This is a genomic window from Marinobacter segnicrescens, assembly GCF_900111555.1.
GTDB lineage: Bacteria > Pseudomonadota > Gammaproteobacteria > Pseudomonadales > Oleiphilaceae > Marinobacter > Marinobacter segnicrescens.
In genome coordinates this window covers 105,777-218,675 of the sequence record NZ_FOHZ01000003.1, presented here as the reverse complement: position 1 = coordinate 218,675, position 112,899 = coordinate 105,777, and the positions used below count along the sequence as shown (strand labels likewise).

Annotated in this window: 111 protein-coding genes and 1 pseudogene (1 of these 112 cut by a window edge); 65 read left to right on the top strand and 47 right to left on the bottom strand. The window is 60.2% G+C overall.

Translation table 11 applies throughout. The features are described from left to right. The 4 genes from BM036_RS05265 to BM036_RS05250 all read left to right on the top strand — a co-directional run. Positions 1-183: the 3' portion of an NADP(H)-dependent aldo-keto reductase gene (locus tag BM036_RS05265; RefSeq protein WP_091849202.1), read on the top strand. Its footprint begins 855 nt before the window's first position; only the last 183 of its 1,038 coding nucleotides appear in the window; its start codon lies beyond the left edge, outside the window; its stop codon occupies positions 181-183. 224 nt (positions 184-407) lie between these two features. Further along, positions 408-728: a hypothetical protein gene (locus BM036_RS05260; RefSeq protein WP_091849201.1), complete on the top strand. Its 321-nt coding sequence runs from the start codon at positions 408-410 to the stop codon at positions 726-728. Positions 729-825: 97 nt separating this feature from the next. Beyond that, complete coding sequence (locus tag BM036_RS05255; protein WP_245742477.1) at positions 826-2,811, top strand: acetyl-CoA hydrolase/transferase C-terminal domain-containing protein; 1,986 nt, start codon at positions 826-828, stop codon at positions 2,809-2,811. Further along, complete coding sequence (locus tag BM036_RS05250; protein ID WP_091849200.1) at positions 2,811-3,278, top strand: FKBP-type peptidyl-prolyl cis-trans isomerase; 468 nt, start codon at positions 2,811-2,813, stop codon at positions 3,276-3,278. The genes BM036_RS05255 and BM036_RS05250 overlap by 1 nt, the downstream gene beginning before the upstream one ends. Here the strand turns inward: BM036_RS05250 and BM036_RS05245 are convergent. Further along, a complete protein-coding gene (locus BM036_RS05245; RefSeq protein ID WP_177185999.1) occupies positions 3,194-4,021 on the bottom strand; it encodes a lysophospholipid acyltransferase family protein in 828 nt (275 codons plus the stop codon). The two genes, BM036_RS05250 and BM036_RS05245, sit on opposite strands and share 85 nt — an antisense overlap. Before the next feature lie 23 nt (positions 4,022-4,044). Then, positions 4,045-4,809, bottom strand: a complete 765-nt coding sequence (locus BM036_RS05240) for a GNAT family N-acetyltransferase (RefSeq protein WP_091849190.1) — start codon at positions 4,807-4,809, stop codon at positions 4,045-4,047. A gap of 349 nt (positions 4,810-5,158) precedes the next feature. Here BM036_RS05240 and BM036_RS05235 point away from each other — a divergent pair, with 349 nt between their 5' ends. Together BM036_RS05235 and BM036_RS05230 are read left to right on the top strand one after the other, a co-directional pair. Further along, positions 5,159-5,905, top strand: coding sequence for a response regulator (locus BM036_RS05235; RefSeq protein ID WP_091849189.1), 747 nt, complete (start codon positions 5,159-5,161; stop codon positions 5,903-5,905). A gap of 54 nt (positions 5,906-5,959) precedes the next feature. Beyond that, entirely contained in the window at positions 5,960-7,510 is a 1,551-nt protein-coding gene (locus BM036_RS05230) for an ATP-binding protein (protein WP_091849188.1), read from the top strand. A gap of 22 nt (positions 7,511-7,532) precedes the next feature. On the opposite strand, the gene BM036_RS05225 is transcribed toward BM036_RS05230, so the two are convergent. Together BM036_RS05225 and argF are read right to left on the bottom strand one after the other, a co-directional pair. Next, positions 7,533-8,603: an ABC transporter ATP-binding protein gene (locus BM036_RS05225; RefSeq protein WP_091849186.1), complete on the bottom strand. Its 1,071-nt coding sequence runs from the start codon at positions 8,601-8,603 to the stop codon at positions 7,533-7,535. A gap of 48 nt (positions 8,604-8,651) precedes the next feature. Continuing rightward, positions 8,652-9,569: an ornithine carbamoyltransferase gene (gene argF, locus BM036_RS05220; protein ID WP_091849364.1), complete on the bottom strand. Its 918-nt coding sequence runs from the start codon at positions 9,567-9,569 to the stop codon at positions 8,652-8,654. Positions 9,570-9,878: 309 nt separating this feature from the next. On the opposite strand from argF, the gene grxD reads away from it, so the two are divergent. Next, positions 9,879-10,205 (top strand): Grx4 family monothiol glutaredoxin, encoded by a 327-nt coding sequence (gene grxD, locus BM036_RS05215; RefSeq protein WP_091849185.1) that lies wholly within the window; start codon positions 9,879-9,881, stop codon positions 10,203-10,205. A 73-nt stretch (positions 10,206-10,278) separates the two neighbouring features. Here the strand turns inward: grxD and BM036_RS05210 are convergent, their stop codons facing one another. The 4 genes from BM036_RS05210 to BM036_RS05195 all read right to left on the bottom strand — a co-directional run bounded on the left by BM036_RS05210 (position 10,279) and on the right by BM036_RS05195 (position 15,687). Next, entirely contained in the window at positions 10,279-12,513 is a 2,235-nt protein-coding gene (locus BM036_RS05210) for a DUF1631 domain-containing protein (RefSeq protein ID WP_091849184.1), read from the bottom strand. Between the two features lie 231 nt (positions 12,514-12,744). Continuing rightward, positions 12,745-13,347, bottom strand: a complete 603-nt coding sequence (locus BM036_RS05205) for a Yip1 family protein (protein WP_091849183.1) — start codon at positions 13,345-13,347, stop codon at positions 12,745-12,747. A gap of 185 nt (positions 13,348-13,532) precedes the next feature. Continuing rightward, positions 13,533-14,822 carry an HlyC/CorC family transporter gene (locus tag BM036_RS05200; protein WP_091849182.1) on the bottom strand — a complete coding sequence of 430 codons (1,290 nt, stop codon included), beginning with the start codon at positions 14,820-14,822 and terminating at the stop codon, positions 13,533-13,535. Between the two features lie 58 nt (positions 14,823-14,880). Beyond that, positions 14,881-15,687 (bottom strand): cytochrome C assembly family protein, encoded by an 807-nt coding sequence (locus BM036_RS05195; RefSeq protein WP_091849181.1) that lies wholly within the window; start codon positions 15,685-15,687, stop codon positions 14,881-14,883. Between the two features lie 245 nt (positions 15,688-15,932). Between BM036_RS05195 and ffh the strand changes: the two genes are divergently transcribed. The 10 genes from ffh (at position 15,933) to recJ (ending at position 25,941) form a co-directional block, all read left to right on the top strand. Continuing rightward, positions 15,933-17,315 carry a signal recognition particle protein gene (gene ffh / locus BM036_RS05190; protein WP_091849357.1) on the top strand — a complete coding sequence of 461 codons (1,383 nt, stop codon included), beginning with the start codon at positions 15,933-15,935 and terminating at the stop codon, positions 17,313-17,315. 143 nt (positions 17,316-17,458) lie between these two features. Then, positions 17,459-17,701: a 30S ribosomal protein S16 gene (gene rpsP, locus BM036_RS05185; RefSeq protein ID WP_091849180.1), complete on the top strand. Its 243-nt coding sequence runs from the start codon at positions 17,459-17,461 to the stop codon at positions 17,699-17,701. 21 nt (positions 17,702-17,722) lie between these two features. Then, entirely contained in the window at positions 17,723-18,250 is a 528-nt protein-coding gene (gene rimM, locus BM036_RS05180; RefSeq protein ID WP_091849178.1) for a ribosome maturation factor RimM, read from the top strand. Between the two features lie 2 nt (positions 18,251-18,252). Continuing rightward, a complete protein-coding gene (gene trmD / locus BM036_RS05175; protein WP_091849176.1) occupies positions 18,253-18,999 on the top strand; it encodes a tRNA (guanosine(37)-N1)-methyltransferase TrmD in 747 nt (248 codons plus the stop codon). Between the two features lie 40 nt (positions 19,000-19,039). Continuing rightward, on the top strand, positions 19,040-19,396 hold the full coding sequence (rplS, locus tag BM036_RS05170) for a 50S ribosomal protein L19 (protein ID WP_091849175.1): 357 nt from the start codon (positions 19,040-19,042) through the stop codon (positions 19,394-19,396). Between the two features lie 123 nt (positions 19,397-19,519). Further along, entirely contained in the window at positions 19,520-20,461 is a 942-nt protein-coding gene (gene xerD, locus BM036_RS05165; RefSeq protein WP_091849174.1) for a site-specific tyrosine recombinase XerD, read from the top strand. Between the two features lie 118 nt (positions 20,462-20,579). Then, positions 20,580-21,341, top strand: coding sequence for a thioredoxin fold domain-containing protein (locus tag BM036_RS05160; RefSeq protein ID WP_091849173.1), 762 nt, complete (start codon positions 20,580-20,582; stop codon positions 21,339-21,341). A 98-nt stretch (positions 21,342-21,439) separates the two neighbouring features. Further along, positions 21,440-22,741, top strand: coding sequence for a homoserine dehydrogenase (locus BM036_RS05155; RefSeq protein WP_091849172.1), 1,302 nt, complete (start codon positions 21,440-21,442; stop codon positions 22,739-22,741). Positions 22,742-22,752: 11 nt separating this feature from the next. Continuing rightward, positions 22,753-24,153: a threonine synthase gene (gene thrC / locus BM036_RS05150; RefSeq protein WP_091849171.1), complete on the top strand. Its 1,401-nt coding sequence runs from the start codon at positions 22,753-22,755 to the stop codon at positions 24,151-24,153. Between the two features lie 42 nt (positions 24,154-24,195). Further along, positions 24,196-25,941: a single-stranded-DNA-specific exonuclease RecJ gene (gene recJ / locus BM036_RS05145; RefSeq protein ID WP_091849170.1), complete on the top strand. Its 1,746-nt coding sequence runs from the start codon at positions 24,196-24,198 to the stop codon at positions 25,939-25,941. 23 nt (positions 25,942-25,964) lie between these two features. On the opposite strand, the gene lnt is transcribed toward recJ, so the two are convergent. From lnt to miaB, 5 genes are all read right to left on the bottom strand, one after another. Beyond that, positions 25,965-27,494: an apolipoprotein N-acyltransferase gene (gene lnt / locus BM036_RS05140; RefSeq protein ID WP_091849169.1), complete on the bottom strand. Its 1,530-nt coding sequence runs from the start codon at positions 27,492-27,494 to the stop codon at positions 25,965-25,967. Further along, positions 27,484-28,332 (bottom strand): CorC family transporter, encoded by an 849-nt coding sequence (locus BM036_RS05135; RefSeq protein WP_091849165.1) that lies wholly within the window; start codon positions 28,330-28,332, stop codon positions 27,484-27,486. Before BM036_RS05135 ends, lnt begins: the two co-directional genes overlap by 11 nt. Further along, positions 28,329-28,802, bottom strand: a complete 474-nt coding sequence (ybeY, locus tag BM036_RS05130) for an rRNA maturation RNase YbeY (RefSeq protein ID WP_091849164.1) — start codon at positions 28,800-28,802, stop codon at positions 28,329-28,331. Before ybeY ends, BM036_RS05135 begins: the two co-directional genes overlap by 4 nt. Beyond that, the gene (locus BM036_RS05125) at positions 28,799-29,779 is read right to left on the bottom strand and encodes a PhoH family protein (RefSeq protein ID WP_091849163.1); all 981 of its coding nucleotides are present in this window, start codon (positions 29,777-29,779) and stop codon (positions 28,799-28,801) included. The genes ybeY and BM036_RS05125 overlap by 4 nt, the downstream gene beginning before the upstream one ends. Before the next feature lie 193 nt (positions 29,780-29,972). Continuing rightward, a complete protein-coding gene (gene miaB / locus BM036_RS05120; RefSeq protein WP_091849162.1) occupies positions 29,973-31,319 on the bottom strand; it encodes a tRNA (N6-isopentenyl adenosine(37)-C2)-methylthiotransferase MiaB in 1,347 nt (448 codons plus the stop codon). Positions 31,320-31,498: 179 nt separating this feature from the next. On the opposite strand from miaB, the gene trmH reads away from it, so the two are divergent. Continuing rightward, positions 31,499-32,206, top strand: coding sequence for a tRNA (guanosine(18)-2'-O)-methyltransferase TrmH (trmH, locus tag BM036_RS05115; protein WP_091849161.1), 708 nt, complete (start codon positions 31,499-31,501; stop codon positions 32,204-32,206). A gap of 9 nt (positions 32,207-32,215) precedes the next feature. Here the strand turns inward: trmH and BM036_RS05110 are convergent, their stop codons facing one another. Both BM036_RS05110 and queG read right to left on the bottom strand, forming a co-directional pair. After that, positions 32,216-33,235: a nucleoid-associated protein gene (locus tag BM036_RS05110; protein WP_091849160.1), complete on the bottom strand. Its 1,020-nt coding sequence runs from the start codon at positions 33,233-33,235 to the stop codon at positions 32,216-32,218. A 64-nt stretch (positions 33,236-33,299) separates the two neighbouring features. Then, positions 33,300-34,355 carry a tRNA epoxyqueuosine(34) reductase QueG gene (gene queG / locus BM036_RS05105; RefSeq protein ID WP_091849159.1) on the bottom strand — a complete coding sequence of 352 codons (1,056 nt, stop codon included), beginning with the start codon at positions 34,353-34,355 and terminating at the stop codon, positions 33,300-33,302. Between the two features lie 117 nt (positions 34,356-34,472). Here queG and BM036_RS05100 point away from each other — a divergent pair, with 117 nt between their 5' ends. The 11 genes from BM036_RS05100 to BM036_RS05050 all read left to right on the top strand — a co-directional run bounded on the left by BM036_RS05100 (position 34,473) and on the right by BM036_RS05050 (position 47,785). Further along, the gene (locus BM036_RS05100; protein ID WP_091849158.1) at positions 34,473-36,059 is read left to right on the top strand and encodes an NAD(P)H-hydrate dehydratase; all 1,587 of its coding nucleotides are present in this window, start codon (positions 34,473-34,475) and stop codon (positions 36,057-36,059) included. Further along, positions 36,052-36,582 carry a tRNA (adenosine(37)-N6)-threonylcarbamoyltransferase complex ATPase subunit type 1 TsaE gene (gene tsaE, locus BM036_RS05095; protein ID WP_091849157.1) on the top strand — a complete coding sequence of 177 codons (531 nt, stop codon included), beginning with the start codon at positions 36,052-36,054 and terminating at the stop codon, positions 36,580-36,582. Before BM036_RS05100 ends, tsaE begins: the two co-directional genes overlap by 8 nt. 10 nt (positions 36,583-36,592) lie before the next feature. Then, entirely contained in the window at positions 36,593-37,957 is a 1,365-nt protein-coding gene (locus tag BM036_RS05090; RefSeq protein WP_091849156.1) for an N-acetylmuramoyl-L-alanine amidase, read from the top strand. An 88-nt stretch (positions 37,958-38,045) separates the two neighbouring features. Beyond that, positions 38,046-39,977, top strand: a complete 1,932-nt coding sequence (gene mutL, locus BM036_RS05085; RefSeq protein ID WP_091849154.1) for a DNA mismatch repair endonuclease MutL — start codon at positions 38,046-38,048, stop codon at positions 39,975-39,977. Beyond that, a complete protein-coding gene (gene miaA, locus BM036_RS05080) occupies positions 39,977-40,984 on the top strand; it encodes a tRNA (adenosine(37)-N6)-dimethylallyltransferase MiaA (protein ID WP_091849153.1) in 1,008 nt (335 codons plus the stop codon). Before mutL ends, miaA begins: the two co-directional genes overlap by 1 nt. Positions 40,985-41,142: 158 nt before the next feature. Continuing rightward, positions 41,143-41,394 carry an RNA chaperone Hfq gene (gene hfq / locus BM036_RS05075; RefSeq protein ID WP_091849152.1) on the top strand — a complete coding sequence of 84 codons (252 nt, stop codon included), beginning with the start codon at positions 41,143-41,145 and terminating at the stop codon, positions 41,392-41,394. A 157-nt stretch (positions 41,395-41,551) separates the two neighbouring features. Beyond that, positions 41,552-42,847 carry a ribosome rescue GTPase HflX gene (hflX, locus tag BM036_RS05070; RefSeq protein ID WP_091849151.1) on the top strand — a complete coding sequence of 432 codons (1,296 nt, stop codon included), beginning with the start codon at positions 41,552-41,554 and terminating at the stop codon, positions 42,845-42,847. 116 nt (positions 42,848-42,963) lie between these two features. Further along, positions 42,964-44,181: an FtsH protease activity modulator HflK gene (hflK, locus tag BM036_RS05065; protein WP_091849150.1), complete on the top strand. Its 1,218-nt coding sequence runs from the start codon at positions 42,964-42,966 to the stop codon at positions 44,179-44,181. 2 nt (positions 44,182-44,183) lie between these two features. Next, positions 44,184-45,062, top strand: a complete 879-nt coding sequence (gene hflC / locus BM036_RS05060; RefSeq protein WP_091849149.1) for a protease modulator HflC — start codon at positions 44,184-44,186, stop codon at positions 45,060-45,062. Between the two features lie 161 nt (positions 45,063-45,223). Further along, on the top strand, positions 45,224-46,411 hold the full coding sequence (locus BM036_RS05055) for an ATP phosphoribosyltransferase regulatory subunit (RefSeq protein WP_091849148.1): 1,188 nt from the start codon (positions 45,224-45,226) through the stop codon (positions 46,409-46,411). A gap of 78 nt (positions 46,412-46,489) precedes the next feature. Next, a complete protein-coding gene (locus BM036_RS05050) occupies positions 46,490-47,785 on the top strand; it encodes an adenylosuccinate synthase (protein WP_091849147.1) in 1,296 nt (431 codons plus the stop codon). 61 nt (positions 47,786-47,846) lie between these two features. Here BM036_RS05050 and cmoB read toward each other — a convergent pair whose 3' ends face one another. The 4 genes from cmoB to BM036_RS05030 are packed head-to-tail and all read right to left on the bottom strand — an operon-like array spanning position 47,847 to position 51,016. Then, entirely contained in the window at positions 47,847-48,839 is a 993-nt protein-coding gene (gene cmoB / locus BM036_RS05045) for a tRNA 5-methoxyuridine(34)/uridine 5-oxyacetic acid(34) synthase CmoB (RefSeq protein WP_091849146.1), read from the bottom strand. An 18-nt stretch (positions 48,840-48,857) separates the two neighbouring features. Beyond that, on the bottom strand, positions 48,858-49,616 hold the full coding sequence (gene cmoA / locus BM036_RS05040) for a carboxy-S-adenosyl-L-methionine synthase CmoA (protein ID WP_091849141.1): 759 nt from the start codon (positions 49,614-49,616) through the stop codon (positions 48,858-48,860). A 15-nt stretch (positions 49,617-49,631) separates the two neighbouring features. Then, entirely contained in the window at positions 49,632-49,961 is a 330-nt protein-coding gene (locus BM036_RS05035; protein ID WP_091849140.1) for a PA3694 family proteiin, read from the bottom strand. A gap of 35 nt (positions 49,962-49,996) precedes the next feature. Continuing rightward, positions 49,997-51,016 carry a serine/threonine protein kinase gene (locus BM036_RS05030; protein ID WP_091849139.1) on the bottom strand — a complete coding sequence of 340 codons (1,020 nt, stop codon included), beginning with the start codon at positions 51,014-51,016 and terminating at the stop codon, positions 49,997-49,999. Between the two features lie 81 nt (positions 51,017-51,097). Between BM036_RS05030 and BM036_RS05025 the strand changes: the two genes are divergently transcribed. Further along, positions 51,098-52,201 (top strand): NAD(P)/FAD-dependent oxidoreductase, encoded by a 1,104-nt coding sequence (locus BM036_RS05025; RefSeq protein WP_218144776.1) that lies wholly within the window; start codon positions 51,098-51,100, stop codon positions 52,199-52,201. On the opposite strand, the gene BM036_RS05020 is transcribed toward BM036_RS05025, so the two are convergent. Continuing rightward, on the bottom strand, positions 52,142-52,981 hold the full coding sequence (locus BM036_RS05020; RefSeq protein WP_281247010.1) for a ComF family protein: 840 nt from the start codon (positions 52,979-52,981) through the stop codon (positions 52,142-52,144). The two genes, BM036_RS05025 and BM036_RS05020, sit on opposite strands and share 60 nt — an antisense overlap. A 49-nt stretch (positions 52,982-53,030) precedes the next feature. On the opposite strand from BM036_RS05020, the gene bioB reads away from it, so the two are divergent. The 8 genes from bioB to BM036_RS04980 all read left to right on the top strand — a co-directional run bounded on the left by bioB (position 53,031) and on the right by BM036_RS04980 (position 61,938). Beyond that, positions 53,031-54,086 carry a biotin synthase BioB gene (bioB, locus tag BM036_RS05015; protein WP_091849137.1) on the top strand — a complete coding sequence of 352 codons (1,056 nt, stop codon included), beginning with the start codon at positions 53,031-53,033 and terminating at the stop codon, positions 54,084-54,086. 1 nt (position 54,087) lies between these two features. Further along, positions 54,088-55,269 (top strand): 8-amino-7-oxononanoate synthase, encoded by a 1,182-nt coding sequence (gene bioF, locus BM036_RS05010; RefSeq protein WP_091849136.1) that lies wholly within the window; start codon positions 54,088-54,090, stop codon positions 55,267-55,269. Positions 55,270-55,363: 94 nt separating this feature from the next. Then, a complete protein-coding gene (gene bioD / locus BM036_RS05005; protein ID WP_091849135.1) occupies positions 55,364-56,071 on the top strand; it encodes a dethiobiotin synthase in 708 nt (235 codons plus the stop codon). Between the two features lie 301 nt (positions 56,072-56,372). Continuing rightward, positions 56,373-56,621, top strand: a complete 249-nt coding sequence (locus BM036_RS05000; protein WP_091849355.1) for a flagellar biosynthesis protein FlgE — start codon at positions 56,373-56,375, stop codon at positions 56,619-56,621. A gap of 112 nt (positions 56,622-56,733) precedes the next feature. Beyond that, positions 56,734-57,372 (top strand): putative metalloprotease CJM1_0395 family protein, encoded by a 639-nt coding sequence (locus BM036_RS04995; protein WP_245742476.1) that lies wholly within the window; start codon positions 56,734-56,736, stop codon positions 57,370-57,372. A gap of 330 nt (positions 57,373-57,702) precedes the next feature. After that, positions 57,703-59,502 carry an acyl-CoA dehydrogenase C-terminal domain-containing protein gene (locus tag BM036_RS04990; RefSeq protein WP_091849133.1) on the top strand — a complete coding sequence of 600 codons (1,800 nt, stop codon included), beginning with the start codon at positions 57,703-57,705 and terminating at the stop codon, positions 59,500-59,502. Between the two features lie 244 nt (positions 59,503-59,746). Further along, on the top strand, positions 59,747-61,537 hold the full coding sequence (locus BM036_RS04985; RefSeq protein ID WP_091849132.1) for an acyl-CoA dehydrogenase C-terminal domain-containing protein: 1,791 nt from the start codon (positions 59,747-59,749) through the stop codon (positions 61,535-61,537). A 137-nt stretch (positions 61,538-61,674) separates the two neighbouring features. Further along, positions 61,675-61,938, top strand: coding sequence for a hypothetical protein (locus BM036_RS04980; protein ID WP_091849131.1), 264 nt, complete (start codon positions 61,675-61,677; stop codon positions 61,936-61,938). 13 nt (positions 61,939-61,951) lie between these two features. Here BM036_RS04980 and holA read toward each other — a convergent pair whose 3' ends face one another. From holA to leuS, 3 genes are read right to left on the bottom strand one after another with little or no spacing between them, the layout of a single operon-like run. Continuing rightward, positions 61,952-62,956, bottom strand: a complete 1,005-nt coding sequence (holA, locus tag BM036_RS04975; protein ID WP_091849130.1) for a DNA polymerase III subunit delta — start codon at positions 62,954-62,956, stop codon at positions 61,952-61,954. Beyond that, a complete protein-coding gene (locus BM036_RS04970; protein WP_091849129.1) occupies positions 62,953-63,510 on the bottom strand; it encodes an LPS-assembly lipoprotein LptE in 558 nt (185 codons plus the stop codon). Before BM036_RS04970 ends, holA begins: the two co-directional genes overlap by 4 nt. Positions 63,511-63,525: 15 nt before the next feature. Next, complete coding sequence (gene leuS / locus BM036_RS04965) at positions 63,526-66,111, bottom strand: leucine--tRNA ligase (protein ID WP_091849353.1); 2,586 nt, start codon at positions 66,109-66,111, stop codon at positions 63,526-63,528. Positions 66,112-66,295: 184 nt separating this feature from the next. On the opposite strand from leuS, the gene BM036_RS04960 reads away from it, so the two are divergent. After that, positions 66,296-66,853, top strand: a complete 558-nt coding sequence (locus tag BM036_RS04960) for a zinc ribbon-containing protein (protein ID WP_091849128.1) — start codon at positions 66,296-66,298, stop codon at positions 66,851-66,853. A gap of 63 nt (positions 66,854-66,916) precedes the next feature. Here BM036_RS04960 and cysN read toward each other — a convergent pair whose 3' ends face one another. The 3 genes from cysN to BM036_RS04945 form a co-directional block, all read right to left on the bottom strand. Further along, positions 66,917-68,575 (bottom strand): sulfate adenylyltransferase subunit CysN, encoded by a 1,659-nt coding sequence (gene cysN / locus BM036_RS04955; RefSeq protein WP_091849127.1) that lies wholly within the window; start codon positions 68,573-68,575, stop codon positions 66,917-66,919. Between the two features lies 1 nt (position 68,576). After that, complete coding sequence (gene cysD, locus BM036_RS04950) at positions 68,577-69,485, bottom strand: sulfate adenylyltransferase subunit CysD (protein WP_091849126.1); 909 nt, start codon at positions 69,483-69,485, stop codon at positions 68,577-68,579. A 185-nt stretch (positions 69,486-69,670) separates the two neighbouring features. After that, positions 69,671-70,123, bottom strand: a complete 453-nt coding sequence (locus tag BM036_RS04945; protein WP_245742475.1) for a PilZ domain-containing protein — start codon at positions 70,121-70,123, stop codon at positions 69,671-69,673. Between the two features lie 371 nt (positions 70,124-70,494). On the opposite strand from BM036_RS04945, the gene rimO reads away from it, so the two are divergent. Further along, positions 70,495-71,832: a 30S ribosomal protein S12 methylthiotransferase RimO gene (gene rimO / locus BM036_RS04940; RefSeq protein ID WP_091849349.1), complete on the top strand. Its 1,338-nt coding sequence runs from the start codon at positions 70,495-70,497 to the stop codon at positions 71,830-71,832. A 61-nt stretch (positions 71,833-71,893) separates the two neighbouring features. On the opposite strand, the gene BM036_RS04935 is transcribed toward rimO, so the two are convergent. Genes BM036_RS04935 through gatC form a run of 4 tightly spaced genes read right to left on the bottom strand, consistent with a single transcriptional unit; the run spans position 71,894 to position 75,808 of the window. Then, a complete protein-coding gene (locus BM036_RS04935) occupies positions 71,894-72,559 on the bottom strand; it encodes a carbonic anhydrase (protein WP_091849125.1) in 666 nt (221 codons plus the stop codon). A gap of 17 nt (positions 72,560-72,576) precedes the next feature. Then, positions 72,577-74,028: an Asp-tRNA(Asn)/Glu-tRNA(Gln) amidotransferase subunit GatB gene (gatB, locus tag BM036_RS04930; RefSeq protein ID WP_091849124.1), complete on the bottom strand. Its 1,452-nt coding sequence runs from the start codon at positions 74,026-74,028 to the stop codon at positions 72,577-72,579. A 22-nt stretch (positions 74,029-74,050) separates the two neighbouring features. Beyond that, complete coding sequence (gatA, locus tag BM036_RS04925; protein ID WP_091849123.1) at positions 74,051-75,496, bottom strand: Asp-tRNA(Asn)/Glu-tRNA(Gln) amidotransferase subunit GatA; 1,446 nt, start codon at positions 75,494-75,496, stop codon at positions 74,051-74,053. Between the two features lie 24 nt (positions 75,497-75,520). Continuing rightward, the gene (gene gatC / locus BM036_RS04920; RefSeq protein WP_091849122.1) at positions 75,521-75,808 is read right to left on the bottom strand and encodes an Asp-tRNA(Asn)/Glu-tRNA(Gln) amidotransferase subunit GatC; all 288 of its coding nucleotides are present in this window, start codon (positions 75,806-75,808) and stop codon (positions 75,521-75,523) included. 179 nt (positions 75,809-75,987) lie between these two features. Here gatC and BM036_RS04915 point away from each other — a divergent pair, with 179 nt between their 5' ends. The 7 genes from BM036_RS04915 (at position 75,988) to BM036_RS04885 (ending at position 85,469) form a co-directional block, all read left to right on the top strand. After that, positions 75,988-77,028, top strand: coding sequence for a rod shape-determining protein (locus BM036_RS04915; RefSeq protein WP_091849121.1), 1,041 nt, complete (start codon positions 75,988-75,990; stop codon positions 77,026-77,028). Between the two features lie 114 nt (positions 77,029-77,142). After that, positions 77,143-78,039 (top strand): rod shape-determining protein MreC, encoded by an 897-nt coding sequence (gene mreC / locus BM036_RS04910; protein ID WP_091849120.1) that lies wholly within the window; start codon positions 77,143-77,145, stop codon positions 78,037-78,039. Continuing rightward, entirely contained in the window at positions 78,039-78,515 is a 477-nt protein-coding gene (mreD, locus tag BM036_RS04905) for a rod shape-determining protein MreD (protein ID WP_091849119.1), read from the top strand. Before mreC ends, mreD begins: the two co-directional genes overlap by 1 nt. Before the next feature lie 19 nt (positions 78,516-78,534). Next, positions 78,535-79,143, top strand: a complete 609-nt coding sequence (locus BM036_RS04900; protein ID WP_281247009.1) for a Maf family protein — start codon at positions 78,535-78,537, stop codon at positions 79,141-79,143. Between the two features lies 1 nt (position 79,144). Beyond that, positions 79,145-80,632, top strand: coding sequence for a ribonuclease G (gene rng, locus BM036_RS04895; protein WP_091849118.1), 1,488 nt, complete (start codon positions 79,145-79,147; stop codon positions 80,630-80,632). Between the two features lie 5 nt (positions 80,633-80,637). Continuing rightward, positions 80,638-84,588: a YhdP family protein gene (locus tag BM036_RS04890; RefSeq protein ID WP_091849117.1), complete on the top strand. Its 3,951-nt coding sequence runs from the start codon at positions 80,638-80,640 to the stop codon at positions 84,586-84,588. Between the two features lie 50 nt (positions 84,589-84,638). Next, positions 84,639-85,469: a carbon-nitrogen hydrolase family protein gene (locus tag BM036_RS04885; protein ID WP_091849116.1), complete on the top strand. Its 831-nt coding sequence runs from the start codon at positions 84,639-84,641 to the stop codon at positions 85,467-85,469. 5 nt (positions 85,470-85,474) lie between these two features. Here the strand turns inward: BM036_RS04885 and yjgA are convergent, their stop codons facing one another. From yjgA to BM036_RS04830, 11 genes are all read right to left on the bottom strand, one after another. Further along, positions 85,475-86,011, bottom strand: coding sequence for a ribosome biogenesis factor YjgA (gene yjgA / locus BM036_RS04880; protein WP_245742473.1), 537 nt, complete (start codon positions 86,009-86,011; stop codon positions 85,475-85,477). 3 nt (positions 86,012-86,014) lie between these two features. Beyond that, positions 86,015-86,284 (bottom strand): HPr family phosphocarrier protein, encoded by a 270-nt coding sequence (locus BM036_RS04875; RefSeq protein ID WP_091849115.1) that lies wholly within the window; start codon positions 86,282-86,284, stop codon positions 86,015-86,017. Beyond that, positions 86,281-87,171: an RNase adapter RapZ gene (gene rapZ / locus BM036_RS04870; RefSeq protein WP_091849114.1), complete on the bottom strand. Its 891-nt coding sequence runs from the start codon at positions 87,169-87,171 to the stop codon at positions 86,281-86,283. The genes BM036_RS04875 and rapZ overlap by 4 nt, the downstream gene beginning before the upstream one ends. A 63-nt stretch (positions 87,172-87,234) precedes the next feature. Further along, positions 87,235-87,702 (bottom strand): PTS IIA-like nitrogen regulatory protein PtsN, encoded by a 468-nt coding sequence (ptsN, locus tag BM036_RS04865; RefSeq protein ID WP_091849113.1) that lies wholly within the window; start codon positions 87,700-87,702, stop codon positions 87,235-87,237. Positions 87,703-87,795: 93 nt separating this feature from the next. Next, a complete protein-coding gene (gene hpf / locus BM036_RS04860; protein ID WP_091849112.1) occupies positions 87,796-88,104 on the bottom strand; it encodes a ribosome hibernation promoting factor in 309 nt (102 codons plus the stop codon). Positions 88,105-88,133: 29 nt separating this feature from the next. Continuing rightward, a complete protein-coding gene (locus BM036_RS04855) occupies positions 88,134-89,651 on the bottom strand; it encodes an RNA polymerase factor sigma-54 (protein ID WP_091849343.1) in 1,518 nt (505 codons plus the stop codon). Between the two features lie 238 nt (positions 89,652-89,889). Continuing rightward, complete coding sequence (gene lptB, locus BM036_RS04850) at positions 89,890-90,615, bottom strand: LPS export ABC transporter ATP-binding protein (RefSeq protein WP_091849111.1); 726 nt, start codon at positions 90,613-90,615, stop codon at positions 89,890-89,892. A gap of 11 nt (positions 90,616-90,626) precedes the next feature. After that, positions 90,627-91,160, bottom strand: coding sequence for a lipopolysaccharide transport periplasmic protein LptA (gene lptA / locus BM036_RS04845; RefSeq protein WP_091849110.1), 534 nt, complete (start codon positions 91,158-91,160; stop codon positions 90,627-90,629). Beyond that, a complete protein-coding gene (gene lptC / locus BM036_RS04840; protein WP_091849109.1) occupies positions 91,144-91,764 on the bottom strand; it encodes an LPS export ABC transporter periplasmic protein LptC in 621 nt (206 codons plus the stop codon). Before lptC ends, lptA begins: the two co-directional genes overlap by 17 nt. Then, complete coding sequence (locus tag BM036_RS04835; RefSeq protein WP_177186001.1) at positions 91,761-92,333, bottom strand: KdsC family phosphatase; 573 nt, start codon at positions 92,331-92,333, stop codon at positions 91,761-91,763. The genes lptC and BM036_RS04835 overlap by 4 nt, the downstream gene beginning before the upstream one ends. A 7-nt stretch (positions 92,334-92,340) precedes the next feature. Next, positions 92,341-93,309, bottom strand: coding sequence for a KpsF/GutQ family sugar-phosphate isomerase (locus BM036_RS04830; protein WP_177185996.1), 969 nt, complete (start codon positions 93,307-93,309; stop codon positions 92,341-92,343). Positions 93,310-93,525: 216 nt separating this feature from the next. On the opposite strand from BM036_RS04830, the gene BM036_RS04825 reads away from it, so the two are divergent. Genes BM036_RS04825 through BM036_RS04775 form a run of 11 tightly spaced genes read left to right on the top strand, consistent with a single transcriptional unit; the run spans position 93,526 to position 102,117 of the window. After that, positions 93,526-94,350: an ATP-binding cassette domain-containing protein gene (locus BM036_RS04825; protein WP_091849106.1), complete on the top strand. Its 825-nt coding sequence runs from the start codon at positions 93,526-93,528 to the stop codon at positions 94,348-94,350. A 7-nt stretch (positions 94,351-94,357) separates the two neighbouring features. Then, positions 94,358-95,137, top strand: a complete 780-nt coding sequence (mlaE, locus tag BM036_RS04820) for a lipid asymmetry maintenance ABC transporter permease subunit MlaE (RefSeq protein WP_245742486.1) — start codon at positions 94,358-94,360, stop codon at positions 95,135-95,137. Next, positions 95,137-95,595: an outer membrane lipid asymmetry maintenance protein MlaD gene (gene mlaD, locus BM036_RS04815; protein ID WP_091849105.1), complete on the top strand. Its 459-nt coding sequence runs from the start codon at positions 95,137-95,139 to the stop codon at positions 95,593-95,595. The genes mlaE and mlaD overlap by 1 nt, the downstream gene beginning before the upstream one ends. Before the next feature lie 27 nt (positions 95,596-95,622). After that, complete coding sequence (locus tag BM036_RS04810) at positions 95,623-96,318, top strand: MlaC/ttg2D family ABC transporter substrate-binding protein (RefSeq protein ID WP_091849104.1); 696 nt, start codon at positions 95,623-95,625, stop codon at positions 96,316-96,318. Beyond that, positions 96,315-96,620, top strand: a complete 306-nt coding sequence (locus BM036_RS04805) for an STAS domain-containing protein (RefSeq protein WP_091849103.1) — start codon at positions 96,315-96,317, stop codon at positions 96,618-96,620. The genes BM036_RS04810 and BM036_RS04805 overlap by 4 nt, the downstream gene beginning before the upstream one ends. Before the next feature lie 50 nt (positions 96,621-96,670). Continuing rightward, positions 96,671-96,913, top strand: a complete 243-nt coding sequence (locus BM036_RS04800; protein ID WP_091849102.1) for a BolA family protein — start codon at positions 96,671-96,673, stop codon at positions 96,911-96,913. Positions 96,914-96,941: 28 nt separating this feature from the next. Then, a complete protein-coding gene (murA, locus tag BM036_RS04795) occupies positions 96,942-98,204 on the top strand; it encodes a UDP-N-acetylglucosamine 1-carboxyvinyltransferase (RefSeq protein ID WP_091849101.1) in 1,263 nt (420 codons plus the stop codon). 38 nt (positions 98,205-98,242) lie between these two features. Continuing rightward, a complete protein-coding gene (gene hisG / locus BM036_RS04790) occupies positions 98,243-98,896 on the top strand; it encodes an ATP phosphoribosyltransferase (protein WP_091849100.1) in 654 nt (217 codons plus the stop codon). Between the two features lie 44 nt (positions 98,897-98,940). Continuing rightward, the gene (hisD, locus tag BM036_RS04785) at positions 98,941-100,254 is read left to right on the top strand and encodes a histidinol dehydrogenase (RefSeq protein WP_091849099.1); all 1,314 of its coding nucleotides are present in this window, start codon (positions 98,941-98,943) and stop codon (positions 100,252-100,254) included. Positions 100,255-100,263: 9 nt separating this feature from the next. Next, positions 100,264-101,322 (top strand): histidinol-phosphate transaminase, encoded by a 1,059-nt coding sequence (gene hisC / locus BM036_RS04780; RefSeq protein ID WP_091849098.1) that lies wholly within the window; start codon positions 100,264-100,266, stop codon positions 101,320-101,322. Between the two features lie 51 nt (positions 101,323-101,373). Next, positions 101,374-102,117, top strand: a complete 744-nt coding sequence (locus BM036_RS04775) for a Nif3-like dinuclear metal center hexameric protein (RefSeq protein WP_091849097.1) — start codon at positions 101,374-101,376, stop codon at positions 102,115-102,117. A 52-nt stretch (positions 102,118-102,169) separates the two neighbouring features. On the opposite strand, the gene BM036_RS04770 is transcribed toward BM036_RS04775, so the two are convergent. Beyond that, positions 102,170-102,616, bottom strand: coding sequence for a Z-ring associated ZapG family protein (locus BM036_RS04770; RefSeq protein ID WP_091849096.1), 447 nt, complete (start codon positions 102,614-102,616; stop codon positions 102,170-102,172). Positions 102,617-102,811: 195 nt separating this feature from the next. Here BM036_RS04770 and zapE point away from each other — a divergent pair, with 195 nt between their 5' ends. After that, complete coding sequence (gene zapE / locus BM036_RS04765) at positions 102,812-103,909, top strand: cell division protein ZapE (protein ID WP_091849095.1); 1,098 nt, start codon at positions 102,812-102,814, stop codon at positions 103,907-103,909. Between the two features lie 15 nt (positions 103,910-103,924). Here zapE and BM036_RS04760 read toward each other — a convergent pair whose 3' ends face one another. The 4 genes from BM036_RS04760 to BM036_RS04745 form a co-directional block, all read right to left on the bottom strand. After that, positions 103,925-104,848: a glucosaminidase domain-containing protein gene (locus tag BM036_RS04760; protein ID WP_091849094.1), complete on the bottom strand. Its 924-nt coding sequence runs from the start codon at positions 104,846-104,848 to the stop codon at positions 103,925-103,927. Positions 104,849-104,922: 74 nt separating this feature from the next. Beyond that, positions 104,923-105,492, bottom strand: coding sequence for a YfaZ family outer membrane protein (locus tag BM036_RS04755; protein WP_091849093.1), 570 nt, complete (start codon positions 105,490-105,492; stop codon positions 104,923-104,925). 120 nt (positions 105,493-105,612) lie between these two features. Beyond that, on the bottom strand, positions 105,613-105,816 hold the full coding sequence (gene yacG / locus BM036_RS04750; protein ID WP_091849092.1) for a DNA gyrase inhibitor YacG: 204 nt from the start codon (positions 105,814-105,816) through the stop codon (positions 105,613-105,615). After that, positions 105,816-107,804 (bottom strand): response regulator, encoded by a 1,989-nt coding sequence (locus BM036_RS04745; protein ID WP_091849091.1) that lies wholly within the window; start codon positions 107,802-107,804, stop codon positions 105,816-105,818. The genes yacG and BM036_RS04745 overlap by 1 nt, the downstream gene beginning before the upstream one ends. A 215-nt stretch (positions 107,805-108,019) precedes the next feature. Between BM036_RS04745 and istA the strand changes: the two genes are divergently transcribed. The 6 genes from istA (at position 108,020) to BM036_RS04715 (ending at position 112,633) form a co-directional block, all read left to right on the top strand. Then, positions 108,020-109,564 carry an IS21 family transposase gene (istA, locus tag BM036_RS04740; RefSeq protein ID WP_425434071.1) on the top strand — a complete coding sequence of 515 codons (1,545 nt, stop codon included), beginning with the start codon at positions 108,020-108,022 and terminating at the stop codon, positions 109,562-109,564. Positions 109,565-109,578: 14 nt separating this feature from the next. After that, positions 109,579-110,334 carry an IS21-like element helper ATPase IstB gene (istB, locus tag BM036_RS04735; RefSeq protein WP_091849090.1) on the top strand — a complete coding sequence of 252 codons (756 nt, stop codon included), beginning with the start codon at positions 109,579-109,581 and terminating at the stop codon, positions 110,332-110,334. Positions 110,335-110,751: 417 nt separating this feature from the next. Then, entirely contained in the window at positions 110,752-111,324 is a 573-nt protein-coding gene (locus tag BM036_RS04730; RefSeq protein ID WP_091849089.1) for a hypothetical protein, read from the top strand. Positions 111,325-111,560: 236 nt separating this feature from the next. Continuing rightward, positions 111,561-111,839 carry a type II toxin-antitoxin system RelE/ParE family toxin gene (locus BM036_RS04725; protein ID WP_091849088.1) on the top strand — a complete coding sequence of 93 codons (279 nt, stop codon included), beginning with the start codon at positions 111,561-111,563 and terminating at the stop codon, positions 111,837-111,839. Continuing rightward, positions 111,839-112,132, top strand: coding sequence for a HigA family addiction module antitoxin (locus BM036_RS04720; RefSeq protein ID WP_091849087.1), 294 nt, complete (start codon positions 111,839-111,841; stop codon positions 112,130-112,132). Before BM036_RS04725 ends, BM036_RS04720 begins: the two co-directional genes overlap by 1 nt. Positions 112,133-112,213: 81 nt before the next feature. Further along, the gene (locus tag BM036_RS04715; RefSeq protein ID WP_091849086.1) at positions 112,214-112,633 is read left to right on the top strand and encodes a GFA family protein; all 420 of its coding nucleotides are present in this window, start codon (positions 112,214-112,216) and stop codon (positions 112,631-112,633) included. Between the two features lie 66 nt (positions 112,634-112,699). On the opposite strand, the pseudogene istB (BM036_RS04710) reads toward BM036_RS04715, so the two are convergent. Beyond that, a pseudogene (gene istB, locus BM036_RS04710) lies at positions 112,700-112,899 on the bottom strand (IS21-like element ISSpu5 family helper ATPase IstB); the annotation flags it as partial.

Here is a 112,899-nt window from a genome sequence, read left to right as displayed (position 1 = left end):
ACACCGGCACACCTGGCCCTGGCCTGGGTGAACAGCCGCCGCTTTGTAACCAGCAATATTATTGGGGCCACTACCATGGAACAGCTGCGGGAGAACATGGATTCGGTGAGCATCAGCCTCAGCGATGAGGTGCTCGATGCATTGGAAGGACTGCACCAGGAATTTACCTACCCCTGCCCGTGAAAACCCACCTTGCCGACAGGCCAGGATGGCCTGTTGAGTACCCCGGCGCAGGTCGTCTGTGACCTGTTTCCGGGGTGGATACATTTTGTTACATTCAAAGACAAACTGTTTCTGAAACGTCCCTTCTGCTGTGCATCCAGTCACAGAGTTCTGTGTGCAAACCGTTAGACTTTGGTCATAATTGTTAAATCCATTTTACAAGTGACTTCGCAGGCAGAAATCCCATGATCCTTCGCCTTTTCGTTGCCCTTCTGATCCTGAATACGGTGGCCTTTGTCGTCCGTGCTGAGGCGGGTGAACGAGAGGCTCTGCCCACCGAAATCTATAATGGTAATCCCTCGGAGATCCAGGATCGCATGTCAGGTGATTTTATCTATGACGACGAGGATGCCTTGCTGGACCTGGGCTCCCGCCTGCTCAGCTGGCGCCTGTCGGACTCTGCCGATCGCCATGGTCGCCGTTTTGCCTCTGAATCCGCACAGCCGGACCACTCCATCGCCCTGATCAACGAAGGCGCTGCCCTCAACCTGCGCTGGAACTTCTGAGCCCCAGCTCATCACCTCGCTTCAACGGATTTGTCAGCCTTCTGGTGACATGGGATGATCCTCCCATTGCTTGCACCCAGGGAGGCGTGATCTATCCATGTCTGAAATACCGGAAGACATCATGGCACCCACGGCTGACGCCTGTGTGGATGCGGTTATTGAGCGGGTTGGCAAGCGTATTGTGCTGGGGCTGCCCCTGGGGCTGGGCAAGCCCGTCAGGCTGGCTAACGCACTTTACGAGCGGGCCTGCAATGACCCGACCCTTGATCTTCACATCGTAACCGCAATCTCCCTGTTGGCACCGAAGGGCAGCTCAGCTCTGGAGCAGGGGTTTCTCGGTCCTTTCGTGGCAAGGCTCTATGGCGAAGTGCCGGAATTGCGCTACGCTCGAGATGTTATGGAGCGCAGGCTGCCGGCAAATGTGAAAGTGTCCGAGTTCTTCTTCAAGGCGGGCAGCTTCCTCGATAATGAAGAGCAGCAGCGCAACTACGTCTGCACCAATTACACCCATGCGGTGCGGGATTTACTGGCGCAGGGGATCAATGTTGTCTTCCAGATGGTGTCGCCACCCCGGGAGCCGGGCGGGGCGCTTAGCCTGAGCTGTAACCCTGACCTGACACTGGACTTGCTGCCGCAACTGCGCCAGCAGGAAACGGCCGGGCAGAAGGTGGCCGTGGTGGGAGAACTGAACCGGAACCTGCCCTGGCTGGGCCACCATGCGGCCATCCCTTGCTCCGATTTCGACGTGTTACTCAAACAGCCAGAGTCGGACTACGACCTGTTCCCGGTGCCGCAGCAGTCCATCAGCCCACCAGACCACCTGATCGGCTTTTACGCCAGCACGCTGCTCCGGGATGGCGGAACATTGCAGGTAGGTATAGGGTCCCTGGGCGCTGCGGTAGTGCACAGCGCCATTCTCCGCCACCGTCATAATGAGCAGTGGCAGGCGTTATACGACCATCTCAAGGTAGCTGCGCGCTTTCCGTTCGTTTCCGCTGAAGGGGACACCGGACCATTCCGGGAAGGTTTGTACGGTTGCAGCGAGATGATGGTGGATGGCTTTATCCAATTGATGAAGGCCGGTGTGTTGAAGCGTCAGGTTTACGAGGACCCCGACACCCAGGAGCGGGCCAACCGGGGAGAGCCGGTGACCGATGACGGTGTGGTCATGCATGGCGGCTTCTATCTGGGGCCTGCGGACTTCTACCAGCAGCTTCGAGACCTGGATGAAGAGGGCCGGGCCAGGATCTCCATGACCAGCGTGAACTTTATCAATGACCTTTACGACCATCGCTTTGGTAGCCAGCGTCTCAAGGTCGCCCAGCGGCGCCATGCCCGCTTCATCAATTCAGCGATGATGCACACCCTGGCCGGAGCAGCGGTTTCCGACGGGCTGGACGATGGCCGTGTTGTCAGTGGTGTCGGGGGGCAGTACAACTTTGTGGCTATGGCCCACGACCTGCCCGGGGCCCGCTCGGTGATCACCCTGCGCAGCACCCGGGAGAGTGGTGGCGAGACGCTCTCGAATATCGTGTTTGGCTATGGTCACTGCACGATTCCCCGCCACCTGAGGGATATTGTGATTACTGAATACGGGCTGGCCGATCTGAGGGGCAAGCCGGATGAAGAGGTCTACCTTGCGCTGATCCGCATCGCTGATGCCCGGTTTCAGCCAGCGTTGCTGAAAGAGGCCAAGGCGGCGGGCAAGGTGCGCAAGGACTTCGAGTTGCCCGCCTCCTGGCGGGAAAATACTCCGGAGCATGTCCGGGAGGCCCTGACGTCCGTGGGCAACGGTGACGCGTTTCCGGCGTTTCCATTCGGTTGTGACTTTACCGACGAGGAGTTGGTGCTGGCCAGGGCGTTGCAGGCGCTGAAGTCGGCAACGGCAACCACCCGTGGTAAGCTGCGCACCTTCGCCAGGGCTGTCAGGGCTGATGTAAGCCAGGAAATATTGCAGCCCTGGTTCGAGCGCATGGGCCTGGCCTCCGGGCGGGGGCCAGGGGCCCGACTCAATCGCCGGCTGCTAACCGTTGCCCTGGAGCAGACCGGCGCGCTGAATTCATCCGGAGAAACCGTTAACTGATGCAACGTCCATTGATCTACACGGTCCACTATCGTCTCAAGAACCGCAATGCCGAGGTGGTAGACACCTCAGAAGGCGGCGAGCCCCTGACCTTCCTTGATGGCGCCAGCCATGTTATCGAAGGTATCCAGAAAGCCGTGAGGGGCCGTGGTCCCGGCGACTGCCTGGAGGTTACCGTACCCCCTGAACTCGCCTATGGTGAGCATAACCCGGAGCTGGTGCGCAAGGTGCCGCGGTCAGCATTTGAGGGTGTGGAGAACCTGCAGGTGGGTATGAAGTTCCAGACAAATACGGGTGAAGAAGCCCAGGTGGTTCAGGTGGTCGGTATCGACGGAAACCTGATCCGTGTGGATGCGAACCACCCATTGGCGGGCTTCACGCTTTACTTCGACCTCGAGATCATCTCGGTACGGGAGGCCACGGACGACGAGGTGGCCGCCGGGCAGCCGCTTATGCCTGCTTCCTGATGGCTACGGCGTAAGCCTTCAAGGATCACCTCCCGCACCTGGTCACTCAGTTCCCGTGCGCTGACGCCTGCGACCGGTGTAATCGCCGGGTGCCAGGTCACCCGAACTTCCGGTGCCGGGGCTGACAGTAGCCGCAGCAGGTGATGGTGGAACTCATCGTCACCGGTGAACGGCGCGATATGACAGGGTTCACCCTCCCGCAGGTAGGCGATGGACACTGGCACTATGGGCACTTCGGCTGCCGTGGCGGCACCGATCAGTCGAGGAAAAAACGGCAGAACCGTAAGGCCTGCGGATGTGGTGCCTTCAGGGAATACCAGAACCGACTGCCCTGCCTTGAGGGTGCGGGTGATATCCTGCCGGCGCTGGGCAGCCTCTCCGCCACCCCGACGGATAAACATCGTACCGGCCTGCTGCGCCAGCCAGCCTACCAACGGCCAGCTGGCGACCTCCGCTTTTGACAGGAAGCGGATCTCCATCAGTCCGCCCAGAACAGGGATATCCGTCCAGGAGATGTGATTGCTAAGCAGCAATACCGGTTCTGCCGGCGGCGTTCCTGATTCGGAAATGTGAATACCCAGACAGCGGCAGCAGGCCAGAAAGCAGGTCCGCGCCACCGGCGACCGGTTATGACGACGTCCGGTCAGGCGGTCCATCATCAGGAGCATCAGCGCAACGGCGGTAATTACGCCCAATACCAGCAGCAGAAAGGTCAGTCTGATCAGCAGGCGAACTACCGCCATTGTTCTCTCCGTATCAGCTCCCCTCATGCTCCTTGCGGGATACGCCGCATGAAATGGCGGCTGTATCGGGCAGAAAGATCACTGACTTCCAGCAGCACCAGAACGTCAGCGCAGCGGAATTCGGGATCCCAGCAAGGTTCTCCGCATACCCGGGCCCCCAGCCGCATGTAGGCTCGGATCAGCGCCGGTATCTCTACCGGGCGTTCCGGGTTTGACCGGGTCAGGTGGGGTAGCTCGCGTTTCGGCCAAACCCGGTCATCTTCTGATGAAAGATACCGGTCCTGGAGATGTCGGGCAACACGCCAGGCTTTCAGTCCACCGTCCTGCATGCTGATGCTGGCACAACCGATCACCCTGTCTACCCGATGTTCCGTGAGCCACCCCGCGAGGGTGGACCAGAGCAGGCCGATAGTGGCGCCATTACGGTAGTCCGGATGGACGCAGGTGCGACCCAGCTCGGCAACGCGCCCGGGTCGGGCAAGCAGCCGGCTCAGGTCGAATTCGTTTTCTGAATAGAAGCCCCCGGTTTCATGGCTGTGATCCTGGCGCAGGATGCGGGTAGTGGCAACCGGCTCCCCGGTAACTCCGTCAGTGACCATGAGGTGATCGCACCAACGATCAAAGGGGTCGGCGTCCAGCCCCGGGGTGGCAGCGCCCAGATCAGAGCCATACTCAGTTGAGAAAACCTGGTAGCGCAGCCGCTGGGCACGTTCTACCTCTACCGGGTCGCGGGTCACACAGGTATTGAGTCGACGGGAAACATCGGCACGGGCGGTTAATGCGGTCATCGGGCGCTCTCTGGTTGTCCGTTCAGGAACAGGCTATGAAGACGCTGTGACAGCCCGGTGACCTCCCGGTGACGACTCTGTGACGATGTCGGGCCCTGCGGTGATGGCTACAGTGGCGAAGGGGCTCAGGAGTGCTATCTTTTGTGACTGGGGGTTACATTGCGTGGCATCATGTATTTCCCGCGTCAGTATGTATAATCGTTGTTACATGAACCGGCTAAGCGACTGAGTTTATTCATGACGCTTTATCGGCTATATGTAACAGGGCTGGCCGGAGGGGTGCCGGCAATTACGCAAGGGTGCTGCCGTAGCCGGGGCGCTCTCTGACGGATAACAACACAAAGCAGAGATGGATGGCGTGGAACAGACAAACGAAGGCTGGCGAATCCTGATTGTCGAGGACGACGAACGTCTGGCGGACCTGACCCGTGAGTACCTTGAGAGCAATGGCCTGGTGGTGAGCCACGAGAGTCATGGTGGCAATGCGGTGGAGCGTATCCGTAATGAGCGCCCGGACCTGGTAGTGCTTGACCTGATGCTCCCCGGAGAGGATGGCCTGTCCATCTGCCGCCGGGTACGTCCCTTCTACGAGGGGCCGATTATCATGCTGACGGCTCGCAGCGACGACCTTGACCAGGTCCTCGGCCTGGAAATGGGGGCGGATGACTACGTTGGCAAGCCGGTAAAGCCCAGGGTACTGCTGGCCAGGATCCGCGCGCTGCTGCGGCGGGCTGGTGGCCCCGCAGGGGCTGAGGGCGAAACCGCTGCCGGCGGTTCTGACGACGAACCGGTCCGGCTACAGTTCAACGACCTGGTGGTCGACCGTTCCATGCGTGAGGCCTGGCTGAACAATGAAAGCATCGACCTTACCAGTGCCGAATTCGACCTGCTCTGGTTGTTGGCCCGTAGTGCCGGGCGGGTGCTCAGTCGTGAAGAGATTTTTACGGCGTTACGGGGCATTGAGTACGATGGCCAGGACCGTTCCATTGACGTCCGGGTGTCGCGGATCCGGCCGAAGATCGGTGATGATCCGGTGCATCCGCGCCGCATCAAGACGGTACGCAGTAAAGGCTACCTGTTCGTCAAGGAAGCCTGATCCCGGACCGGGCAGTGTCGTGAAATCCCTATGCTGCCCCAGCCTGGCTGACCCATGCCCGTAACTTTTTCCATCAAGCTGTTCACACGTCTCGCCGGCCTTGCGGTGTTGATCGCGCTTGTCTGTTCGCTGGTTGCCTGGGGGCTGTCATCGGTTCGCCACCAGGCCTGGCAGGAGCAGTTGGCGACTCCCCTGATGACCTGGCTGGCCCGAACTCCCTCTCCGGGGCAGCATTACCACTGGCTACCACGTCTCTATGACTTCCGCATCCGAGATGCAGACGCGCTGAACCTGGACGCCGTCTCCCTGGAGCGTCTGGGCTATGGCCATACCCTGGTAAAGGGGGACCAGCTGGGCCCCCGGGTCCTGGTGGCGAGGCCTGCGGGTGGCGTGCTCTCCATGCGACTACGTAATCTGTATCCGGACGTGGCTGAAGCTACGGCACTGGTTCTGTTGTGGCACCTTAACGAGATACCGGCAGCTGACCGGGAATCTGCGGCCATTCCGCTGGCGGAGTCGCTGGGTGTTCGCCTTTCGGCACTGGCGGATTCCCGTCGGCTACCCCAACCGGAAGTCCTGACACGGGTCTGGGAACGCAATATTGCCTGGTATGGCGACCAGGAGCAGGGCCACGTATTGCTTCGGCTCGATGATGGAACCCTGATGCGAATGGATATGCCTGGGGGCTTCCGGGCGCTTACCTTGCCGGTCCTGGTATTGTTGGTGGGGCTGGCGGCGCTGGTTCTGCTCGTTGCTGTGCGCCTGCTGATGCGGGATCTTGAGCACAGCCTCCGGTCCGTGGAGTCGGTTGCCGTCCGAATCGCCCGGGGTGACCTGGAAGCCAGGGTGGAGCTGGGGCAGGGGAGCCTGGTTTCGCGCCTTGCCCGGTCCTTCAACGGTATGGCGGAACAGATCCAGCGGCTGGTCGAGGTTCAGCGGGAAATGATCCACGCTGTTTCCCATGAGCTGCGTACCCCTGTGGCCCGTATTCGTTTCGGTGTGCAGATGATCGAAACGGCCCGTGATGAACAAGCCCTGCATCGACAGCTGGACGGCATCGACAACGACATCCAGGAGCTGGACGAACTGATCGATGAAATTCTCACCTACGCCAGGCTGGAACAGGGCGGGCCAGTATTCAGCCTGCGGCCAGCCAGCGTGACCGATATCGTCCGCCAGGTGGTGGAAGAGCAGGGGGTCCTGCACCCGGCAACGGCTATCGAGGCAGTGATTCCGGAACAGTCTGAGCTGTTTTCTGAAAGCGATATTGAGCCACGATACCTGCATCGGGCGATCCAGAACCTGGTGGGCAATGCCTGTCGGTATGCAACTGGCAAGGTAAGGGTAAGCTGCCTGCTGGATGAACAAAACTGTCGGGTAGACGTGGAAGATGACGGGCCGGGTATCCCGGAGCAGGAGTGGGAGAAGGTGTTCAGCGCCTTCGCGCGCCTTGATGACAGTCGAACCCGCAATTCCGGGGGCTACGGGCTGGGTTTGTCCATTGTTCGCCGTATCCTGTTCTGGCACGGTGGCCAGTCCTTTGTCAGTCGTAGCGACGATCTGGGGGGCGCAAGGTTCAGCCTGGTTTGGCCACGCCGACAGTAATGTACGGGTTGTAAAACCGGGCTCAGGTGCGTTCGAACGCAATCAGGTGGTCAGCCTCGACCCGAACCGGCACATGTTCTCCCAGGCGGAAGTCGAGGTGGCTGCGGAAAAGTGCTTCGAACTCGGTGTCCTCGGACATGTGAAAGCGGTAAAGCGTGGAAGTGCCGGCAAAGGTTTTCTCGACTACCCTGGGTTGGAGCTCTGACTCTTCGTCGTAGACAATATCGTCCGGCCGGATAAGCACGTCGAGCAGGGTGCCGGGTTGCCAGCGGTAGGCCCGGTTACCTACCAGGTGGCCGAGTTCAGAGTCGATGGTATCCGGCCCGGTAGCCCGCCCCGGAATAAAGGCCCCCTGGCCTATAAAGCCTGCGACAAAGCGGTTGGCGGGTTCGTGGTACAGGTTGTAGGGCACATCCCACTGCTGCACGCGACCGTCCTTGAGCACCGCGACCTGGTCACACATGGCAAAGGCTTCCTGCTGGTCATGGGTGACCAGCAGTGCACTGATCCCGAGGTCCTTGAGGATATCCCGCACGTCCAGGCTGAGGCGTCGGCGCAGGTCGGCATCCAGGTTGGAGAAGGGCTCGTCCAGCAGGATCAGGGTAGGCTCGGGCGCTAGCGCCCGGGCCAGGGCAACCCGTTGCTGCTGCCCACCGGACAGCTGGTGCGGGTACTGGTCGGCAAGGTCCTGGAGGTGCACAAGCTGCAGCAGTTCCATCACCTTGGCGTGTCTTTCGCCCCGTTTCATTCCCTTGAGACCGAAGCCGACATTCTCGGCAATGGTGAGGTGGGGGAACAGCGCATAGTCCTGGAAGACCATTCCGATGCGGCGCTTCTCTGGTGGCGTGGTTCGCCCGGGCAGGCTGATGGCCTGGCCATTGAGGCGAATTTCCCCCTCGCTCACTGGCAGAAACCCCGCCAGTGCCCGCAGGATAGTACTCTTGCCGCAACCGCTGGGGCCCAGCAGGCAGCCGATATCCCCGTGACCCAGGGCAAAGCTCACATCCGAAACCACGTTGCCGTCACCATATCCGCAGCCCAGCGCCCGGACATCCAGCAACCAGGTGTCGGTAGTGAGGTTATGTGGGGGCATGGGCAATGACTCCGGTCAGCCGTAGTGGAAGGGTTGCAGCGGGCCGGCTTACTGTTCCAGCCGGCCGAGGATCAGGAACTCCAGCAGGGCCTTCTGGGCGTGCAGGCGGTTTTCAGCCTCATCCCAGACGACGGAGCCGGGATGATCCAGCATGCCATCGGAAATCTCCTCGCCCCTGTGAGCCGGCAGGCAATGCATGAACAGCGCGTCGCTTGCGGCCAGGGCCATCAGTTCGCTGTTGACCTGGTAAGGCGCGAACACCTTCTTGCGGGCATCTGCTTCTTCTTCCTGGCCCATGGACGCCCACACATCGGTGACGATCAGGTGGCTGCCGCGGGCGGCATCACGGGGATCCTCGAAAACACTGACACAGTCCTCATTGGCCTCAAGCAGGGCAGGGTCAGGGGCATAGCCTTCCGGGCAGGCAACGTTCAGCTGGAAACCGAACAGGCGGGCAGCGTTGATGTAGGAGTTGCACATGTTATTGCCATCGCCGACCCAGGTCACGGTGGCGCCGGCAATATCACCCCGGTGCTCCCGGTAGGTCTGCATGTCGGCCAGCAACTGACAGGGATGGAAGTCATCGGTCAGGGCATTGATGACCGGTACCCTGGAAACACTGGCAAAGCGGTCCACGGTCTCGTGGGCGAAGGTGCGGATCATTACCGCATCCACCATGCTGGAGATAACCCGTGCAGAATCCTCGATAGGTTCACCGCGACCCAGCTGCGTGTCCCGGGGTGAGAGGAACATGGCACTGCCCCCGAGCTGGGCCATGCCCGCCTCGAAGGATACCCGGGTGCGGGTGGAGGACTTTTCGAAAATCATCGCCAGCACGCGGTTTGACAGGGTGCTCCGAACCTTGCCGGCCTGCCACTCACGGCGAAGGAAACTGGCGTGGTCCAATAGCGCGTTCAGTTCCTTGATGTTCAGGTCGTTGAGAGTGAGAAAGTGTCTTACAGCCATGGCGATGCCCGTTATCATTTCCCGGCCGACAGCAAACGAGAATACCGCCGGAATGCGAATCCCGCACCGGCTGCACGGCCAAAATTAAGGAAGCCCCGGGAAAATCGTGACAGTGAATGTCAGGACTTTCCGAGGGGCTCCCGGGGGTCCCTGCGGGACGAAAAGACCAAGTCTATAGGGTTCCCGTGGGGATGACAATTGACGGGTATCACGCCCGGCGGGTCCCGGAGATACCTGAGTATGTTGGTCGGAATTGGCGTTGGCGTGTACAATAAACGCCAGATCAATCCCCACGCGTGAGGTGATATTGTGGATATCAATGAGCAAATCAAGAGCCAACTGGAAGAGAACCCGGTAATCCTGTACATGAAAGGCACTCCCCAGGCACCACAGTGTGGTTTTTCTGCCCGCACCGTGCAGGCAGTCATGGCCTGCGGTGAGCGGTTCGCGTTTGTGAACATCCTGGATAACCAGGAACTGCGTGAAGGCCTGAAGGCCTACTCCAGCTGGCCGACCTACCCCCAGCTCTACGTCAACGGTGAGCTTGTTGGTGGATGTGATATCGTCCTTGAGCTTTCCGAGAGTGGTGAGTTGGCTGAAATGATCAAATCTGCAGCCAAGCAGCAGGAAGCCTGACCGAAAGACGGGTCTTTGCAATCAAAATAAAAAAGCGCCCCACCGGGCGCTTTTTTAATGGCTGGCAGGTCGGTCAGGCCTGTTTGCGCAAGCTGCCAACAACCGCATCCAGGGCCCGGTCAATCAGGGCGCCCTGTTCGAGAATGGTGAGGCGGCCGCGGTGCATCTCGTGGGCCAGGTCGATACGGGTTTTCTCAATCACTTTGAGTCCCATTCGGTTAACGAACACAAAGCAGTCCGCTTCATCGATAACCGCGGACAGCTTGCAGCGGAAGCTGGAGCCATTCACCAGGCGGAACTCCACCCACTGCCCGATAGTGATGGCGTCAATTTTCGGCAGGAACTCGGCGATACCCGCATCCAGGGGCTCCTCAGTATCCTCGACAGCTTCCTCGGGCGGCGGTACCACCGGCTCCGGCTGGCCAGCCTCCCGTGCTTCGGCCAGGGCCAGGTTGCGGAAGGCCTCGGTGAGCTCGTGCTTGAGCTTCGCCATCATATCGTCCAGGCGGGATGAGTTGTAGGATACCTCTTCCAGCCCCGCACGAAGGGCCTTGAGCAGCCGCGGCACCACCCGCACCCACTGATCCCGCTCATCATCGTCCAGGTGAGGATGCAGGCACCACACCAGGTCATCGACTACCCGAACCGATTGCTCCCAGCGGTGCTCCACATCGTCCCTCAGATACGCCAGGAACATGACGCGACTCCAGCCGTTCATCAGGATGTCGTGGATGGCCGGCGGCACCGGGCGGCGCTCAAGCTTCTCCCGCAGAGTGCGGTCAACCGTCTCCTGGGCCTTCTGGGATTTGATGCGGCCCCGTTCGGACTCCCGTGTGCGCTGTTCTACCAGGGAGGCCTTGCGGTTTTCCCGGGTCAGGAACTGGTCAAATTCGTCGCCGAGGGTTTCGAACAGGGTAACATCGCCGTCAAAATCCTCGAGAATCCTCGCCACAATGTTGTGGATCTGCTCGTAGAGCTTGTCTCGGGACTTCTCGTCTGCGTTGCTCCAGCCGATACCGGCTCGCGCCAGCGAGTTGAGTAATTTCCTGGCGGGATGGTTGGCGCGGCTGAAAAACGACTTGTCCTTGATGACGACCTTGAGAATCGGGATTTGCAGGCGACTGATGAGTACCTGGATGGGGGCTGAGAGGTTGTAATCATCGAGAATGAATTCGAACAGCATGGAGACGAGGTTGATCAGGTCCTCGTCCATTTCCTGCAGGGCAGGTTGCTTACCATCCTCGGTCTGCCGGGATTCCAGGATGTGTTCAACCAGGTCCCTCAGGTCGACGGTAACGGGTTCACCGGCACTGAGGTTATTCTGCGGGACGCTCTGTCCCGTAGTATTGGCCGATGCCTGGGAGAGCATCTGGAGCAGCTCGGTCCCGCCTACAATATGGATCTCTGTACCACCGTGGCCAGCGCCGTAATGGCTGGCGCTATAGCTGCGATGGCCTCGCTGTTCAGCCAGTAACTGGCGGATTTGCTGGAACAGGGCGTCGTCTTCCCTGACCTGGTAGTTGCCCGCGGTTTCGGCCGCCTGACCGCGGCCCTGAGTGGTTGGGTCGGTAGCGGTTGTGTCCGTGTGCTCCTGGCGGGTCTTGCCCTGGTAGCGGAAATTAGGCACCACGCCAGCCTGTACGAGGATCCGGTTTGCCTCGTCCATCAACATGCCAAGGTTGGCTATCACGTAGCGATCGAACTGCTTGAGTACGATGAGCCGTTCCCGGATCTGGATCTCGAATGCGCCTGCAGCGTTGGCAAAGGCCCGGCAAATGTAATCGGGCAACATCGGATTGACGGGACGCTCCTCCGACGCTGTCGGATATATCACGGTAAAGCGGGTCTGGAGTTGCAGGAGGGGGCCCTGAAAATAGGCCCGGGCCTTGGAAATCATCGCACTGAGGGCGACCTGTTCTTCCAGTTCATCGTCCTGTACCAGCGAGAGGCTGTCGGCAGATGTGGAGTCCTGCTGTCGCGGTTGGTCCTGGGAATTCTGGTCCGCATCGGCCAGTGGCGGATGATCAAAGAGGGCGCCAACGGAGTGCTGGAACTGCTTCTCCACACCTTTGCGCTTGATGCGGATTTCCCGCATCGCCTCGAAATAGCGGTTTTGCTCGTTGTTGCTGCGGGCGTTATTGGCAAGCTCGAAGAGGGAGTCATCCACGGCATCGAATGCGCCCTGCAGAAGGTCGCCTAACCCTGCTACCACGGTATCCCGAATCCGGGACACTTCCGGAGGAACGGTAACCGGCCCTCCTGCACTGGGTCTGTCGTGCAGGTAATGTATGCCGGATTGTCTGTTCATGGCTGACTCCTGATACGCCTCAACCGGATACGTTACCGAGCTTACTCTGAGATCGTTAGTTATCTGCGTAATCTATCGCAAAATATACCGAGGTTACACGATTAATTATTAGTAACAATATGGCCCTGTCCCGAAAAGCGATATAAGCATTTTCTTGGACAGGCTTATTGCGCAGAGAGGCCGGCCCTTTCGGGCCGGCCTCTCGGTCCTGCTGGCGCATTACCGTCAGGCTCAGCTGACGTACTGGGGGCCAATGCCCATGCTCCAGATCACCACGCTGATGGCGAGCAGGCCTACGAACATTACCAGGCCCACTGTCAGCACTGACGAGGCAAACATGAAGCCACGCTCTTCCGGGATCTTCATCAGGATTGGCAAGCCTTGATAGAGAAGATAGACCGCATAGGCGATGGCCGCAATGCCGACCGCCATGTTCACCCAGATGTTGGGATATACGGCTATAACGCCGAGCAGGAAGATGGGTGTGGCGGTATAGGCCGCGAGGGTCACGCCCCGGGGAGTGGTTTCCTTGACGTCGTAGGTGGCCGCAAAGAAGTCGATGAACTTGCCGATGATGTAGATGCCCGCAAGCATTGCGAAATAGGCCAGGGCGCAGAGCTGGAGTGCGCTGCCCATTGTCAGTTTTATGACCTGGCTGCCTCCAACCTGCCAGCCGACCTGGGTGGTTCCGTAGAATGCGGCTGCCGCTGGAATAAGGGCCAATAGCAAAATATGGCCAAAATAGAGCTTCGAAACAGATTCAGATTCATTACGAATAGCTTCCCACTCTTCATCAGGATGAGTGAGCAGACCTACGGTATGTGAAAGGCTCATGGACCTTCTCCTCTTATTGTTGTCGGGCAACCTGCAGTGGCTGAGGCAAACCTTCGCCCTGCAAGCTGCTTGCGCGTCAATCTGTCGCACAGATTCAGTTTTGGGTAGAGGAGCTATGACGGTCAAGGAATCGTTTAAATCATGATCTTGTTAAAAGTCAATTATTAGAACGTTTGAATATATCATCAGGTGGCGCGTTTGCGGATGAAGGATTTCTTCCTTGGCATGGGGTGCACGATGGCGGCCTTGACTACGTTGTCCTTGATCTGCAGTACTTCGGCCCGGTGGCCGTGGATGACCAGGCAAACATTGGTTTCCGGGATGGACTCCAGGGTCTCGGTGATCAGTCCGTTAAGGGTTTTGGGGCCGTCGGTGGGAAGCTTCCAGTTCAGGTTCTTGTTGATGGTGCGCACTGCAGCACTGCCGTCAATGATGAAGGTGCCGTCGTCCTGGGGGATTATGTCCGGACTGGTTTCCGAGTAGTCCGTTGTGAAGTCACCGACAATCTCTTCCAGGATATCTTCCAGGGTGGCGATGCCGAGTACGTCACCATATTCATCCACTACGATGCCGAAACGACGCCTCGCCTTCTGGAAATTGATCAGCTGGGTATTTAGCGGGGTGCTCTCGGGAATGAAGTAGGGCTCCCGGGAAAGCTGCATCAGCATGGCCTTGTTGACGTCGTCCTGCATCAGCAGGCGGGATACGTTACGCAGGTGCAGCACGCCCTGGATGTTGTTGATGTCACCCTTGTAGATCGGCAGGCGGGTATGCTGGCTGGTGCGTAGCTGTCGCAGGATGGTTTCGATGTCATCATCCAGGTCAACGCCCACAATCTCATTGCGGGGCACGATAATGTCGTTCACCGTGACCTTTTCCAGGTCAAGGATGCTGACCAGCATATCCTTGTGCTTGGACGGGATGAGGGCCCCGGCCTCGTTTACCAGGGTGCGCAGCTCCTCCCGCGACAGGTGTTCAGAGTTGGCGTCATCAGGAGACACTCTGAGCATCCGCAGGATGAGGCCGGTAAACAGGTTAACGGCCCAGACCACCGGATAAAGGATCTTCAGCAGGGGGCCGAGCACGTGGCTGGCAGGGAAGGCGATCTTTTCGGGGAAAAGAGCGGCCAGGGTCTTCGGTGTTACCTCGGCGAAAATCAGGATTACGATGGTCAGGGCTACCGTAGCAATGGCAATGCCGGCATCTCCCCAGAGGCGGATCGCAATAACCGTGGCAATGGATGAGGCCAGGATGTTGACAAAGTTATTGCCGATCAGGATGACCCCGATCAGCTGGTCGGTACGCTGCAGCAGGGACTGTGCCCGGCGCGCACCACGATGGCCGGTCTTGGCCATGTGCTTGAGGCGATACCGGTTGAGGGACATCATCCCGGTCTCGGAGCTGGAAAAAAAAGCCGATAGAACGATCAGGCCGGCAAGCAGGAAGAACAGCGCCGTTAGCGATGCCTCGTTCAAGAGAGGAGGTCCTTGTGTTGCGTATGAAGGGGAAAAATAGGGTCCGGCAAGCCGGGTGTCAACCTGCCCGGTGGAAGACCAGTTCGAGTACGAACTTGCTGCCGTAATAGGCAAGGGCCAACAGGGCACAGCCGGCAAGGGTCCAGCGGCTTGCAGTGATGCCGCGCCACCCCTGGGTCTGGCGCCCGATCAGCAGGGCGGCAAAAACCGCCAGTGAAATAAGGGAGAATACGGTTTTGTGGGCCAGGTCCTGGGCGAACAGGTCACTGACAAAGATTGCGCCGGTGACAATAGCCAGTACCAGCACGATCACGCCGGCCCACACCAGCTCGAACAGCAACGACTCCATGGTTTGAAGGGGTGGCAGGTTACGGACCAGCGGGCTGTTGTAGTTTTGCTTGAGTTGGCGGTTCTGAAAGTAGAGTAACAATGCCTGACCCGCTGCCAGCGCAAACAGGCTGTAGGCGGTGACCGAGAGCGCAATGTGGGACAGAATGCCCCAATCATCCCGCTGGATAAAACGGGGTGGTGCGTGGGTCAGCAGCGCGAAAACCACCGTGATGCAGGCCAATGGATAAACCCCGAGAAACAGGCCATCGAGGGGCTTTCGCAGGTTCATGATTAGCAGCAGTGCAGCCATCAGCCAGGAGATCAATAGCGAGCTCTGGAAAAAACCAAGGTTCAGGGCACCGTCCTGAAACAGGGTGCGCCACACCAGCAGGCCGTGGGCAACCAGGCCCAGGGCGCCGATGACGGTAAGGATGTTCTTGTTGACGCTGATGCGACCCCTGAAGCCAAGCGCCTGGAGGGCAGTGCCAATGCTATAGAGGAACAGGGTGGTTACAGCGAGAATCAGCGTTCCCATGGCATTCCTGGTTGGTGGTTATGTGATAGGGTCCGGGCTTTCGGGTTTCGGCATACCGAAATGACCGGGCTGGTCGTTTCAGCGCGTTAGTCTGGTTATAATGTCGTGATTGTGCAACCGGAATCAACCGGTTTGCGTGCGGCGTCATGTCCCGGCACAACTACACGGAATTGCCCGGTCACCAGTGTCCGGCAAACAGGGCGCTGCCGTTTCAGCGATTCATTCTCAGGGCTACGGATACCACCATGTTTGAAAACCTGACAGACCGACTCTCGGGGAGTCTCAGGAAAATTTCCGGCCAGGCCAGGCTGACCGATGACAATATAAAGGAAACCCTGCGGGAAGTTCGCATGGCCCTGCTTGAGGCCGACGTTGCCCTGCCAGTGGTCAAATCCTTTGTTGAGGGGGTTCGGCAGCGGGCTCTTGGGCAGGAGGTCCAGCGCAGCCTGACTCCGGGCCAGGTGTTTGTGAAAGTGGTCCAGCAGGAGCTGGAGCATGTAATGGGGTCCGGTGATGAAAAGCTGAACCTCGCCGTGCGCCCGCCCGCCGTCATCATGATGGCAGGCCTGCAGGGTGCCGGTAAGACCACTACCGTTGCCAAGCTGGCGCGCCTGCTGAGGGAGCGTGAGAAGAAGTCCGTAATGGTGGTCAGTGCCGACATCTATCGGCCCGCCGCTATCCGTCAGCTGGAAACCCTCGCCGGCGAAGTTGGTGTGGACTTCTTCCCCAGCTCGGCAGACCAGGACCCGGTTGCCATCGCCGAGGGTGCCATTGACGCGGCCCGCAAGAAGCATGTGGATGTGGTCATTCTGGATACTGCCGGCCGGCTCCACGTTGATGAGCAGATGATGGGTGAGATTGGCCGCCTCCATAAGGCAGTCAACCCGGCGGAAACGCTGTTCGTGGTGGACGCCATGACCGGCCAGGATGCCGCCAATACCGCCAAGGCCTTCAGTGACGCCCTGCCGTTGACCGGTGTGGTGCTTACCAAGACGGATGGCGACGCCCGCGGTGGTGCCGCCCTGTCTGTGCGCCATATTACCGGTAAGCCCATCAAGTTTATGGGTGTGGGTGAGAAATCTGACGCCCTGGAGCCGTTCCATCCTGATCGGGTGGCGTCGCGGATCCTCGGTATGGGGGATGTGCTCTCCCTTATTGAGGAGGCCGAGCGCAAGCTGGACAAGCAAAAGGCAGAAAAGCTCACCAAGAAGATCAAGAAGGGTAAGGGCTTTGATCTCGAGGACTTCCGCGACCAGCTTCAGCAGATGAAGAATATGGGTGGTATGGCCGGTTTGCTGGACAAGCTGCCGGGCATGGGGCAAATGGCCCAGATGGCCCAGAGCCAGGTCAACGACAAGACCTTCGGTCAGATGGAAGCCATCATTTGTTCCATGACGCCGAAAGAGCGTCGTTACCCGGATACCATCAATAATTCCCGCAAGCGCCGTATTGCGGCTGGCTCTGGCACCCAGATCCAGGACATCAATCGCCTGTTGAAGCAGCATAAGCAGATGCAGAAGATGATGAAGAAGTTCGGCAAGAAGGGCGGCATGCAGAACATGATGCGCGGAATGAAGGGTATGATGCCCCCTGGTGGAGGGGGTATGCCGCCATTTGGGCGTATGTAGAAATCGGGACGTGTTGCCTGTTTTCTTTACCGGGGAATTAGCATAGAATAGCGCCCCTTTCGAGTATGGGTCGACGTGCGGCTGCCAAGGCATACCGTACGCATCGTACAAAGTTCGTACAACTGAACAGGATATTGGTCGAAATGGTAACAATCCGTTTGGCTCGTGGCGGCGCCAAGAAGCGTCCTTTTTACCACTTGGCAGTAACCGACAGCCGTAACGCCCGTGATGGTCGTTTTATCGAGCGTGTAGGCTTCTTCAACCCGGTAGCTCGTGGTCAGGAAGAGCGTCTGCGTGTTGACCAGGAACGCGTGCAGTACTGGATTAACCAGGGTGCGCAGCCTTCCGAGCGTGTAGCACAGCTGCTGAAGGCTGCTGCCAAGTAAGCGCTTTACCGGGGACCTGGCATGACACAGCATCCACAGGAAACTGTGATCGGCCGGATTACCTCGGTTTTCGGGGTCAAGGGGTGGCTGAAAGTTTACTCCTACACAGACCCCGTTGACGGAATTCTGAACTACCGGCACTGGACATTGCTCCATGACGGCAAGCGTATTCCGGCAGAGCTTGAAGCTGGCCGGCGCCATGGCCCCGGCATTGTGGTCAAGCTCAAGGGTATTGATGACCGTGACCTGGCGCAGACCTACGGCGGCGCTGAAATACGGGTTCCGTTATCGGAACTGCCGCCGTTGCCGGAAGGTGAGTACTACTGGCATCAGCTGGAAGGACTCAGCGTAGTCACGGTAGCGGGTGAGCGCCTTGGCAGGGTGCACCACCTGATGGAGACCGGTGCCAACGATGTGTTGGTCGTGCGGGCAGACGATGCCTCGATAGACCAGCGTGAGCGGCTGATTCCCTATCTCCCTGACCAGGTAGTCAGGGAAGTGGACCTGGCGGCTGACAAGCTCGTTGTCGACTGGGATCCGGAGTTCTGAGGGTGTGGATTGGCGCGGTTAGCCTTTTCCCCGAGATGTTTGGTGCGGTCACCGACTACGGGATTACCGGCAGGGCAGTTCGTGAAGGTCTGCTGACCTTTCACAGCTGGAACCCGCGGGAATTTACCCATGACCGGCATCGCACCGTGGACGACCGGCCATACGGCGGCGGCCCCGGCATGCTGATGAAGATCCAGCCCTTGCGGGATGCTATCCATGCCGCCCGCGAGGAGGCGCCGGGAAACGCCTGTGTGGTGTACCTCTCACCCCAGGGTGAAAGGCTGGATCAGCAGGTGGTGGAGTCGCTGGCTTCACAGGACAGTCTGATCCTCGTGGCGGGTCGTTACGAGGGGGTGGACGAACGCCTGATCTCGACGGAAGTCGATCGGGAAGTGTCGCTGGGAGACTTTGTTCTTTCCGGTGGCGAACTGGCGGCCATGGCCGTCATTGATGCGGTTACACGCCTCATCCCCGGAGCGCTGGGTCATGCGCAGTCAGCGGAGCAGGATTCCTTTGCTGACGGTCTGCTGGATTGTCCGCACTACACCCGGCCCGAAGTCTACGAGGGTCAGGTAGTTCCGGATGTGTTGTTAGGCGGTCACCACGAACAGATCCGGCGCTGGCGGCTCAAAGAGTCGCTGAGGCGAACCCGGGAGCGACGCCCCGACCTGCTGGAGCAGCGGGTGCTGACGGACGAAGAGCGTGAGCTGCTGGACGAGATTTTAAACGAACCGGGTGCCTCTGATTGAATCAGGGCATTATGAGATTGGGTATCAGGAGCACATAACGATGAGTGGCAAGAACGACATCATCAGTCAGATTGAAGCGGAGCAGATGAACCGGGAAGTTCCCGAGTTTGCTCCGGGTGACACCGTGGTTGTCCAGGTCCGCGTAACCGAGGGTAACCGTGAGCGTCTGCAGGCCTTTGAAGGCGTGGTTATCGGTAAGCGTAACCGTGGTATGAACTCTTCCTTCACCGTACGCAAGGTTTCCTACGGTGTTGGCGTTGAGCGTACCTTCCAGACGTTCTCCAGGCTGATCGACAGCATCTCCGTGAAGCGTCGCGGTGACGTGCGTCAGGCCAAGCTCTACTACCTCCGTGAACTGTCCGGCAAGGCCGCGCGGATCAAGGAGAAGCTGGGCTGAGTATCAGCTTGGCGGGTATCACTGCGGGCAGGGTTGTATGCTGTTTGCAGGAGTGAAAAAGGGTGGCTTCGGCTGCCCTTTTTCATGTTTGGGGTTTGAGTGCGCCGTTTAGGGGGCTCCAGAATGGCAGAGCGAGGTCGCAGGCAAGCCCTTCGCGAAGACGATGAGCGTCTCATCCAGCGTTTTCTTGATGCGCTCTGGCTGGAGGACGGGCTGGGGGAGAAAACCCGATCCGCCTATGGCAGCGACCTGGGTCAGCTCTCCCGGTGGCTTGTTGAGCGCCCCGGTGCCCCTGCCTTGGACGGGGTAAGTCGCCAGCATCTGCTGGACTGGATATCCTCAGCGTTTGTTCAGGGGCGCAAGAATGCCACAGCGGCCAGGCGCCTGTCCGGCTTGCGCCGGTTCTATCGTTATCTCCTGCGGGAGCAGCTGATATCGGAAGATCCCACCCTGCGCATTGAAAGTCCACGCCTTGCTCGCCGATTACCAGATACCCTGACAGAGGCTGATGTCGAGGCCCTGCTCAACGAGCCGCTGAACGAAAAGGTACAGGACGAGCGACTGGAGCTGCGGGACCGGGCCATGCTTGAGATCCTTTACGGCTGCGGCCTGCGGGTGAGTGAACTGGTTTCCCTGCGGGTGGACCAGGTGAATCTGCGCCAGGGTGTTATCCGGGTTACCGGCAAGGGCGACAAGGAGCGACTGGTGCCGATGGGGGAGGAGGCAATCGACTGGCTGCTTCGGTATATGAATGAGGCTCGGGGTGACCTGTTGCGCGGAAAGGTCTCGGATGACCTGTTTCCCGGCAATCGGGGCAGCGCCATGAGCCGCCAGGCTTTCTGGTACCGCATTCGACACTATGCCGGCCGGGCCGGTATCAGCAAGAAGCTGTCACCCCATACCCTGCGCCATGCATTCGCGACCCACCTGCTGAACCATGGCGCGGACCTGAGGGTCGTGCAGATGTTGCTGGGGCACGCCGACCTGTCGACAACCCAGATATATACCCATGTTGCCCGCCAGCGCCTGCAGGACCTGCATCAAACCCATCACCCCCGGGGCTGAACTTTTTCACTGCGGGTCAGTCACAAACCAGTCAGTGAGCAATTGCCCCCGGGGCAGGGCTTTGATCTACTGTGCGCCGAAACCTTAATCCATCCCTTTTGATAAAGCAGGGTTATCCATGAAGCAACTGTTATCCCGTTTCGTTCGTGGCGAGTCCACTGGCCTGGTAGCCGCCCTGGTGCTGAGCCTGTTTCTGGCGGCTCCCCAGGCAGTAGCGGAAACTCCGGAAGAAGCCATTACCAAGCGGCTGAGCGAGGCGGTCCCGGGCCTTCGGGTCGATGCGGTGAAAGAGTCCGCCGTGCCTGGCCTGTATGAGGTGCGGACGAACAATCGTGACATGATCTACGCTACCGGGGATGGTCAGTACATCCTGGCTGGCGAGCTGCTGCAACTGACCGACCAGGGGGTTGTCAACGTCACTGAAAAGGCGCGTTCAGGGGAGCGTGCAGACACCATGGCGGCGTTTGGCGATGAGGGTCTGATTACCTATCCGGCCACTGGTGAACAGAAAGCCGAGATTGACGTATTCACCGATATTGACTGCCCATACTGCCGCAAACTCCACGACGAAATGGACCGACTCAACGAGCTGGGCATCACCGTGAATTACTATGCCTTTCCCCGTTCCGGCCCTGGTACGCCGTCCTTCACCAAGTATGAGTCAGTATGGTGCGCTGACAATCAGCTCGAAGCCATGAACAGGGCCAAGGCGGGAGAAAAGGTGTCGCAGGCCAGTTGTGATAACCCGGTGGCAGACCAGTATCAGCTGGGCCGCGAAGTGGGTGTAACCGGAACCCCTGCCATCCTGACAGAAGATGGCAACATGATTCGCGGCTACATACCGGCAGACAAGCTGGCACAGGGGCTCGGCCTGCTCTGAGCCCATGCCCGATATTGGCCGGGTGGTGCTGTTCTGAGCCCGGCTAATCGGTATACTAGTGCCCCACGATTATCATCCATCGGGCATTGAGGTGAAGCTTGAAAGAAGTCAGGGTCGGAATCTGCGGCTTGGGGACCGTCGGTGGCGGAACATTCAATGTGCTGGCCAGGAATGCCGGTCTGATCGCCGGCCGTGCTGGTTGCGCTATCCGCACGGTACGAGTGGCTACACGTACCTGGCGTGATGACATTGACCTTGGTGATATTCCATTCAGCACCGACATCATGGACGTGGTCAACGATCCCGATGTGGATGTGGTCGTGGAACTGATCGGCGGTTATGAAACAGCTCGTGAGCTGGTCCTCGCCGCCATTGCCAACGGCAAGCATGTGGTCACTGCGAACAAGGCGCTGATTGCCGTCCATGGCAATGAGATCTTTGAAGCGGCCGCCGAGGCGGGTGTTGCGGTTACCTATGAGGCTGGTGTGGCCGGTGGTATTCCGGTGATCAAGGCGATCCGTGAGGGCATGGCGGCCAACCGGATCGACTGGCTGGCAGGTATCATCAATGGTACCGGCAACTACATCCTGACCGAGATGCGCAAGGGACGTCCCTTCAACGAAGTGCTGCAGGAGGCCCAGGACCTGGGTTACGCGGAAGCTGATCCGACCTTCGACGTGGAGGGTGTCGACGCCGCCCACAAACTCACGATCATGGCTTCGGCCAGCTTCGGTGTGCCACTGCAGTTTGACCGCGCCTACACCGAAGGTATCTCCCGCCTGACTCCCTACGACATTGCCCATGCCGAGCTGCTGGGTTACCGGGTCAAGCACCTTGGTATCGCCCGCCGCCGTGAAGGTGGCATTGAACTTCGGGTCCATCCCACGCTGGTGCCCCAGAGCCACCTGATCGCCCAGGTAGATGGTGTCCTGAACGCCGTACTGGTGGATGGTGATGCCGTGGGCCAGACCATGTACTACGGCCCGGGTGCCGGCGATGAAGCCACTGCCTCTGCCGTGATTGCTGACATTGTTGATGTGGCTCGAACCATCCAGGCTGGAGGCCAGGGGAGGGTACCCTATCTTGGCTTCGCACCGGAGGCCATTGAGGACCTGGAAGTGTTGCCCATGGAGTACACCCAGTCGGCTTACTACCTCCGTATCCAGGCCCTGGATCGTCCGGGTGTGCTGGCCAAGGTGGCGTCGATCCTCAGTGAACACGGCATCAATATTGAATCCATCATGCAGAAGGAATCCGAGGTCCACGATGGCCGGATTCCAGTGATCATCCTCACCCACACCGTACAGGAGCGCCAGGTCAACCAGGCCATCGAGGAGCTGGAAGCCCTGGACGAGGTGGATGACCAGGTTGTCCGCATCCGCGCAGAAAATTTCAACTGACAGGTAAGCACGTGAGATACATCAGTACACGGGGTGAAGCACCCGCGCTGGGCTTCGAGGACGTCCTGCTGACCGGCCTGGCCACTGACGGCGGGCTCTATGTGCCCGAGTCCCTTCCTCATTTCAGCCTCGAGGAAATTCGCAGCTGGCGGGGTTTGTCCTACAGCGAACTGGCATTCAACATCATGTACCCGTTTGTTGACGATGCAATTCCGGAGGAGGATTTCCGGAAAATGCTGGACGAAACCTACGGCGTGTTTGCCCACAAGGCGGTAGCGCCGCTGGTTCAGCTGGATACCAATGAGTGGGTGCTGGAACTGTTCCGGGGGCCGACCCTGGCGTTCAAGGACTTCGCTCTTCAGCTGCTGGGCCGCTTGCTGGACTATGTGCTGGCGAAGCGTAATGAGCACGCGGTGATCATGGGTGCTACGTCCGGAGATACCGGTTCGGCGGCCATAGAGGGCTGTCGTCGCTGCGAGCATGTGGACATCTTCATTCTCCATCCGCACCAGCGGGTCTCTGAGGTGCAGCGCCGTCAGATGACGACGGTGCCGGGCGACAACATCCATAACCTGGCCATCGAGGGTAACTTCGACGACTGCCAGCGGATGGTGAAAGCCAGCTTTGGCGACCAGTCCTTCCTCGGCGGCAAGGCGAGACTGGCGGCAGTGAACTCCATCAACTGGGCGCGGATCATGGCCCAGATTGTGTACTACTTCCAGGCATCGCTGGCACTGGGCGGGCCGGATCGCTCCATGGCGTTTTCCGTTCCTACCGGTAACTTCGGGGATATTTTCGCGGGTTACCTGGCGAAGAAGATGGGGCTGCCCGTCTCCCAGCTGGTAATTGCCACCAATCGTAACGATATCCTGCATCGGTTCATGAGTGGTAATCGCTACGAGCAGCATCAGTTGGAGCACACCTTGTCTCCGAGTATGGACATCATGGTGTCCAGTAACTTCGAGCGCCTGCTGTTTGATCTTCACGGTCGTGATGGTGCGGCTGTGAAACTGCTGCTGGAAAACGCGGCCAAGGGGCCGGTCAGCATCGAGGACTACCGCTGGCGCCATGCCCGCAAGCTGTTTGACAGTGATGCGGTGGATGACAAGACCACCTGCGAGACAATTCGCCAGGTGTATGAAGAGAACGAGTACCTGCTGGATCCCCACACCGCCATCGGGGTCAAGGCAGCCCGTAGCTGTCGCCGCGACCCGGCCGTGCCCATGATCACCCTGGGCACCGCGCACCCGGCCAAGTTCCCGGATGCGATTGCCGAGGCCGGCCTGACAGTTAAGCCGCAGCTGCCCGCCCATATGGCGGATCTGTTCGAGCGGGAAGAGCGTTATACCGTGCTGGGCAACAACCTGACCGACGTTCAGGACTTCATGGCCAAGCATTGGAAACATGCCTGACCTGAGTCTTTGGGGCGCCCCTCCGGGGCGCCCGGAGTTCCTATGACCCCCAGAAAAATCCTGAGACGCTCCGGTCCGTCAACCGTGACGGACTGGGGGCGGGACCTGCCCCCTTTGCTGCGCCGCCTTTACGCCGTTCGTGGTGTTACCTCGGATGATGAACTGGCTTACACGCTGAAGCACCTTGCCTCGCCGATATCGCTCAGAGGTATCGATCGTGCTGTCACCCTGCTGGCTGAGGCCATTGAAGGGCAGCAATCGGTGTTGATTCTCGGCGACTTCGACGCCGATGGCGCCACCAGTACCGCCGTTGCCATGCTGGGGCTGTCCATGCTCGGCCTGGGTGACGTGGATTTCCGCGTACCCAGCCGCTTCGCCGACGGCTATGGCCTGACACCCGGTATTATCCACCGCCTGGTGGAGGAGGGCGCGGCTCCCGACCTTCTGGTGACCGTCGATAACGGCATTTCCGCCCACGAAGGGATCGCCGCCGCGCGGGCCGCTGGCATGAAGGTGGTGGTCACGGACCACCACCTCGCCGGGGACAGCCTGCCCGACGCCGATGCCATCGTTAACCCCAATCAGCCGGGGTGTCCTTTCCTGAGTAAGAATGCCGCCGGCGTGGGCGTCATGTTCTATGTGCTGACGGCGTTGCGAAAATATCTGAGAGAATCGGGTCGGCTGCCAAGCCCGGAACCCAACCTTGGCAGTCTGCTGGACCTGGTGGCCTTGGGTACCGTGGCCGATGTGGTGCCCCTGGATCACAATAACCGGATATTCGTGGAGCAGGGTTTGCGCCGCATCCGCCAGGGCCTGGCAAGGCCGGGCATCCTTGCGCTGCTGGAAGTGGCGGGCCGGGACCACACCGCGATCAGCTCCACCGACCTTGGCTTTGTGGTGGGTCCCCGCCTGAATGCGGCCGGCCGCCTGGATGATATGAGTATCGGTATTGCATGCCTGCTGGCGGACAATCCCGGTGAAGCGAGGCGACTGGCCACTGAGCTGGACAGCTTTAACCGGGAACGCCGGACCATCGAGCGGGAAATGAAGGCCCAGGCCCAGGAACTGTTGGCTTCCATGTCGCTGGACCTGGAAGGACTGCCCTGGGGGCTGGCGCTGTTCGATCCGGACTGGCACCAGGGGGTAATCGGCATCCTTGCTGCGCGGATCCGCGAGCAGACTCACCGACCTACGATTGCCTTCGCGCCGGATGATGACGGGATTCATATCAAGGGGTCGGCCCGGTCTATTCCAGGCCTCCATATCCGGGACGCCCTGGCGGTTGTGGACACCCGCCATCCTGGCCTGCTGAAAAAGTTTGGTGGTCACGCCATGGCCGCGGGAATGACCATCGAGCGGGACCAGCTGGAGCGCTTTAGCCAGGCCTTTGACCGGGCCGTTCGCGATACGCTGACATCGGAAGACCTGGAGGCAGCCATTGTCACCGACGGGCCACTGAGCCCGTCGGAAATGAGCCTTGAAACGGCGCAATTGCTCAAGAAAGCAGGTCCATGGGGGCAGCACTTCCCGGAACCCCTGTTCGACGGCGAATTCCGGGTCATCAGCCAGCGGATTGTGGGGGAGAACCATCTGAAGATGGTATTGCAGCCGGTGGATGGACAGGTGGCGGTAGATGGAATCGCGTTCAACACCGGCCCGGAAGTGCCAGATTTTACCCGTTGCGGTGCCCGGGTGGTGTACAAGCCGGACGCCAACACCTTTCGCGGGCGCACCAGCCTGCAACTTCTGATCGATTACCTGGAACCCAGACGGGACACTAGCCGCTGACCAGCCGGGTTCCGGTTCGGTGGTCAACGGTTCTTCGGAATCACGCGCTCCCGCACGAAGACGACCAGGATGGCCGCCAGGGTCAGTACCGGCCAGGAACCGGTGAGCATGAAGGGGGTATTGCCACTGACGGTGCGCAGCTCGCCGGTGAGCACTTCCCGCTCGAACTGGGGAATATCGCCACGTATCTGGCCTTTATTGTCGATCACCGCCGTTACCCCGTTGTTGGTGCCCCGCAACATATAGCGCCCGGTTTCGAGGGCGCGCATCCTTGCCATCTGCAGGTGCTGGTGAGGGCCGATCGAATCGCCGAACCAGCCATCATTACTGATGGTCACCAGCAGGTTGCCCCGGCGTGCGTTCATGGCTACAAAGTCCGGGTAGGCCACCTCATAACAGATAGCGGGCATTAGCCTGGCCTCCCCGGCTATCAGCGGGTCCTGGTATTTCGGTCCGGGGCTGAAACTGGACATGGGCAGGTCAAAGAAACCGATAATACCCCGTAGCCACTGCTCCAGGGGCACGTACTCTCCGAATGGCACCAGTTTCTGCTTGTGGTAAACACCGCCGCCTTCGTCGCCAATGGCAAGTATGGAGTTGTGGTAAGTGTAGTCTTCCCGGTTGGTACTGTAGGTGTACCAGGGGATGCCACTGATCAGCACGCTCTCCTCACCAAGCTTCGAGCGGATATGCTCGATGATGGGCCCGGCTTCGTCCTGGGTGATGGGGATGGCGGTTTCCGGCCAAAGTATAATGTCCCGGTCCCAGTCCTCTTCCGTCAGGCCCAGGTAAACCATTAGCTGGTCCCGGAGAAAATCCGGATCCCACTTGATCTGCTGGGGGATGTTGCCTTGCATGGTGGCAAAGGTGAGGGGCTTATTGCTGACTTCGGTCCAGGGAAAGCGGTTCAGGGCCGGACCGGCCAGCCAGAGCGCCAGCGTGCAAACACCCAGAATGGCTGCAGGTGCGTATCTGCGACTGCGGACGAGGCTATAGAGCCCATAGAGTGCAGCGCCGGTGCCGGTAATGATCAGCGTGATGGCATGAACGCCGGCCAGTGGTGCCCAGCCTGCCAGCGGGCCGTCCACGTGGGCGGTGCCCAGATACAGCCAGGGAAAGCCGGTGAGCAGCCAGCCGCGGATCCAGTCGGTCAGCACCCATACCGCCGGAAACAGGATCAGCCGGCGAACCGGGCTCTCCTTTGCCAGCTTGCCCCAGCCCCAGAAGGCAATGCCGTGGACCAGCGCCAGGCCGGCCACGAACAGCGTCATCAGCAATACGGCGACGGGAATGGATGTGTTGCCGTGTTCGCTGATGCTGACGTAGATCCAGGTGACACCGGATGCAAACAGGCCAAGACCAGTCAGCCAGCCCGACAGGAAAAGCTGACGGCCGGTCTGGAACAGGGTAACGGAAAGTATCAGGGCAACAGATAGCGGCCCCAGCCACCACCATTCCCAGGGGGAGAAGGTCAGCGTCTGCAGCGCACCGGCAACCAGCAGCACCAGCGCCGCGGCCCAGCGGGGTGCGCGGGCCAGCGGGTTACTCAACATCGTCCCGGGTTACCTGCAGTAACCGGATGACCCGGTTGTCGGCGTTGGCAATGGTGAAGGTAAAACCGTAGAAGCTGATGATTTCACCCCGGCGGGGCAGATGGCCGAATTCCTTGAGGACGACACCGCCAATGGTATCGAACTCCTGTTCGTCGATATCCGTGCCGAAGAATTCGTTGAAGTCCTCTACGGAGGTCACCGCCTTGACCGCCCACGAGCCATCTCCGTGGGGCTTGATGTTGGTTTCCTCGTCAAAGTCGTGCTCGTCCTCGATCTCGCCAACAATCTGTTCCAGCACATCCTCGATGGTGATCAGGCCGGCAGTGCCGCCATACTCGTCCACCACAATGGCCATGTGGTTGCGGGTTTCCTTGAATTCCTTGAGCAACTGGTTCAGGCGCTTGCTCTCGGGTACAAAGGTGGGCGGACGCAGGATCTCGCGAATTCGGTTCCAGTTGAGCTCGTTGTTCAGGGCCAGGGGCAGCAGGTCCTTGGCAAGCAGCACGCCGATCACGTCATCCTGGCTGTCGCCAATCACGGGGAAGCGGCTGTGGGCAGAGTCGATGATTTCCTTGAGGAAGGCCTTTGGTTCCTGGGAGGCCTTCACGGTCACCATCTGGGAGCGGGGAATCATGATCTCGTCGACGCGCATGTCAATCACTTGCATGGCGCCTTCGATGATGCTCATGGCATCAGTGTCGATAATGTTGTGTTCTTCGGCGTCGCGAAGGATCTCCAGCACGTCCTCGACGGACTCAGGCTCGCTGGAGAAAGCCTGGGATATTCGCTCCAGCCAGGACTTGCGGTCCTGGCCGCGACTCGACTGATCGTCGCTCATGGGTGTGGTTCCGATTCCTCTGTCTCATAGGGGTTGTTATAGCCAAGTTCGGCCAGCAACCGGATTTCCAGGGCTTCCATGACCTCGGCGTCGGCATCTTCAATATGGTCGTAACCCTGAAGGTGCAACATGCCATGGATGATCATATGGGCCCAGTGTTCTTCGGGAGTCTTGTTCTGTTCGGCGGCTTCCCGCGCCACCACGGGCGCGCAGATTACCAGGTCACCGGCCAGAGGCACTGTTATACCGGGTGGCGCTTCAAATGGGAAGGACAGCACGTTGGTGGGTTTGTCCTTGCCCCGATACTGGTGGTTCAGTTGCCGGCTCTCGTTTTCGTCCACCAGCCGCACGGTGACTTCTGAATCGTGGTCCTGCCGCCAGCCGGCCCGAGCCCAGCGAATAAGGTCGTTATCGCCAGGCAGGGTCTCGTCTTCGATAATCCGCTGGATATCAACGGTCAGCTGGCTCATACCGGGTCGCCGTCACCGAAGTTGTCGTAGGCTTCCACGATGCGCTGAACAAGGGGGTGGCGGACCACGTCGGCGGACTCGAAGCGCGTAAAGCCGATGCCTGAAACCTTACTGAGTACGCTGGCGGCATGGATAAGCCCGGAGTTCTGTCCTCGGGGCAGGTCCACCTGGGTGGTATCACCGGTGATCACAGCGGTGGAGCCAAAGCCGATGCGGGTCAGGAACATCTTCATTTGCTCGCGGGTGGTGTTCTGGCTCTCGTCGAGGATGATGAACGAGTTGTTCAGTGTGCGTCCGCGCATGAAGGCCAGTGGTGCGATTTCGATGACACTTTTCTCGATCAGGCGGGTCACCTGTTCAAAGCCCAGCATTTCGTAGAGGGCGTCGTACAGAGGGCGCAGGTAGGGGTCTACCTTCTGGGCCAGGTCGCCGGGCAGGAAGCCGAGTTTTTCGCCGGCTTCCACTGCCGGGCGTACCAGCAGTATGCGTTTGACCTGTTCGTCCTTGAGGGCTTCCACAGCGCAGGCGACAGCGAGCCAGGTCTTGCCGGTACCGGCCGGGCCAATGCCGAAGTTGACGTCGTGGCTGCGGATATTATGGACGTACTTTTGCTGGTTCTTGCCTCTGGGCCGGGCCTGGAGCTTGGGTGTCTTGATGACGATCTGGTTGCCGTCCCACTCGGAGGCTTCGGGCATGCGCTCGAAGCCGGATTCCCGGATGAACAGGTGGACGGTTTCCGGGCTGATGTCGTCGGTGGCTTCGGTTTCCCGGTAGAGGTGGCGAATGACTTCGGTGGCGGCGGTGGCGTTCTCCGGGGCGCCTTCGATGCGGAAGTGGTGGCCGCGGCGGCCGATGCGCACGTTCATGCGACGCTCGATGTGTTTGAGGTGTTCGTCAAACTGGCCGCACAGGACGGTTAGCCGGCGCTGGTCGGCCGGGCTCAGATCAAATTGTCTTGCTTCGGTGGTTGTAGTCAATCTTTCCTCTGTTTCGGTTTGGGGGTTGGGCCGCGGGGCGGGGGAGGCTTTTCTTTCGGAAAAAGAACTCGCTTCGCTCAGACACCTTTTTCCTGCAGAAAAGCCTCCCCACCCCACGGCCTTCCCAGCGTTAGTGCGAATCTCACTTATAACTCCGCATCACGACCGATCGGACGTTGGGCCTTACTGCCTCTCAGTATAGCTCCGCGTTGACCGGGATGCCGCGAAGGGAATTCGGTAACGCTTCCTTGATTTCCACTTCGATAAAGTGGCCAACCACCTCGGGGTTGTCGTGGCGGAAGTTCACGATGCGGTTGTTCTCGGTGCGGCCGGCGTACTCGCCCGGGTCTTTTTTGGACAGGCCAGTGACCAGGATGCGCTGGGTGGTGCCCACCATCTTGCGGCTGATGTCCATGGCCTGCTGGTTGATTCGCTGCTGCAGGATGGCCAGGCGCTGTTTCTTGACGTCCATCGGGGTATCGTCCGGCAGGTCGGAGGCCGGGGTGCCGGGACGGGCGCTGTAGATGAAGCTGAAGGACACGTCGAAGCCGATGTCATTGATCAGCTTCATGGTGTCTTCGAAGTCCTTGTCGGTCTCCCCGGGGAAGCCGATGATGAAGTCGGACGAGAAGCTGATGTCCGGGCGGATCTTGCGCAGGCGGCGCAGCTTCGATTTGTATTCGATCGCCGTATGGCCGCGTTTCATGGCTGCCAGGATGCGGTCGGAGCCGCTCTGCACCGGCAGGTGCAGGTGGCTGACCAACTCCGGCACGCGTTGGTAGACGTCGATCAGCGCGTCCGAGAACTCCACCGGGTGCGAGGTGGTGTAGCGGATGCGATCGATGCCGTCGATGGTGGCGATCACTTCGATGAGTTCCGCCAGGTCCATGGTGTCGCCGTCGTGGGTTTCGCCCCGGTAAGCGTTGACGTTCTGGCCCAGCAGGTTTACCTCACGCACGCCCTGGCTGGCCAGGTGGGCGACTTCCACGATGACGTCGTCCACAGGTCGGCTGACTTCTTCGCCACGGGTGTAGGGCACCACGCAGAAGGTGCAGTACTTGCTGCAGCCTTCCATGATCGACACGAAGGCGGAGGGGCCATTGGCGCCGGGCTCCGGGAGGTTGTCGAACTTCTCAATTTCCGGGAAGCTGACATCCACTACGCCGACACCATTACCCTTGGTCCTGATTTCGGTGATCATGTCCGGCAGGCGGTGCAGGGTCTGGGGGCCGAACACCATGTCCACGTAGGGCGCCCGGTCGATAATCGCCTGGCCTTCCTGGCTCGCAACACAACCGCCGACGCCGATGATCAGTTCCGGCTTGTGCTTTTTGAGACCCTTCCAGCGGCCGAGTTGGTGGAAGACCTTTTCCTGGGCCTTTTCCCGGATGGAACAGGTGTTCAGCAACAGGATGTCGGCGTCTTCCGGGGTGTCGGTCATTTCCACCGCTTCGCCGGTCTTGAGCAGGTCCGCCATGCGGGCGGAGTCGTACTCGTTCATCTGGCAGCCGTGGGTCTTGATGTAAAGCTTCTTGGCCATGGGTCTCAACTAACCTGGTGAATTCGGCGCCTGCGGGACGCTGGCAGAATCGGACCGCGTATTATAACGGTGTGGCTATTCATCAACCACCGTTGTCTCGGTTAGTTGGTAGTCAGTTATGGTAAAATGCCGGGCTTTTACGGCCCTGATGCTCTCCGACCGCAGTAGAAGACCTGACTATGACTCCCGAACGCCTCGCCCGTATCAAGCAGATCCTGGACACCCGCCAGCCTGATCTCAGTGTACTGACCGACCAGGTCCACAAGCCCCGCAACCTGTCCGCCATTATCCGCTCCTGCGATGCCTTTGGCCTGGCCAATATGCACGTGGTGTGGCCGAAAGAGGGTTTCAGGGCGTTCCGCAAGACCGCCGGGGGCAGCTATCACTGGGTTCGTACCCATACCCACCCGACCATGGACGAGGCGGTTGCCTCTCTGAAAGCCAGGGGCCACAGGCTGTATGCGGCCCAACTGTCCGACCGGGCGGTGGATTACCGGGAGGTGGACTATACCGTGCCCTGTACCGTGATCATGGGCAACGAAGTGGATGGGGTCAGCGCCAACGCCTCCGACCAGGCGGACGAGCACATCATCATTCCGATGATGGGCATGGTGGAGTCCCTGAATGTGTCCTCTGCCTGCGCGATTATTCTGGCCGAGGCCCAGCGGCAGCGAAAACTGGCGGGCCTGTTCGACCAGCGACGGCTGCCGGATGAGGACTACATGCGCCTGCTGTTCCAATGGTGCCAGCCCACGGTCAAACGCTATTGCGACGACCGTAACCTGGCGTACCCGCCGATCGATCCGGAAACCGGGGAGCTGATTGACGGGGTAGGGTGGATGAACCAGGTCCGCAAGCAGCGGCATCCGGAGCTGGCGGAGGACTGAGCGACTTTATTATTCGCCGTCCCGGCCTTCCAGGTACCGCTGCAACTGCTCCCGCAAGGCCTTGGGCAGGCGGGTGATGGTCAGGGCGTCCCTGTCACGGTCGTAGTAGACCGCCTGGTTGACCAGGTCCGACGAGAACGACAGGCTCATGCCGCCACCGGAGCCGGCGATGCGCACCAGTTTCTTCACCTTGCGGTGGTCCGGGTGGAGTACACCGCTTTCGGGGACCTCGGCATTCTGCGAGGCGAATTCCCGGAAACGCTCTGGCTGGCTCTCGTCCAGGTAGCCGGACAGGGCGCCAATCTCTACCGGCTCGCCCAGGGCGTGCTGCTCCTTGCAGAATTCGTAGGCCTTCGCCCGTACTTCGCCGGCTTTCTCCGGTTCCGCGGACTTGGCGAAAGCTTCCACCGCGTCCAGGAAGGTCATGGTTTCTTTCTCCACATCCACCTGGTTGGTGAAACCACAAAGGCGGATGAACAGGTCACCGCCTTCGCCCGTGCCACGGCCATGGACCAGGGTCAGGTGGTTGTCGCTGCCGTTGTCGCCCAGCCAGTCGTCCAGTTCGATGCGCAGCGCCAGGTTCAGGCGCGACAGGCTGAGTACGTCAGTGGCGTCCAGGGCCTGGTTGCTGTCAAAGCGCATGGCACTGTCACTCTCCAGTACCAGCAGGTAGGCCACTTCACCATCGGCCAGCGCCTCGTGGACCAGCATCAGGTGGCCGGAGAACTCCTCCTGGGCGCTGTCGAGCAATTCCTTGAACTGGCCGAACAGCCGGTCGGTCAGGGAGGCGAAGGATTGCTTCTCTTCCATATAGTCTTTCAGCCAGGCGCTGAAGGGATGTTCGCCGATGTCTTCGGAGAAGCGGCCGTACTTCTTGCCCGGCTTGCTGTTGAACAGGCGTTTCATCTGCTTGTGCAGCATCTCGTAGTCGCCGCCGGGTTCCTGCAAGGGGTCGCCGGCTTGCAGCCGGGCAGGCTGCCCGGGCTGGTACTGGCTGGCAAAGGCGGTTCTCAGGTGCTTGATGGCCATGGTACGGATGTTCCTGCTGATGATTCCGGGAAGTGAGGGGCGGATTTTGCCACGGATGGCCGGGCTATTCGATGCCGTGGCGCGCCAGGGCCCAGTGAACATGTTCGCGGACCAGTTCCGAGGGGTGGTCAACCCTTGATTTCAATGCCTCAATCACCGGAATGGTGGACGGCGCATTACCCAGGCCCACCGCCAGGTTGCGTAGCCAGCCTTCGTAGCCGGTGCGGCGAATGGCAGAGCCCTCGGTGCGCTTGAGGAATTCGTCTTCGGTCCAGCGGAACAGCTCGGCCAGGGTACTGTTGTCGAGGTTGTGCCGGGGGCTGAAGTCTTCTTCCCTGGTTGGCTTGCTGAAGCGGTTCCAGGGGCAAGCCAGCTGGCAGTCGTCGCAGCCAAATACCCGGTTGCCCATCAATGGACGCAAATCTTCGGGTATGGCGCCTTTCAGTTCGATGGTCAGATAGCTGATGCAGCGCCGGGCATCCAGCACGTAAGGCCCGGCAAAGGCATTGGTGGGGCAGGTATCCAGGCAAGCTGTGCAGCTGCCGCAATGGTCCTTCTCAAAGGCCGGCGTAACCGGCAGCGGTGCTGACGTGAATATCTCCCCCAGGAAGAAATACGAGCCGGCCTTTGGGTTCAGTACCAGGGTGTTCTTGCCGATCCAGCCCAGGCCGGCCCGCTGGGCCAGGGCTTTTTCCATCACCGGGGCGCTGTCGGTAAAGGCCCGATAGTCGTACCCGTGCAATTCCGAGTCAATGCGTTTGGCCAGGTGGGTCAGGCGCTTGCGGATCAGTTTGTGGTAATCCCGGCCCAGGGCGTAGCGGGTGACGTAGGCCTTCTCCGGGTCTTGCAGCACCTGCTGAGGGTTATCTGGTGCGTTGCGGTAGTCCATGCGAACCGAGATGACCCTTTCGGTGCCGGGCACCAGTGCGGTGGGCGTATAGCGTTTGTCGCCGTGGTGGCCCATCCATTCCATCTCTCCCTGCAGGCCCTGTTCCAGCCATTGCTGTAAGCGCTGGGCGTGCACGCCGGTTTCCGGCCTGGTGATGCCGATATCGCTGAAGCCCAGCTCCCGGGCCCATTCGCGGATACGGGCAGGGAAATCTTCGAGTGCAGAGGTCATGGATCGGAGTTACTATTGGTTAAAGTGTGGTCTATGCCTGAATTTTGCTATGCTTAACAGATAGCTGGCAAAAACAGTTAAACTGGATTCTTGAAACCTGACAGGTTCTGGCCCGTTATGCCGACAACCCACAGCTTAACAGAATCGCTCTTCACTGCAGATGGTGTGCAGGCCATTGATCGCTTTCTTATTGAAGATCAAGGTGTTGATGGGTATGAGCTGATGCAGAAAGCCGCCCGTGCCGCTTTCCGACAACTGGTGCGGCACTGGTCAGGTGCAGCGTCTGTGCTGGTGCTTTGTGGGGCTGGCAATAATGGTGGCGATGGGTACCTGGTGGCCCTCAATGCCCTGCGCCAGGGACTTGCCGTTGACTGTATCGCCGTTGCGGACCCGCAAAAACTGTCCGGTGATGCCCGTCGAGCCTGTCGGGATGCGGAAGAGGCTGGCGTGGCCATCCGTCAGTGGCAGGCCCTCGCGGGTGACGAGCGGGTCCGGCTTTTCGCCGGATCACCGGTGGTGGTGGATGCCATGCTGGGAACCGGTGTGCGGGGTCAACCTAGGACACCGTTCGACGAAGTGGTTCGCCAGGTCAATGCCAGCGGCTGTCCGGTGCTGGCCGTCGACGTACCTTCCGGGCTCGACGCCAGTCGTGGTGTGGCAGAGGGTGACGCAGTGGTGGCGGACATTACGGTTACCTTTATTGGCCAGAAGCTGGGGCTGTTGACGGGGCAAGGGCCGCATTTCGCTGGCAAGGTTGTCCATGACACCCTGGGTGCCGATCAGGTTTGCGAGACCTTTCCGATAGCGGCCGTGGCTTCGCTGGCCAACTGGCAGCGTTGCCAGTACTCGCTGCCACCACTGTCCCGTTCCGCCCACAAGGGCAATTTCGGGCATGTTCTCGTGATAGCTGGTGACCGGGGTTTTGGCGGTGCCGGGCTGCTGGCGGCCGAGGCCGCAGCTCGCAGCGGGGCTGGGCTGGTCACCCTGGCCACCCGGCCGGAGCATGTCGCCCCCGCGCTGTCCCGGTGTCCATCATTGATGGTTCGCGGCGTTGTGCATGGCAATGAACTGGCGCCGCTTCTCAGCAAGGCGGATGTAGTGGTGTGCGGGCCGGGTCTGGGTCAGTCCGCCTGGGGCCAGCAGATGTTGCAGCAGGTACTGGAGGCTGACAAACCCCGCTTGCTGGATGCGGACGCCCTGAACCTGATGGCGAACCGGGTACCGGTGGTTTCGGACCAGCAGGTCATCACCCCTCATCCGGGAGAAGCGGCCCGGCTGTTGTCGTGCGGTGTTTCTGATATTGAGGCGGACCGTTGTGCATCGGCCCGCTCCCTGCAGGAGCGATTTGGCGGTGTGGCCCTGCTGAAAGGCGCAGGCACCCTGGTCGCTGCCCCGGACCAGCTTCCGGTTCTCATCGCAGGCGCAAATCCTGGTATGGCCACCGGAGGAATGGGGGATGTGTTGTCCGGTATTCTGGGGGCGTTCATGGCACAGGCCCTCAAGGCGCAGAGCATGTCATTGGCTGACGGAGTCGTGCTTGGGGCTTCACTCCACCTTGCCGCCGCTGACCGGGCTTCCCGCTGTCGAGGCTATCGTGGACTCTTGCCAATGGATGTTATCGATACGCTGCCGGGCGTTCTCGCTGGTGCAGAGTTCCGTTTGGAAAAAACCGGGGTGACTGCCATGGGGGTATCGGATGACTGAGCAGAGGTTCTGGCTGGCGGATGAGGCGGCCACTGTGGCGGCCGGTAAAAGTCTTGCAAATGCGGTGAAATCGGTGGCTTCCGCTGACGGGGTTGTTATATTCCTTCATGGCACCCTGGGCGCCGGCAAGACCACGTTCAGCCGCGGTTTTATCCAGGGCCTGGGTCACCAGGGCGCGGTGAAAAGTCCAACCTACACACTGGTGGAGCCCTACGAACAGTTACAGCCCGCCACCTGGCACTTTGATCTGTACCGGCTGGGCGACCCGGAAGAGCTGGAATTCATGGGTATCCGGGATTACCTGGCGCCGGGTAATGTCTGCCTGGTGGAGTGGCCGGAACGCGGTGAGGGTATTCTGCCGGTACCGGACCTGGAGTTGACCTTGGCGCCGGAGCGTGGTGGCCGTTCGCTGGCTTTCCGGGCCCGAAGTGCCATCGGCAGGGCGCTACTGAGCCACTTGGCAGAACAGGCCGATTTCGCTGCCAGTGCCGGGCGGCAACAAACAGAGACGGACCAGGATTGAGGGCCCGCATATGACAATAACAGGATTGATTACAGGCTCATTGCGCAGGTTACTGCTACCGCTTTTCGCCCTGGCGCTCACGGCTATGCCGGCCCTGGCTTCCACCGAGGTTGAGGGTGCCCGTATCTGGCCGGCACCGGATCACACCCGGCTGGTGTTTGACACCCGGTCGCCGGTGGAGCACACCATTTTTTCGCTGGAGAACCCGTCCAGGTTGGTGATTGATTTGAAAGATGCCAGCCTGAAGGCCCGGCTGGATCAACTTGACCTGAAAGGCAGCCCTGTACGCAGGATTCGCAGCGCTGCCCGCAATGGCGACGACCTGCGGGTAGTGCTGGACCTGAGCAAGGACATCAAGCCCCGCAGTTTTCAGCTCGAACCCAATCAGCAGTATGGCCATCGACTGGTCATCGACCTGATCGAGGAAGACCGGGAGTCCCTCAGCGACATGACCCGCCCCATCGTCCGTGAGGATACCGGCGGCAAGCGGGATGTCATCGTGGTGATCGATGCCGGCCATGGCGGTGAGGACCCGGGGGCTATCGGGCCTTCCGGGACCCGGGAAAAGGACGTGGTTCTCGCCCTTGCCCGTCGCCTGGAAAAGCTGATCGACAGCAAGCCCGGGTATGAGGCCCGGCTGACTCGCACAGGGGACTACTTTATCGACCTGCGCCGGCGCACGCTGCTGGCGAGAAAGCACAAGGCGGATCTTTTCGTATCGGTCCATGCGGATGCCTTCCACAGTCCCCAGCCCAGGGGTGCGTCGGTATTTGCATTGTCCCAGCGGGGGGCGACCAGTGAGACCGCCCGCTGGCTGGCCCGCAGTGAGAACCGCTCGGACCTGATCGGTGGCGAAGGTGGGGTCACCCTGGGGGACAAGGATGATGTGCTGGCCGGCGTTCTGCTGGACCTGTCCATGACGGCAAGTATCAACGCCAGTGTGGGCGTGGGTGACTATATCCTTAAAAAGCTGGGTAATGTCACCAGGCTACACAAGTCCGGTGTGGAGCAGGCGGCGTTTGTGGTGCTCAAGTCCCCGGACATCCCCTCGATCCTGGTTGAGGCCGGGTTTATCTCCAACCCCCAGGAAGAGAGGAACCTGCTCAGCTCTGCCCACCAGAACAAGGTCGCCCAAGCTGTGTTCGAGGGCATTGACGAATACTTCAACAACGTGCCACCCCCCGGTACCTTGCTGGCGTGGCAAAAACGCCAGAAAGGGGGAACCGCTGTCAGCGAATACCGGGTGCAGCGGGGTGACACGCTGTCGGCCGTTGCCCGTCGCAACCAGGTCAGTGTTGAAGCTATCAAGCGGGTCAACGGCCTGACCAATGACGTGGTCATGGTTGGCCAGACCCTGCAGATTCCCAGTTCATGACAAACGGGGGCGGCTGACGCCCCCGTGAATCTGTTATCATCCGGCCATCAGTTTCACCATTCATTGATTGCCGGAGACTCATCCCTCAATGCCTTCCATCAAGCTGCTGTCCCCCCGGCTGGCCAACCAGATTGCGGCCGGGGAGGTGGTCGAACGTCCCGCCTCGGTTCTCAAGGAGTTGGTCGAAAACGCCCTGGACGCCGGAGCCCGTCGCATCGACGTGGAGGTGGAGCAGGGGGGTGTTCGCCTGATCCGGGTGAGGGATGATGGTGTTGGTATCCCGGAGGACGAGCTGCCCCTGGCGCTGAGTCGCCATGCTACCAGCAAGATCGCAACCCTGGATGACCTTGAGGCAGTGGCGTCCCTGGGTTTCCGCGGCGAGGCACTGGCCAGTATCAGCTCCGTATCCCGGCTTACACTCACCTCACGAACGGTAGAGCAGGAAGCAGCCAGCCGGGTGGAGGTGGAAGGGCGTGATATGGACGCCCGGGTTTCGCCGGCCGCCCACCCGGTAGGCACTACCGTGGAAGTGCGGGATCTGTTCTTCAATACACCGGCACGGCGCAAGTTCCTGCGAACCGAAAAGACCGAATTCGGCCACGTGGAAGAAGTGCTGCGGCGGCAGGCGCTGGGCCGGTTCGATACCGGCTTTACCCTTCGGCACAACCAGAAAGTGGTCCACAGCCTGAGGCCGGCGGAGAGCGACCTGGACCATGAGCGTCGCATTGGTTCACTGTGCGGGCAGAAGTTCATCGACAATGCCGTGGTGATCGACGCTGAAGCTACCGGGCTGAGACTTCGCGGCTGGGTTGCCCTGCCCACCTTTTCCCGCAGTCAGGCGGACCTGCAGTACTTTTTCGTCAATGGCCGTGTTATTCGCGACCGCCTGGTCGCGCACGCGGTGCGCCAGGCCTATCGGGATGTTTTGTATAATAACCGCCATCCCGCCTTTGTACTTTACCTGGAACTGGACCCGGCCAACGTGGATGTTAACGTGCACCCTACCAAGCACGAAGTCCGCTTTCGCGACGGGCGCCTGGTCCATGACTTTATCTTCCGCACCCTTCACCGGGCGCTGGCGGATGTGCGCCCGGATGACCACTTCCGCGGCGCTGTTGCCCAGTCCCTGGGGCGCGAAGCTGGCACCGATCATCCCCAGCCAGCTGCCATGCAGGCAACGGGTGGTGCGTCAGCTCCCGCTGCGGGACCGGAAGCCGGCCCGGGCTGGGCGGGTACCGAGGCCTGGAAGGCCCGCAACCAGGGGCAGCCCCGGTCAACCTGGGAAGCCAGGGATCAGATGGCCTTCTACCGGTCTCTGAGTGAAGGAGGTGGCCCCGCACAGGCCGGGGAGCTCCAGGCCCGGCCGAGACCCTATCCCCAGACCCAGCCAACCCCGGCCATGGGATCCACGGTCCCGGAAGAGGGAGAGCATGGCGAACCGCCCCTTGGCTATGCCATTGCCCAGTTGCACGGTATCTATATCCTGGCCCAGGGTCGCCAGGGCATGATCATCGTGGATATGCATGCCGCTCACGAGCGTATCACCTATGAGCGAATGAAGCGTGCGCTGGACGCCCAGGACCTGACCAGCCAGCCCTTGCTGGTACCGGTCTCCGTTGCCGTTAGCCAGAAGGAGGCAGCACTGGCGGAAGACTGTGCCGGTGACCTGGCGACCCTCGGGTTGGTGGTGGAGCGGATCGGTCCGGAAACCCTGGCGGTCAGGCAGTTGCCGGCGCTGTTGCGGGGGGCAGACGCCGAGCAGTTGCTGCGGGACGTGCTGGCGGATCTGATAACCCACGGCCAGAGTGACAGGGTGGAGGCCCAGACCCACGAGCTGCTCGGCACCATGGCCTGTCATGGCTCAGTACGGGCCAATCGCCAGCTCACGATTCCCGAGATGAATGCCCTTTTGCGGGATATGGAAGCCACTGAACGCAGCGGTCAGTGTAACCATGGCCGGCCCACCTGGACCCTGGTGACCCTGCCTGAACTGGACAAGCTGTTCCTGCGGGGCCGCTGATGGCAGTGTCATCCCCGCAGCCGCCCCTCGCCATCCTGCTGATGGGCCCAACCGCGTCCGGCAAGACAGACCTCGCTATGGAGCTGTGTGAACATCTGCCCTGCGACATCATTAGCGTTGACTCAGCGATGATTTACCGGGGCATGGATATCGGCACCGCCAAGCCCTCCAGGGAAGAGCTGGCGCGGGCACCCCACCGCCTGATCGATATCTGCGACCCGGCGGAGACCTACTCGGCGGCAGACTTCCGCCGGGACGCCCTGCGCGAAATGGACGCCATTGCCCGGGCTGGTCGTATCCCGTTGCTGGTAGGCGGTACCATGATGTACTTCAAGGCCCTGCTGCAGGGTATGGGTGATCTGCCTGCCGCTAACCCCGGGGTCCGCCAGGAGTTGGAGCAACTGGCCTCCCGTGAGGGCTGGCCGGAATTGCACAGACAACTGGCAGAGGCAGACCCAATAGCGGCGGAACTGGTTCACCCCAATAACCGTCAGCGGCTATTGAGGGCACTGGAGGTTTACCGGGTAACCGGGCGCCCTATCTCGTCGTTCTGGCAAACCGGGACAAATATCAAGGATTACCCGTATTTGACCAACTGGCAGGCAGACGCGGTCCACCGGCTGCCGTATACTGTTGTCCAGTTTGCCCTGACGCCGCCAGAGCGCCAGCAGCTGCATAACCGTATCCGGGACCGCTTCCAGGCCATGCTGGAACAGGGTTTTCTGGAAGAGGTCAGGGGGCTGATGGCTCGTGCTGACCTCACGCCGGACATGCCCTCCATGCGGAGCGTGGGCTATCGCCAGGTCTGGTCATGGCTGGCCGGCGAGGGTGATTACGGGGACATGGTGGAACGGGGTGTTGCTGCCACCCGGCAACTGGCGAAACGCCAGCTGACCTGGCTGAGAAAGTGGCAGGATGTGACCTGGCTCGAAACTGAAGCCGGTGAAAATCTCGCCATTGCCTTGAAAAAACTCGAATCTCACACCACATTGAAGTCGGGGCGCTGAGGATCAGGGCTTCAGGCTTTGCCGGAGGTTCACCGGGAACTTCACTGGAGGTATCCGGTCCCGATTGGCTGCTGACCTGGCATTGGTTAATGCTGGTGCGTTTGGCGGCTGTAACACAACGACGATCTGCACTATCAGAAAAATACAGGAGAAATAACATGTCAAAAGGGCACTCTCTACAAGACCCTTACCTCAACGCACTGCGCAAGGAGCGTATCCCGGTTTCCATCTTCCTGGTGAACGGTATCAAGCTTCAGGGCCAGGTAGAGTCCTTCGACCAGTTTGTCATTCTGCTTAAGAATACCGTCAGCCAGATGGTCTACAAGCATGCGATTTCCACCGTTGTCCCTGCCCGGAATGTTCGCATTCCCCAGCAGAACCCGGCTGGAGAGAATGAATCGGAAGACTGACAGCACCTCGGGGTTTTGTCGTCAGGCCCGCACAGGCTGACCAGGTAATGCTGGTTCAGGCTGTGCGGGTTTTTACATTTTTATCCATTGGATTATTGCTTCGGTGTTGGGGGAAGACCTCCCCCGAAGCTGTCTGAAGAGACAGGAGAAAGACTGATTGTTTGAGCGTCCTGATGTCGGTGAACGAGCCGTGCTTGTTCATATCGAATTCAGCTCCCATGGCAGTGCCATGGAAGACCTTGGCGAATTCCGGGAACTGGTAACGTCCGCAGGCGTTGAGCCGGTGGCGGAAGTCACGGGGTCCCGCAACCAGCCCAGCCCGAGGCTGTTCGTGGGCGAAGGCAAGCTGGAAGAAATCCGTGATATGGCGGCCGCGTGCGAGGCTGACGTGGTGCTGTTCAACCACGCCCTTAGCCCCAGCCAGGAGCGGAATATTGAACGGGAACTGAAGTGCCGGGTGCTTGACCGTACCGGTGTTATCCTCGATATCTTTGCCCAGCGGGCCCGAACCCATGAGGGCAAGTTGCAGGTGGAACTTGCCCAGTTGGAGCACATGTCTACCCGTCTCGTGCGGGGCTGGACCCACCTGGAGCGCCAGAAAGGCGGTATCGGCCTGCGCGGCCCGGGGGAAACCCAGCTGGAGACTGATCGGCGACTGCTGAGAGAACGCATCAAGGCGATTCACAAGCGTCTGGAGAAGGTGCGCCGGCAGCGGGACCAGGGTCGCCGTGCCCGAAAAAAGGCAGATATTCCTACTGTCTCCCTGGTGGGCTATACCAATGCCGGCAAGTCTACCCTGTTCAATCGTATCACTGAGTCCGGCGTCTACGCGGCCGACCAGCTGTTCGCCACCCTGGACCCGACATTGCGACGGCTGGAACTTCCCGACATCGGACCTGTCGTTATTGCGGATACAGTGGGATTTATCCGCCACCTTCCCCACAAGCTTGTGGAAGCTTTCCGGGCAACCCTGGAAGAAACCGTCCAGGCATCATTATTGTTGCACGTCGTGGACTGTCACGATGAGCGCCGGGAAGAGAACATGGAGCAGGTGGAAAACGTGCTCCACGAGATTGGCGCTGACGAAGTTCCGTTCCTCCAAGTGTTCAACAAGATAGACCTGCTTGAAGACTTTACGCCGAGGGTCGAGCGTAATGAAAGTGGTGACCCTGTGCGGGTGTGGGTATCTGCCCAGACCGGGCAGGGCATGGAGTTACTCTTTGACGCGATTGTTGAGCGCCTTGCGGAAGACCTGCTCCACCAGCGAGTGGTACTGGGGCCAGCTGATGGCAAGCTCCGGGCCTTGCTTCATGAGGCGGGCTCGGTGCTCAGGGAGGATTACCTGGAAAACGGTGACGTGGCGGTGGAGATCCGCCTGCAGAGCCGTGACTGGTTCCAGTTGCTCAGTCGCGCTGGCCTGTCGACGGATCAGGTGCGGGTCGAAGCACCCTGATCACAGGATTCGGGCCTGTTGCCTGTGAAAACACTGCTGGCTATTGCCGGGGCACGTATAAATCCCTAGTATTTGCAGCCATTCGTAACGCTTTAAACGCATAGACGGAGAGACCTATGGCCTGGAATGAACCGGGTGGAAATCGCAACGACAACGACCCCTGGGGCACCGGTGGTGGTCGTCGTGGCGGCAACGATCAGGGGCCCCCTGACCTGGATGAGGCCCTGAAAAAGGGGCTGGACAAGCTCAACCGCATGCTGGGCGGCAAGGGTGGTAATCGCTCCGGTGGTTCCGGCGGGTCCGGCGGCAAGGGCGGTGGTGCTGGCCTGGGCGCCGTGTTTGCCCTGGGCGCCATCATCGTCGTGGGCTATGTCGTCTTCCAGTCGTTCTATACCGTCGACGAACAGGAGCGGGCCGTGGTCCTTCGCTTTGGTGAATACCATCGTACGGAAAATCCGGGTCTGCGCTTCAAGCTGCCGCTGGTGGAACAGGCGACCAAGGTTCGTGTCACCAACGTTCGTAACGCCGAGTCCCAGGGCCAGATGCTGACTGAGGACGAGAACATCGTTACCGTCGACCTCCAGGTTCAGTACCGGGTGTCCGATGCGAAGGCCTATGTGCTGAATGTCCGGGACTCAAACCAGGCCCTGGCTTTCGCCACCGACAGCGCGCTGCGCCACGAAGTGGGCAGCTCGGTGCTGGATGACGTGCTGACCGAGGGGCGTGCCGAGCTGGCCATCCGCGTCGAGCAGCGCCTGCAGCGCTTCCTCGTCGACTACGGTACTGGTCTGGAAATCGTCCAGGTCAACGTGGAAAGCACCCAGCCCCCTGAAGCGGTGCAGGATGCCTTCCGCGAAGTTCAGCGTGCCCGGGAAGACGAGCAGCGCTTCAAGGAAGAGGCCGAGACCTATCGTAACCGGATCGTTCCGGAAGCCCGGGGCCGTGCCCAACGGCTGATCGAGGAGGCCAACGCCTATCGCGATGAGGTCATCGAGCGCGCCCGTGGTGAAACTGCGCGCTTCACCGAGTTACTGTCGGTCTACCAGATGGCACCTGAGGTGACCCGTGAGCGGATGTATTTGCAGGCGCTCGAGAACGTCTACTCCAACACCACCAAGGTTCTGGTGGATACCGCCAGCACCGGCAACATGATGTACCTGCCGCTGGATCGCATGTTCGGCAGTCAGGGCGGTAGCTCCAGTGGTGCCAGCAACTCCGGTTCTCTGGACAGCAGCCAGCGCCAGGATGAACAAAGCATCCAGGCACTGACGGACAGGGTGATTGAAGAGCTGCGCAGCCGCCAGGAATTGAATAACAGCCGGAGGAGTCGATAATCATGGGGCCTAAAAGCATAGCGGGCCTTGCAGGTGCCCTCGTTGTCATCCTGCTGGTTCTGTCCAGCGTGTATATCATCCCGGAAACCCACCGTGGCGTGGTGCTCCGGTTCGGTGAGCTGATCGAAACCGACGTGCCTGCCGGGCTGCACTTCAAGGTGCCGGTGGTTGACCAGGTCCGGGAGTTCGACATCCGGGTGCTGACAACGGACCTGCCGGCCAAGCAGTACCTGACCATTGAGAAAAAGCCGCTGGACGTGGATTCCTACGTGGCCTGGCGGATCCAGGACGTAGACGAGTATTACCGTTCGACGGGTGGTGACGAGCTGCGTGCCCAGTCGCTGCTGCTGTCCCGTATCGACAACGGGCTGCGTGACGAGTTCGGTGTCCGTACCATGCACGAGGTGGTCTCGGGTCAGCGGGATGAGCTGATGGAAACCCTGCGGGACAGGGTTAATGAGCGGGTGCGTGAAGCTTTCGGTATTGAAGTGCTGGACATCCGGGTCAAGGCCATCGAGCTGCCTCAGTCGGTGAGTGAAAACGTCTACCGGCGCATGGCGACCGAGCGCGAGAAACTGGCGCAGGAATTCCGCTCACGGGGCCGTGAGTTGGCGGAGGGTATCCGCGCCGATGCCGACCGGCAGCGAACCGTGACCCTGGCCGAAGCCTTTGCCACCGCCGAGGAAACCCGTGGTGAAGGGGATGGTCAGGCCGCCAGGATCTATGCGGACGCCTATGGCAATGATCCTGAGTTCTACCGCCTGTACCGTAGCCTTGAAGCCTACCAGAAGACGTTCTCTGGCAAGGACGACGTGATGGTCATCGACAGCGACAGTGAATTCATGCGCTACTTCAAGGACGCCAACCCGGCCGCGAACTGATCAGCCCGCACCGGTTGAATGAAACCGGACCCCTTCGGCACTGGCTGGGGCGGTCCGGTTTTTTTGTGGCCGGCAAAGGTGTAGAATCCGCCGGGTTTTGGGTAAATGTTTGCATCCGGTAATCTCGCCCCCAACTGAATTCAGCAGAAGGTAAACAGGTTATGACGGTTTCTGACCGCTGGCTGCTTCCTGACGGCGTAGAAGACATCCTGCCGCCACTGGCCGGCCAGATTGAGTCCCTGCGCCGGGAAGTCATGGACACGTGCCAGCGCTGGGGTTATCAGCTGGTGATCCCGCCACTGATCGAATACCTCGACTCCCTGTTTACCGGTACCGGCCACGACCTGGCCCTGCAGACGTTCAAGCTGACCGATCAGCTGACAGGGCGTATGATGGGGGTGCGCGCAGATATGACACCCCAGGCGGCTCGTATCGATGCCCACACCCTGCACCAGGACGGCATCACCCGTCTGTGCTACGCCGGACACGTGCTCCATGCACGCCCCCAACATATGCTGACAGGCCGAACCCCTATCCAGGCAGGCTGTGAGTTATTTGGCAGCTCCTCGGAAGAGGCCGACCTGGAAGTCATCCGGCTCATGCTGGAGTCCCTGCGTGTTGCTGGCGTTCCTGAGGTGCACCTCGACCTTGCCCACGTGGCGGTTTACCAGTCACTGATCGAAGCTGCGGATTTTGATGAGGACACCGAGGCCGCCATTTTTGACGCCATGGCGCGGAAGTCCATTCCCGAGCTTGACCAGCTGCTGGGGCAGTGTCCACCGGACACCCCGGGGGCCTATCTGCGCGCTCTCGCCAGGGTGAGTGGCGGCCTGGATGCCCTGAAAGAGGCCCGCCGGGTACTGGCAGGGGCTCCGGCCAATGTGATTGGCGCCCTGGATCAGCTCAAACGGATTGCTGAGCGGTTGCGGGAGAGCCATCCGGACCTCCGCCTCGGTTTCGACTTCTGCGAGCTGCGGGGCTACAACTATCACACCGGGCTGGTTTTCGCGGCCTACGTCCCTGGCCACGGTGATGCGGTCGGGAAGGGCGGCCGCTACGATGCCATCGGCCAGGATTTCGGTCGCGCCCGTCCAGCCACCGGTTTCAGCCTTGATGTCAGGGCCCTTGTGGCGCTCGGTCGCCGCACTGTACGCCGAAGCGCGGTCATCTGGGCGCCGGCGGACCCGGATCCGTCCCTGGATGCGGCTGTCGCAAGGCTACGTGCGACAGAAGCCGTTGTAAGGGCACTGCCGGAGGACGTCAGCGTCAACCCGGCTGAGCGGGGTTGCGACCGTGTATTGGTCAAGCGCGATGGCCAGTGGGTAGTGGAACAACTCGAGATTCAGTAGGCAGGGCCGACACCTGCCTATCTCTGCGATTCATACTGACAGTGACCGGTCTCTGACCGGGCCATATGAGAGATTGTCATGGGAAAGAACGTTGTAGTGCTGGGCACCCAGTGGGGTGATGAAGGCAAGGGCAAGATCGTTGATCTGCTGACGGACCAGGTCGCGGCGGTTGTCCGCTTCCAGGGGGGGCATAATGCGGGCCATACCCTGGTGATCGAGGGCAAGAAGACCGCCCTGCACCTGATTCCGTCCGGTATCCTGCGGGAGCATGTCCAGTGCCTTATCGGCAACGGTGTCGTGCTTTCCCCGGACGCGCTACTCAAGGAGGTTCGTGAGCTTGAAGAGCGGGGCGTAGCCGTCCGTGATCGCCTTCGCATCAGCTACGCCTGCCCGCTGATTCTTCCGACCCATGTCCGTATCGACCAGGCTCGCGAGCGTGCCCGCGGCAACGACAAGATCGGCACCACCGGTCGCGGTATCGGCCCGGCATACGAGGACAAGGTCTCCCGCCGTGGCCTGCGCCTTGGTGACCTGTGCAACCCGCAGGCCTTCGAGGCGAAACTGCGGGAAATCATGACCTATCATAACTTCGTGCTGACGGAGTACTTCCGGGAAGAGCCGGAGGACATCGACCAGGCACTGGCTACGCTGCGCCAGATGGGTGAAGAGATCCTTCCCATGGCGGCAGACGTCACCGACCTTCTGCACGACTACCGCAAGCGTGGCGAGAACATCCTGTTTGAGGGGGCTCAGGGCTCCCTGCTGGATATCGATCTTGGTACCTACCCCTATGTCACCTCCTCGAACACCACTGCAGGGGGAACAGCAACGGGCTCCGGGTTTGGCCCGCTGTTCCTGGACTACGTGCTGGGTATTACCAAGGCTTACACCACACGGGTTGGCTCAGGTCCCTTCCCCACGGAGCTGTTCGATGACATGGGCCAGCACCTGGCGATCAAGGGCAATGAAGTGGGTACCACCACGGGTCGTTCCCGTCGTTGTGGCTGGTTTGACGCGGTCGCACTGCGTCACGCGATCCAGATCAACAGCGTGTCCGGTATCTGCCTGACCAAGCTGGATGTGCTGGACGGGATGGAAACCGTAAAGGTCTGTGTAGGTTACAAGACGCCGAACGGTGAAATAGGCCGCCCACCTATCAATGTGGAAGAGTACAGCCTGATCGAGCCGGTCTATGAGGAGCTGCCCGGCTGGAGCGAGAGTACCGTCGGCCTGACCGCTATTGATCAGCTACCGGCCAACGCCCGGGCCTATATCCGGTTCCTTGAGGAGCAGATCGAGGCGCCCATTGATATCATTTCCACCGGTCCGGACCGGGTGGAAACCATCACCATGCGCCACCCCTTCGGCGCATAATAGTCAGTAACTGCCGGGCGGGGGCTTAAGCCCGATGCCTGGCAGCGCTTCCCTCCTTTACTTATCGCCCTGGCTTGCGGGCAATGACCGTTGCCCGTTTTGGCCCGGGGTAGCCTTCAATGGTGCGGCTCGGGTCCTGCGGATCCAGGAAGTGTTCCAGTGACTGGAACTGCATCCAGTCGGTGGATCGCTGCTCTTCCTTGGTCGTAACGGTCACGTCAACGACCCTGGCGTCTTCCAGGCCGGCCCTGGCCATCCACCGCAACAGGGTGGGGCACGAGGGCAGGAACCATACATTGCGCATACGGCCGTAGCGATCCTCGGGCATCAGGGCGTAGCCCTCCGGGCCGTCCACCACCAGGGTTTCCAGTACCAGCTCGCCGCCGGGCCTGAGGGTGTCTTTCAGTTCCAGTAGGTGGTCAATGGGTGAGCGCCGGTGATAGAGCACGCCCATGGAAAACGTGGTATCGAAATACTCCAGCGGTCGCGCAAGATCCTCAATGCGCAGGGGCAGGAGATCCACGGGTGCCGACGGCTGATAGCGTTTCACCGCCAGGAACTGGCACAGGAACAGCAGGCCCGGATCGATGCCAATTACCTCGCTGGCGCCCGCGCCGTACATGCGCCAGAGGTGGTAGCCAGAGCCGCAGCCTACGTCCAGGACACGGCGCCCATTGAGGTCGCTCAGTGCCGGGGCTACCCTCTCCCACTTCCAGTCCGAGCGCCATTCGGTATCCACCAGGGTTCCGAAAAAGCGGAACGGCCCCTTGCGCCATGGCATCAGGCCCCGCAGGCCCTGTTCCAGCTCTTCTGCCTCCGGGGACGACAGGGGTACAAGGCTGTCCACCGTGACTTCACTGCGGTCGCACCAGACCAGTCCGCCCGTACGCTCTGGCAGCCTGGCGAGGGCAGCCTGCCAGCGCCGCAGGTCGCCGTGGGGATTCTCTACAAAGCGTTGGTGTAGCTGGTCGCGGATCTTGTCAGCCCAGTCCTGCCAGCCCTCCTTTTCCAGTCGCAGCAGCATGTCCGACCAGGTAGTCTGCCAGTCCAGCATGGTACGTCCTCGTCCTCTTCAGTCCGGCTTGAATGCCAGCATGGATACAAAGTTGAAACACTGGTACCAGACCGTTACATCCCGGAACCCGGCCGCTTCGAGCCGTCGTGTGTGTTCGCCCAGGGTTTCCGGAATCAGCACCTGTTCCAGTGCGCTGCGCTTCTGGCTGATCTCCAGGTCTGAGTAGCCGTTGGCTCGCTTGAACTCATGGTGTAGCCGGGTCTGGGTCTCCTGTTCGCGCTCGCAGTCAAAGCGGATTTTCTCCGACAGGATCAGCACGCCGCCGGGGCGAGTTGCCTCCGCGATGCGGGTAAGCAGTTCCAGCCGTCGCCCGGGGTCCACAAACTGGAGTGTGAAATTCAGGGTACTAACCGACGCATCCACAATGTCCGTGTCCAGGATATCTTCGCAACGCAGTGTGACAGGCAGCGGATGATCGTCCAGGGCGATGTAGTGCTCGCAGCGATCGATCATCGCCGGGGAGTTGTCTACGCCCACCAGGGTACAACCGGAGGCGGGCATTCCGTGGCGCATGGCCAGGGTGGATGCGCCGAGGGAGCAGCCCAGGTCGTAGCAATGGGAGCCTGTTTGCACATATTGCTCGGTGATCACCTCGATCATCGGAATAATAGTGGTGTAGCCCGGCACAGAGCGGCGAATCATATCCGGGAACACACGGGCTACGGACTCATCAAACCGGAAATCCTGGCGGGGCTGGTCAGTGGCATAGATGGTGTCCAGGCGATGGCTCGGACCGTGTTTGCGCTGCTGGCTCATGGATGCGTGCTCCCGTTACTCGTCGGTGTTCGGCGCTCGTTGGCACCGGACGCCACGATTCTTGTAATCCACGACAATGCCCCGGTAGTCGGGGTCAGCGTCCGCCGCGATGGCCAGGTAGCCATTCTGACAGACCGCATGGAGTTCGGATGCCTTCGAGGACATACGGAAGTCCTCACCGGGCTGCACATGGATGGCCTTGAAATCGCCTACGGGAACGTGGTCCTTGTTCTCGCTGTGGGCAATTTTGCCGCTGAATTCCAGCACCAGGACAGTGGCGATGATGCTGGCAATAGCCGTCACAATCAGGCTACGGACGGTGTAGGTGGCCTCGGGTTTGCTCATGGCGTCTCCGGATCGATAACGGGGGTAAAAGCGGTTCAGTACTGACCGGGAATGTTCAGTACGGGGCCCTGCAGGGCAGCGAGCTGCTCACGCAGGGAAAGGACCTGGTCAGACCAGAACCGGGGCTGGGCAAACCAGGGGAAAAACCGGGGGAAGGCCGGGTCGTCCCAGCGCTGGGCCAGCCACGCGCAATGGGAGAGCTGCCGGAAGCAGCGCAGGGGTTCAATCAGGTAACGCTCGCGGCGATTGAAATCCCGGAACATTTCGTAGCCTTCCAGGAGTTCTCCAAACTGCTGGCTGCGCTCCTGGTCGTCGCCGTTCAGCAGTAGCCAGAGGTCCTGGATGGCCGGGCCGCTGCGGCAGTCATCCATGTCCACGAACAACAGTTGATCTTCCCGAACCAGGATATTGCCGGCGTGGCAATCGCCGTGCAGCCTCAGGTTATGCACATCCCCCGCCTGATCCACCAGTCGGGCGCACTCGTTGATCAGGTCTGGAATCAGACTGTCCCAGGCCGGGCGCAGGTCCGTGGGTATCCAGTCGTTTTCCGTCAGGTAATGGCTGAAATCGGTGATGGCAGGCAGGATCGACATGGCCGGCCGGTGACGAAAGGGCTCCCGGTCGCCAATGTTGTGGAGCTGGCCCAGCCACTGGCCCAGCCGGTAAAGGGTATCTGGTGTGCTGGTATCCGGTGCCTGTCCACCACGCTGGGGGAACAGGGCGAACAGGAAGGGACCTTCCCGCCCCAGGGTATCCCCGGATGCCAGCGGCAGTGGCGCAACGACCGGTACCCCGGCTTCGGCCAGCTCCAGGGAAAAGCTGTGCTCTTCGCGGACCTGGTCTTCACTCCAGCGGCCCGGGCGGTAGAATTTGGCAATCACCGGTGGCTGGTCATCCAGCCCTACCTGGTAGACCCGGTTCTCGTAACTGTTGAGGGCAAACAGGCGCCCGCTGACCGGGAAGCCTTCGCCTTCTACGGCATCCAGGATACGGTCCGGTGTCAGATCGTCATAGGGGTGGCTGCTGTTGCTGGCCGATTGATCGTCCGCGGACATGGGGCTCCCGATTGCGCTTGCAAGAATTGAGCTACAGTATACCGGTTCCGTTCCCCACAGTTGAGTAGTCCGGAGAGGAAGATTTTGGAAACCCTGGATATTGATACGGTCGTCATTGGTGCCGGCGTGGTGGGGCTGGCCATTGCCCGGGAGCTGGCGCAGGCAGGACAGGAGGTCATTGTACTGGAGCGGCAGGCGCACTTCGGCGAGGGTATTTCTTCCCGGAACAGTGAAGTGATCCACGCCGGGCTCTATTACCCGGCAGACTCCCTCAAGGCCAAGCTGTGCCTGCAGGGCAGGGAGCTGCTCTACGATTACTGCGCCAATCGTCCGGTGGGCTACCGGCAGACCGGCAAGTGGATCATCGCTGGTGAAACGCAGCAGGAACAGCTGGACCAGGTGCTCCGGGCCGCTTCGGCCAATGGGGTTACCCTTGAGTCCGTCGGGCCTGACCAACTGGCCCGGGCACTGCCCGACATCACCGCCTCGTCAGGTCTCTATTCTCCCCGTACCGGTATCATCAGCAGCCATGAGCTGATGGTCTCCCTGCTGGGGGAGCTGGAGGCAGCGGGCGGGCAACTGGTGTGCCAGGCGCCGGTACTTGCGGCGACCAGTGATGGTCATGGACATCACCTGGAGGTGGGTGGCGAGGCACCCTGCCGGCTCCGCTGCCGCCGGGTAGTCAATTCGGCCGGGTTGGGAGCCATCGGCCTGGCCCGGGGGTGGTCGGGCTATGATGCCGCACTGTGCCCCGAACCCTGGTATGCCCGGGGTGTGTATTTCTCCTACAGCGGTCGTCACCCGTTCAATACCCTGGTTTACCCCGTACCGGAACCCGGTGGACTGGGCGTTCACCTGACGCTGGACCTGGCTGGCCAGGCACGCTTTGGTCCGGATGTGGAGTGGGTTGCCGAGCCTGACTACACCGTAGACCCGGCCCGGAAGCAGGCCTTCGTGGACTCTGTGCGCCGGTGGTGGCCAGCATTGGAACCGGATCGCCTGCAGCCTGCCTACGCCGGGGTACGGCCAAAACTGGCGGGTCCTGATGCCGGCTTTACCGACTTCCGGATCGACGACGCCGGTGATCATGGCATCAAAGGGTTGGTGCACTTGTTTGGTATCGAGTCACCGGGCCTGACCGCCAGCCTGGCGATTGCCCGCTACGTCAGGGAACGGTTGAGCTGACCGGGTATTGCCGGCCGGGGTCCTGGCCAGGGCCCAGATTTCAATCGTTTCCGCGCCATGCTTGCGCAATAATGCCGCTAGCGCCCCGGCCGTGGCGCCAGTGGTCACCACGTCATCCACCAGTGCGACATGCCGTGGGACCTCGCCATGGACTTCAAAGAGCCCCTTAAGGTTGTTCAGTCGCTGACTCCGGCCAAGCCCGGACTGGGGGCGCGTTGATCGGGTTCGTTGTAACAACTGGTCAGACCAGGGGATGCCCGTTCCCTGACTGATCGCTTCCGCAATCTCCGCCGCCTGGTTGAAGCCCCGCTCGCGTTGTCGTTTGCGGTGCATGGGTGCAGCTATCAAAAGGTCTGGCCGGCGGCAGGGGTGTCGGGAAAGCAGGTTCCGGACCTGGACGGCCATGTCACCAAGCAGCGGGCGCGCGTACTGCCTCTGCCCCTGATACTTGTAACGGCTGATCATCCGGTCCACCGGAAACTCGTAGCGCCAGGGAATGAATGCGCGGTGGTAACCGGGTTGAAGCTTGAGGCATTCGCCGCAAGTACGTTCACGGCCGGGGCGGGCGAGCAATAAAGGCAGTCCACAACGCGTACAACAGCGGTCGTTCACGGGCAGGTCGCCGCGGCAGCCGTCACACAGGCCATTTCGGGCATCAGGTGCAAGACAGGTGACGCAGAGTTCCGGCAGCAGGGCCTTATGAAGGCGGGCGAGAACAGCTGGAACCTGGTTAACCAGAGTTGTTAATCTGGTTGACAGGGAGTTTGGGGGCTTTATCATGCGGTTTATCCGTAAACCTGAATCTCCCAAAAGTTAACAGGATAATGCCATGACCGCTACCGCCGTTCGACACGACTGGTCCCTGCAGGAAATCCGCGACCTGTTCGCTCTCCCGTTCAATGACCTGATCTTCCGGGCCCAGACTGTTCACCGGCAGTTCTTCGACCCCAATGAAGTCCAGGTCAGCACCCTGTTGTCCATCAAGACCGGGGCCTGCCCCGAGGACTGCAAGTACTGTCCGCAGAGCGGTCACTACAACACCGGGCTGGAAAAGGAAAAGCTGCTGGAAATCGAGAAAGTGGTTGCCGAAGCCCGCGCCGCGAAGGAGAAGGGTGCATCCCGCTTCTGCATGGGCGCCGCCTGGCGTAGCCCCACCCGGAAGGACATGCCCTATGTGACCGAGATGGTGCGCCAGGTGAAGTCCCTTGGCCTGGAAACCTGTATGACCCTGGGCATGCTCAACGATGAGCAGGCGGGCGAACTGGCGGAAGCGGGGCTGGACTACTACAACCACAACCTCGACACCTCAGAAAAGTTCTACAACCACATCATCACCACCCGCACCTACCAGGACCGGCTCGACACCCTGGAGCGTGTCCGCAAGGCGGGTATGAAGGTGTGCTGTGGCGGCATCATGGGTATGGGTGAAGACGCCGACGACCGCGCGGGCCTGTTGATGCAGCTGGCGAACCTGCCCCATCACCCGGAAAGCGTTCCCATCAATATGCTGGTGAAAGTCGCCGGTACGCCCATGGAGGATGTCGAGGACCTGGACCCGTTTGAGTTCGTGCGCACCATTGCAGTCGCCCGTATCCTCATGCCCCAGTCCCATGTGCGCCTGTCCGCGGGCCGTGAGGACATGAACGACCAGATGCAGTCCCTGTGCTTCCTGGCCGGGGCCAACTCCATCTTCTACGGCGAAAAACTGCTGACCACCGCCAACCCGGAAGCTGACCACGACCGGCAGCTGTTTAACCGCCTGGGTATCCGTCCGGAAGAGCGCGCAGTGAAGCACACCGAGGAAGAGCACGAGGAGGCCCTGGTGCACGCCCTGGAAGAGGAACGCAACCGGCACCTGTTCTACGATGCCGCCAAGAGCGCCTGACATGCGCGACTTCGCCGCCGAACTGCAGCAACGACACGACGCGGGTCTTTACCGGGTTCGCCGTCACATCGACGGTCCCCATCGTCCGGCTCTCAATGCCGACGGTGAGCCGGTACTGGCGTTCTGCTCCAACGACTATCTGGGCCTGGCGTCCCACCCGGAACTGGTAGCCGCAGCATCAGCCGGCCTGTCCCTGCATGGCCTGGGAGGTGCCGCCTCCCACCTCATCTGTGGCCACCACAGCGAACACCACAGACTCGAGGAGACACTGGCGGCGTTTACCCGTCGCTCGGGTGCACTGTTCTTTTCGACCGGGTACATGGCCAATGTAGGCGTCATTACCGCCCTGGCGGGAAAAGGGGACACCATCTTTTCAGATGCCCTTAACCATGCCTCGATCATCGACGGCTGCCGGCTCAGCGGCGCCCGGGTTCAGGTCTATCCCCACTGCGACATGACCACCCTTGAGTCGCAACTGGCCGAAACCGGCGGTCACAAACTGGTGGTTACCGATGGTGTCTTCAGCATGGACGGGGACGTAGCACCTCTGCGAAAGCTGGCCGCGCTCTGCCGGCAGTATGATGCCCTGCTGATTGTCGATGATGCCCATGGGTTTGGCTGTGTGGGTCCTGATGGTCGTGGCTCGGTATTGGAGGCTGGCCTGGATGAAGACGAGGTACCCCTGGTTGTGGGCACCCTCGGCAAGGCCTTCGGCACCAGCGGCGCCTTTGTTGCCGGGCCCCCGCTATTGCTCGACTACCTGGTCCAGAAAGCCCGTTCCTATATCTACACCACCGCCATGCCGCCTGCACTGGCAACGGCTTCCTGTAAGAGCGTCGAGCTGGTGGAACACGGCCAGCAACGTCGTAATCAGCTGTCCCGGCTGATTAACCGCTTCCGTGCGGAAGCAGCCGCCATGGGCTACGAACTGATGCCCTCGGCCACGCCCATCCAGCCCATCATGATCGGCAATCCCCATGAAGCCGTCCGGCTGAGCCAGTCGCTGGAGCAGCAGGGCATCCTGGTTACCGCGATACGGCCACCGACGGTACCGCAAGGGGAATCCCGGCTGCGGGTAACCTTCAGTGCAGCCCATACCGACGAACAGCTCGATCAGCTACTGGCGGCGCTGGCAGACTGCGCGCCCCAACCCATCCGTCAACAGGCCCTGGTCACCGCCTGAAAGCGCGCGGGCACACCACACTCTATAATGAGCCCCAGTTGCCATGCCCGACGTACCTGGGCCCGACTAACCCCAATCCCGGGAGGACACCACCTTGGCCCGTCGAACCTACTTTGTCACCGGAACCGACACCGAAGTCGGAAAAAGCGTCGTCTCCGCTGCCATCCTGAAAAAAGCCGCCGATCTCTCCCTGCGCACCGTCGCCATGAAACCCGTGGCGTCCGGCTGCGAACAAACCCCGGACGGCCTCAAAAACGAAGATGCCCTGTTACTCATGGAGCACATGACCGAAGTGCTTCCCTACGAACAGGTCAACCCCATCGCACTGGAACCGGCCATCGCCCCCCACGTGGCGGCCAAACAGGCCGGCCGACAACTCGCGGCACAGCGCCTGGTGGGGCTGGCCCGGGGCCTCATGATGAAACCCGCTGAGCTGATGCTCATAGAAGGCGCCGGCGGCTGGCGAGTCCCCCTTAACGAGCGCGAAACCTACTCGCGGCTGCCAATCGAACTCGGTATCGGTGTGGTCATGGTGGTTCCCCTGCGCCTGGGCTGTATCAACCACGCCCTGCTCACCGCCGAGGCCATCCGCCACGACGGCCTCACCGTCGCCGGCTGGGTCGCCAACCGGCCGGACGAAACGGTCATGAGCTGCGAGGAAGAAACCCTGGACTATTTGAAGGCGCACATGGGCGCCCCCTGCCTGGGCGTGCTTCCCTGGTTGCCAAAGCTGGATATAGGCAAACTGGCCAGTCAACTGGATATTCAGCCGTTGGTCGGGAAACCGCATCCTGTCGTTTGATCATTGTTGAACAATCGAAACCAGAGAGCCCGGGGTTGGCTGGGTGGCCGGGAGCAAGGGGTGGGAGAGGGACATTCCGGGACCTTCAAAAACAGGGACGTTTTTGAAGAGCCCCCATGGACGGGTTTACGGCGTGTCCCGGAATGTCCCTCTCCCACCCCTTGATCATGCACCATCAGCTTGCAGGCCTGGTCCTCGCCTGACCGGGCGCGGCAACATTCTGTAACCAAGTGTGTTTGAAAATTGTACACACCTGTGGCCCAATAAAGCCTGACAGAAAGTCCGGGAGGACACCCCCATGATGATCAATAACGCACTGAACATCGGTATCCAGGGCATCCAGGACGGCATGCAGGGTGTGGAAGGGGCTGCCCGCAAAATCGCCAGGGGCGGCGTCGATGGCCCCCGCGGTACCGCCGATGGCGGCAGCAACGGCATGATCGAATCCATCGTCGACCTCAAACTCTACGAACGTAGCGTCGAAGCCTCCGCCCAGGTCGTCAAGACTGCTGACGAAACCCTCGGCACACTGCTCGACATCCACGCCTGACCCCGGCCTTTCACCCGGTAACCGAACCCCCCTCCACTATGCCATGGCAATCTCCCCGGCACTGCCATCCATCAGCCCGACCACCATACCTCCGGCAACCGGTCGGGGAACCATGGCACCTGCCACCAGCTCCGACAGCCGCACGATATCCGAATCCCGAGATCCCGAAACACCCAGGGCGACAGACCAGCCCACCGAAACACGGGGCGAGCGGGGGGAACGAAACGGCAAGGCCGAGGGCGACAAACCTGGCGGTGAGCCCACCGGACGTCAGACCCTGGACGAAGCCCTGCTCAAGGAGCTTCGCGACCTCAAGGCCCGCGACCGAGAGGTCCGCGCCCACGAACAGGCCCACCAGGCCGTCGGCGGCCAGTACGCTGGTTCAGTCAGCTACACCTACCAGCGAGGCCCCGATGGTAACCAGTACGCCGTCGGTGGCGAAGTCTCCATAGACCTCAGCCCGGTAGCAGGTGATCCCCAGGCCACCATCGACAAAATGCGTCAGGTGCGCGCTGCCGCCATGGCTCCGGCCCAGCCGTCCGGCCAGGACCGGGCCGTAGCCGCCCAGGCCATGCAAATCATGCTACAGGCCCAGTCAGAATTGGCTCTCGAAGGCCAGTCTGTCTCCCCGAAAGCCACAGAAAGTGATACCGGTCCCACTGATCGTAACGTCGCCTCCAGTACCTACCGGTCCATCTCCGGTATGGGTGGCTATGACATGGCCGACCCTGGCTTTACCGCCGTCGCCTGAAACCGTTCCTGAACCAGGACGCACATCTTCCGGCTCATTCAAAACAAGACCCGCAGTGCGAACCTGGCGCCCTGCGTCATGCTGCCCATATTTTCTCAGCACCCGGTCGACAAGTTGCGTCTTTTGTCCTGTAAAACCCTTGACAAGCTGAGCGCTATAAACGTATGTTTCAAACAACCGTTTGAAGCGCCCGAACCAACCTGCTTTTGTGCCACCGGGAAAGCTTCAGACCCGGCACCGCCCGGCCTGCTCCGCTACCGTGACAGCCGGCTTAACCAGTTGGACTCCGGGCCCTGATACCCAGGGCCGGACCGAAGTGAGGTGAGTTTCATGCCCGAGTACAAAGCGCCCCTGCGTGATATCCAATTCGTAATGAACGAGCTGCTTGGCAGCGAACAGCACTACGCCGCCCTGGAAGGTGCAGAGGATGCCACTCCGGACATGGTGAACGCCATCATCCAGGAAGGTGCCAAGTTCTGTGAGCAGGTGCTGTCTCCCCTCAACCAGGTTGGTGACCGTGAAGGTTGTACCTGGAGCGAGGATGGTGTGAAGACGCCCACCGGTTTCCGCGAAGCGTATCAGCAGTACGTGGAAGGCGGCTGGCCGTCCATGACCTCTGATCCGGAATATGGCGGCCAGGGCCTGCCGGGCTCTGTCGGTCTGGTCATGAGTGAAATGGTGGGTACCGCCAACTGGTCCTGGGGCATGTACCCGGGCCTGAGCCACGGTGCCATGAACACGATCGAGGCCCACGGTACCGAAGAGCAGAAGCAGACCTACCTGACCAAGCTGATCAGCGGTGAGTGGACCGGCACCATGTGCCTGACCGAACCACACTGCGGCTCCGACCTGGGCACCCTGCGCACCAAGGCCGAGCCCAACAGCGACGGCACCTACAGCATCACCGGGACCAAGATCTTCATCTCTGCCGGTGAGCACGACATGGCCGACAACATCGTCCATATCGTACTGGCACGCCTGCCGGGGGCGCCGGAAGGCACCAAGGGTATTTCCCTGTTCATCGTACCCAAGTGCCTGCCCAACGAAGACGGCTCTGCTGGCGAGCGCAACGCGGTTTCCTGCGGCTCCATCGAGCACAAGATGGGTATCCACGGTAACGCCACCTGTGTCATGAACTTTGACGGCGCCAGGGGCTGGCTGATCGGTCCGGAGAACAAGGGCCTGAACTGCATGTTCACCTTTATGAACACCGCCCGTATTGGCACTGCGATCCAGGGTCTGGGCGCGGCCGAGCTGGGCTTCCAGGGCTCCCTGGCCTACGCCAAGGAGCGACTGGCAATGCGCTCCCTGTCCGGTCCCAAGAACCCTGACGGCCCGGCGGATCCGATCATCGTTCACCCGGATGTGCGTCGCATGCTGCTGACCCAGAAGTCCGTGGCTGAAGGCGCCCGCGCACTGATCTACCTGGCCGCTCAGCAGGCTGACATCGTGACCCGTGGCAAGACCGAGGAAGAGCGCAAGGCAGCCGACGCCATGCTGGGATTCCTGACCCCGATCGCCAAGGCCTTCCTGACCGAGATCGGTTACGAGTCCGCCAACCTGGGTATGCAGGTATTTGGTGGTCACGGCTTCATCTCAGAGTGGGGCATGGAACAGAACGTTCGTGACGCCCGCATCGGCATGATCTACGAAGGTACCACCGGCATCCAGGCGCTGGACCTGCTGGGGCGCAAGATCCTGATGAGTCAGGGCGAGGCCCTCAAGCAGTTCACCAAACTGGTCCACGTGTTCTGCAAGGAAAACGCGGACAACGAACAGCTCAAGGAATTCATTGAACCGCTCCAGCAGATCAACAAGGAGTGGGGCGAGATCACCATGAAGCTGGGCATGAGCGCCATGAAGAACCGTGAGGAAGTCGGTGCCGCTGCGGTGGACTACCTGATGTACTCCGGCTATGCCGTATTTGCCTACCTGTGGGCCCGCACGGCCAAGGTTGCGCTGGACACCATGGCCGACGGCACCAGCGAGGAGGCCTTCTACAATGCCAAGGTCCAGACCGCACGCTTCTACTTCAAGCGCCTGCTGCCGCGGACCCGTACCCACGTGGAAACCATGTTCGCGGGTGCCGATACCCTGCTGGACCTGCCGGAAGAGCACTTCGCGTTCTGAGGCATGTTATAACTACCGGCACCCTGGGTGTCGGTAGTGGCAAAACGCTGAAGATTTTGGCCTCGCGCCAGTCCAGCCCGCTCTCCCTGTGAGGCGGGCTTTTTTGCAGGCGGCGATTGGCCAATTTGGCTGGTTCAACGCGTTCGATGCGTTAAACTGTGGCACCTTGAATTCATAATAATCTGAACCCGCTTCGGTTCAGTACATACAACACCCCCTTAGTTACAGACGTGGAGAGAACCTGATGGCTGACTACAAGGCCCCGTTACAGGAAATCCGATTCGTTATGAACGACGTGTTCGACGCCCCGTCCCTGTGGGCATCCATGCCCCGGCTGGCGGAGCGCGTGGACCCGGACACGGCGGATGCCATTATTGAGGAGGCCGGCAAGGTCACCACCAACGTGATCGCTCCCCTCAACCGTGAAGGTGATGAGCAGGGTTGCCAGTGGAATGACGGCAAGGTCACAACACCGGAAGGTTTCCGTGAGGCCTACCAGACTATCGTGGACGGTGGCTGGAACGGCCTGGGTGGCAACCCGGACTTCGGCGGCATGGGTATGCCCAAGACCCTGGTGGTGCAGTTCGAAGAGATGCTGCAGGCTTCCAATATGGCCCTGGGCCTCGCGCCCATGCTGACCGCCGGCGCCTGCCTGGCCCTGGACGCGCATGGCAGCGAGGAGCTGAAGGAAAAATACCTGCCCAACCTCTATTCCGGTGTCTGGTCCGGTTCCATGGACCTGACCGAGCCTCACTGTGGCACCGACCTGGGCATCATGCGCAGCCGTGCAGTCCCTCGGGAAGACGGTAGTTACAGCCTCTCCGGTACCAAGATTTTCATTACCTGGGGTGAGCACGACATGGCGGAGAACATCATCCATTTCGTGCTGGCCAAGTTGCCGGATGCCCCCAGGGGACCCAAGGGTATTTCCCTGTTCCTGGTGCCCAAGTTCCTGGTTAACGACGACGGCTCCCTGGGCGAGCGCAACGCCTTCAGTTGCGGTTCCATTGAAAAGAAAATGGGCATCAAGGGGTCTGCTACCTGCGTCATGAACTTCGACGGAGCCCAGGGCTGGCTGGTTGGCGAGGAAAACAAGGGCCTGGCCGCCATGTTTACCATGATGAACTATGAGCGCCTGGGCGTGGGTATCCAGGGCCTGGCCGCTGCGGAAGCGTCCCTGCAGAGTGCCCGTGAGTATGCCTTTGAGCGCATCCAGAGCCGTGCCCCTACCGGCGCCCGTAATCCGGAGCAGGCTGCTGATCCGCTGGTGGTCCACCCGGATGTGCGACGCATGTTGCTGACCATGAAGGCTTATGTGGAAGGGGGGCGCGCGTTCTCCACCTACGTGGGTCAATGGCTGGATATTGCCAAGTTCTCTGACGAGGACGCAGACCGGGAACAGGCCGAGGGCCTGGTTGCCCTTCTGACACCGGTGGCGAAGGCGTTCCTGACCGACCGGGGCTTCGATATGTGCGTTGTTGGCCAGCAGGTCTTTGGTGGCCACGGTTATATCCGCGAGTGGGGCCAGGAACAACTGGTTCGCGATGCCCGTATTACCCAGATCTATGAAGGTGCCAATGGCATCCAGGCGCTGGATCTGATGGGGCGCAAGGTTGTTGGCAGCCAGGGCAAACTCTATGAGCTGTTTGCCGACGACCTGGCAGCTTTCATTGAGAAAGAGCAGGGCAACGTCGCCCTGGAGCCGTTCCTGGCGCCTTTGGCGGCTTCCCTGGAGCGTCTGTCTGACGTTACCGAGCAGGTTCTGAACCAGTCCAAGGACGACCCCAACGCTCCGGGTGCCGCCTCTGCCGACTACACCAACCTGTTCGGCCTGACGGCACTGGCCTACATGTGGGCCAAGATGGTCGTTGCGGCTGCCCCCAAAGCAGAGGGTGACAGCTCTGGCTTCTACAGTGGCAAGCTGAAAACGGCCCGGTTCTTCTATGAGCGCCTGCTGCCCCAGACGGTGTCACTGGCGGAAAGTATCCGTAGCGGTAGTCAGTCGATGATGGAGCATGCTGACAACGAGTTTTGATCCTGGTCAGATCAGGGCAAAAAATGTCACTGGAGGCCGGCTTTTGCCGGCCTCCGTGTATTGGGTGTATTGACAGCATTCGCGTAACAGGCGCATCTTTAAGCTCATCGCTACAGTCCCTTGCCAAGGAGGTAACCATGAGCATGAAAGAGGACCTGAACAAACTGTCCGAAACCCTCAAGCAATATCGGGATGAGCTTCGTGTCCAGCTGCACCTCGCTCGTCAGGACGTCCGGGACGAATGGGATGACCTCGATGAATATTGGGACAAGTTCCGGCAGAAACTGGACGATATTCGTCATGATGCAGAGGGTGTCAGCGACGAAACCCGCCAGACGGCCCACAAACTCGGTGAAGAGCTCAAATCCGGGTATGAACGGATACGTCAGCGTATAAAGTAACCGCCAGCCAGCGTCAGCTCTGCCGCAGTGCCACGGCAAGGTCGGAGAGATGGTGCCAAGGGGACAAGTCACCGTAGCCCTTGGCTGCCCGGTCGGCCTCACTGCACAGAGTCAGGGCCTGGTGGAGGACAGGGAGTGCTAACCGGCGGGCCGCTTGCTCGATGGCACGGGCCCGTTGTGGCTGAAATACGCCATTCTTCTTCAGGAATGCAGCCGGGGCTTCTCGTTGCTTCATCGCTTGCTGAAGCTCCAGGGTCATGTTGAGATCCCGGACCAGCACCGCCAGCAACCCCAACGGACTTTCCCCTTCCTGCTGCAATGTGGTGATGACCTTCCGGGCATGGGCGGCCCTTCCGGCCAGAAGGTCTGTAATGACCTCAAAGATATTGAAGCGGGCGCTGTACTGAACGGCTGCTTCCACCACATCCTCATTGATGGTTTTCTCGCTGGCCAGCAGGCTCAGCCGATCCAGCTCCTGGCTCGCCGCCAGGAGGTTGCCTTCAAGTCGTTCGCTCAGCAGGTTCAGTGCTCTCTGGGTCAGTGTCAGCCCCCGCGACCGGGCCCGTTGCTGGAGCCAGCCGGCAAACTTGTCCGGATCCACCGGCCACACAGTGACGTGTATGCCGGCTTTCTGCAGTTGTTTGTACCATTTTCGGCGCGTTTCGGCGGCGTCCAGGCGGGTGCTGATCAGCAGGAGCAGGATATCGTCGGCAGGTTGGGACAACGCGTGCTCGATCACATCGCGGCCGTCACCGAGCTTGCCGTTAGGCAGGTGGATCTCGATGCGACGCCGCTCGGCAAACAGTGACATGGCACCCAGTTCGTCCCGGAGGGCGCCCCAGTTAAGGTGCTGGTCGGCGTGGTAGACCTGGCGGTCGTTGAAGCCTTCTTCCCGGGCCTTTGTTCGGATCCGGTCACAGGCTTCCTGGACAAGCAGTGGCTCATCCCCGGATACCAGGTAGACAGGCGCCAGGGATTTCTCCAGTGCCTGGCCGAGCTGCCCCGGGTTGATCTTCATGGCGACGTTTCGCCGCTGTCTTTTTCGGAGGCGTCGAGGATCTCGTCAATCCGCCGCTGGTCAAAGGGCGCCAGACGGTATCCAATCTGCCTTACGAGGTTGTCGTAAAGCTGCCTTTCGATCTCCTCCCGCTCCCGGCGCTTGGCCAGCACACTGGTAGAGTCGAACCGATAGCTCTGGGAGGCACTCACATCCGTGTCCGGCAGCAGGGGAATACCCTCGCGGGTTTGCAGCATGATACTGACACTCTGGCGTAACTCGTATTCGGCGGCCTCGGCTCGGGCTGAGATAGCGCTGGTGCGCTGGGTCTGGCTGAAATTACCCACAAGGAGCAGGTGCGCCGCGTCTTCACGACTTTCAGACAGGGCCACGTCACCAATGATGAACTGTGACTTCAGCGCCTGGCAAAGGTCTGTGGGGACGCCGGACTGACAGCCCACCCAGAGTGGCTCCAGCGCCGGAGGCACTGGCGATGCGCCCCGAAGCTGAAAACCACAGGCGCTGACCAGTACTGCCACCAGGCCAAGACTGAATGCCGTGCCGAGCTTTCTCATCACCGTCTCCGGATATCAGTTGGCGACTACGTTGACCAGTTTGCCGGGCACTACGATGACCTTGCGTACCGTCTTGCCCTCGGTAAAGCGGGTAACGTTCTCGTGTTCCAGGGCCAGTTTCTCCAGATCGTCCTTGCCGATGCCCGCGGGTACGTCGGCCTTGCCGCGAACCTTGCCGTTCACCTGCAGTACCACCTGAATCTGACTGCGAACCATGGCGCTCTCATCGGCGATTGGCCAGGGTGCATCCACGACTGGCTCCTCATGGCCCATGGCCTGCCAGAGCGTGTGACAGACATGGGGAGCGATGGGCGAGAGCATCAGCACGGCTGCGTCCAGCGCTTCCTGTATGACCGCGCGGTCCTGCTCCTCGGTGGCGTCCAGTCGACCGACTTCATTAAGCAGTTCCATGACCGCTGCAATGGAGGTATTAAAGGTCAGGCGGCGGCTGATATCGTCGCTGACCTTGGCGATGGTTTCGTGGGTCTTGCGGCGCAGGTCACGGCGCGCATCGTTCAGTTGTTCCACATCGATGGCCTGTACCGGACCGCCGGTGGTGTGTTCCCGCACCAGGCGCCACAGGCGCTTGAGAAAACGGTTGGCCCCTTCGACGCCGCTGTCGGACCACTCCAGTGACTGCTCCGGCGGTGCCGCGAACATCATGAACAGACGCACGGTGTCGGCACCGTACTGGTCAATGATTGCCTGGGGGTCAATTCCGTTGTTCTTGGACTTGGACATCTTGGTGACGCCGCCGATTTCTACCGGCTGGCCGTCTTCCCGGTGGATGGCCTTGATCACCTGGCCCTTGCCGTCCCGCTCCACGGTCACGTCAGCCGGAGCGATCCAGCTGGTCTTGCCTGACTCGTCGGTACGGTAGTAGGTCTCTGCCAGCACCATGCCCTGACAGAGCAGGCGGTTGAACGGCTCGGAGCTGTTTACCAGGCCTACGTCCCGCAGCAGTTTGTGGAAGAAGCGGGCGTACAGCAGGTGCAGGATGGCATGTTCGATGCCACCGATGTACTGATCGACAGGGAGCCAGTAGTTGGCTGCGGCCGGGTCCAGCATGCCCTTGTCATAGTTGGGGCTGCAGAAGCGGGCGTAGTACCATGACGACTCCATGAACGTATCGAAGGTGTCTGTTTCCAGGGTGGCTGGCTGGCCGTTGTACTCGGTTTTCGCCCACTCCGGATCGGCCTTGATGGGAGATTGAACGCCATCCATTTCCACGTCTTCCGGCAAGCGTACCGGGAGCCTGTCGTCCGGAACCGGCATTTCAGTGCCGTCGTCCAGGGTCATCATCGGAATCGGTGCGCCCCAGTAGCGCTGGCGGGAAACACCCCAGTCCCGCAGGCGGTAGTTTACGGTGCGCTTGCCAATTCTGTTCTCTTCGAGGTAAGCGGCGATGGCGTCAAAAGCCTCCTCGCTGGTCAGGCCACTGTAGCTGCCTGAGGAAACCAGGGTGCCCTTCTCAGTGAAGGCTTCTTCCTGCACATCCAGCTCGCGACCATCGCTGGCGGCGATAACCTGCTGGATTGGCAGACGGTACTTGCGGGCAAATTCGTGGTCACGCTCGTCGTGAGCCGGTACTGCCATCAGGGCACCCGTGCCATAGTCCATCAGCACAAAGTTCGCGATCCAGATTGGAATTTCTTCCTGGGTCAGTGGGTGAACGGCCTTGTAACCCGTGTCGATACCCTTCTTTTCCATGGTGGCCAGTTCGGCCTCGGCCACCTTGCTGTTGCGGCATTCATCGACAAAGCGAGCGACATCGGAGTGCTCGTCGGCGGCCTTTTTGGCCAAGGGGTGTTCGGCAGCAACGGCCATGTAGGTTACGCCCATCAGGGTGTCAGGGCGAGTAGTGTAGACCGTGAGCCCGTCACCGGCATCCTTGAGGGGGAAGGTCAGCTCAGTGCCCTCGGACTTGCCGATCCAGTTACGCTGCATCGTTTTGACCTGTTCCGGCCAGTCTTCCAGCTGGTCCAGGTCCTTGAGCAACTCTTCGGCGTAATCGGTGATGCGGATGAACCACTGCGGGATCTTCTTCTGTTCCACTACGGCACCAGAGCGCCAGCCGCGGCCATCAACCACCTGTTCATTGGCCAGTACGGTCTGATCCACCGGGTCCCAGTTCACTGTGGACATCTTCTTGTACACCAGGCCCTTTTCATACAGGCGAGCGAAGAACCACTGCTCCCAGCGGTAATAATCAGGGTCACAGGTAGCCAGCTCCCGATTCCAGTCATAACCGAAGCCCAGCTGTTTAAGCTGCTTCTTCATGTAATCGATGTTGGAACGGGTCCACTTGGCCGGCGCGGACTTGTTGGCAATGGCGGCGTTCTCGGCGGGCAGGCCAAACGCATCCCAGCCCATCGGCTGCATGACGTTCTTGCCCTGCATGCGCTGGTAGCGGGAGATGACGTCGCCGATGGTGTAGTTGCGCACATGGCCCATATGCAGCTTGCCGCTGGGGTAGGGGAACATGGACAGGCAGTAGTACTTGGGTTTGCCGGGCTCCTCCTTCACCATGAAGGTGTCGTTGTCTTCCCAGAATTTGCGGGCATTCTGTTCAACATCGCGGGGATTGTATTGCTCGTCCATTCCTGCCATTGCCGTTTGGTACCTTGTGTCGGAAAGAAGCCGCCAGCGGGCTTCGATCAGAAAAATGTTGCCGAAGTGTTGTTAAATTGGCCGGACATTCTAACGTACTGGCGCGGCAACAGGTAGCCTGCCAAACGCCCGGCTTTATGCCACACTGAGTGAAACGACACCGTAAGGAGTGGCCATGACCGACCAGGAACGCAAAGATCAGCCGAAACAGCTTTCCAACCAGGCGCTTGAAGCCTACGACCGTATGCTGGAGCGGGTGGAAAGCCGGCTCGCAGACGCCGAAGAACGCACGCTGGATACCCTGCGGCAGGAGATCGACGATGCGGTAGAGTTCGAAACGGAACTGGAACGCCTGACCCGGGATGAGGCCAGCCTGTTGGCGGCTTACCTGAGGCGGGACCTGGAACACCTGGTCACCTTTGTTGGCGGCACGGGGGAGGGGCTCAGGGAATGGCTGCAACTGGACCTGTCACTACTGGAGCACAAGCTCCAGGACCTGCTGTTCTCCATCGCCGACAAGACGCGGCTGGACACCCTTGAGCTGGACCAGAAGCTGAAGAACGAAGACGTTACCCATTATATGACGGGGGAGGTAGCTACCGCTGGCATGTTCCGTTGCCTGAATTGCGGTCACATGACATGCCTTACCGCAACCAGCCAGTTGGGGCCCTGTGAGGCGTGTGAGAGTCACTATTTTGAGCGGGTAACGGGCCAGTGGCCTCCCGCAACGTGACTTCCCCTGCGGTCCGCTTGCGGGACGCAGGGGAAGGGTAGTAGGCGGATGATCCGCCGGGTCTCAGGCCCGGCGGTTCCGGATGAGGCCCTGGAGCAGGTCGTTGACCGCCCCCGGAATGTCGTCACCACTGTCCGCCTCTACACTGATAGTGGCTACGTCGGTACCCAGGTTGACCGCAACGGCGATCAGGCCATGGGACGCCAGCAACTGGGCCGTGCGACGGCGGTCATCGGCGGTTCCGGCGTTCTCTTCGGTGAGGACCACGGACGTCTTGCCCTGGTCGAACAGTGTTCGCTCTACAGCGATGGCCAGGTCGCCCGCCTTGCGCCCGTTACAGGCGATGATGGCAGGCGTCTGCGCCAGGCGGCGTTGCCGCTCTTCGGCGGTAACCGGGTCGAGGGACTCCACGTCGCTGGCGGTGCCCGCGATCATGCCAGCGCCGATGGTGACGTTGGTCAGACGGTCGATGACGATAAAGCTACCGGTAGCATGGTTGCGCGGGTAGGCATCGAAGGCGACGGGCTGACTCAGGGTGAGCTCGCACAGACCGATTTCGTTCAGGGCCAGTTGTGAGGGGCTGGCGCTCTGTTCCAGGGTGTTTACATCTGTCTGGTGATGAATCTTCTTTACCGTTGCCGAAGTAAAGGTTGGTCCCAGTTTGATGTCATACAGGCGGCCCGTTTCCAGCGGTGCATCGGTCATCCAAACGATATTGGCGTTGAAGCGGTTGCCCACCTCCGGCTCGTCTTCAACTTTCACCAGCATGTCGCCCCGACTGATGTCGATCTCGTCATTCAGGGTCAGGGTAACGGCCTGGTCAATGTAGGCTTCTTCCAGGCTGCCATCGAAGGTCACCACATCCTTTACGGTGCTCTTGCGACGTGAGGGCAGGGCCATGACCTCATCCCCCGGGCGGATCACGCCTGAGGCGATTGTGCCGCAGAAACCGCGGAAATTCAGGTTGGGGCGGGTGACGTACTGTACCGGGAAGCGGAAGTGCTCCAGGTTCTTGTCCCGGGACACCTCTACGGTTTCCAGGATTTCCATCAGGGGCTGGCCGCTGAACCAGGGCGTGTTCTCACTCCGGTTCACCACGTTGTCCCCCTCAAGGGCGGAGATCGGTACGAAGCGGATATCCTTCAGGCCCAGCTTGGCCGCGAAGGCCAGGTAGTCTTCCTTGATCTCGTTGAACCGTTCCTCGCTGAAGTCCACCAGGTCCATCTTGTTAATGGCAACCACAATGTGGCGGATGCCCAGCAGGGACGCGATATAGGAATGCCGGCGGGTCTGTGTCAATACAGCGTAGCGGGCGTCAATCATCAGGATCGCAAGCTGTGCGGTGGACGCGCCGGTGGCCATATTGCGGGTGTACTGCTCGTGACCGGGGGTGTCAGCAATAATGAACTTGCGTTTGTCGGTGCTGAAGTAACGGTAGGCCACGTCAATGGTGATGCCCTGTTCCCGCTCAGCCTGCAGGCCGTCCACCAATAGCGCCAGGTCCAGCTTCTCGCCGGTGGTGCCCATCTTGGCGCTGTCGGTTTTCAGGCTGGCCATGTGATCTTCGTAGATCATCTTGGTGTCGTGGAGCAGGCGGCCAATGAGGGTGCTCTTGCCATCATCCACACTGCCGCACGTCAGCAGGCGCAGCAGTTCCTTGTTCTCGTGTTGCTTCAGGTAGGCCTGAATATCTTCGGCAATCAGATCAGACTGGTGTGACATCTCAGAAGTACCCTTCCCGCTTTTTCTGTTCCATGGAACCGGCAGAATCGTGGTCGATCACGCGGCCCTGACGCTCGGAGCTGGTAGCCAGCAGCATTTCCTGGATGATTTCCGGCAGCGTGTCCGCCTCGGACTCGATGGCACCGGTCAGCGGGTAGCACCCCAGGGTGCGGAACCGGACGGATTTCATCATCGGCTTCTCGCCCTCCCTGAGTGGCATACGGTCGTCGTCCACCATGATCAGGGTGCCGTCCCGCTCCACGACCGGCCGTTTGGCGGCGTAATAGAGAGGGACAATCTCGATGTTTTCCAAGTAGATGTACTGCCAGATATCCAGCTCGGTCCAGTTGGACAGCGGGAACACGCGGATGCTTTCGCCCTTGTTAACCTTGCCGTTGTATATGTTCCACAGCTCCGGGCGCTGGTTCTTGGGGTCCCAGCGGTGGTATTCGTCCCGGAAGGAGTAGACCCGCTCCTTGGCTCGTGATTTCTCCTCGTCCCGGCGGGCACCACCGAAGGCGGCATCAAACTTGTACTTGTCCAGGGCCTGCTTGAGGGACTGGGTCTTCATTACATCGGTATGCTTGGCGCTGCCGTGGGTGAATGGACCGATGCCCTGCTTCACGCCGTCCTCGTTGATGTGGACGATCAGGTCCAGGCCATATTCCTTTACCTTCCGGTCCCGGAAGTCGATCATGTCCCGGAACTTCCAGGTGGTGTCCACGTGCATCAGTGGGAATGGCGGCTTGCCCGGGTAGAAGGCCTTGCGTGCCAGGTGCAGCATGACCGCGGAATCCTTGCCGATGGAGTAGAGCATTACCGGGTTGTCGAACTCTGCGGCGACCTCCCGGATGATGTGGATACTTTCAGCTTCCAGCTGTTTGAGATGGGTCAGGTTGTACGTGGTCATAGTTCAGCTCACCGGGGCATGGCGGAAGCATGCCCAAAACAGGGATAAAGAGGCGTTGTCAGAGGAAGGCTACTATACCAGTGGCGGGTGCTTATAAGAAGGTGAGCTAGTAGAGTTTCCGGCTATAACAATATGCGCAGAGCGGCCAGCCGGTTATAGGCCCCGGGCTGCGTTGTCAGCGGGTTTCAGTGAGTGCCGTCGGTCAGCAGGCGATGGACGTACTGGTCTACGTAGTCAAAACCACGGCCGTCGAAATCAACAAAGCGGATGCCCAGGTGGAACTCGTCCCTGGCCACCCGGCGCAAATGGGCGATATGGCATCGAGCTGACAGGCTAACGGTTTGTTGGGCCAGCACCGGTACCTCGAAGCGGGCGTGGACGTCAATCCAGTCGCCGGGAGCCGGTGGACGCTTGCCCGGGATCAGGGTTGCCGTGACCTCGTTGGTGCAGCGCAGCATCATGCCGGCGCGGGAAAGGTTGCACATTTCGCACTCGATGGGGGGCTGGCCCGGGCGGTTCACGGTCACGGTCAGGGAGACCTCGACCCGTTGCTGGTCACGGAGGTTCGGTTCGGCGGAACGGGGTTTGACCCGCATCGGCTTGGCCGGGGCGGACTCGACGTTGAGCGGCTTTCCCATGGTCATATCCTGTTCGATCGTGTTACCTGTCGTGCCCGAAAATTAGGTAACGGCGCTCTGAAAAACCTGGTGCGCGTCCTGCGTCCTGACAATGGCGTTGCTGTCGATCAGTGCTGTGTGGCGATTTTCCCTCGCCGGTACCAGGCCTCTTTTCGGAGGCTCGGAGAACAAGTCTGTAACTTCGGGCGGAGATTACAGTTTTTATTATCCATCGAGTGTAACTGGTGGTTTAGTGACCAGCAAGAGAGTGTGTCGTGACGGCTGTCATGTTATGAAACATTCGTTTGGACAAGGATTGCACACCTTCTGGTGGCTGGCCCTGGTGAGGTAGAATGCCCGGGTTTCACTTTCTGACCTTGAGCGGCCCCCTGATGACACAGAAAACTCCCGCCACTGGTAGTGGCAAAGTCGGATTTATCAGCCTTGGCTGTCCCAAAGCCCTGGTGGACTCGGAACGCATCCTGACCCAGCTCCGTCTCGACGGCTATGACGTCGTGCCAACCTACGACGATGCCGACATCGTGGTTGTGAACACCTGTGGCTTTATTGATGCGGCCAAGCAGGAGTCCCTGGACGCCATTGGTGAAGCGATCAATGAGAACGGCAAGGTCATTGTCACGGGTTGCATGGGGGTGGACGCTGAAAAGATCCGGGAAACCCATCCCGGTGTGCTGGCAGTTTCGGGTCCCCAGGCTTACGAGGAAGTGGTGGGCGCAGTCCATCAGTATGTCCCCCCAAAAAAGGACCATGATCCCTTCGTGGACCTGGTGCCGCCCCAGGGCATCAAACTGACACCCCGTCACTACGCCTATCTGAAAATCTCTGAAGGCTGCAACCACAGCTGCACCTTCTGCATCATTCCGGACATGCGTGGCAAGCTGGTAAGCCGTCCGATTGGCGATGTCATGGACGAAGCCCAGCGCCTGGTAGATGCCGGGGTGAAAGAGTTGCTGGTAATCTCCCAGGACACCTCAGCCTATGGCGTGGATATCAAGTACCGCACCGGATTCTGGCAAGGCCGGCCGCTGAAAACCCGGATGCAGTCCCTGTGCGAGGCGCTGGGTGAGATGGGCGTCTGGGTACGCCTGCATTACGTCTATCCCTATCCGCACGTAGACGACATCATTCCACTGATGGCGGAGGGCAAGATCCTGCCGTACCTGGATATACCTTTCCAGCACGCCAGCCCAAAAGTGCTGAAGGCCATGAAGCGTCCGGCCCACGACAGCAAAACCCTGGAGCGCATCAGGAAATGGCGGGAAATGTGCCCGGAGCTGACCATTCGCTCCACCTTCATCGTTGGCTTCCCGGGAGAAACCGAGGAAGACTTCCAGTACCTGCTGGACTGGCTGGATGAAGCCCAGCTCGATCGTGTGGGTGCCTTCACCTACAGTCCAGTGGAAGGCGCGAAGGCCAACGACCTGGAAGGTGCGGTTCCGGAAGAGGTAAAAGAGGAGCGCCTGGCGCGGTTTATGGCCAAACAGGCCGAAATCTCCACCGCACGTCTGCAGGCGAAGATTGGCAGCACCATCGATGTGCTCATTGATGAGGTGGATGAGGAAGGTGCCATCGGTCGCTCAAAAGCCGATGCCCCGGAGATCGACGGCATGGTATACCTCAATGGTGAGACCGAACTGCAGCCAGGCCAGATTGTCCAGGCGGTGGTAGAGCATGCTGATGAGCACGATCTTTGGGCTGTGCTGGCCTGACGCGAGGGCCAGGTACCTATAAACGCGAAGCCCCGGTTCTCCGGGGCTTCGTCGTTCCTGCTCAGTCGTTGGTGACCCTGGCGACGATGTCGGCATAGTACTCGTCGAAGTCCTTGAACTGGACGCTGTCACGGCCGCAACAGCGAATGTTGCCGGACTTGATATCGTACACCCAGCCGTGAATCTCGATTTTGCCGGTAGCCAGTTTCGCGGCTACCACCGGGTGAGTGCGCAGGTGCTGGACCTGCTGCTGTACGTTCTCTTCGATGGCTTCGTTGAGGTACTTCGTGTCCAGTGGCTCGTCACCGGCGATACCGTGGCGCTCCCGCACGATTTCCATGGCAGACCGGCAGTGGCTGAGCCATTCCTTGACGTGGGGCAGGCCCTTCAGGGCCGGAATGTCCAGCGCACCCTTGATGGCACCGCAGTCGGTGTGACCGCAGACAATAATGTGCCGCACATGCAGTACTGCCACTGCATATTCAATGGAGGCGGTCATGCCTCCGGTCTCGTTGCTGTGAGGCGGGATCACGTTACCGGCGTTGCGGCAGATAAACAGGTCACCGGGGTTGGAGCCGGTGACCATGTTCGGGTCAATGCGCGAATCGGAGCAGGTAAAGAACAGTACGTCCGGATTCTGGCTATCGGCGAGGGAGCCAAACAGGTCCTTATGCTCCGGATAGACGTTCTTTCTGAAATCGATAACGCCGCGAACAATATGATCCATGGTTTTCCTCCGGCCCTTCAGGCGTCCAGCTTCTTCTGCAGGATTTCATTGAACAGCTTGGGATTGCCCTGACCTTTGGACGCCTTCATCAGGGGCCCCATAAAGCCCCCGAGCATTTTTTTGCGTTTTTTCGGGTCCTCCTCGCTCTGGTACTGGGCCACCTGGTCCGGCATGCCTGCCAGCACCTCGTCCACCATCTTCTCCAGCTCGCCGGTATCTGAAACCTGTTTCAGCCCCTTGGCATCAATAATGGTATCGACGTCGCTGCCGTCGCCTTCCCAGAGCGCCTCGAAGACTTTCTTCGCACCTGCTGAGGAAATGGTGTTATCGGCGATTCGCGTGACCAGCGCGCCCAGTTGTATGCCGCTGACGGGTGAGTCGTTGACGGACCGTTCCTCCGCGTTCAGGCGAGCCGAGAATTCACCGAGAATCCAGTTGGCGGACAGCTTGGCATCCTCCCCGTGTTGGGCCGTTTCCTCGAAGAAGGCGGCCAGCCTGGCGTCTGCAGCCAGCAGGCCGGCATCGTAGTCATTCAGTCCATACTGGTCCATGAAGCGGGCCTTGCGGGCGTCGGGGAGCTCCGGGAGGCTGTTGCGGGCTTCATCGATAAAGGCTTCATCGAGCACCACTGGCAGAAGGTCCGGGCAGGGGAAGTAACGGTAGTCGTTGGCTTCTTCCTTGGTGCGCATGGAGCGGGATTCATCCCGGTCGCCGTTGTACAGGCGGGTTTCCTGCACGATCTCGCCGCCGTCCTCCAGGATGTCCATCTGCCGTTCCACCTCGTGGTGAATGGCCTGTTCCATGAAGCGGAAGGAATTCAGGTTCTTGGTTTCCGTGCGGGTGCCAAGGGTGTCAGAGCCCTTTGGTTTGAGCGAGATATTCACGTCAAAGCGCATGGAGCCCTGGGACATATCGCCATCACAGATGCCCAGGGAGGTCACAATACCGTGAAGCTTTTTGGCAAAGGCAACGGCTTCCTCTGCGTTAGTCATATCCGGTTCGGTGACGACTTCGATCAGAGGGGTTCCGGCCCGGTTCAGGTCTACACCGGTCATGCCATGGAAGTCCTCGTGCAGGGACTTGCCGGCGTCTTCTTCCAGGTGCGCATGGTGGATGCGAACCCGCTTTGATTCACCGTTCTCGAGTTGGATATCCACGTAGCCGGGACCTACGATGGGACGGGCCAGCTGGGTCGTCTGGTAACCCTTGGGCAGGTCCGGGTAGAAGTAGTTCTTTCGCTCAAACACAGACCGGCGCTCGATCTCGGCATTCACCGCCAGGCCAAACATGACCGCGTAGCGGAAAGCCTGCTCGTTGGGTACCGGCAGGGTGCCGGGCATGGCCAGGTCAACGGCATTGGCCTGGGTATTTGGCTCGGCGCCATAGGCGGTGCTGGAGCCGGAAAAGATCTTGGTACGGGTGGCGAGCTGAACATGGATCTCCAGCCCGATGACGATATCCCATTGCATGTGACACTCTCCTCCGTCGGGCTTAGTTAGGCTCGCGCTGGTGCCAGTCGGTCACCTGCTGGAACTGATGGGCGGCGTTGAGCAGCCGGGCTTCGGAGAAATAGTCCCCGATGATCTGCAGGCCAACCGGCAGGCCGTCGATGAAACCGGCCGGGACCGACATGGCCGGCACGCCGGCCAGGTTGACGGCAATGGTAAACACGTCCTCCAGGTACATGGTCACCGGGTCGGTGCTCTTCTCACCCTGGACAAACGCCGGCGACGGGGAGGTCGGGCTCATCAGGACGTCTACCTCCCGGAAGGCGTTGATGAAATCCTGCTGGATCAGGCGGCGGACTTTCTGGGCCTTCAGGTAGTAGGCATCAAAGTAGCCGGCGGAAAGGGCGTAGGTACCCACCAGGATCCGCCGCTCCACCTCATTGCCAAAGCCTTCTGCCCGGGTGCGGGTGTACAGGTCCATCAGGTCCTTCGGGTCTTCACAGCGATAGCCATAGCGAACGCCGTCAAACCGGGACAGGTTGGCGGAGGCTTCCGCCGGGGCGATCACGTAGTATGCGGCTATGGCCAAATTTGCGTGGGGCAGGGACACTTCCTTAACCGTGGCCCCCAGCTTCTCGTATTCTTTTACCGCGTCACGGACCTGTTGCTCCATGGCCGGGCTGAGCTGCTCGGAGAAATACTCCTTTGGTAGCCCGATTTTCAGGCCCTTCAGGGGCTCGTCCAGGGTGGCCGTGTAGTCCGGTACCCCGCGATCCACACAGGTGGAATCTTTCGGGTCGAAGCCGGCCATTACGTTCAGCATCAGGGCGTTGTCTTCTGCCGTGCGGGCCATGGTGCCACCCTGGTCCAGGCTGGAGGCGAACGCGATCATGCCATAACGGGATACCCGGCCATAGGTGGGTTTGAGGCCGGTGACGCCACACAGGGCGGCGGGCTGGCGGATCGAGCCGCCGGTGTCAGTGGCCGTGGCCGCCGGTACCAGGCGTGCGGCTACGGCTGCCGCGGAACCACCGGACGAGCCTCCGGGGACACGCTTGGCGCCCCAGGGGTTGGTTACCGGCCCGAAATAGCTGGATTCGTTGGACGACCCCATGGCAAATTCGTCCATGTTGGTCTTGCCCAGACATACTGCGCCAGCCTTGCGGAAATTGGCGGTAACTGTGGCGTCATAGGGCGGAACGAAGTTTTCCAGCATTTTCGAGCCGCAGGTGGTGCGCACACCCCGGGTGCAGAAGATGTCCTTGTGGGCAAAGGGGACACCGGTCCAGGGTGTCGCGTTACCATTGGCGCGCTGCTCGTCAGCGGCCCTGGCGTCTGCCAGGGCCTGGTCTTCGGTTACGGTAATGAAGCTGTTGTATTTGCCATCTTCACAACGGATGCGATCAAGAAACTGACGGGTCAGTTCGACGCTGGAGACAGTGCCCTGTTCCAGCGCACGGGAAAGTTCGGCTACGGATTTGTTGTGCATGGTGGTTCCTGGGTCGCTGGTCGGTCACTCGATAACGCGGGGGACAAGGTAAAGTCCATTCTCCGTTGCCGGAGCAATGGCCTGGAACTCGGCACGCTGGTCGGTCTCGGTAACTTCGTCCGGCCGCAGGCGCTGGACGGCGTCCAGGGGGTGGGCCAGGGGCTCGACGGACTCGGTATCGGCGGCGCTGAGCTGGTCCACCAGATCCAGGATATTGCCCAGGTCCTTTTCCAGGGCGGACACCTGTGCATCATCCACCTGGATGCGGGCGAGCACCGCAACTTTTTCAATGTCCTTGCGGGAAATGGTCACGCATTGCCTCCGGAATTAATGGAAAAGCGATATGTTAACAGATTCAGAGTTGTGCGCAGTACCCCGGTAAAGCTGTAAAGGCTTGTAACCCGGCGCATCGCGCCTTGCCTGCGGGGGTGCTCACTGCTAAAGTTGCCGCATCATTTCCAGACTGCATTTCTCAGGTTGAAATAACGCGAATGTTGAAACGTATCCGAGGCCTATTCTCCAGCGATCTCTCGATCGATCTTGGTACCGCAAACACCCTTATTTATGTCCGTGAGCGGGGGATCGTGCTGAATGAGCCTTCGGTGGTTGCGATCCGGACCAACAACTCCCAGAAGATGGTTGCCGCCGTCGGCTCCGAGGCGAAGCGAATGCTTGGCCGGACTCCCGGTAACATTACGGCTATCCGTCCCATGAAGGACGGTGTTATCGCCGATTTCGTGGTCACCGAGAAAATGCTGCAGCACTTTATCCACAAGGTGCATGAGAACAGCTTTATTACTCCGAGCCCGCGGGTGCTGGTGTGTGTGCCCAGCAAGTCCACCCAGGTTGAAAAGAAAGCGATTCGTGAATCCGCCCTGGGCGCCGGTGCCCGGGAGGTGTTCCTGATCGAGGAGCCCATGGCGGCAGCGATTGGCGCCGGCCTGCCGGTTGAAGAGGCCAGTGGCTCCATGATCGTCGACATTGGCGGTGGTACCACCGAGATTGCCATCATCTCACTGAACGGCATCGTTTACGCAGAATCCGTGCGGGTTGGCGGCGACAAGTTTGATGAAGCTATTGTCACCTATGTCCGTCGTAACTACGGCAGCCTGATCGGTGATTCTACCGCCGAGCGCATCAAGCACGAGATCGGCTGCGCTTACGAAGGCGTTGAAATCCGGGAGATCGATGTTCGTGGCCGCAACCTGGCGGAAGGTGTTCCCCGGGCGTTCACACTCAACAGCGAAGAGATTCTCGACGCTCTGCAGGAGTCCCTGGCGCAGATCGTCCAGACCGTCAAGAGCGCGCTGGAGCAGTCCCCTCCTGAGCTGGCATCGGATATTGCCGAGCGCGGCATTGTGTTGACCGGTGGCGGCGCCCTGTTGCGGGGCCTGGACAAGCTGATCAGCGAAGAAACCGGCCTGCCGGTGATCATAGCGGAGGATCCCCTGACCTGTGTCGCCCGCGGTGGCGGCAAGGCCCTGGAAGTTATCGACCGTGGCGGAATTGGCATGTTCTCCCAGGAGGGGTGACCGTGATTCCGGGTTCCGGCCTGACTGACTCATGCCCGATACCGCCGCTGGGGTTACGCCCCAGCGGCGGTTGCGTTATCGGGGCAAGGGGGTTGCGCCATTAAGACCATTTTCGTGCAGGGTCCTGTTCCAGGATTCCGTCTGCTTATAGTGCTGGTGTTGTCGGCGGTCCTGATCGTGGCAGATGACCGCTTTGAACGGCTCGAACCCTTGCGCAGTGGTATTGCCAGTGCGCTTGCGCCGGTATTCTGGTTGGGTAACGCCCCGGATCGTTTCGGGGATTGGTTTGCAGGCGTGGTTACCCCCAGGGAAGACCTGCTCAGCGAAAATGAAGCCCTCAAGGCCCGCCTGATGATTCTTGAGCGCCGTGCCCTCAAGTACGGTGCCCTGGCCGCAGAAAACAACCGTTTGCGGGAACTGATGAATGCCTCTGGGGCGCTTGATGACCGGGTCGTGGTCGCCGAGGTTGTCGGGGTGTCCCCGGATCCCTTCTCCCATGAAGTGATCATCAACAAGGGTGCCCGGGATGGTCTGGAAGCCGGTCAGGCAATCCTGGACTCCAATGGCCTGATGGGCCAGGTGCTTTATACCGCGGCGTTTACCTCCCGTGTATTGCTCATTTCTGACAGCAGCCATGCAGTACCGGTAGAAGTCCTGCGGAATGGCCTGAGGGCTATTTTGCTGGGCAATGGTGATATCGGTCAGCTGGAGCTGGTCCATGTGCCGGATACCGCCGATATCCGTGAAGGAGACGTCCTGGTGAGCTCTGGCCTTGGGGGGCGTTTCCCGAAGGGGTATCCGGTGGCTGAAGTCTCCCACATTACCAAGGACCCCGGTGCCCCCTTTGTGACTATTCACGCCACTCCGATGGCCCGGCTGAGCAGAAGCAAGCTGGTGCTGGTGGTGTTCTCTGAGGCCGGGGCGGCTGGTACTGAGGAGCTGTACGACCAGCAGGAAGCCGGCAGCATGGCCCCGGACGCTGGCCCGGAAACCGGCGGAGAGACCAACTGATGCTGTCGATAATCAGTTATCCGGTGATGTTCCTCAGTATCCTGCTGGCGCTGGTCGCAAGTATTTCCCTGTTCCCCCAGGGCTGGTTCGAGTTCCGCCCGGAATGGCTGGCGTTGGTAGTATTCTACTGGACTTATCGGGCACCGGCCCAGTTCGGCATTCTGACAGCTTGGGTGCTGGGTCTCTTGCTGGACGTGCTCGAGGCGACGCCCCTGGGGGTTAACGGGCTCGCCATGGCGGTAGTGGCGTTCCTGGTGCTGACAGTCCACCAGCGCCTGCGAATGTTCCCGCTGATCCAGCAGAGCATAATCGTTTTCCTCCTGGTGGGGATCAACCAGATGCTGGTGCATTTTATCAAACAGATACTGGGAGCAGAGACGCCAGGGTTTGCCTACCTGTGGCCAGCCGTGACCAGTGCCGGGCTGTGGCTGGTGTTATGCCCATTGCTGGACAAACTGAACCTGAAACTCGGCTGACTGTCCTGTCGGAAAACGCATGATGAAACACTCGGTCATACTGGCCTCGGCATCGCCGCGAAGGGCAGACCTTCTCAGGCAGCTTGGGCTATCCTTTGATACACAGCCAGTGGCTATCGATGAAACCCCACGTCCGGGGGAGGAGCCGGAAGCCTATGTGCAGCGGCTGGCCCGGGAGAAGGCCCTCGCTGGCTATCAACAGGCGGGGCAGGCGGAAGCCCTTGTCATCGGCTCCGACACCACTGTGGTGCTGGAACACTGGATCCTGGGTAAGCCTGTGGATCGGGAAGAAGCGAAATCAATGCTTCAGGCCCTGTCAGGCCGCACACACCAGGTAATGACCGGCGTTGCCCTGACGACCAGTGATGGTACAAAGGTATCCGTCAGCACAACCGATGTGGAATTCCGTTCCCTTGATGAACGTGAAATTGACGCCTACTGCGATACGGGCGAGCCCATGGACAAGGCTGGTGCATACGGCATACAGGGCCGCGGCGGCGCCTTTGTGGCATCCATCAAAGGCAGTTACAGTGCAGTTGTAGGGCTGCCCCTGGACGTGACCGCGGGCCTGCTGACAGGGGCAGGTCTGCCGGTCTGGCACTACTGGACATCCAACAACGGAGAATGACATGAGCGAGGAAATCCTGATCAACGTGACCCCGGTGGAAACCAGGGTGGCACTGGTTGAAAACGGGATGCTTCAGGAAGCTTATGTCGAGCGGACAACCCGCAGGGGGATTGTCGGTAATATTTTCAAGGGTAAGGTAGTCCGCGTCTTGCCGGGTATGGAGGCGGCCTTCGTCGACATCGGACTGGAGCGGGCTGCGTTTATCCACGCTTCCGACGTCATGCCATCCACCTCTGCAGGGGATAATGGCGATACCGGGGATGGTCCCAGAACGGTACCGGACATTCGAACGCTGCTACGGGAGGGGCAGTCCCTGGTTGTTCAGGTCACCAAGGATCCCATCGGCACCAAGGGTGCGCGGCTCACTACCCAGCTTTCCATTCCTTCCCGTTACCTGGTGTTCATGCCGGGTGTTCACCACATCGGGATTTCTCAGCGCATCGAGGATGACGATGAGCGGACCCGCCTGAAGGGCATCCTGGAAAGTGCCATCAGCGAGCAGGAAGACTGTGCCGGCGGCTTTATCATCCGGACGGCAGCGGAAGGGGTGTCCGAGGAGGACCTGCTGGCGGACATGGTGTATCTGCAACGCCTGAACCAGTCTATCGTGGACCGGATAGAGCATGTGATGGCGCCGTCCATCATCTACCAGGACTTGCCCCTGTTTATCCGCACCATTCGTGACCTGATCCGGCCTCAAACCGAAAAGGTTCGCATCGATTCGCGGGAAAGCTATCAGCGGGTGATGGATTTTGTTCGTGAATTTGTGTCCGAATTCGAAACCAAGGTGGAGTACTATCCCGGCGAGCGCCCGATCTTTGATCTCTACAGCGTTGAGGATGAAATCCAGAAAGCCCTGAGCCGCAAGGTCCAGCTGAAATCCGGTGGCTATGTGATCATCGACCAGACCGAGGCCATGACCACCATTGATATCAATACCGGAGGGTTTGTCGGCCACCGCAACCTGGAAGAAACCATCTTCAAGACCAACCTTGAGGCCGCGCGGGCCATAAGCCGTCAGCTCCGGCTGAGGAACCTTGGGGGCATCATCATCATCGACTTTATCGATATGGAAGACCCTGAACACCAGCGCCAGGTACATCGGATGCTGGAGAAGATGCTCGAGCGGGACCACGCCAAGACCAAGATTACCGGTGTCTCCGAGCTGGGCCTGGTGGAGATGACCCGCAAGCGCACCACCGAAAGTCTTGGTCAGATTCTGTGTGAGCCCTGTCCCATCTGCGATGGCCGCGGCTTCCTCAAGACGGCCGAGACCGTATGCTATGAAATATTCCGGGAAATCCTGCGGATCAATCGCGCCTATGATGCGGAAAGTTACCTCGTGATGGGGTCACAGAAGGTGGTAGATCGTTTGCTGGATGAGGAGGCTGACAATGTGGCGGACCTGGAAACCTTCATCGAAAAGTCCATTCGTTTCCAGGTTGAACCCTTCTACAGCCAGGAACAGTACGATGTGGTGTTACTCTGAGCACAATGGCCCGGCCAGCGTCCCCCTCTCCTGACCCAGCCCGGGAGTCCGGGGGACGGTCCCTGTCCCGTTTTCTGCTGCTGGCCCTGATGTGGCTGTCCATCGCCCTGTTGCTGGTGATCGCTGTGCTGACCAGTTGGGCGAGGTACACCGCCGAGCACGTTGATGATTACCGGCCCCGGCTGGAAGCCTTGCTCAGCCAGCGGCTGGGCCAGGAGGTGTCTATCGAGTCGCTCTCGGCCCGGTGGCAGGGGGCGGATCCGATTTTGCTGGCGGAAGGTCTGCGCATCGCCCACCAGGATGCGCCGGACCGTAGTGCGGTAGCGCTGCAACAGCTGCTGTTGCGCCTGGACGGGCCCAGGTCACTGTTACGCATGGGGCTGGTGTTCCAGCGGATGGAAGCCGACGGCCTGGACCTGGTGGTTGAGCAGGACTCTGACGGGCGCCTTGCCATTGAGGGGCTGACCCTTCCTGAGCCAGGGCCGGGTCTGAGCGGAGAGCCCCTGGAGAGAGAACAGTGGCTGGAGCCGCGACGCTGGCTGGATGAACTGACGGCCAGGATCTCTGACCCACACATTCGTCTTACCCATCTTACCGTCGGCCTGAAGACGCCAGACGCTGACACGGTGTTCCTGGACGTTCCACAGCTGGACCTGGCTTACGGTAATCAGCGGATGTCTGCCTCTGGCCGTGCCATGCGCCAGGGTACGCTCGAGCAACTGGCCACGTTTTCGGTTACGGGCCAGGACCTGTTTGACGGCCGCTTTACGGGCCAGGTCTGGGCGGAGTTGACTCCGGGTGCCTTCTTTGAAGGACTCACTCGGGGACTTCAGTGGCGCGGCTTCGAGATTCGTGAGCTTAACGCCGATGCCCGCACCTGGCTAAGCTTCCAGAATGGCCAGTTAGAGCGCCTGAACGGTCAGCTTGAGGTGCACCGGGTGCAGCTGGATAGCGAGCTGGATACCCTGGCCCCCCTGCGAGGGCTGTCTGCCCGGATTGGCTGGCGGCGCACCGACGGTGGCGGCAGCTTCCACGTCAAGGAGCTGGGTTGGCGTTGGCAGGAGGACCAGGTGACCGGTGTGGAGGGACGAATTGACTATGATCGCCTGGCGTTCCACGTCAGGGCGCCCAGGGTAGCGGTAGGTCCCCTGGCTCGGCTGGCTGTGGCTTCGGAGCTGTTGCCAGCCCGGGCCCAGTACCACCTTGCTGCACTCGCTCCTGAAGGTGATCTGTCGGCTTTCGATCTGGAGATCCCCCGTAAACTGCCTGAGGAATTCCACCTGTCCGCCCGCCTTGAAGGTGTATCGGTGCAGCCCCATCAGGGCGCACCCGGTGGCGGCAATGTACAGGGCAGGCTATGGCTCAATCGCCATGGCGGGCAGGTGGGGGTCGACGGTGAGGATACGACCCTGCACTTTCCGGAACTCTTCGCTGGCCCCTGGGCTTTCGGCCGGGCGTCCGGCCAGGTTGGGTGGCGCCTGGACGGGGGGATCACCCGGGTTTTCGCCCGTGACCTGCAGATGACCTACCAGGACCGGACCCGTCTCGAAGGCGCCTTTGATCTCCGTCTGGACCGTTACGGGGAGGATAACCTGGGCCTGAAGGTATCGGTCGAGAATGGCGTGGCCAATATGCTGGCGGACTTTGTTCCGGTGGGTGCCGTCGATCCGGAACTCTATGACTGGCTGACAACGGCTATCCTCGAGGGTGATATTACCCGCGGCGAGTTCTACGGGCATGGCCAGATCGGCAAGGACACGCCCCGGTTCGCCTTCAGCACGGCCATGGAATACGAATTCCGGAACGGGCGCATCGCCTACGATCCCGCGTGGCCTGAGGTTACCGATGCCAATGGCCGCGTCCGTATCCACAATGGCCGTACCCATGTGGAGTTGGACCAGGCACAAACCGGTGGCCTGTCACTACCGCAAGCTGAAGTGGTTGTCAGCCCCGAGGAAGCTTCGCCAGTGGTCAGTGTTACGACCCGGGCTGCTGTCGATGGTCAACGGATTGCCTACTGGCTGGCGGAAACCCCGCTGGGAGAGATGGCCGGTGGGGCCGGGGAGGCCCTCTCGGTGTCTGGTGATTATGACGTAGACCTGTCGTTGCGGTTTCCGCTCGGTCCCGACCCTGATGTTGACGTGGATGCCCGTGTCCGCACCAGTAACGGAGAGGTTTACTACCCGGCAGCAGATCTGCGCTGGCAGGGAATCAGTGGCGATCTTTCCTATAGCTCGGTCGGAGGGTTCTCAGACGATCCCCTGAGCGCCCGCTTCCTTGGTCAGCCCGTAACGATCAAGCTGGCCGGCAATGGCGGCAACAAAGGCCTGACCATCAGCCAGACCGGGCAGACCGATGTGGCCACCCTGGCCGCAAGGCTGCTACCGGAAGGCCAGGTTATCAACGGCATCGAAGGGCGACTGCCATATGGGGCAACCCTTGATTTCTCATCCGGCGTCCCGGCCCGCTTGTTGATTAATGCCAGCAGTGCCGGTCTCTGGTCGGACTGGCCCACCCCGCTGGGGCGGGAAGCGGGCCCGGAAGAACGCATCGAGGCCCTGGTCCGCTGGCCGGACGGTGACCGTGTGCAAATCGAAGGGCGTTGGGGAGAGCGATTATCTGTGGCACTGGAATGGCGCCAACAGGGCTTCTTTAATGGCCAGGTGGTTGTAGGCGGAATTGGTGCCTACCTGCCGGAAGAGGCAGGCCTGGTGGTCAGGGCGAATGTGGATCGATTTGTCCCCGGAGAATGGCAATCCTGGTTTGACCAGATAATGGCTAACTCCGGTGCAGGAGGTCGCGGAACGGGCAGCCAGTCGGCCGGTTCCGGTTTTGACTGGCTCACGCGGGTAGAAGTGTCCATGGAGGAACTGGTTCTGGGCGACCACGCACTGCCAGGGGTGACCGCAACGCTGACCCCTGAGCCGGGCGGTTGGCTGCTGACTACGGACTCCTATCGGGCTACCGGGGTGGTTCGTATCCCTGCCGACGGCAAGCCGGTCCTGGTGGACCTGGAAAGACTGCGGCTGGCACGTTCCGACGATGATGCTGCTGACGAGGCTGCGCCCCTGTTGACTCCCACAGAGCAGCTTGAGACGTTCCGTAATATGGCTGCCGGACAATGGCCCGAAGTGGATGTGCGCATCGGCTCGCTGTGGCTGGGTGACGATCCCGCCGGGGCCTGGTCATTCCTGCTGTCTCCCTCCCCGGACCAGGTGACGCTTCAGGATCTTCAGGGCCAGATCGGTTCAATGGCCTTTGATGGCCGGGTCCGTTGGGGAGTAACCTCAGGCGAGGAAGCAACGGTGCTGCAGGGCGTGCTGGAGGGCGGCAACCTGCAGGACGCAGCGACCCTGTTGGGCATGGAGGCGCCCCTGACCAGTGAAAGCTCGGTCATTGATCTTGGCCTTTCCTGGCCGGGGCGGCCGGATCAGTTCGCCGTCGGACGCCTTAATGGTGAGTTCAGTCTTCGCCTGGAAGATGGTGTCATTCTTGAAAATAACGATACTGCGCAACTGTTCCGCCTGTTCAACCTGCTCAATACCGACACGTTGCAGCGACGGCTGACCTTCGATTTCTCCGATCTATACGAGGCCGGGGTGGCCTTTGATGCCATCTCCGGCCAGGGAACCCTGAAGCAGGGTACCCTGAGCTGGAATCCGGATCTCCAGCTGGCGGGCCCTTCAGGTGCCCTGCGAATGTCCGGTTCCACGAACCTTGCAAACCGTACGCTGGACATGCGGCTGGTAGTGATCCTGCCCCTCACCCAGAACCTGCCACTGGCGGCGATCCTCATGGGGGCATCACCTCCCGTTGGCGGTGCGCTGTTTGTGTTGGACAAACTGCTGGGGGAGCCATTGAGTAAACTGACCAGTGCAACCTATAGTGTCGGTGGCACCTGGGACGATCCCGAGGTCAACCTGCGCAATATCTTTGACGCCGGCAACCAGGACTGAGGGTTCCGAAGGACCGCTATCCGATCGAAATCCTGCACCAGGAGGACGCTATGCCCAAGACAATGGTCGCCGCTATCCAGATGGTCAGCACCCATGATATTGATGACAACCTGCACCAGGCTTCCCTGTTGCTGGCCCAGGCTGGCAAGCAGGGGGCGAGGGTAGCCGTGCTGCCGGAAAACTTTGCCGTGCTGGATACTGCGAATATGCCGGTCCATGGTGGCCGGGAGGTCAGCGTCGATGGCCCGATTCGCCGCTTTCTTTCTGAGCAGGCCCGCAAGCACGGTATCTGGATCGTTGGTGGGTCGCTACCCATTGCGGCCAGGCCTGATGGTAGCCCCCTGGCGAGCAGGGTGAGGGCAAGTTGTATTGTGGTGGATGACAGCGGTGTCGAGGTCGCCCGATACGACAAGGTCCACCTGTTTGATGCCATGGTGGAGGACAGTCAGGGGCAATACCGTGAATCGGATACCTTTGAGCCTGGTGAGCAGCTGGTGACCGTGGATACACCCGCCGGACGGCTGGGCCTGGCGATCTGTTACGACTTGCGGTTCCCGGAGATTTTCCGGCAACTACGGGAGCAGCAGGTGGACTGGATAACCCTGCCAAGCGCCTTTACCTGGCAGACCGGCGACGCCCACTGGCATCCGCTGATTCGTGCCCGGGCCATTGAGAACCAGGTATGGATGGTCGCGCCGGGGCAGGGTGGTCAAAACAGCGAGCGGCGCCGGACCTATGGTCACTCGATGGTTGTGGACCCATGGGGCAAGGTGGTGAAAGAACTTGCCGAAGGCGCTGGCGTGATCACGGCAGAGCTTAATATGGACTATCTGCAGGAAGTGCGCCAGCGGATGCCGGTATGGGAGCACCGCCGGCTCTGACGTTTTCAGGCGGATTTTTCGGATTCGTCGATACACTCCCGCAAATAACGGAACAGCTTCCTGGCCTGGCCGGTATTCTTGCCGGTCTTGATGTCCTTCTGGGCGTTTCGCAGCAGGTTACGCAGGTGCTGCACATCGGTGGCAGGGCATTGCTCAACGAATCCTGATACCGCGGGGTTGCCCTCCTCGATCAGGCGGTCGCGCCAACGTTCGGCCAGGTGGTGACGACGAGTGTGCTCCTCACTGCCTGCGTCAAAGGCCTCTACCGCCCGGCGCAGGGCCTCCGGATCTACTTCGTTGCGAATGACCTTGCCCACGTACTGGAGGTGCCGGCGGCGAGCCTCGTGCTGGTGGATCCGCCGGGATTCCACGATGGCCGCTTTCAGCGTTTCACTCATGGGCAGGCCCGTGAGCTGGTCATCACTGAGGTCCATCATGCGCTTACCCAGATCCTGGAGAGCGTGCATTTCACGCTTCAACTGGGATTTGCTCTTGATGGACTCGTCGTCCTCCGGAACCCGGTTATCTTCCTGTTTGCTCACGGCTTACTCGCCCTCGCCAAAATAGTCGTTGATCAGTGCCTCGAGGGCAGCAATCGCCTGTTGCTCGTCCGGCCCCTCGGCCACCAGTTCTACCTCTGTTCCCTGACTCGCTGCCAGCATCATCACGGGCATGATGCTCTTGGCATCCACCTGGCGGTTGCCCTTGACCAGTTCCACGCGGCTGTCGTACCGGGACGCGGTTTCGACGAGTTTCGCCGCAGCGCGGGCGTGTAGCCCAAGTTTGTTAATGATGGTGACGGACTGGCGAATCATGGGTTACCACGGTGTTGCGGGTTCAGGTGAGGCAACTCCGTGTGCCGGGTCTGAACCTGGTTGTAGGATTTGCTGAAATAACGGGACAGCTGTTCGCAGACGTACACCGAACGATGCTGGCCGCCGGTGCAGCCAATGGAGATGGTCATATAACTGCGGTTGCTGTTGCTGAACTGGGGCAGCCAGGTTTCCAGGAACCGGGTCAGGTCGTCGATCATCCGGTTGGTCATCGGGTCCGATCCCAGGAAGTCGATCACCGGCTGGTCGACGCCGGTGAAACGGCGCAGCTGGGGATCCCAGTAGGGATTGGGCAGGCAGCGCACATCCAGCACGTAATCAGAGTCCACCGGTACCCCGTGTTTGAAACCGAAAGACTGGAACAGCAGGGCCAGGTCCTGCTCGCTCCGGCCGATAATGCGCTGCTTGACGGTATCCCGTAACTCGTACATGGACAGCTCGGTCGTGTCCAGGTAGAGGTCTGCCAGCTGGGCAATAGGTTCCAGTAATTTCTTTTCGTACCGTATGGCCTCAGTCAGGGAAGTCTGGTCGTCGCTGAGGGGGTGTTTGCGACGGGTGGCGTGGAAACGTTGCAGCAGCGACTGCTCGGTGGCATCCAGGTAGATAATTTCGGTCACGATGCCAGCTTCCATCAGGCGCTGATGGATCGCTTCGAAGTTGGCAATCTCATTGGACAGGTTGCGGGCATCGATACTGACCGCGATATTTTCCAGGCGGCTGCCGGAGGTTCCGGCCATTGCCTCGGTGGTCAGCGGGAACAGCAGGCCAATGGGCAGGTTGTCGATGCAGTAGAAGCCCAGGTCTTCAAGCACGTGGAGTGCGGTACTCTTGCCGGAACCGGAGCGGCCGCTAACGATGATCAGTTTCATGGGACTGGTCCTCTGGTAGCTTTGCCGAAGCCGTTGTGGGCGTCGGGCGACATCCGGACCGGATCAGCGGTTTCCGGTCATCTTCTGATAGAGCCCGTCATTGCTGGTGCAGGCCCGCAGGGCATCGCAGAAACTACGGTCATTGAACTGTTCGGCCAACTGGCTCAGCAGTTCGAGGTGTTCAGAGGTGGCTTCCCGGGGCACGATCAGTGTAAACAACAGGTCTACCGGCTGGTTGTCAATGGCGTCAAAGGCCACGCCTTCTTCCAGCGTTACCAGTGCTCCCACAACCCGGGTGCAACCATCCAGACGACAGTGTGGAATGGCAATACCCTGACCAATACCAGTGCTGCCAAGGCGCTCCCGGGCGATCAGGTTGTTGAAGATCTGGGTTTCGTCGAGTTCCGGGTACTGGCCAGCCACTTTTTCGGAAATGAACTCCAGAATGCGCTTCTTGCTGGTGCCATTAACACGGCACAGCGTCAGTTCCGGCGCCAGGATGTTGTTGATGGTCAAGGTCGAATCGGTCATGGATTCTCATCGGTCCCGATAAAAAAATGCTGCGGTACGAGGTCGTACCGCAGCGTTGTGAGTCAGATTATAGCCGTTACAGTGTCACAATCGTTAGCGGGCCGTGGCTCCGTGCGCCCGATCAACGTTCTTTTCCTTGTGCTTGAGGATCTGGCGGTCAAGTTTGTCTACCAGTGCATCAATAGCAGCGTACATGTCGTCGTTCTCGGCCTTGGCGTGAATTTCGCCGCCTACGACATGCAGGGTGGCCTCTGCAATCTGACGTACCTTCTCCACTTCCAGCGTCACCTGGCAGTTACTGATGTGATCGAAGTGGCGTTCGAGCTTCTGGAATTTTTCGTTGATGTAATCCTTCAGCGAGGGAGTCAGTTCTACGTGATGACCGGAAATGTTCATTTGCATGGGCTTCTCCTGTTTGTCAGACCCTTTGTTCAGACCAGTCGTTTCCGCTCGTTTGAGGGCGGAATGTGCATGGCTTCACGATACTTGGCTACCGTGCGCCTGGCCACCTTTATGCCCTGCTCTCCCAGCATGGTGGCAATCTTGCTGTCGCTGAGCGGCTTTTTCGGGGTTTCTGCCGCGATCAGTTTGCGGATCATGGCACGAATGGCTGTGGAAGAACATTCGCCGCCCTCCTCCGTGCTTACATGACTCGAGAAGAAATACTTCAGCTCGAAGATGCCACGGGGGGTGTGCATGTATTTTTGCGTGGTGACCCGGGAAATGGTGGATTCGTGCATTTCCACGGCCTGGGCGATGTCCGACAGTATCAGCGGTTTCATCGCTTCTTCCCCATGGTCCAGAAAACCCTGCTGATGTTCAACAATTCGTGTCGCGACCTTTAACAGGGTTTCATTACGACTCTGCAGGCTCTTGATAAACCACTTGGCTTCCTGGAGCTGGTCGCGCAGGTAGGTGTTATCAGCGCTGCTGTCCGCCCGGCGTATAAGCGAAGCATAGCTCGTATTGACGCGAATACGCGGTGCAATTTCCGGGTTCAGCTCCACCCGCCAGCGACCATTGTCCTTGCGAACAATTACATCGGGGATGACATAGTCCGGTTCGGACCGGTCCAGTGCATTGCCGGGGTGGGGGTTGAGGGAGGTGATGACGGCCAGCACATCCCTTAGCTGGTCTTCTTTCAGGCGGCTTCGGCGAAGCAGCTGGGCGTAGTCACGGTTGCCCAGCAGGTTGATGTAGTGGGTGATCACCAGCCGGGCCTTGTCCAGCCAGGGGGTGTCCGGGGGTAACTGGTTAAGTTGTATCAGCAGGCATTCCTGGAGATCCCTGGCGAATACGCCCGGGGGGTCAAAGTGCTGCAGGCGGTGGAGTACTGCCTCCACTTCGTCCAGTTCGACGGGGTCGTCATCGGTTTCGTCTTCCAGGCCGGAATGTATGTCTTCCGGCGTGGCCGTCAGGTAGCCCCGTTCATCCACAGCGTCCAGCAGGGCATGGGCAATGGCGCTGTCTCGCTCGCTCAGTGGAGTCAGGTTGAGCTGCCACTCGAGGTGGTCCCGCAGGGTTTCGGCGGCGGGGTTGCGGCTGTCAAAATCCATGTCGTTGTCGTCATCGCCGCGGGAGGCGGGTGCTGGCGCCGACTGGTAAATGTCATCCCAGGCGGTATCCACTGGCAGGTCATCGGGAATGGTGTCACCGCTGTTGTTCTCTGCCGACCAGTCGGATTCCTCCCAGGTGTTGTCCGCTGCGCTTTCGCCCTCAGAGGCGGACACGGATTCATCGCTGCGCTCGTCCCGCTCGTTGTCCCTCTCGGCATCAGAACTTTCCTGGTCGTCGTCCTCGGAGGTTTCCAGCATGGGGTTGGAGTCCAGTGCCTGCTGGATTTCCTGTTGCAGGTCCAGGGTGGACAGCTGGAGCAGACGGATCGCCTGTTGCAGTTGCGGGGTCATTGTGAGGCTCTGACCCATCTTTAACTGTAAGGAGGCTTTCATCACCATGAGTTCACGTCCATCACCCTTCTGAGGTTACCGATAACATGTGTTAGCCCGAAGTTGTCTGATCCAGCTCAAAAAACTGGCAATATCAGGGAAAAATATCAGTGTTACCGGATACTTGGAATTAACAAGCAAGTTCTTTGCCGAGTGTACCCCCTTGCCGCATTGAAGACAATTGCTGCAACCGGCGTCAGTTTACAGATCGGGGCAGGGCGTACCGGAATCGCCGCCGATCTCAGAGCCTGAATTCATCCCCGAGATAGACGTCTTTGACCTGCTGATTGGCCAGGACTTCTTCCGAGGAACCCGAGGCAATAATGTGTCCACTGCTGACGATATACGCCTTTTCGCAGATATCCAGGGTTTCCCGCACGTTATGATCGGTGATCAGCACACCGATGCCCTTGTCCCGCAAGTGGCGGATAATCTGCTTGATGTCACTCACCGAGATCGGGTCCACGCCGGCAAAGGGTTCATCCAGCAGGATGAAGGCCGGTTCCATCGCCAGGGCTCGGGCTATTTCCACTCTGCGACGCTCCCCGCCGGAGAGGGCCATGCCGGCGCTGTCACGGATGTGGGTAATGTGGAATTCCTGCAGCAGCTCTTCCATTTTTTCTTCCCGCTGGCGCCGGTTCAGGTCCTTGCGGGTTTCCAGTATGGCCATGAGGTTGTCGCTCACGGAGAGCTTGCGGAAAACAGAGGCTTCCTGGGGCAGGTAGCCTATACCCTGACGGGCGCGCCCATGCATGGGCAACGGTGTGATGTCCTTGCCGTCTATACTGATGTGGCCATGGTCCGCCGGCACCAGGCCAACGATCATATAGAAGCAGGTGGTCTTGCCGGCCCCGTTAGGGCCAAGCAGTCCGACGATCTGCCCGCTCTCGATACTCAGGGAGACGTCGATGACGACTTTTTTCTGTTTGTAGCTCTTGGCGAGGTGGTTCGCCTGTAACAATGCCATAGCGAGTGCCGTCAGTTACTGCTGGATGAACTGTTGCCCCTGGGCTGGATCACCATTTCGACCCGGCCGGATCCTTCACCGGTTTCAGTGCGGCCTTCACCGGTGACAATCCGGTTGGCCGTGTCGTAGTTGATGATGGCGCCACGGAACTCGTCTTCCCCCTGCTCAACAACGGCCTCTTGCTCAAAGCGAAGCAGGTTCTCACTGGCGGAGTAATGAATTTCCAGCGCTTCGGCGTGGACGGGGCCCTCGGTTGCGGTTGCAGGCCGGTCGTAAGTGGCCGGGCGGCCCCGGGCGTGGATGCGGTCCAGTCCCTCGCTACCCCTGTAAACGTCGACCCGGTCAGCTGTGAGCAGCACGTCACCTTGGCGAACGTCGACATTGCCCCGGTAAATGGCGGTGCCCTGATTGTCGTCCAGGCGGGCGGAGTCCGCAGTGATCCGGATAGGCTCGTCCGAGTTCATGTCGAAAGCGCCAGCCGGCAGAGCGGCAACCAGCGTTACCAGGACAAGCAGGCAGCGCAGCGGGCTACTGACGGGTTTCATAGATTCCCTCAACGGAGTTCTCCAGTTCCAGCACCCGCTCATCGAGCCAGCCGGTCAGGCCGCGGGCATGGGTGATGTTTCCCGGTGATGTCAGGGTGACCGGGCGATCAGTCGTCGCTGTTCGGGAGGCATTATCAATGCGAAGGTATTCGGTAAGCAAGACAGCATCACCCCCGCCTGTACGACGGATCACTTCCACGTCACCCTCCAGGTCCATCACCTCGGCGGCCATATCATACAGGCCGGTGTTCGCGGTGATCAGCCAGCGCAGGTCTGCCTCATGATCATACAGAGTACCGTCAGGGGCCTCCAGAAAGGCCTCTTTACGGTCATCGAACTGTTCAGTCCGGGGACTGGTGACGACGATTTCGGGTCGCCCGGACGCATCAAAGGAGCGGAAAATACCCTGATTTACAAAGGTGTCTGGCTCGGTTTCGCCCCGCAGGGCAATGGCAGCGGTATCCACAGAGCGGGGGTCATCGCTTTGCCAGAGCATGTAACCGAGCACGACAGCTGCAATGGCCAGGCCCGGATTGCGGACGCGTGGGTGGGCCAGGAAATCCAGCAGACGGATCAGGAGATTGCGATCATCCTGGTCACTCATTCGGTCTCTCCAAGCCAGCGCTGCAGCTCTGAGTCGAGAGTGCCCCGGGCCGCCAGCAGCAGGTCGGTCAGCTCTCGCACCGCGCCATTGCCTCCGGTGGCGTGGGTGCAGTAATCGGCGTGCTGGCGAACAAACCAGTGTGCGTTGGGCACGGTAACGCCAAAGCCTGCATAGCGGATTGCAGCCAGGTCGGGCAGGTCGTCCCCCATATAGGCAATCCCGGACGGCGACACCTGGCGATGGGAGGCGATTTCCTGCAGGGCTGTTACCTTGTCTTCACGTCCCTGGAGTAACATGCCCACCCCCAGGCTTTGCATGCGCCGCTCAGTCAGTGCTGAGGTGCGGCCAGTAATGACCGCGATATCGATGCCCGCTGCCATGGCCTGTTTCATGCCCAGCCCGTCGAGGATATTGAAGGCTTTCAGCTCGTCACCTGTGGCGGAAAACAGCAGTGAGCCATCGGTCATGATGCCGTCTACATCCAGTGCCAACAGGGTAATGCCTGACGCCTTGTCGAGGGCCTCTCTGGGCCAGGCTGGTCTCTGTGTCGCTGCTCCCTGGGTGGTCATCACCATCTCAGATCACCCCCGCCCGCAGCAGGTCGTGCATGTTTAGGGCGCCCACCAGTTGTTCCTCACGATTCAGGACAGGCAGGGCGTTGATTTTGAGTTCCTCCATGACATGCAGTGCTTCTGCGGCCAGCTGGTCATCGTGAATAACGCGGCCGTTACGGGTCATGACATCCCGGATCAGCGTCTTCTGGATATCAATGGAGCGGTCCAGGGTGCGGCGCAGGTCACCGTCAGTAAAAATACCCACCAGCTGACCGTCCTCGTTGACGACGGTGGTCATTCCCAGCCCCTTGAGTGATATCTCCAGCAGGGCCCCGGCCAGGGGCGTGGTGTCCCGGACCCGGGGGATACGGTCGTCGGTATGCATGATGTCGGCGACCCGCAGTAAAAGACGGCGACCGAGGGCGCCCCCGGGGTGGGAGAATGCGAAGTCCTCAGCGCTGAATCCACGGGCCTCGAGCAGTGCGACTGCAAGGGCATCGCCCATCACCAGGGTGGCGGTAGTGCTGGAAGTGGGTGCCAGCCCCAATGGGCAGGCCTCCTTGGCGACGCTGACGTCGAGATTTGCCACTGCCTCCCGGGCGAGTGTTGAGTCCCGGTTGCCGGTCATGCTGATCAGTGGTGCGCCCATGCGCTTCAGCAGGGGCAGTATGGTCAGGACCTCGCCGGTGTTACCGGAATTGGAAATGGCCAGGACCACATCCTGGCTGGTGATCATCCCCAGATCACCGTGGCTGGCTTCCCCGGGATGAACGAAGAAGGAGGGGGTGCCGGTGCTGGCCAGGGTCGCGGCGATCTTGTTGCCGATATGACCGGACTTGCCCATGCCGGTCACCACAACACGGCCCTTGCAGGCCATGATGACTTCGCAGGCCCGGATAAAGTCGTCGTCGATGCGGTCAGAGAGGGCTTCGACCGCCTGGCGCTCAATGTCGATGGCGTTGAGTGCGGCGGCAACAAACGGTTTAGTCATGGGGCTCCTGATTCAGACGCTGTGAGCACAGGGCAGGCCCTGGTTGATAAATCCCGATTATAGGGTGGGAAGTATATCATCAACAGGGGTGGACTGGCGGCAGGGGCCCGGCGCAGCCACCGGTAAATCGACTATTCACAAAGTTTAACGCCCGCAGTCATTGAGCCGCGGGGCAAGTTGGCATAATGTAACGCCAAATTTCCGGTGGTTTCGGGCATGACTGACAGTTCCTACATTCTTCTGGACGATGTTGTATTTACCCGGGGCAGCCGTCGTATCTTCGATGGGGTGTCGCTCGCTGTGCCCCGTGGCCGCATCACCGCCATCATGGGACCCAGCGGCACCGGCAAGACCACATTGCTCAAGCTGATCGGCGGGCAGTTGCGCCCGGACAGCGGCAGTATCCGCGTAAAAGGCCACGATGTGCCGTCCCTCAAGCGCAGGGACCTGTACCGGCTGCGCGAGGATATAGGGATGCTGTTCCAGAGTGGAGCGCTGTTCACCGACCTGAGTGTCTTTGAGAACGTGGCGTTTCCGCTGAGAGTGCACACCAGGCTCCCCGACGACATGATCCGGGATATCGTTCTGATGAAGCTCGAAGCCGTGGGCCTGAGGGGGGCGCGCAACCTGATGCCGGCGGAACTGTCTGGCGGTATGACCCGGAGGGTGGCCCTGGCCCGGAGTATTGCCCTGGACCCGGAGCTGATTCTCTACGATGAGCCCTTCGCCGGGCAGGATCCCATTGCCATGGGTGTGCTGGTCAAGTTGATCCGTGAGCTGAACGCCATCATGGGCCTGACCAGTGTGCTGGTATCCCACGACGTGCCTGAGTCGCTGAGCATTGCCGACTACGCCTGTATTGTTTCCGACGGCAAGGTGATTGGCGAGGGTACCCCGGAAGCATTGAGAAACCACGCCTCGCCCAAGGTCCAGCAATTTCTGCATGGAAATCCGGACGGCCCGGTACCCTTCCATTATCCCGCGCCGGATGCCCGGGCGGACTGGGGTGGCACCGTCGAGGGAGGTGCTGGTCGTGGCTAGTGCGTTGATGAACCGTATTGCCCGTGTGGGGCGCCGGGGCCTGGACACCCTGGCTTCCCTCGGGCGGGCCGGCTTCTTCCTGTGGAGGTCGCTGGTGGGCGCGCCGAACCCTTCGGTGGGTGGCCCTTTGCTGATACAGCAGATCTACAGGATTGGCGTACTTTCCCTGGCGATTGTCATTGTGTCCGGGCTGTTTATTGGCATGGTGCTCGCGCTTCAGGGCTATACCATTCTTACTGATTTCGGTTCTGAAAGCGCCATTGGCCAGATGATCGCGCTCACGCTTTTGCGGGAACTGGGGCCGGTGGTCACCGCCTTGCTGTTTGCCGGCCGGGCCGGGTCGGCGCTGACAGCGGAGATCGGTCTGATGAAGGCAACGGAACAGCTGTCCAGTATGGAAATGATGGGGGTCGACCCTCTGCGCCGGGTCATGGCGCCACGCCTGTGGGCCGGGTTTATTTCCATGCCGTTGCTGGCGCTGATTTTTTCGGTGGTGGGTATCTGGGGCGGTATGCTGGTTGGTGTGGAATGGCTGGGTGTGTTTGAGGGCTCCTACTGGGGCAATATGCAGGCATCTGTGGCATTCGCGGATGACGTGGTCAATGGTGTTATCAAAAGCCTGGTATTCGGTGTCGCCTGCACCTGGATTGCCGTCTATCAGGGCTACGACTGTGTGCCGACGTCCGCGGGCATCAGCGCCGCCACTACCAGAACGGTGGTATTTTCATCCTTGACGGTACTTGGTCTCGACTTCGTCCTGACCGCCGTCATGTTCGGGAGTTTCTGATGGCTCAGAGAACGACAGAGATTATCGTTGGTCTGTTCATCCTGGCCGGTGGCGCAGCGCTGTTGTTCCTGGCGTTGCAGGTGAGCGGGCTGACCTTCAAGCCGGCCGGTGATACCTACACGGTCGACGCCTATTTCAACGACGCCGGCGGGCTGGGGCCCAGGGGGCGGGTTTCCATGGCGGGTGTCCAGGTAGGGCAGATCCGCGAAGTGACGCTTGACCAGGAGACGTTCCAGGCAAGGGTGGTGATGGATATCTCTGCCGCCATCGATTCCATCCCTGCCGATAGCTCAGCGATCATACGTACATCGGGTTTGCTGGGTGAGCAGTATATTGATATCTCCCCGGGCGCTGATATGCAGTCGCTGGCGGATGGAGATACTTTTTACGAAACCCAGTCGGCGCTCAATATTGAGCGCATGATCAGCAATTTCGCCTCCGGTCAGGGTGGCGACTAAGTCAGGAAAGCAACTCAGGAGAAACCCATGACCGCGGTTCGCCACACAGTTCGTCTCACACCTTATACACTGGCGTTGTTTGCCATGGTGCTGGTGTCCGCCTTGCTGGCTCGTCCGGCTGTTGCCAACAACCAGGACCTGGCCAAGTACGTGGATGAGAACACCCAGAAACTGGTAGAGCGCCTGAACGAAGAGAAGGGCCTGTACGAACAGGACCCCGAATCCTTTTACGGTGAGATGGAAGAGGCCCTTACCGGTTTTGTGGATTTTCGCCGGATTGCTGCCCGGGTAATGGGGCGTTACGCGCGCCAGACTACCCCCGAACAGCGGGATGAGTTCGTCGTTCGCTTCAAGCGCAGCCTGTTTGACAGCTATGCCCAGGCGCTGGTGAACAATTCCGACAGTTTCGAGATCGAGGTTCAGCAGGCCGAGATCAACCCCCGCGACGATGATCGCGCGTCGGTGAACCTGCTGGTGACCACCGAGTCAGGTGACCGCTACCAGGTCACCTACTCCATGTATCGCAAGGGCAGTGACAGTGACTGGCTGATGGAAAACGTAATTGTTGAAGGGGTCAACATTGGCCTGGCATTCCGTGACCGGTTTGCCCAGGAAATGGAGGCTCGTCGAGGCGATGTGGATGCCGTCATCGATAACTGGGGCGAGGCAGTGGCTTCCCTCAACCTGGATGACGAAATGGACCAGGGCGCGAATCAGGAATGACGGCCAGTGTCCGTGTCGCCGGTGAGCGCCTCGAGCTCGCCGGCCAGGTGACCGCAGACAACGTAGTGTGTCTGCGGCAGCAGGGTGAAGACTGGCTTTCGCAGCAGTCAGGGCAGTCGGTGGTCACCATTGACCTGTCATCGGTGTCTACAGCCAGTAGCCTGCTGCTGTCGTTATTGCTGTGCTGGCACCGGGCGGCGGCAGCCAGGTCCCAGACCCTCACCTATGAAGGGGCCTCCCCTGACCTGCTTGAACTCTCCCGCCTGAATGGCGTTTCCAGCTGGCTGACCGGCTCCCTATAATCCGGTACAATTCCGCCTTCGTTTCGTAAAACTTTGAGGTTAAACCGCGTATGCAAGCCCAGGACGTTGCCGAACGGGTCCGCCAGGAGCTGCCCGACTGTGAAATTCAGGTCCAGAACGATGGTAACCACTATCTGGTGGTCGCTGTCGGTGACCGCTTCGAAGGCATGTCTCCTGTCAAAAAGCAGCAGCTGATTTACGGGGCCCTTCGGGAGCAGCTGGATGATGGCACAATCCATGCCCTGACCATCCGCGCATTTACCCCGGCCCAGTGGGCAGCCCGTCAGCAGTAACGCCGGCGCACGACAACAGGAATTCGATGTGGACAAATTACTGATCCGGGGTCGTAAGCCGCTCAATGGCGAGATCCGTATTTCCGGTGCCAAGAACTCGGCACTGCCGATCCTTGCCGCCACACTGCTGGCCGACGAGCCGGTAACCGTAGGCAACCTGCCTCACCTGAACGACATTACCACCATGATCGAGCTGCTGGGCCGCATGGGTATCGAGGTGATGATCGACGAGAAGATGAGCGTGCAGGTGAACGCCGGTACCCTCAAGGAAACCGTCGCCCCCTATGAGCTGGTCAAGACCATGCGGGCATCCATCCTTGTATTGGGGCCGCTGGTGGCTCATTTCGGTTCTGCCGAAGTATCCTTGCCTGGCGGTTGTGCCATTGGCAGCCGACCGGTCAACCTGCATATCCACGGCCTTGAGCAGATGGGCGCCGAAGTGCGGGTTGAGAACGGCTACATCCACGCGAAATCCAACGGTCGTCTGAAGGGTGCCCATATCTTCCTGGATACTGTGACGGTGACTGGCACCGAGAACCTGATGATGGCGGCGGCCCTGGCGGATGGCGTCACTATTCTGGAAAACGCTGCCCGTGAGCCGGAGGTAGTGGACCTGGCCGAGTGCCTGATTGCCATGGGAGCAGACATCCGAGGATACGGTACCGCCACGATCGAAATCCATGGGGTGGAACGTCTCCATGGCTGCCATTACGACGTACTGCCTGATCGCGTGGAAACCGGTACCTACCTGGTGGCGGCGGCGGCAACTGGTGGCCGGGTACGGCTGAAAGACACCCGGGAAGACCTGCTCGAAGCGGTATTGCTCAAGCTTGAGGAAGCTGGTGCCCATATCAGTACCGGTAAGGACTGGATCGAGCTGGATATGAAAGGCAACCGACCCAAGGCCGTTTCCCTGCGGACCGCGCCTTATCCGGCTTTCCCCACCGATATGCAGGCCCAGTTCGCCGCCATGAACACGGTGGCGGAAGGTACCGGTACGATTGTTGAGACGGTGTTCGAGAACCGCTTCATGCACATCCAGGAGCTGAGCCGGATGGGCGCAGATATTACCCTCGAGGGTAACGCAGCCATCATCAAGGGGGTGCCCCACCTGACCGGCGCGCCAGTCATGGCGACAGACCTGCGTGCCTCGGCCAGCCTGGTCATTGCCGGCCTGGTGGCCGACGGCGATACCATCGTGGATCGCATCTACCATATCGACCGGGGCTATGAGTGTATTGAAGAGAAGCTCCAGTTGCTGGGCGCGAGTATCCGCCGCATACCGGGGTGAGACGGGCGGCCAAGACATTCGAACCGGACGGATTACCGATGACCGAGACTTCGATTACCATTGCGCTCTCGAAGGGGCGCATACTCGACGAGACCATTCCGTTGTTGCGGGAAGCTGGAATCGAGTTCGTGGACGATATCAGTAAGTCCCGCAAGCTTGTGTTCCCATCCACCGACCCCAATGTACGTTTGCTGATTATCCGCGCGACGGACGTTCCTGCCTACGTCCAGTATGGTGGTGCCGACCTGGGTGTGACCGGCAAGGACGTGCTGATGGAGCACGGGGGTGAGGGGCTCTATGAGCCACTTGACCTGAATATTTCCCGCTGCCGGCTGATGACCGCCGGGGTCAAGGGACAGCCGGCCCCCCAGGGGCGCTTGCGGGTGGCCACCAAGTTCGTGAACCTGGCGCGTCGTTACTACGCGGCCCAGGGACGCCAGGCGGATATCATCAAGCTCTATGGGGCGATGGAGCTGGCGCCGATCCTGGGATTGGCCGATGAGATCGTGGATATTGTGGATACTGGTAATACGCTGAAGGCCAACGGGCTGGAGGCGCGGGACCTGATCGAGAACATCAGTACCCGCCTGATAGCCAACCGGGCGTCCATGAAGATGAAGCACGCCCTGTTGCAGCCCATTATCGAGAAGATGGGGCAGGCTGTAGAGGCTCGCCGGGCTGTTGAAGCCTGAGGTTCCCGTTTACTGACACTTTGTGTTGCTTCCAGGTGATTGTTATGACCGACGTTTCGATGACCCGATTGTCTGCTTCCGATGCAGGTTTTGATGATGCGCTGTCCCGCCTCCTGGCATGGGAAGACAGTGTCGACCATCAGGTGAACGAGTCGGTCCGTCATATTCTCGGTGAGGTGAAGCTGCGGGGCGACCAGGCGGTGCTGGAGTTTACCGCGAAGTTTGATCAGCTCGAAGTGGCGTCCATGGCCGAGCTGGAGATGTCCATCACCCGTATGGAGCAGGCCCTGGAGCGGATTCCGGCGGAGCAGCGGGAAGCCCTGGAGGCGGCGGCTGGGCGAATCCGGGATTACCACCAGCGTCAGAAGCAGGATTCCTGGCAGTATGAGGACGTCGACGGCACGGTGCTGGGGCAGAAGGTGACGCCACTGGACCGGGTCGGCATCTACGTGCCCGGCGGCAAGGCGGCCTATCCCTCTTCGGTGCTGATGAACGCTATTCCCGCCAAGGTGGCAGGGGTATCGGAAGTGGTTATGGTGGTGCCCACACCGGCCGGTGTGGTCAACGACATGGTACTGGCGGCTGCGGTGATTGCCGGGGTTGACCGTGTATTTACCCTGGGTGGGGCGCAGGCTGTCGGTGCGCTGGCTTACGGTACCGAGACAGTACCCGCGGTGGACAAGATCGTGGGTCCGGGAAACATCTTCGTTGCCACTGCCAAGCGTGAGGTGTTCGGTACCGTGGGTATCGATATGATTGCCGGCCCTTCCGAGATCCTGGTGATCTGTGACGGCAAGACCGATCCCGACTGGATTGCCATGGACCTGTTCTCACAGGCGGAGCACGACGAGCAGGCCCAGTCGATTCTGATCAGCCCGGATGGTGCGTTCCTGGACGCAGTGGAAGCAAGTATCCGCAAGCTGCTGCCCACCATGGAGCGGGCCGATATCATTGCCCGTTCATTGTCTGATCGGGGCGCGCTGATCAAGGTAAGGGACCTGGAGGAGGCGGCGAAGGTCTCCAACCGGATTGCACCGGAGCACCTGGAGCTATCCGTTGAAGAGCCCCGGTCGCTGGTGGAGAAGATCCGTCATGCGGGAGCGATCTTCATGGGTCGCTATACCGCTGAAGCTCTCGGGGACTACTGTGCCGGCCCCAACCATGTGCTGCCGACTTCCGGTACCGCCCGGTTTTCATCGCCACTGGGCGTTTATGATTTCCAGAAACGCTCGTCGCTGATTGGCTTTTCGGCCGCCGGTGCTGACCGGATGGGGCGTGTTGCCTCCGTTCTGTCCCGTGGTGAAGGGCTGACCGCCCACGCCCGTTCCGCCGAGTACCGCATCAGGGACGAGGGCTGAGGAGCGACCATGAGCAAGTTCTGGAGTTCCCTGGTCAGTCAGCTCAAGCCGTACGTTCCGGGTGAACAGCCGAAGATGGAACGGCTGGTGAAGCTCAACACCAATGAGAATCCCTACGGTCCCTCGCCCCGGGTGCTGGAGGCGATCCGGGCGCAGCTGGATGAGCGCCTGCGCCTGTATCCGGACCCGGAGAGCGAGCAGTTGTGCTCCGTGATTGCCACCTGTTACGGGGTATCACCGGAGCAGGTGTTCGTCGGTAATGGATCCGACGAGGTGCTGGCCCATATTTTCCAGGGCCTGCTGAAGCAGGATCGACCGATTCTGTTTCCTGACATTACTTATAGCTTCTATCCGGTCTACTGCGGACTGTACGGCGTGGAAAGCCAGCTGGTGCCGCTGACGGGCGATTTTGAGATCGATCCGCAGGACTACCTGGTGCCCAATGGTGGCATTATCTTCCCAAACCCTAACGCACCTACTGGCCGGGCACTGCCATTGGTGGAGGTTGAACGGATCGTGGCAGGTAACCCTGACAGTGTCGTGGTGGTAGACGAGGCCTACGTGGATTTTGGCGCCGAGTCGGCGGTCACACTGGTGGACCGTTACCCGAACCTGCTGGTAAGCCAGACCCTGTCCAAGGCTCGCTCCCTGGCCGGGCTGCGCGTTGGCCTGGCAATAGGTCACCGGGATCTTGTCGAGGCCCTGAATCGCGTCAAGAACAGCTTCAACTCCTATCCCCTGGACCGCCTGGCCCAGGCGGGAGCGGTTGCGGCGTTTGAGGATGAAGCCTGGTTTAACGAAACCCGACAGCGGGTAATGGATGAGCGGGCGCGGGTTACCTTGGCCATGACTGCCATGGGTTTCGAGGTTTTGCCTTCCTCGGCAAACTTCATCTTCGCTCGCCACGCCAGCCAGAAGGGCGCGGACCTGGCGCTCCGTCTCCGCGAGCGGGGCATCATCGTTCGCCATTTCGACAAGCCAAGAATTGATGACTTCCTGAGAATTACCATTGGTACCGCCGAACAGAACGATGAATTGTTGCAGGCCCTGAAAGGTCTGGTGAACTGAGCGTCAGCGGGCGTTCACTGCATGGTCACAGCTCACCGACGGGAGGATTTCATGGCGACACGAAGCGATATCCTGAAAACCCTGGACAACTGGCTGACGCCGGAGAACTTCCAGGATTACTGTCCCAACGGGCTCCAGGTAGAAGGCAGTGAGCAGGTCAGTCGCCTGGTGACCGGCGTAACCGCTTCACAGGCTTTGATTGATGCCGCGGTGGACGCTGGTGCAGACATGGTCCTGGTACATCATGGTTATTTCTGGAAAGGTGAACCCCAGCCCCTCACCGGTATGAAAAAAGCCCGTATCAAGACCCTGCTTGACCACGATGTCAACCTGGTCGCCTACCACCTCCCCCTGGACGATCATCCGGACTACGGGAACAACCGGCAGTTGGCGGATGTGCTTGGTATTGCTGACCCGAGGCCGCTTTCGGGGCTTCTGTGGGAGGGGCAGTTGCCGCAGGCTATGTCGGCAGAGGTATTTGCCAGGCACCTTGAAGAGAGGCTGGAACGAAGGCCGCTCCATGTAGGTGCAGGTCCGGAAGTGATACGGCGCGTCGCCTGGTGCACCGGGGCGGCTCAGGGTTACCTTCCGTTGGCGGTAGAGGCTGGCGTTGATGCCTATATTAGTGGCGAAGCCTCGGAGCCGACGACCCACACGGCGCGGGAATGTGGCATCCACTACTTTGGCGCTGGTCACCATGCCACTGAGCGCTACGGTGTGCAGGCGATCGGAGAGGCGCTGGCCAGGGAGTTCGGGATAGAGCACCAGTTTATCGACTGCGACAACCCGGTATAGGTTTCAGGCAAGCTGGCGGCTCCTCAGTCGTGAAGAGCCGCGCAGGCTGGCATCAGGCCTTTGCCTTTTCTTCATCGGTGAGGCCGTAGCCTTCCGCCAGGGTGCCTTTCTCTTCCGGATCCTTTTTCGGGGCATAGTCCCGCGGGGGTTCCGCTACATCGCCTGACTCGGCGCTGGTGTCTGTCAGACGGGCTCGGCGCTTCTCCTGCTCCAGTTCTTCCAGCCATTCGTCGTCGTTGGCCAGGCGGTTGGCACCACGGGCCATATGGTGGTTTACATCCCGGAAAGCATCGTTGAACCGGCGTAGCAGGTGAGCCGACTCCATGAAGTGCTCGTTCACCTGGGCCTGGTAGCGGGTGTATTCGTTGCGCAGTTCTTCAATCTGTTGCTCGGCACGGCGCTGGCGCAGGGTGGAACCCTGGCTGGAACGGCCAATCAGCAGACCGATGATCAGTCCTGCGGCGAGAGCGGCAACGGCGGCCAGAATCAGGTTTGTCATAGAGTGCTCGTCCTGTTGGAAGTCCTTATGAAAAAGAGTATACCCGTTTAGCACCGGGCCTGCCCATGGGCTGGTGTCCCTGCGAAAGTCTTAATGCCGTCGCGCTCCGTAAAATGGCGGCAACTCCGTAAATCTGCGACAATACCGCGCCGATTTTTCATCCCGATACCTGATCCTGAAAGGGGAAGGCTCTGAATGACACCCTGGGAACGATACCAGCAAGACCTTGAGCGACCGGATTTTGAACGGGATCCGGCGCAGGAAGACGCCGTAAGACGGCTGCAGTCTCTGTACGAGCGACTGGTGGAAGCGGAAAACGAGCGCGCCAGGCCACTGAAGAAGTTTTCCCTGAAAGTCCGTAAAAAGCGGGAAGAGCCGGTCAAGGGCCTCTATTTCTGGGGAGGCGTCGGCCGTGGCAAGACCTATCTCATGGATACCTTCTATGAGTCGCTGCCCTTCGAACGCAAGATGCGGGTCCACTTTCACCGTTTCATGCAACGGGTCCATAATGAACTGAAGCAGCTGAAGGGGGAGAAGAACCCCCTTGAGAAGGTCGCCGCCCGCTTTGCCGATGAGGCCCGGGTAATCTGTTTTGATGAGTTCTTCGTGTCCGACATCGGCGACGCGATGATCCTGGCTACCCTGATGGACGGACTGTTCAGTCGGGGGGTCTCGCTAGTGTGCACTTCCAATATCCAGCCGGACGGTCTCTACAGGGATGGCCTGCAGCGCGCCCGCTTCCTGCCTGCCATTGACCTGGTAAAGAAGTACACCGACGTGGTCAATGTGGATGGTGGCGTGGATTACCGTCTGCGGACCCTTGAACAGGCAGAGCTTTACCACTCGCCACTGGACGAGCAGGCGGATATCAGCCTCAGGCGGAGCTTTGACAGCCTGGCGGTGGAGGCTGCCAGCCACTCCCTTAACCTGAAAGTGAATGGCCGCAAGTTGCAGGCCAGGGCCCATGCCGATGATGTGGTCTGGTTTGAGTTCCGGGAGCTGTGTGATGGCCCCCGAAGCCAGAATGACTACATCGAGCTGGCCCGGGAGTTCCAGACCATCATAGTGTCGAATGTGCCGGTTTTGGGTCGTGACAAGGACGACCAGGCCCGTCGCTTCATCAATATGATTGACGAGTTCTACGACCGCAACGTCAAGGTGATCATTTCCGCGGAAGCGCCGATCACCGACCTCTATGCCGGCGGTCGCCTGGGCTTTGAGTTTGAGAGGACCGAGTCCCGGCTGCTGGAAATGCAGTCACGGGAGTACCTGGGGGCTCCGCACAAGGCCTGACGTCAGGGCGCCTTTTCAGTTGGCCGATGTTGTATCCGGTGATGTTTGATAGTCAGGCTGGAGGTGCTCTTCCGGGGCTATTGCCAGCTCCAGAAGGCCCTCGATGTTGTCCCGGTGGACGATGATGTCCCGGTACTTCTGGTCGTACCACACCAGGTTGTTGTACCGGATCATGCTGCGAATTTCCCGGATGTATTCCTCGCCTCGTTCCGAGTAGCTGCCCAGACCGGCGGCCAGTTGCACACCGGTGGGATGCTCACCCTTCTCACGAATGGTGGCTCGCAGGTCCCGAAGCGCCCTGTAGCCGGGATGTCGGTTCAGGTTCTGCACGTAGGCCCGCACTGAGTGGTAGGCAGAGCGAAAACTCGCAACTTCGTGGCTGGCTCCTTCAGGGCGGTTGAGCGGCACCAGGCCGCAGCCACGGGAGAAACACCACTGGCCGAAAAGGTTGTTGCCCTGCCGGGCAAAGCGGGAGGTACCCCAGGCCGATTCGTTTGCGGCCTGGGCGAGTACCAGTGAAGGCGGGACGGTATCCAGCCGTCTCAACAGCAAACGGAACATCTCATCACTACCATTGTCTTCGTCCACCCGCAGTCGTTCGGCCTGGGCTGCGAGCCAGTCCCTGTCGGCATCATCAAGTGACTCCTTGGCCTGAAGTGCCTGAAGATGCTGACGTTCCAGCAATATCCGGCTGTTAACCAGCACGGTACGGCTATAGAGGTAGGAGAAGAAGGCGGCCTTTTTCTCGGTGACATCCTGGTAGAGGTCGAAGTTGGGCAGGGGTTCAAGAATCCAGTCCGGCAGGTCTGGCAAGGAGGCTAGCTCGATATCGTCGTCCGGAGCGGTGCGGTCCAGGGGAGGGGGAGAGTACAGTGTGCCCCAGAGCGCTACCGCCGCCAGGGGCACAAACAACATCAGACTTCTCAAACCTGCAGACATTCGAATCCTCGCAGCTGGTTCCGGTAATCGGGAGTGTACCAGTGACTACGAGGATAATTCTGTTCAGGTTTGTATCAGAAGAAAATCTTGATGCCAGCCAGGACGCCTTCATCCAGGTTGATATCACCGTTGCTGTTATCCAGGTCGGTGTTAATGTACCGGTAACCGGCAAAGACATCCGCGTTGCGGATAACGCGATAGCTGGCACGAAGTTCCAGGTTCGTCAGGTCATCGGAGTCGCCAAACGACAGGATGCTGGGCGCATAGTGAGCGCTGCCGGTGAAGGACAGGCCCGGAACGTTGGGGATATTCACGGTGGCAAAGCCGCCGATACCCACCGCGCCGCCATCCAGGTCATCGTCGTCGTCCCACGCAAGGCCGCGGAAACCGATGCCGGCTGTTGTGGGCAGATTGCCCAACGCCGTGCGCCCCTGGGCGTGGAAGTCGCCGTTGATCAGGTGGCGGCTGCCTTCATGATAGGTATAGCCTGCGCCTGCCTGGATGTCCGAGCGGGCGTCAAAGAAATTCATCTGACCCTTTACGGACTCATTGGTCAGGCTGAAGTCTGCATCGGCGGCAATGGCTGGCGCTGCCACCAGGGAGAGGGCGACAGGCAGGGCAATGGCAGAAGTCCTGAACAGCATGATGGGATACCTCTGAAAGTTGGTTGTATCATTCTTCTCGGATCACGTCAGTTACGCTTCCGCATACTACCGACGGTGCTGGTGGTGCTCAACTTAAACTCCGTTCAGCCGGCGGACGATTCAGTGGGGCTTGTCTGAGCCCTGCTGTTGCAGTGAGTCCAGCAGATCGTCTTCCGATACCGGCTGCTGGGAGGGGATACGGTAGTCTTCGCTGGCCCAGGCGCCGAGGTCGATCAGGCGGCAACGGTCGGAGCAGAACGGACGATGAGGGTTCTTGTCGTTCCACTCAACGGGTTTCTTGCAGGTGGGGCAATCTACTTGCATCAGGTTTCTCGCGCGGTTTCCGGTTTGTGTTCCGCGCAGTATTGTTCCAGAACTGCCCTCAGCATGTCGATGTTAACCGGCTTGGCCACGAAGATGTCCATGCCTGCCTGGCGGCTGTGCTCTTCGTCCTGCTCCATGGCGCTGGCTGTCAGGGCGACCACCGGTGTGTGCTCCGCTCCGCTCCGGGCTTCCTGTGCCCGTAACTGCCGCGTGGCTTCGTAGCCATCAAGCCGGGGCATCATGCAGTCCATGAAGATCAGGTCGAAGCTGCCTTGCTGCCAGGCCTCCAGGGCCTGTTGGCCATCGGTCGCAGTGGTTACCTGGCAACCCAGTTTTTCCAGTAATCGTTGTGTCAGCGCCCGGTTAACCGGGTTGTCCTCGGCCAGCAAGACCTGCATCGGGCCGCAGGGTAGCGGAGCTGGCACGGGCAGGGGCGGCATCGGTTTCTGCAACGAGAAGCGGGTCAGGAAGCGGCGATCACCCTGATCCGCATCCTCGAATAACTGGTTAAGCATGGGCGCCAGCCGGGATTCTCGCAGCGCCTTGCTGAGGAAGGCGTCAGCCCCGGCTTCCCGGAAATGTTCGCCATCGCCCCGCTGGGGGTTGGCGGAGAGGACAAAGATTCGGGTGTCCTGCCATGCCGGGTTCTCGCGGATCTTGCGGCAAAGGAGATCGCTCTCCATGTCCGGGACAAAGCCGTCCAGTATGACGGCGTCAAAGGGCGTGCCAGCTTCGCCGGCGGTGGTCAGGGTGGCCAGTACCTCAGCGCCGGAGCGTACAGCTTCGATATCGACCTCCAGCCGCGCGAGCATCTCCAGGGTGATTTTCCTGGACAGCGCATAGGAATCAACCACCAGGATACGGCGCCCCCGGACATGGCCAAGGCTGGTACGGCTTCTGGGGGCGTCCTGGCTGGCTTCCGCCAGGGACAGTTCTGCCCAGAAGGTTGAACCCTCGCCGGGGGTGCTTTCCACGTCCAGGTGGCCATCCATCAGGCTGACAAGTTGCCGGCAAATGGTCAGCCCGAGGCCGGCACCTGGCAACTGGCGCCGGGCCCGGACGTCGAACTGGACATAGGGCTCGAAAATCAGTGGCAGGTTTTCCGCGCTGATCCCGGTGCCGGTATCCTCCACCGACAACCGCACCTGGGATCGGCCACCCTTGCGCCCAAGCACTTCCGCACTGATCAGGACGTGGCCTGAATCGGTATAGATGATGGCGTTCGACGTCAGGTTGAGCAGTATCTGCCGAATGCGGATCGGGTCTCCCACGACTTGGGCGGGGAGGCTGTCATCCACTCTCAGCTCCAGCGCCAGGCCCTTTTCCCGCGCCCTGGGACCAAGCATGCTGATCAGGTCATGGAGGGTTTCGCGCAGATCGAACGGGATTTCATCCAGCTCAAGTTTGCCGGCCTCGATGCTGGAAATATCGAGCAAATCGTTAATGATGGCAGACAGGCCTTCTGCCGCGTTCAGCAGGGTGTCAACGTAATCCCTCTGCTCCTGGTCCATTCGCGTGTCCTGCAACAGACTGCCATAGCCCAGCACCGATTGCAGGGGTATCCGCAACTCGTGACTCAGGTTGGCCAGGAAGAGGTTCTTGGCGTGGTTGGCGCGAACCGCCTCGTCCCGCTCGTCCATGGATTGTCGGCTGGCCTGGCGCAGGTCCCGGGTTTCCTCGAGAAGGCGTTCCCGCATCTGGTTCAGGGCCTGTTCCATCTCGCTGAGCTCGTCCGGTCGTGACGGTGGCCTACGTTGCAGGCGCAGGGGTTCGATCAGGGCATCCAGGTTGAGCCGGGTGGTATAGGCGGCCATGGCCTCCAGGTGGCGGGACAGCATGAAGCGCACAATAACCAGCAGGCCAAGGGTGCCCAGCATGACCACGATGGACTGGAACAGCAGCAGGGTGAGCGCCCGGTCCCGTACCGCAGTCTGGACCTGGTCGGATGATGAGGTCAGCACGAGCCGGCCGTGCATATTCCGGCCCATCGTGACCACCCATTCCGTTTGAACGTGACCGCCTGTTCCGGGCGATCGTGACCGCTCATTCCGTTTTATCGTGACCGATTTCGGGTCGTTTTCCGGAATCGCCGGTCACGATGCCGGAATCATCGGTCACGTTCCTCCGGAATCACTGCCAAAGCGCTGGAATTCTTCAATTTTATCCGGCATACCACTTCCTTTTTCATCACGAGGAAGGGCGGATGCCGGCAGCGAGGATTTCCATGCGACAAATCATCGAGGTCTTGCGCCTCAAGTACGAAGCGGGCCTGAGCCATGACCGCATTGCCCGCGCCTGTGGCCTTTCCAAGGGTGTGGTCGGTAAATACGTCAGCCTGGCCACCGCTCAAGGCATCACCTGGCCGTTGCCGGAAGGCACGGACGAAGCGCGGCTGGAAGCCCAGCTGTTCCCGGCCAAAACGCCGCCTTCACGCTTTGCCGAGCCCGACTACTTCCAGGTCCATCAGGAGCTGAAGACCAAGGGCGTCACCCTGCAACTGCTGTGGGCCGAGTACGTGGAGCGCCACGGCGATAAGGCCCGCCGGTACAGCCAGTTCTGCCACCACTACCGGCTCTGGCGCGGCCGGCAGCGGCGCGGCATGCGCCAGGTCCATCGGGCCGGTGAGAAGATCTTTATCGACTACTGCGGTCCCACGGTTCCCGTGGTGGATCGTAGCACCGGCGAGATGCGCAAGGCCCAGGTCTTTGTGGCCGTGCTGGGCGCGTCCAGTTACACCTTCGCCGAGGCCACCTGGAGCCAGTCCCTGCCGGACTGGATCGCCTCTCACCAGCGGATGCTGGCGTTCTATGGTGGCGTGCCGGAACTGCTGGTTCCGGACAACCTCAAGGCAGCGGTCACCAAGGCAGACCGATACACGCCCCAGATCAACGAGACCTACGCGGAGCTGGCCGCCCATTACCAGACGGCGGTATTACCGGCACGCCCCTACAAGCCCAAGGACAAAGCGAAGGCCGAAGCCGCTGTGCTGCTGGTTGAGCGCTGGATCCTGGCCCGGTTACGACATCAGACGTTCTTCTCCCTGGCCGAGCTAAATGCAGCCATCACCGGGCTGTTACCGGCCCTAAACAAGCGCCCGTTCCAGGGGCGCTCCGAGAGCCGCCAAAGCCTGTTCGAGGCACTGGACCGACCCGCGCTCAGGCCGCTCCCCGCAACGCCCTACGTCTACGCCGAGTGGCGCAAGGCACGACCGGGCATCGACTACCACATCGAGATCGACAAACGGCTGTACAGCGTGCCTCACGCACTCGTGGGCGTGAAGCTGGATGTTCGGGTGACCGATACGTCCGTGGAGGTGATGCACAAGGGCCAGCGGGTCGCCCTTCATTCCCGTCACGGCAAGGGCCGCTTCGTCACCCTGACCGAGCATATGCCCAAGTCCCATCAGGCCCACCAGAACTGGTCACCGGGCCGCTTCCTGAACTGGGCCACGGACATCGGCCCCGCCACGCTCGACGTGGTGCAGCGCCAGCTCAAGGATCGTCCTCATCCCGAACATGGCTACCGGGCCTGCCTGGGGCTGTTGAACCTGAGTCGACGTTACAGCCGTGATCGGCTGGAGCAAGCCTGTGCCCGGGCGTTGTCCATCAACTCGGCCAGCTACCAGAGCATCACCTCGATCCTGAAGCAGGGTCTGGATCAGTTGCCTCTGCCACTGACCGAGGAAGAACCGGAACTGGCCGATCTGCCCGTTCACACCAACGTTCGCGGCCCCCGCTACTACCACTGATCCCGGAGACACTGATGTTGACTCAAAACACCCTCGATACCCTGCGCCAGCTCAAGCTGACCGGCATGTGCGATGCCCTGGAACAACAACGGGCACAGCCCGACACCCACGACCTGGCGTTCGAGGAACGCCTGGCCTTGCTGATCGACCGGGAGGTGCTACATCGTGAAAATCGACGTCTGGATCGGCTGCTGAAGGCGGCCCGGTTGCGGGTCCCTGCCTGCGTGGAAGACGTCGATTACCGCCACCCGAGAGGGCTGGAGCGCTCCCGTATGGCGGGGCTGGCCAGCTGTGACTGGATCCGCCAATCCCTGAACCTGTGCATCACCGGCCCGACCGGTTGCGGCAAGACCTGGCTGGCCTGCGCCCTGGGCAACCAGGCCTGCCGGCAAGGGCTCTCGGTTCGCTACTTGCGCGTGCCGCGCCTGTTCGAGCAGGTGCGCATCGCCCACGGCGATGGCAGCTACGCACGGTTGATGAACCAGTTGCTGAAAACCGACCTGCTGATCCTGGACGACTGGGGTATGCAGAAGGTCACGGCACAACAACGTCAGGATCTGATGGAGGTGATCGAAGACCGGCACGGGCGAGGCTCAACGCTCATCGCCAGCCAGTTACCAACCGAACACTGGCATGACTACATCGGCTCCGCCACGCTGGCTGACGCCATCATGGACCGGCTCCTGCACGGGGCTCACCGACTCAATCTGAAGGGGGAATCACTGCGAAAAGCAAAAGCACAAAATGCGGAATCGGTTGACCCATCGTGACCGCTCAGAGTACAAAACTGACTCCAGCGTGATGGCCGTGTGCAAAACGGTCACGATCCCCGGAATGACCGGTCACGTTCGCCGGAATACGCACTGTTGGCATTTGTGTTAAACCGCATGGATTGCTTTGCAGACGGTCGCCAGGCTAGTGAATAAATAAATCTGTCCCGGTTTTGCGGTTTTGCGGTTCGCAGGATCCGATCGAAGCCGGTATTATCAGCCTTCGCAGCCTTCGCAGCCTTCGCAGCCTTCGCAGCCTTCGCAGCCTCCTGGAGCCGAAATGGCTTCCCATGTACCGGAATCTGAAGATCCACTCCGTTGATGGGCGGGTCAAAAAATTTCGCCGTCCGGCGGTAGGAAGATCCCCGAACCGGGTTTTTCTACAGCCTCGTTATCTGATTTCACACTGGAGATAATATGAAATTTAGGGCTTCCATCTGTGTGCTGTTTTCGTTGGCTGTTGCCGGCTTAGCCGGCGCAGAACAATCTGTGCCCCAAACTTTCCCGAGCTCCTTCTATGTCGAGGGTTTGGATATTGAGGTTTCACAGGTAGAGGTGGGCTTTGAGGGGCCTTATCCAGTTAATGGGGTCGCAATAAAGGTGAACCGCGGTGAAGATGTCATTCTTGAGGATACTCACGAGATATCTGGTGAATTACGCGGGGCATGGGTAACTGATTTAGATCGGGACCGGAATCCAGAGATTATCGTGTGGAGCCGCGGTCACGGTAGTGGTGGGTATGGAGAGTACAAACTTCTTGAAGTAGAAGGCAATGAGGTTCGGCCTGCAGACTTTCCTCAACTTTCCGACTCGCAACGTGAGGGTTATTCGGGCCACGATCAGATTACGACATCGCCCTCGAACATAATTAGGAAGTTCCAGGCATACCTCCCAAGCGATCCAAACTGTTGTCCTTCCGGTTCAGTTACCGAGATAACCTATGGGTATCGAGATGGCGAAGTAATCATAGAACGTACCCGCAAACTATAAGCGATGTATAACCAGGCGCATTAATACGCGTCTGGCGGCCGCTGGACGCCCTTGACAGGGCGCCGTTGTGCAAGACAAGAAACCGGGACAGATTTATTTTCTAAGACGCAGCAGTTCGCTGCCGATGGCCGCCGGACGCACTTTACGTGGCTCCTTCGTCGCCACTCCAAGGTTGCCGCTGTGCTTCGGCGTTAATCTCTATTGTTGCGTGGTGCGCAACATGCTAGCATTCCCTCATGATTAAATCATTCCGTCACAAAGGACTGAAGCGATTCTACTCGACTGGCAGCACCTCCGGCATTCAGCCTGATCATGCCAGGAAACTGCGCATGCAGCTGGCTGCTCTGGATACGGCGACTTCAGTGGAAGACATGGATATCCCTGGTTTTCGGCTTCATCCACTTAAGGGCAAAGACAAACGCCGGTGGTCGATTAGGGTTAACGGAAATTGGCGCATGACGTTCGAATTTCAGGACGGCAACGCCTACATTCTTGATTATGAGGATTATCACTAATGACTATGCATAATCCGCCGCATCCAGGTGAGTTCATTCGGGAGGTGTACCTGGAGCCTTTCGGTATCAGTTCCCGTCAGCTTGCTTCCAGTCTGGGCGTAGCACCTTCCACTTTGTCTCGCCTGCTTAAAGGAGATAGTGGTATTAGCCCGGAAATGTCTCTGCGGCTATCCAAGGTTCTCGGGCGCACTCCTGAGAGCTGGTTGGCAATGCAGGACATGTACGATCTTTGGGTGGCCCGCAGCACGGTAAATCTGGATGGCATTCATCCCCTGGACTTTGAAGCAGCTTAACCAGTGGCTGTTGGCGGACGCGCCTGCGCTGGCGCTCCGGCACGCGACAAAGTCAAGGCGTTATACCGAAAGGGAGAACTGATGCTCCAAGGAAGTTGCCTGTGTGGCCTAGTTCAATATGAATACAATGGCGAGCTCGGACCGATTGCAATGTGCCACTGCTCGCAGTGTCGTCGCGCGCAAGGTTCTGCATACGCTACCAACAGCCCCATTCTAGCGTCACAATTTCGTATTGTTACTGGCCAGGAACTGGTAAAGGAGTTCGAATCCTCGCCAGGCAAGAAACGGGCATTTTGTCGGGAATGTGGCAGTCCCATCTACAGTAGGTTGGATTCAAAGCCTGATACGTTACGGCTGCGAATTGGTAGTGTGACAACACCGATCGAGGCCAAGCCCAGCTACCACATTTATGCTAACTCAGCGGCTGAATGGTACGAATTCACGGATGGGCTGCCTCGATATGTGCGTAAACCGCTGAAGGTTGCCACCCATTCCACGTGAAGCCTGCCACCCGGACCGGAGCAAGGCTGCCACCCATCGGAGCGTAGCGACGCGGGGTTTCTCTTGTTACTCCGAAGTCTCAGTGCCCGTCAACTTTGTCTGCTGTTTTCGCATGGATTCGCCCCGTAGATTGATCTTGTAGGCGTTGTGAACAAGCCGGTCCAGGATGGCATCTGCCAGAGTGGCGTCGCCGATTACACCATGCCATTCTTCGATGGGTAGTTGGCTGGTGGCAATGGTGGAGCGCCGGCCATGTCGGTCTTCCA

Bases quoted from the DNA above. Each gene is read 5' to 3' on its own strand.
- yacG (WP_091849092.1), bottom strand. From the start codon at position 105,816: ATGCAAGTAGATTGCCCCACCTGCAAGAAACCCGTTGAGTGGAACGAC.
- hfq (WP_091849152.1), top strand. From the start codon at position 41,143: ATGTCAAAAGGGCACTCTCTACAAGACCCTTACCTCAACGCACTGCGC.
- BM036_RS04990 (WP_091849133.1), top strand. From the start codon at position 57,703: ATGCCCGAGTACAAAGCGCCCCTGCGTGATATCCAATTCGTAATGAAC.
- recJ (WP_091849170.1), top strand. From the start codon at position 24,196: ATGACCCCCAGAAAAATCCTGAGACGCTCCGGTCCGTCAACCGTGACG.
- BM036_RS04755 (WP_091849093.1), bottom strand. From the start codon at position 105,492: ATGCTGTTCAGGACTTCTGCCATTGCCCTGCCTGTCGCCCTCTCCCTG.
- BM036_RS04900 (WP_281247009.1), top strand. From the start codon at position 78,535: ATGATGAAACACTCGGTCATACTGGCCTCGGCATCGCCGCGAAGGGCA.
- BM036_RS04810 (WP_091849104.1), top strand. From the start codon at position 95,623: ATGACCGCGGTTCGCCACACAGTTCGTCTCACACCTTATACACTGGCG.
- cysD (WP_091849126.1), bottom strand. From the start codon at position 69,485: ATGACCACGTACAACCTGACCCATCTCAAACAGCTGGAAGCTGAAAGT.
- hisD (WP_091849099.1), top strand. From the start codon at position 98,941: ATGACCGACGTTTCGATGACCCGATTGTCTGCTTCCGATGCAGGTTTT.
- BM036_RS04985 (WP_091849132.1), top strand. From the start codon at position 59,747: ATGGCTGACTACAAGGCCCCGTTACAGGAAATCCGATTCGTTATGAAC.
- BM036_RS04890 (WP_091849117.1), top strand. From the start codon at position 80,638: ATGGCCCGGCCAGCGTCCCCCTCTCCTGACCCAGCCCGGGAGTCCGGG.
- BM036_RS04885 (WP_091849116.1), top strand. From the start codon at position 84,639: ATGCCCAAGACAATGGTCGCCGCTATCCAGATGGTCAGCACCCATGAT.
- BM036_RS05205 (WP_091849183.1), bottom strand. From the start codon at position 13,347: ATGAGCCTTTCACATACCGTAGGTCTGCTCACTCATCCTGATGAAGAG.
- rimM (WP_091849178.1), top strand. From the start codon at position 17,723: ATGACACAGCATCCACAGGAAACTGTGATCGGCCGGATTACCTCGGTT.
- holA (WP_091849130.1), bottom strand. From the start codon at position 62,956: ATGAAGATCAACCCGGGGCAGCTCGGCCAGGCACTGGAGAAATCCCTG.
- ybeY (WP_091849164.1), bottom strand. From the start codon at position 28,802: ATGAGCCAGCTGACCGTTGATATCCAGCGGATTATCGAAGACGAGACC.
- BM036_RS04970 (WP_091849129.1), bottom strand. From the start codon at position 63,510: ATGAGAAAGCTCGGCACGGCATTCAGTCTTGGCCTGGTGGCAGTACTG.
- BM036_RS05250 (WP_091849200.1), top strand. From the start codon at position 2,811: ATGCAACGTCCATTGATCTACACGGTCCACTATCGTCTCAAGAACCGC.
- BM036_RS04800 (WP_091849102.1), top strand. From the start codon at position 96,671: ATGCAAGCCCAGGACGTTGCCGAACGGGTCCGCCAGGAGCTGCCCGAC.
- BM036_RS05100 (WP_091849158.1), top strand. From the start codon at position 34,473: ATGCCGACAACCCACAGCTTAACAGAATCGCTCTTCACTGCAGATGGT.
- BM036_RS05160 (WP_091849173.1), top strand. From the start codon at position 20,580: ATGAAGCAACTGTTATCCCGTTTCGTTCGTGGCGAGTCCACTGGCCTG.
- hpf (WP_091849112.1), bottom strand. From the start codon at position 88,104: ATGCAAATGAACATTTCCGGTCATCACGTAGAACTGACTCCCTCGCTG.
- BM036_RS05235 (WP_091849189.1), top strand. From the start codon at position 5,159: ATGGATGGCGTGGAACAGACAAACGAAGGCTGGCGAATCCTGATTGTC.
- BM036_RS05055 (WP_091849148.1), top strand. From the start codon at position 45,224: ATGACGGTTTCTGACCGCTGGCTGCTTCCTGACGGCGTAGAAGACATC.
- BM036_RS04830 (WP_177185996.1), bottom strand. From the start codon at position 93,309: ATGACTAAACCGTTTGTTGCCGCCGCACTCAACGCCATCGACATTGAG.
- BM036_RS04945 (WP_245742475.1), bottom strand. From the start codon at position 70,123: ATGGGAAAGCCGCTCAACGTCGAGTCCGCCCCGGCCAAGCCGATGCGG.
- istA (WP_425434071.1), top strand. From the start codon at position 108,020: ATGCCGGCAGCGAGGATTTCCATGCGACAAATCATCGAGGTCTTGCGC.
- BM036_RS04825 (WP_091849106.1), top strand. From the start codon at position 93,526: ATGACTGACAGTTCCTACATTCTTCTGGACGATGTTGTATTTACCCGG.
- BM036_RS04715 (WP_091849086.1), top strand. From the start codon at position 112,214: ATGCTCCAAGGAAGTTGCCTGTGTGGCCTAGTTCAATATGAATACAAT.
- BM036_RS04760 (WP_091849094.1), bottom strand. From the start codon at position 104,848: ATGTCTGCAGGTTTGAGAAGTCTGATGTTGTTTGTGCCCCTGGCGGCG.
- BM036_RS04745 (WP_091849091.1), bottom strand. From the start codon at position 107,804: ATGGGCCGGAATATGCACGGCCGGCTCGTGCTGACCTCATCATCCGAC.
- BM036_RS04725 (WP_091849088.1), top strand. From the start codon at position 111,561: ATGATTAAATCATTCCGTCACAAAGGACTGAAGCGATTCTACTCGACT.
- BM036_RS05255 (WP_245742477.1), top strand. From the start codon at position 826: ATGTCTGAAATACCGGAAGACATCATGGCACCCACGGCTGACGCCTGT.
- rimO (WP_091849349.1), top strand. From the start codon at position 70,495: ATGACACAGAAAACTCCCGCCACTGGTAGTGGCAAAGTCGGATTTATC.
- gatA (WP_091849123.1), bottom strand. From the start codon at position 75,496: ATGCACAACAAATCCGTAGCCGAACTTTCCCGTGCGCTGGAACAGGGC.
- BM036_RS04995 (WP_245742476.1), top strand. From the start codon at position 56,734: ATGGCACCTGCCACCAGCTCCGACAGCCGCACGATATCCGAATCCCGA.
- BM036_RS04775 (WP_091849097.1), top strand. From the start codon at position 101,374: ATGGCGACACGAAGCGATATCCTGAAAACCCTGGACAACTGGCTGACG.
- lptB (WP_091849111.1), bottom strand. From the start codon at position 90,615: ATGGCATTGTTACAGGCGAACCACCTCGCCAAGAGCTACAAACAGAAA.
- bioF (WP_091849136.1), top strand. From the start codon at position 54,088: ATGCGCGACTTCGCCGCCGAACTGCAGCAACGACACGACGCGGGTCTT.
- ffh (WP_091849357.1), top strand. From the start codon at position 15,933: ATGTTTGAAAACCTGACAGACCGACTCTCGGGGAGTCTCAGGAAAATT.
- BM036_RS05035 (WP_091849140.1), bottom strand. From the start codon at position 49,961: ATGAGCAAACCCGAGGCCACCTACACCGTCCGTAGCCTGATTGTGACG.
- lnt (WP_091849169.1), bottom strand. From the start codon at position 27,494: ATGTTGAGTAACCCGCTGGCCCGCGCACCCCGCTGGGCCGCGGCGCTG.
- hflC (WP_091849149.1), top strand. From the start codon at position 44,184: ATGGGGCCTAAAAGCATAGCGGGCCTTGCAGGTGCCCTCGTTGTCATC.
- rapZ (WP_091849114.1), bottom strand. From the start codon at position 87,171: ATGAAACTGATCATCGTTAGCGGCCGCTCCGGTTCCGGCAAGAGTACC.
- zapE (WP_091849095.1), top strand. From the start codon at position 102,812: ATGACACCCTGGGAACGATACCAGCAAGACCTTGAGCGACCGGATTTT.
- bioB (WP_091849137.1), top strand. From the start codon at position 53,031: ATGACCGCTACCGCCGTTCGACACGACTGGTCCCTGCAGGAAATCCGC.
- leuS (WP_091849353.1), bottom strand. From the start codon at position 66,111: ATGGACGAGCAATACAATCCCCGCGATGTTGAACAGAATGCCCGCAAA.
- mlaD (WP_091849105.1), top strand. From the start codon at position 95,137: ATGGCTCAGAGAACGACAGAGATTATCGTTGGTCTGTTCATCCTGGCC.
- BM036_RS04730 (WP_091849089.1), top strand. From the start codon at position 110,752: ATGAAATTTAGGGCTTCCATCTGTGTGCTGTTTTCGTTGGCTGTTGCC.
- rng (WP_091849118.1), top strand. From the start codon at position 79,145: ATGAGCGAGGAAATCCTGATCAACGTGACCCCGGTGGAAACCAGGGTG.
- mutL (WP_091849154.1), top strand. From the start codon at position 38,046: ATGCCTTCCATCAAGCTGCTGTCCCCCCGGCTGGCCAACCAGATTGCG.
- BM036_RS04770 (WP_091849096.1), bottom strand. From the start codon at position 102,616: ATGACAAACCTGATTCTGGCCGCCGTTGCCGCTCTCGCCGCAGGACTG.
- BM036_RS04720 (WP_091849087.1), top strand. From the start codon at position 111,839: ATGACTATGCATAATCCGCCGCATCCAGGTGAGTTCATTCGGGAGGTG.
- mreD (WP_091849119.1), top strand. From the start codon at position 78,039: ATGCTGTCGATAATCAGTTATCCGGTGATGTTCCTCAGTATCCTGCTG.
- mlaE (WP_245742486.1), top strand. From the start codon at position 94,358: ATGAACCGTATTGCCCGTGTGGGGCGCCGGGGCCTGGACACCCTGGCT.
- BM036_RS05090 (WP_091849156.1), top strand. From the start codon at position 36,593: ATGACAATAACAGGATTGATTACAGGCTCATTGCGCAGGTTACTGCTA.
- lptC (WP_091849109.1), bottom strand. From the start codon at position 91,764: ATGAGTGACCAGGATGATCGCAATCTCCTGATCCGTCTGCTGGATTTC.
- BM036_RS05000 (WP_091849355.1), top strand. From the start codon at position 56,373: ATGATCAATAACGCACTGAACATCGGTATCCAGGGCATCCAGGACGGC.
- BM036_RS05020 (WP_281247010.1), bottom strand. From the start codon at position 52,981: ATGATAAAGCCCCCAAACTCCCTGTCAACCAGATTAACAACTCTGGTT.
- xerD (WP_091849174.1), top strand. From the start codon at position 19,520: ATGGCAGAGCGAGGTCGCAGGCAAGCCCTTCGCGAAGACGATGAGCGT.
- BM036_RS05260 (WP_091849201.1), top strand. From the start codon at position 408: ATGATCCTTCGCCTTTTCGTTGCCCTTCTGATCCTGAATACGGTGGCC.
- tsaE (WP_091849157.1), top strand. From the start codon at position 36,052: ATGACTGAGCAGAGGTTCTGGCTGGCGGATGAGGCGGCCACTGTGGCG.
- queG (WP_091849159.1), bottom strand. From the start codon at position 34,355: ATGACCTCTGCACTCGAAGATTTCCCTGCCCGTATCCGCGAATGGGCC.
- miaA (WP_091849153.1), top strand. From the start codon at position 39,977: ATGGCAGTGTCATCCCCGCAGCCGCCCCTCGCCATCCTGCTGATGGGC.
- BM036_RS05240 (WP_091849190.1), bottom strand. From the start codon at position 4,809: ATGACCGCATTAACCGCCCGTGCCGATGTTTCCCGTCGACTCAATACC.
- BM036_RS04805 (WP_091849103.1), top strand. From the start codon at position 96,315: ATGACGGCCAGTGTCCGTGTCGCCGGTGAGCGCCTCGAGCTCGCCGGC.
- trmH (WP_091849161.1), top strand. From the start codon at position 31,499: ATGACTCCCGAACGCCTCGCCCGTATCAAGCAGATCCTGGACACCCGC.
- BM036_RS04935 (WP_091849125.1), bottom strand. From the start codon at position 72,559: ATGGATCATATTGTTCGCGGCGTTATCGATTTCAGAAAGAACGTCTAT.
- hflK (WP_091849150.1), top strand. From the start codon at position 42,964: ATGGCCTGGAATGAACCGGGTGGAAATCGCAACGACAACGACCCCTGG.
- hisC (WP_091849098.1), top strand. From the start codon at position 100,264: ATGAGCAAGTTCTGGAGTTCCCTGGTCAGTCAGCTCAAGCCGTACGTT.
- BM036_RS04960 (WP_091849128.1), top strand. From the start codon at position 66,296: ATGACCGACCAGGAACGCAAAGATCAGCCGAAACAGCTTTCCAACCAG.
- BM036_RS04980 (WP_091849131.1), top strand. From the start codon at position 61,675: ATGAGCATGAAAGAGGACCTGAACAAACTGTCCGAAACCCTCAAGCAA.
- BM036_RS04855 (WP_091849343.1), bottom strand. From the start codon at position 89,651: ATGAAAGCCTCCTTACAGTTAAAGATGGGTCAGAGCCTCACAATGACC.
- cmoA (WP_091849141.1), bottom strand. From the start codon at position 49,616: ATGAGCCAGCAGCGCAAACACGGTCCGAGCCATCGCCTGGACACCATC.
- rplS (WP_091849175.1), top strand. From the start codon at position 19,040: ATGAGTGGCAAGAACGACATCATCAGTCAGATTGAAGCGGAGCAGATG.
- miaB (WP_091849162.1), bottom strand. From the start codon at position 31,319: ATGGCCAAGAAGCTTTACATCAAGACCCACGGCTGCCAGATGAACGAG.
- cmoB (WP_091849146.1), bottom strand. From the start codon at position 48,839: ATGCTGGACTGGCAGACTACCTGGTCGGACATGCTGCTGCGACTGGAA.
- ptsN (WP_091849113.1), bottom strand. From the start codon at position 87,702: ATGACCGATTCGACCTTGACCATCAACAACATCCTGGCGCCGGAACTG.
- BM036_RS05030 (WP_091849139.1), bottom strand. From the start codon at position 51,016: ATGTCCGCGGACGATCAATCGGCCAGCAACAGCAGCCACCCCTATGAC.
- BM036_RS05195 (WP_091849181.1), bottom strand. From the start codon at position 15,687: ATGGGAACGCTGATTCTCGCTGTAACCACCCTGTTCCTCTATAGCATT.
- lptA (WP_091849110.1), bottom strand. From the start codon at position 91,160: ATGAAACCCGTCAGTAGCCCGCTGCGCTGCCTGCTTGTCCTGGTAACG.
- BM036_RS05050 (WP_091849147.1), top strand. From the start codon at position 46,490: ATGGGAAAGAACGTTGTAGTGCTGGGCACCCAGTGGGGTGATGAAGGC.
- istB (WP_091849090.1), top strand. From the start codon at position 109,579: ATGTTGACTCAAAACACCCTCGATACCCTGCGCCAGCTCAAGCTGACC.
- gatB (WP_091849124.1), bottom strand. From the start codon at position 74,028: ATGCAATGGGATATCGTCATCGGGCTGGAGATCCATGTTCAGCTCGCC.
- BM036_RS05230 (WP_091849188.1), top strand. From the start codon at position 5,960: ATGCCCGTAACTTTTTCCATCAAGCTGTTCACACGTCTCGCCGGCCTT.
- BM036_RS05135 (WP_091849165.1), bottom strand. From the start codon at position 28,332: ATGAGCGACGATCAGTCGAGTCGCGGCCAGGACCGCAAGTCCTGGCTG.
- hisG (WP_091849100.1), top strand. From the start codon at position 98,243: ATGACCGAGACTTCGATTACCATTGCGCTCTCGAAGGGGCGCATACTC.
- rpsP (WP_091849180.1), top strand. From the start codon at position 17,459: ATGGTAACAATCCGTTTGGCTCGTGGCGGCGCCAAGAAGCGTCCTTTT.
- cysN (WP_091849127.1), bottom strand. From the start codon at position 68,575: ATGTCACACCAGTCTGATCTGATTGCCGAAGATATTCAGGCCTACCTG.
- BM036_RS04875 (WP_091849115.1), bottom strand. From the start codon at position 86,284: ATGATTCGCCAGTCCGTCACCATCATTAACAAACTTGGGCTACACGCC.
- BM036_RS05110 (WP_091849160.1), bottom strand. From the start codon at position 33,235: ATGGCCATCAAGCACCTGAGAACCGCCTTTGCCAGCCAGTACCAGCCC.
- BM036_RS04915 (WP_091849121.1), top strand. From the start codon at position 75,988: ATGTTGAAACGTATCCGAGGCCTATTCTCCAGCGATCTCTCGATCGAT.
- BM036_RS05210 (WP_091849184.1), bottom strand. From the start codon at position 12,513: ATGAACAGACAATCCGGCATACATTACCTGCACGACAGACCCAGTGCA.
- BM036_RS05245 (WP_177185999.1), bottom strand. From the start codon at position 4,021: ATGGCGGTAGTTCGCCTGCTGATCAGACTGACCTTTCTGCTGCTGGTA.
- argF (WP_091849364.1), bottom strand. From the start codon at position 9,569: ATGGCTGTAAGACACTTTCTCACTCTCAACGACCTGAACATCAAGGAA.
- BM036_RS04835 (WP_177186001.1), bottom strand. From the start codon at position 92,333: ATGACCACCCAGGGAGCAGCGACACAGAGACCAGCCTGGCCCAGAGAG.
- BM036_RS05225 (WP_091849186.1), bottom strand. From the start codon at position 8,603: ATGCCCCCACATAACCTCACTACCGACACCTGGTTGCTGGATGTCCGG.